At 70.2% G+C, this 112946-nt stretch carries 108 protein-coding genes and 7 tRNA genes (2 of these 115 running past the window's edge); 76 read left to right on the plus strand and 39 right to left on the minus strand.

Going from position 1 to position 112946, the window contains the following annotated elements; genetic code table 11:
- From AB0436_RS24630 to AB0436_RS24680, 11 genes are all read left to right on the plus strand, one after another.
- Positions 1 to 291, plus strand: partial view of an MFS transporter gene (locus AB0436_RS24630; protein ID WP_366470101.1) — the 3' end only. 993 nt of this gene lie to the left of the window's left edge; the window shows 291 of its 1284 coding nt (coding positions 994-1284); the start codon falls outside the window, past its left edge; it ends in the stop codon at positions 289 to 291.
- A 9-nt stretch (positions 292 to 300) separates the two neighbouring features.
- Positions 301 to 1662: a Pup--protein ligase gene (gene pafA, locus AB0436_RS24635; protein ID WP_365854269.1), complete on the plus strand. Its 1362-nt coding sequence runs from the start codon at positions 301 to 303 to the stop codon at positions 1660 to 1662.
- 135 nt (positions 1663 to 1797) lie between these two features.
- Positions 1798 to 2802 (plus strand): FKBP-type peptidyl-prolyl cis-trans isomerase, encoded by a 1005-nt coding sequence (locus AB0436_RS24640; protein ID WP_366470103.1) that lies wholly within the window; start codon positions 1798 to 1800, stop codon positions 2800 to 2802.
- A 42-nt stretch (positions 2803 to 2844) separates the two neighbouring features.
- Entirely contained in the window at positions 2845 to 3216 is a 372-nt protein-coding gene (locus AB0436_RS24645) for an FKBP-type peptidyl-prolyl cis-trans isomerase (protein WP_366470104.1), read from the plus strand.
- A 159-nt stretch (positions 3217 to 3375) separates the two neighbouring features.
- On the plus strand, positions 3376 to 4332 hold the full coding sequence (locus AB0436_RS24650) for a WYL domain-containing protein (protein WP_366470105.1): 957 nt from the start codon (positions 3376 to 3378) through the stop codon (positions 4330 to 4332).
- A gap of 7 nt (positions 4333 to 4339) precedes the next feature.
- Complete coding sequence (locus AB0436_RS24655; RefSeq protein ID WP_366470106.1) at positions 4340 to 5311, plus strand: WYL domain-containing protein; 972 nt, start codon at positions 4340 to 4342, stop codon at positions 5309 to 5311.
- An 11-nt stretch (positions 5312 to 5322) separates the two neighbouring features.
- Complete coding sequence (locus AB0436_RS24660; protein ID WP_366470107.1) at positions 5323 to 5577, plus strand: hypothetical protein; 255 nt, start codon at positions 5323 to 5325, stop codon at positions 5575 to 5577.
- A gap of 9 nt (positions 5578 to 5586) precedes the next feature.
- Positions 5587 to 5784 (plus strand): hypothetical protein, encoded by a 198-nt coding sequence (locus AB0436_RS24665; protein WP_366470108.1) that lies wholly within the window; start codon positions 5587 to 5589, stop codon positions 5782 to 5784.
- A 205-nt stretch (positions 5785 to 5989) separates the two neighbouring features.
- Positions 5990 to 6271 (plus strand): Sec-independent protein translocase subunit TatA, encoded by a 282-nt coding sequence (gene tatA / locus AB0436_RS24670; protein WP_366470109.1) that lies wholly within the window; start codon positions 5990 to 5992, stop codon positions 6269 to 6271.
- 62 nt (positions 6272 to 6333) lie between these two features.
- Entirely contained in the window at positions 6334 to 7308 is a 975-nt protein-coding gene (gene tatC / locus AB0436_RS24675; RefSeq protein WP_366470110.1) for a twin-arginine translocase subunit TatC, read from the plus strand.
- 147 nt (positions 7309 to 7455) lie between these two features.
- On the plus strand, positions 7456 to 10284 hold the full coding sequence (locus AB0436_RS24680; protein WP_366470112.1) for a DEAD/DEAH box helicase: 2829 nt from the start codon (positions 7456 to 7458) through the stop codon (positions 10282 to 10284).
- Positions 10285 to 10335: 51 nt separating this feature from the next.
- On the opposite strand, the gene AB0436_RS24685 is transcribed toward AB0436_RS24680, so the two are convergent.
- From AB0436_RS24685 to AB0436_RS24710, 6 genes are all read right to left on the minus strand, one after another.
- Complete coding sequence (locus AB0436_RS24685; protein WP_366470113.1) at positions 10336 to 11280, minus strand: RluA family pseudouridine synthase; 945 nt, start codon at positions 11278 to 11280, stop codon at positions 10336 to 10338.
- A 95-nt stretch (positions 11281 to 11375) separates the two neighbouring features.
- On the minus strand, positions 11376 to 12014 hold the full coding sequence (locus tag AB0436_RS24690; protein ID WP_366470114.1) for a fasciclin domain-containing protein: 639 nt from the start codon (positions 12012 to 12014) through the stop codon (positions 11376 to 11378).
- Between the two features lie 130 nt (positions 12015 to 12144).
- Positions 12145 to 12894, minus strand: a complete 750-nt coding sequence (locus AB0436_RS24695; protein WP_366470115.1) for an anti-sigma factor — start codon at positions 12892 to 12894, stop codon at positions 12145 to 12147.
- A complete protein-coding gene (locus AB0436_RS24700; protein ID WP_366470116.1) occupies positions 12891 to 13475 on the minus strand; it encodes a sigma-70 family RNA polymerase sigma factor in 585 nt (194 codons plus the stop codon). The genes AB0436_RS24695 and AB0436_RS24700 overlap by 4 nt, the downstream gene beginning before the upstream one ends.
- Before the next feature lie 244 nt (positions 13476 to 13719).
- Positions 13720 to 14562 carry a siderophore-interacting protein gene (locus AB0436_RS24705; RefSeq protein ID WP_366470117.1) on the minus strand — a complete coding sequence of 281 codons (843 nt, stop codon included), beginning with the start codon at positions 14560 to 14562 and terminating at the stop codon, positions 13720 to 13722.
- 40 nt (positions 14563 to 14602) lie between these two features.
- Positions 14603 to 15517: a 5'-3' exonuclease gene (locus AB0436_RS24710; RefSeq protein ID WP_366470304.1), complete on the minus strand. Its 915-nt coding sequence runs from the start codon at positions 15515 to 15517 to the stop codon at positions 14603 to 14605.
- A gap of 247 nt (positions 15518 to 15764) precedes the next feature.
- Here AB0436_RS24710 and AB0436_RS24715 point away from each other — a divergent pair, with 247 nt between their 5' ends.
- The 3 genes from AB0436_RS24715 (at position 15765) to AB0436_RS24725 (ending at position 20269) form a co-directional block, all read left to right on the plus strand.
- Entirely contained in the window at positions 15765 to 16841 is a 1077-nt protein-coding gene (locus AB0436_RS24715; RefSeq protein ID WP_366470118.1) for a glycine betaine/L-proline ABC transporter ATP-binding protein, read from the plus strand.
- Positions 16834 to 19470, plus strand: a complete 2637-nt coding sequence (locus tag AB0436_RS24720) for an ABC transporter permease/substrate binding protein (RefSeq protein WP_366470119.1) — start codon at positions 16834 to 16836, stop codon at positions 19468 to 19470. Before AB0436_RS24715 ends, AB0436_RS24720 begins: the two co-directional genes overlap by 8 nt.
- 187 nt (positions 19471 to 19657) lie before the next feature.
- On the plus strand, positions 19658 to 20269 hold the full coding sequence (locus AB0436_RS24725) for an XRE family transcriptional regulator (protein ID WP_366470120.1): 612 nt from the start codon (positions 19658 to 19660) through the stop codon (positions 20267 to 20269).
- A gap of 56 nt (positions 20270 to 20325) precedes the next feature.
- Here AB0436_RS24725 and AB0436_RS24730 read toward each other — a convergent pair whose 3' ends face one another.
- Positions 20326 to 21012: a gamma-glutamyl-gamma-aminobutyrate hydrolase family protein gene (locus AB0436_RS24730; protein ID WP_366470121.1), complete on the minus strand. Its 687-nt coding sequence runs from the start codon at positions 21010 to 21012 to the stop codon at positions 20326 to 20328.
- Positions 21013 to 21120: 108 nt separating this feature from the next.
- Here AB0436_RS24730 and AB0436_RS24735 point away from each other — a divergent pair, with 108 nt between their 5' ends.
- The 4 genes from AB0436_RS24735 to AB0436_RS24750 all read left to right on the plus strand — a co-directional run bounded on the left by AB0436_RS24735 (position 21121) and on the right by AB0436_RS24750 (position 25759).
- Positions 21121 to 22485 carry a glutamine synthetase family protein gene (locus AB0436_RS24735; protein ID WP_366470122.1) on the plus strand — a complete coding sequence of 455 codons (1365 nt, stop codon included), beginning with the start codon at positions 21121 to 21123 and terminating at the stop codon, positions 22483 to 22485.
- A gap of 66 nt (positions 22486 to 22551) precedes the next feature.
- On the plus strand, positions 22552 to 23919 hold the full coding sequence (locus AB0436_RS24740) for an aldehyde dehydrogenase family protein (protein ID WP_366470123.1): 1368 nt from the start codon (positions 22552 to 22554) through the stop codon (positions 23917 to 23919).
- Between the two features lie 6 nt (positions 23920 to 23925).
- The gene (locus tag AB0436_RS24745; protein ID WP_366470124.1) at positions 23926 to 24729 is read left to right on the plus strand and encodes a 3-oxoacyl-ACP reductase; all 804 of its coding nucleotides are present in this window, start codon (positions 23926 to 23928) and stop codon (positions 24727 to 24729) included.
- Between the two features lie 64 nt (positions 24730 to 24793).
- Positions 24794 to 25759 carry a DUF2510 domain-containing protein gene (locus tag AB0436_RS24750; RefSeq protein ID WP_366470125.1) on the plus strand — a complete coding sequence of 322 codons (966 nt, stop codon included), beginning with the start codon at positions 24794 to 24796 and terminating at the stop codon, positions 25757 to 25759.
- A gap of 20 nt (positions 25760 to 25779) precedes the next feature.
- Here the strand turns inward: AB0436_RS24750 and AB0436_RS24755 are convergent, their stop codons facing one another.
- Positions 25780 to 26982, minus strand: coding sequence for an amino acid deaminase/aldolase (locus AB0436_RS24755; protein WP_366470126.1), 1203 nt, complete (start codon positions 26980 to 26982; stop codon positions 25780 to 25782).
- Positions 26983 to 27223: 241 nt separating this feature from the next.
- Between AB0436_RS24755 and AB0436_RS24760 the strand changes: the two genes are divergently transcribed.
- Positions 27224 to 28492 (plus strand): hypothetical protein, encoded by a 1269-nt coding sequence (locus tag AB0436_RS24760; RefSeq protein WP_366470127.1) that lies wholly within the window; start codon positions 27224 to 27226, stop codon positions 28490 to 28492.
- The gene (gene mycP, locus AB0436_RS24765; RefSeq protein WP_366470128.1) at positions 28489 to 29706 is read left to right on the plus strand and encodes a type VII secretion-associated serine protease mycosin; all 1218 of its coding nucleotides are present in this window, start codon (positions 28489 to 28491) and stop codon (positions 29704 to 29706) included. The genes AB0436_RS24760 and mycP overlap by 4 nt, the downstream gene beginning before the upstream one ends.
- Here the strand turns inward: mycP and AB0436_RS24770 are convergent.
- Positions 29681 to 30574: a serine hydrolase gene (locus tag AB0436_RS24770; protein ID WP_366470129.1), complete on the minus strand. Its 894-nt coding sequence runs from the start codon at positions 30572 to 30574 to the stop codon at positions 29681 to 29683. The genes mycP and AB0436_RS24770 overlap by 26 nt on opposite strands.
- Before the next feature lie 109 nt (positions 30575 to 30683).
- Here AB0436_RS24770 and AB0436_RS24775 point away from each other — a divergent pair, with 109 nt between their 5' ends.
- Positions 30684 to 31409, plus strand: coding sequence for an SseB family protein (locus tag AB0436_RS24775; protein WP_366470130.1), 726 nt, complete (start codon positions 30684 to 30686; stop codon positions 31407 to 31409).
- Positions 31410 to 31511: 102 nt separating this feature from the next.
- A complete protein-coding gene (locus AB0436_RS24780; RefSeq protein WP_366470131.1) occupies positions 31512 to 32225 on the plus strand; it encodes an MIP family channel protein in 714 nt (237 codons plus the stop codon).
- Positions 32226 to 32228: 3 nt separating this feature from the next.
- On the opposite strand, the gene AB0436_RS24785 is transcribed toward AB0436_RS24780, so the two are convergent.
- The gene (locus tag AB0436_RS24785; RefSeq protein ID WP_366470132.1) at positions 32229 to 32630 is read right to left on the minus strand and encodes a DUF1844 domain-containing protein; all 402 of its coding nucleotides are present in this window, start codon (positions 32628 to 32630) and stop codon (positions 32229 to 32231) included.
- A 364-nt stretch (positions 32631 to 32994) separates the two neighbouring features.
- On the opposite strand from AB0436_RS24785, the gene infC reads away from it, so the two are divergent.
- From infC to AB0436_RS24835, 10 genes are all read left to right on the plus strand, one after another.
- Positions 32995 to 33681: a translation initiation factor IF-3 gene (gene infC, locus AB0436_RS24790; protein WP_365854317.1), complete on the plus strand. Its 687-nt coding sequence runs from the start codon at positions 32995 to 32997 to the stop codon at positions 33679 to 33681.
- Positions 33682 to 33806: 125 nt separating this feature from the next.
- The gene (gene rpmI, locus AB0436_RS24795; protein WP_328539730.1) at positions 33807 to 34001 is read left to right on the plus strand and encodes a 50S ribosomal protein L35; all 195 of its coding nucleotides are present in this window, start codon (positions 33807 to 33809) and stop codon (positions 33999 to 34001) included.
- A 104-nt stretch (positions 34002 to 34105) separates the two neighbouring features.
- Entirely contained in the window at positions 34106 to 34492 is a 387-nt protein-coding gene (gene rplT, locus AB0436_RS24800) for a 50S ribosomal protein L20 (protein WP_365854321.1), read from the plus strand.
- Between the two features lie 116 nt (positions 34493 to 34608).
- Positions 34609 to 35466 carry an RNA methyltransferase gene (locus AB0436_RS24805; RefSeq protein ID WP_366470133.1) on the plus strand — a complete coding sequence of 286 codons (858 nt, stop codon included), beginning with the start codon at positions 34609 to 34611 and terminating at the stop codon, positions 35464 to 35466.
- Between the two features lie 54 nt (positions 35467 to 35520).
- Complete coding sequence (locus tag AB0436_RS24810) at positions 35521 to 36630, plus strand: ATP-binding protein (RefSeq protein WP_366470134.1); 1110 nt, start codon at positions 35521 to 35523, stop codon at positions 36628 to 36630.
- Positions 36631 to 36914: 284 nt separating this feature from the next.
- The gene (gene pheS, locus AB0436_RS24815) at positions 36915 to 38051 is read left to right on the plus strand and encodes a phenylalanine--tRNA ligase subunit alpha (protein ID WP_366470135.1); all 1137 of its coding nucleotides are present in this window, start codon (positions 36915 to 36917) and stop codon (positions 38049 to 38051) included.
- Complete coding sequence (pheT, locus tag AB0436_RS24820) at positions 38051 to 40603, plus strand: phenylalanine--tRNA ligase subunit beta (protein ID WP_366470136.1); 2553 nt, start codon at positions 38051 to 38053, stop codon at positions 40601 to 40603. The genes pheS and pheT overlap by 1 nt, the downstream gene beginning before the upstream one ends.
- Before the next feature lie 172 nt (positions 40604 to 40775).
- The gene (locus tag AB0436_RS24825) at positions 40776 to 42005 is read left to right on the plus strand and encodes a PP2C family protein-serine/threonine phosphatase (RefSeq protein ID WP_366470137.1); all 1230 of its coding nucleotides are present in this window, start codon (positions 40776 to 40778) and stop codon (positions 42003 to 42005) included.
- Between the two features lie 133 nt (positions 42006 to 42138).
- A complete protein-coding gene (locus AB0436_RS24830) occupies positions 42139 to 43479 on the plus strand; it encodes a transcriptional regulator (protein WP_366470138.1) in 1341 nt (446 codons plus the stop codon).
- 51 nt (positions 43480 to 43530) lie between these two features.
- The gene (locus AB0436_RS24835; RefSeq protein ID WP_366470139.1) at positions 43531 to 44061 is read left to right on the plus strand and encodes an NUDIX domain-containing protein; all 531 of its coding nucleotides are present in this window, start codon (positions 43531 to 43533) and stop codon (positions 44059 to 44061) included.
- Between the two features lie 115 nt (positions 44062 to 44176).
- Here AB0436_RS24835 and AB0436_RS24840 read toward each other — a convergent pair whose 3' ends face one another.
- From AB0436_RS24840 to AB0436_RS24870, 7 genes are all read right to left on the minus strand, one after another.
- On the minus strand, positions 44177 to 44872 hold the full coding sequence (locus tag AB0436_RS24840; protein ID WP_366470140.1) for a GntR family transcriptional regulator: 696 nt from the start codon (positions 44870 to 44872) through the stop codon (positions 44177 to 44179).
- A 125-nt stretch (positions 44873 to 44997) separates the two neighbouring features.
- Positions 44998 to 46041 (minus strand): LLM class flavin-dependent oxidoreductase, encoded by a 1044-nt coding sequence (locus AB0436_RS24845; protein ID WP_366470141.1) that lies wholly within the window; start codon positions 46039 to 46041, stop codon positions 44998 to 45000.
- A complete protein-coding gene (locus AB0436_RS24850; protein WP_366470142.1) occupies positions 46038 to 46256 on the minus strand; it encodes a tautomerase family protein in 219 nt (72 codons plus the stop codon). Before AB0436_RS24850 ends, AB0436_RS24845 begins: the two co-directional genes overlap by 4 nt.
- 5 nt (positions 46257 to 46261) lie before the next feature.
- Positions 46262 to 47749, minus strand: coding sequence for an aldehyde dehydrogenase (locus AB0436_RS24855; protein ID WP_366470143.1), 1488 nt, complete (start codon positions 47747 to 47749; stop codon positions 46262 to 46264).
- Positions 47742 to 48488 carry an alpha/beta fold hydrolase gene (locus AB0436_RS24860; protein ID WP_366470144.1) on the minus strand — a complete coding sequence of 249 codons (747 nt, stop codon included), beginning with the start codon at positions 48486 to 48488 and terminating at the stop codon, positions 47742 to 47744. The genes AB0436_RS24855 and AB0436_RS24860 overlap by 8 nt, the downstream gene beginning before the upstream one ends.
- A gap of 9 nt (positions 48489 to 48497) precedes the next feature.
- Positions 48498 to 49049, minus strand: coding sequence for an amino acid synthesis family protein (locus AB0436_RS24865; protein ID WP_366470145.1), 552 nt, complete (start codon positions 49047 to 49049; stop codon positions 48498 to 48500).
- Complete coding sequence (locus tag AB0436_RS24870) at positions 49049 to 49687, minus strand: amino acid synthesis family protein (RefSeq protein WP_366470146.1); 639 nt, start codon at positions 49685 to 49687, stop codon at positions 49049 to 49051. The genes AB0436_RS24865 and AB0436_RS24870 overlap by 1 nt, the downstream gene beginning before the upstream one ends.
- 196 nt (positions 49688 to 49883) lie before the next feature.
- On the opposite strand from AB0436_RS24870, the gene AB0436_RS24875 reads away from it, so the two are divergent.
- Together AB0436_RS24875 and AB0436_RS24880 are read left to right on the plus strand one after the other, a co-directional pair.
- Positions 49884 to 50822 (plus strand): flavin reductase, encoded by a 939-nt coding sequence (locus tag AB0436_RS24875; RefSeq protein WP_366470147.1) that lies wholly within the window; start codon positions 49884 to 49886, stop codon positions 50820 to 50822.
- A gap of 40 nt (positions 50823 to 50862) precedes the next feature.
- Positions 50863 to 52305 carry a cytosine permease gene (locus AB0436_RS24880; protein ID WP_366470149.1) on the plus strand — a complete coding sequence of 481 codons (1443 nt, stop codon included), beginning with the start codon at positions 50863 to 50865 and terminating at the stop codon, positions 52303 to 52305.
- Positions 52306 to 52710: 405 nt separating this feature from the next.
- Here AB0436_RS24880 and AB0436_RS24885 read toward each other — a convergent pair whose 3' ends face one another.
- Entirely contained in the window at positions 52711 to 53571 is an 861-nt protein-coding gene (locus AB0436_RS24885; protein WP_366470150.1) for a 3-hydroxybutyryl-CoA dehydrogenase, read from the minus strand.
- Between the two features lie 141 nt (positions 53572 to 53712).
- Positions 53713 to 54609 (minus strand): DMT family transporter, encoded by an 897-nt coding sequence (locus tag AB0436_RS24890; RefSeq protein ID WP_366470151.1) that lies wholly within the window; start codon positions 54607 to 54609, stop codon positions 53713 to 53715.
- Here AB0436_RS24890 and AB0436_RS24895 point away from each other — a divergent pair.
- Positions 54608 to 56044, plus strand: coding sequence for a PLP-dependent aminotransferase family protein (locus AB0436_RS24895; protein WP_366470152.1), 1437 nt, complete (start codon positions 54608 to 54610; stop codon positions 56042 to 56044). The two genes, AB0436_RS24890 and AB0436_RS24895, sit on opposite strands and share 2 nt — an antisense overlap.
- Positions 56045 to 56067: 23 nt before the next feature.
- Here the strand turns inward: AB0436_RS24895 and AB0436_RS24900 are convergent, their stop codons facing one another.
- Positions 56068 to 56532: a DUF6314 family protein gene (locus tag AB0436_RS24900; RefSeq protein ID WP_366470153.1), complete on the minus strand. Its 465-nt coding sequence runs from the start codon at positions 56530 to 56532 to the stop codon at positions 56068 to 56070.
- A gap of 50 nt (positions 56533 to 56582) precedes the next feature.
- On the minus strand, positions 56583 to 57395 hold the full coding sequence (locus AB0436_RS24905; RefSeq protein WP_366470154.1) for an SAM-dependent methyltransferase: 813 nt from the start codon (positions 57393 to 57395) through the stop codon (positions 56583 to 56585).
- Between the two features lie 177 nt (positions 57396 to 57572).
- On the opposite strand from AB0436_RS24905, the gene argC reads away from it, so the two are divergent.
- From argC to AB0436_RS24930, 5 genes are read left to right on the plus strand one after another with little or no spacing between them, the layout of a single operon-like run.
- On the plus strand, positions 57573 to 58601 hold the full coding sequence (gene argC, locus AB0436_RS24910) for an N-acetyl-gamma-glutamyl-phosphate reductase (RefSeq protein ID WP_366470155.1): 1029 nt from the start codon (positions 57573 to 57575) through the stop codon (positions 58599 to 58601).
- Positions 58598 to 59749, plus strand: coding sequence for a bifunctional glutamate N-acetyltransferase/amino-acid acetyltransferase ArgJ (gene argJ, locus AB0436_RS24915; protein ID WP_366470157.1), 1152 nt, complete (start codon positions 58598 to 58600; stop codon positions 59747 to 59749). The genes argC and argJ overlap by 4 nt, the downstream gene beginning before the upstream one ends.
- On the plus strand, positions 59746 to 60675 hold the full coding sequence (gene argB / locus AB0436_RS24920) for an acetylglutamate kinase (protein ID WP_366470158.1): 930 nt from the start codon (positions 59746 to 59748) through the stop codon (positions 60673 to 60675). Before argJ ends, argB begins: the two co-directional genes overlap by 4 nt.
- On the plus strand, positions 60672 to 61856 hold the full coding sequence (locus AB0436_RS24925) for an acetylornithine transaminase (RefSeq protein WP_366470159.1): 1185 nt from the start codon (positions 60672 to 60674) through the stop codon (positions 61854 to 61856). The genes argB and AB0436_RS24925 overlap by 4 nt, the downstream gene beginning before the upstream one ends.
- 19 nt (positions 61857 to 61875) lie before the next feature.
- A complete protein-coding gene (locus AB0436_RS24930) occupies positions 61876 to 62415 on the plus strand; it encodes an arginine repressor (RefSeq protein ID WP_365854482.1) in 540 nt (179 codons plus the stop codon).
- 15 nt (positions 62416 to 62430) lie between these two features.
- On the opposite strand, the gene AB0436_RS24935 is transcribed toward AB0436_RS24930, so the two are convergent.
- The 3 genes from AB0436_RS24935 to AB0436_RS24945 all read right to left on the minus strand — a co-directional run bounded on the left by AB0436_RS24935 (position 62431) and on the right by AB0436_RS24945 (position 64915).
- Complete coding sequence (locus AB0436_RS24935) at positions 62431 to 63144, minus strand: L,D-transpeptidase family protein (protein ID WP_366470160.1); 714 nt, start codon at positions 63142 to 63144, stop codon at positions 62431 to 62433.
- A gap of 63 nt (positions 63145 to 63207) precedes the next feature.
- Positions 63208 to 64233, minus strand: a complete 1026-nt coding sequence (locus tag AB0436_RS24940; protein ID WP_366470161.1) for a bile acid:sodium symporter family protein — start codon at positions 64231 to 64233, stop codon at positions 63208 to 63210.
- A gap of 46 nt (positions 64234 to 64279) precedes the next feature.
- Positions 64280 to 64915, minus strand: a complete 636-nt coding sequence (locus AB0436_RS24945) for a pyridoxamine 5'-phosphate oxidase family protein (protein WP_366470162.1) — start codon at positions 64913 to 64915, stop codon at positions 64280 to 64282.
- A 138-nt stretch (positions 64916 to 65053) separates the two neighbouring features.
- On the opposite strand from AB0436_RS24945, the gene AB0436_RS24950 reads away from it, so the two are divergent.
- From AB0436_RS24950 to AB0436_RS24975, 6 genes are all read left to right on the plus strand, one after another.
- Complete coding sequence (locus AB0436_RS24950; RefSeq protein WP_366470163.1) at positions 65054 to 66250, plus strand: argininosuccinate synthase; 1197 nt, start codon at positions 65054 to 65056, stop codon at positions 66248 to 66250.
- Positions 66251 to 66304: 54 nt separating this feature from the next.
- A complete protein-coding gene (gene argH / locus AB0436_RS24955) occupies positions 66305 to 67735 on the plus strand; it encodes an argininosuccinate lyase (protein ID WP_366470164.1) in 1431 nt (476 codons plus the stop codon).
- A gap of 180 nt (positions 67736 to 67915) precedes the next feature.
- Positions 67916 to 68887, plus strand: a complete 972-nt coding sequence (locus AB0436_RS24960; RefSeq protein ID WP_366470165.1) for an aldo/keto reductase — start codon at positions 67916 to 67918, stop codon at positions 68885 to 68887.
- A gap of 19 nt (positions 68888 to 68906) precedes the next feature.
- Positions 68907 to 69410 carry a metallophosphoesterase gene (locus tag AB0436_RS24965; protein WP_366470166.1) on the plus strand — a complete coding sequence of 168 codons (504 nt, stop codon included), beginning with the start codon at positions 68907 to 68909 and terminating at the stop codon, positions 69408 to 69410.
- Positions 69411 to 69480: 70 nt separating this feature from the next.
- Entirely contained in the window at positions 69481 to 70032 is a 552-nt protein-coding gene (locus AB0436_RS24970) for a helix-turn-helix domain-containing protein (RefSeq protein WP_366470167.1), read from the plus strand.
- Positions 70029 to 71558: an MFS transporter gene (locus AB0436_RS24975; protein ID WP_366470168.1), complete on the plus strand. Its 1530-nt coding sequence runs from the start codon at positions 70029 to 70031 to the stop codon at positions 71556 to 71558. The genes AB0436_RS24970 and AB0436_RS24975 overlap by 4 nt, the downstream gene beginning before the upstream one ends.
- A gap of 14 nt (positions 71559 to 71572) precedes the next feature.
- Here AB0436_RS24975 and AB0436_RS24980 read toward each other — a convergent pair whose 3' ends face one another.
- A complete protein-coding gene (locus tag AB0436_RS24980) occupies positions 71573 to 72244 on the minus strand; it encodes a lysophospholipid acyltransferase family protein (RefSeq protein ID WP_366470305.1) in 672 nt (223 codons plus the stop codon).
- Between the two features lie 243 nt (positions 72245 to 72487).
- Between AB0436_RS24980 and AB0436_RS24985 the strand changes: the two genes are divergently transcribed.
- The 3 genes from AB0436_RS24985 (at position 72488) to AB0436_RS24995 (ending at position 74774) form a co-directional block, all read left to right on the plus strand.
- Entirely contained in the window at positions 72488 to 73633 is a 1146-nt protein-coding gene (locus AB0436_RS24985; protein ID WP_366470169.1) for a glycerophosphodiester phosphodiesterase, read from the plus strand.
- Positions 73634 to 73738: 105 nt separating this feature from the next.
- Positions 73739 to 74233 (plus strand): sigma-70 family RNA polymerase sigma factor, encoded by a 495-nt coding sequence (locus AB0436_RS24990; protein ID WP_366470170.1) that lies wholly within the window; start codon positions 73739 to 73741, stop codon positions 74231 to 74233.
- 37 nt (positions 74234 to 74270) lie between these two features.
- Positions 74271 to 74774, plus strand: a complete 504-nt coding sequence (locus AB0436_RS24995; RefSeq protein WP_366470171.1) for a GNAT family N-acetyltransferase — start codon at positions 74271 to 74273, stop codon at positions 74772 to 74774.
- Between the two features lie 33 nt (positions 74775 to 74807).
- On the opposite strand, the gene AB0436_RS25000 is transcribed toward AB0436_RS24995, so the two are convergent.
- Together AB0436_RS25000 and AB0436_RS25005 are read right to left on the minus strand one after the other, a co-directional pair.
- The gene (locus AB0436_RS25000) at positions 74808 to 75251 is read right to left on the minus strand and encodes a hypothetical protein (protein ID WP_366470172.1); all 444 of its coding nucleotides are present in this window, start codon (positions 75249 to 75251) and stop codon (positions 74808 to 74810) included.
- 2 nt (positions 75252 to 75253) lie between these two features.
- Positions 75254 to 75613 (minus strand): hypothetical protein, encoded by a 360-nt coding sequence (locus tag AB0436_RS25005; RefSeq protein WP_366470173.1) that lies wholly within the window; start codon positions 75611 to 75613, stop codon positions 75254 to 75256.
- 549 nt (positions 75614 to 76162) lie between these two features.
- Here AB0436_RS25005 and AB0436_RS25010 point away from each other — a divergent pair.
- From AB0436_RS25010 to AB0436_RS25045, 8 genes are all read left to right on the plus strand, one after another.
- On the plus strand, positions 76163 to 77206 hold the full coding sequence (locus AB0436_RS25010; protein ID WP_366470174.1) for an ATP-binding cassette domain-containing protein: 1044 nt from the start codon (positions 76163 to 76165) through the stop codon (positions 77204 to 77206).
- Positions 77203 to 77874, plus strand: coding sequence for a methionine ABC transporter permease (locus AB0436_RS25015; protein ID WP_366470175.1), 672 nt, complete (start codon positions 77203 to 77205; stop codon positions 77872 to 77874). The genes AB0436_RS25010 and AB0436_RS25015 overlap by 4 nt, the downstream gene beginning before the upstream one ends.
- A 90-nt stretch (positions 77875 to 77964) precedes the next feature.
- Positions 77965 to 78825, plus strand: a complete 861-nt coding sequence (locus AB0436_RS25020; protein WP_366470176.1) for a MetQ/NlpA family ABC transporter substrate-binding protein — start codon at positions 77965 to 77967, stop codon at positions 78823 to 78825.
- A 143-nt stretch (positions 78826 to 78968) separates the two neighbouring features.
- The gene (locus AB0436_RS25025) at positions 78969 to 79607 is read left to right on the plus strand and encodes a GNAT family N-acetyltransferase (RefSeq protein ID WP_366470177.1); all 639 of its coding nucleotides are present in this window, start codon (positions 78969 to 78971) and stop codon (positions 79605 to 79607) included.
- Positions 79608 to 79696: 89 nt separating this feature from the next.
- Complete coding sequence (cbiE, locus tag AB0436_RS25030) at positions 79697 to 80875, plus strand: precorrin-6y C5,15-methyltransferase (decarboxylating) subunit CbiE (RefSeq protein ID WP_366470178.1); 1179 nt, start codon at positions 79697 to 79699, stop codon at positions 80873 to 80875.
- 310 nt (positions 80876 to 81185) lie between these two features.
- Positions 81186 to 84542, plus strand: a complete 3357-nt coding sequence (cobT, locus tag AB0436_RS25035) for a nicotinate-nucleotide--dimethylbenzimidazole phosphoribosyltransferase (protein WP_366470179.1) — start codon at positions 81186 to 81188, stop codon at positions 84540 to 84542.
- Positions 84543 to 84719: 177 nt separating this feature from the next.
- The gene (cobA, locus tag AB0436_RS25040) at positions 84720 to 85958 is read left to right on the plus strand and encodes a uroporphyrinogen-III C-methyltransferase (protein WP_366470180.1); all 1239 of its coding nucleotides are present in this window, start codon (positions 84720 to 84722) and stop codon (positions 85956 to 85958) included.
- 74 nt (positions 85959 to 86032) lie between these two features.
- Entirely contained in the window at positions 86033 to 86851 is an 819-nt protein-coding gene (locus AB0436_RS25045; protein ID WP_366470181.1) for an RNA methyltransferase, read from the plus strand.
- Between the two features lie 188 nt (positions 86852 to 87039).
- Here AB0436_RS25045 and AB0436_RS25050 read toward each other — a convergent pair whose 3' ends face one another.
- A complete protein-coding gene (locus AB0436_RS25050) occupies positions 87040 to 88227 on the minus strand; it encodes a protein kinase (RefSeq protein ID WP_366470306.1) in 1188 nt (395 codons plus the stop codon).
- Between the two features lie 622 nt (positions 88228 to 88849).
- Here AB0436_RS25050 and AB0436_RS25055 point away from each other — a divergent pair.
- From AB0436_RS25055 to AB0436_RS25065, 3 genes are all read left to right on the plus strand, one after another.
- Entirely contained in the window at positions 88850 to 89056 is a 207-nt protein-coding gene (locus tag AB0436_RS25055) for a hypothetical protein (RefSeq protein WP_366470182.1), read from the plus strand.
- A 347-nt stretch (positions 89057 to 89403) separates the two neighbouring features.
- A complete protein-coding gene (locus AB0436_RS25060; protein WP_366470307.1) occupies positions 89404 to 90327 on the plus strand; it encodes an aminoglycoside phosphotransferase family protein in 924 nt (307 codons plus the stop codon).
- 41 nt (positions 90328 to 90368) lie between these two features.
- Positions 90369 to 90674: a zf-TFIIB domain-containing protein gene (locus AB0436_RS25065; RefSeq protein WP_366470183.1), complete on the plus strand. Its 306-nt coding sequence runs from the start codon at positions 90369 to 90371 to the stop codon at positions 90672 to 90674.
- Between the two features lie 56 nt (positions 90675 to 90730).
- Here AB0436_RS25065 and AB0436_RS25070 read toward each other — a convergent pair.
- The 5 genes from AB0436_RS25070 to AB0436_RS25090 form a co-directional block, all read right to left on the minus strand.
- Positions 90731 to 90802, minus strand: a tRNA-Val gene (locus AB0436_RS25070).
- A 34-nt stretch (positions 90803 to 90836) separates the two neighbouring features.
- Positions 90837 to 90908, minus strand: a tRNA-Val gene (locus AB0436_RS25075).
- Positions 90909 to 90941: 33 nt separating this feature from the next.
- A tRNA-Val gene (locus AB0436_RS25080) sits at positions 90942 to 91013 on the minus strand.
- A gap of 1 nt (position 91014) precedes the next feature.
- A tRNA-Cys gene (locus AB0436_RS25085) sits at positions 91015 to 91088 on the minus strand.
- Positions 91089 to 91125: 37 nt separating this feature from the next.
- A tRNA-Gly gene (locus AB0436_RS25090) sits at positions 91126 to 91198 on the minus strand.
- Positions 91199 to 91342: 144 nt separating this feature from the next.
- On the opposite strand from AB0436_RS25090, the gene AB0436_RS25095 reads away from it, so the two are divergent.
- Genes AB0436_RS25095 through AB0436_RS25105 form a run of 3 tightly spaced genes read left to right on the plus strand, consistent with a single transcriptional unit; the run spans position 91343 to position 94100 of the window.
- Positions 91343 to 92401 (plus strand): chorismate-binding protein, encoded by a 1059-nt coding sequence (locus AB0436_RS25095; RefSeq protein WP_366470184.1) that lies wholly within the window; start codon positions 91343 to 91345, stop codon positions 92399 to 92401.
- On the plus strand, positions 92398 to 93219 hold the full coding sequence (locus AB0436_RS25100; RefSeq protein WP_366470185.1) for an aminodeoxychorismate lyase: 822 nt from the start codon (positions 92398 to 92400) through the stop codon (positions 93217 to 93219). The genes AB0436_RS25095 and AB0436_RS25100 overlap by 4 nt, the downstream gene beginning before the upstream one ends.
- A gap of 41 nt (positions 93220 to 93260) precedes the next feature.
- The gene (locus AB0436_RS25105; protein WP_366470186.1) at positions 93261 to 94100 is read left to right on the plus strand and encodes a GNAT family N-acetyltransferase; all 840 of its coding nucleotides are present in this window, start codon (positions 93261 to 93263) and stop codon (positions 94098 to 94100) included.
- Positions 94101 to 94107: 7 nt separating this feature from the next.
- Here the strand turns inward: AB0436_RS25105 and AB0436_RS25110 are convergent, their stop codons facing one another.
- A complete protein-coding gene (locus AB0436_RS25110) occupies positions 94108 to 94659 on the minus strand; it encodes a DsbA family protein (protein ID WP_366470187.1) in 552 nt (183 codons plus the stop codon).
- A gap of 168 nt (positions 94660 to 94827) precedes the next feature.
- On the opposite strand from AB0436_RS25110, the gene AB0436_RS25115 reads away from it, so the two are divergent.
- The gene (locus AB0436_RS25115) at positions 94828 to 95274 is read left to right on the plus strand and encodes a hypothetical protein (RefSeq protein WP_366470188.1); all 447 of its coding nucleotides are present in this window, start codon (positions 94828 to 94830) and stop codon (positions 95272 to 95274) included.
- 9 nt (positions 95275 to 95283) lie between these two features.
- Here AB0436_RS25115 and rhaI read toward each other — a convergent pair whose 3' ends face one another.
- Complete coding sequence (gene rhaI / locus AB0436_RS25120; RefSeq protein ID WP_366470189.1) at positions 95284 to 96450, minus strand: L-rhamnose isomerase; 1167 nt, start codon at positions 96448 to 96450, stop codon at positions 95284 to 95286.
- Between the two features lie 186 nt (positions 96451 to 96636).
- On the opposite strand from rhaI, the gene AB0436_RS25125 reads away from it, so the two are divergent.
- On the plus strand, positions 96637 to 96795 hold the full coding sequence (locus AB0436_RS25125) for a hypothetical protein (protein ID WP_365854550.1): 159 nt from the start codon (positions 96637 to 96639) through the stop codon (positions 96793 to 96795).
- A gap of 60 nt (positions 96796 to 96855) precedes the next feature.
- Here the strand turns inward: AB0436_RS25125 and AB0436_RS25130 are convergent, their stop codons facing one another.
- Together AB0436_RS25130 and AB0436_RS25135 are read right to left on the minus strand one after the other, a co-directional pair.
- Positions 96856 to 97416, minus strand: a complete 561-nt coding sequence (locus AB0436_RS25130; protein ID WP_366470308.1) for a CGNR zinc finger domain-containing protein — start codon at positions 97414 to 97416, stop codon at positions 96856 to 96858.
- A gap of 239 nt (positions 97417 to 97655) precedes the next feature.
- Positions 97656 to 98069, minus strand: a complete 414-nt coding sequence (locus AB0436_RS25135) for an SsgA family sporulation/cell division regulator (RefSeq protein ID WP_003959770.1) — start codon at positions 98067 to 98069, stop codon at positions 97656 to 97658.
- 211 nt (positions 98070 to 98280) lie between these two features.
- On the opposite strand from AB0436_RS25135, the gene AB0436_RS25140 reads away from it, so the two are divergent.
- The 7 genes from AB0436_RS25140 (at position 98281) to AB0436_RS25170 (ending at position 105629) form a co-directional block, all read left to right on the plus strand.
- A complete protein-coding gene (locus AB0436_RS25140) occupies positions 98281 to 98694 on the plus strand; it encodes a TIGR02611 family protein (protein ID WP_366470190.1) in 414 nt (137 codons plus the stop codon).
- A gap of 54 nt (positions 98695 to 98748) precedes the next feature.
- Positions 98749 to 98820, plus strand: a tRNA-Val gene (locus tag AB0436_RS25145).
- A 175-nt stretch (positions 98821 to 98995) separates the two neighbouring features.
- A complete protein-coding gene (locus AB0436_RS25150; protein WP_366470191.1) occupies positions 98996 to 100279 on the plus strand; it encodes an extracellular solute-binding protein in 1284 nt (427 codons plus the stop codon).
- Positions 100280 to 100290: 11 nt separating this feature from the next.
- Positions 100291 to 101295 carry a sugar ABC transporter permease gene (locus AB0436_RS25155; RefSeq protein WP_366470192.1) on the plus strand — a complete coding sequence of 335 codons (1005 nt, stop codon included), beginning with the start codon at positions 100291 to 100293 and terminating at the stop codon, positions 101293 to 101295.
- On the plus strand, positions 101292 to 102158 hold the full coding sequence (locus AB0436_RS25160) for a carbohydrate ABC transporter permease (protein ID WP_366470193.1): 867 nt from the start codon (positions 101292 to 101294) through the stop codon (positions 102156 to 102158). The genes AB0436_RS25155 and AB0436_RS25160 overlap by 4 nt, the downstream gene beginning before the upstream one ends.
- A 76-nt stretch (positions 102159 to 102234) precedes the next feature.
- Positions 102235 to 102768: a hypothetical protein gene (locus AB0436_RS25165; RefSeq protein ID WP_366470309.1), complete on the plus strand. Its 534-nt coding sequence runs from the start codon at positions 102235 to 102237 to the stop codon at positions 102766 to 102768.
- Positions 102769 to 102887: 119 nt separating this feature from the next.
- On the plus strand, positions 102888 to 105629 hold the full coding sequence (locus AB0436_RS25170; RefSeq protein WP_366470194.1) for a Tat pathway signal sequence domain protein: 2742 nt from the start codon (positions 102888 to 102890) through the stop codon (positions 105627 to 105629).
- Between the two features lie 27 nt (positions 105630 to 105656).
- Here AB0436_RS25170 and AB0436_RS25175 read toward each other — a convergent pair whose 3' ends face one another.
- Positions 105657 to 108038, minus strand: coding sequence for a hypothetical protein (locus AB0436_RS25175; protein ID WP_366470196.1), 2382 nt, complete (start codon positions 108036 to 108038; stop codon positions 105657 to 105659).
- A gap of 163 nt (positions 108039 to 108201) precedes the next feature.
- Between AB0436_RS25175 and AB0436_RS25180 the strand changes: the two genes are divergently transcribed.
- Positions 108202 to 108273, plus strand: a tRNA-Val gene (locus AB0436_RS25180).
- 67 nt (positions 108274 to 108340) lie between these two features.
- Here AB0436_RS25180 and AB0436_RS25185 read toward each other — a convergent pair.
- A complete protein-coding gene (locus AB0436_RS25185; RefSeq protein ID WP_365854566.1) occupies positions 108341 to 109066 on the minus strand; it encodes a 3'-5' exonuclease in 726 nt (241 codons plus the stop codon).
- Between the two features lie 176 nt (positions 109067 to 109242).
- On the opposite strand from AB0436_RS25185, the gene AB0436_RS25190 reads away from it, so the two are divergent.
- The 3 genes from AB0436_RS25190 to thrS form a co-directional block, all read left to right on the plus strand.
- Positions 109243 to 109809, plus strand: a complete 567-nt coding sequence (locus AB0436_RS25190) for a DUF4365 domain-containing protein (RefSeq protein ID WP_365854568.1) — start codon at positions 109243 to 109245, stop codon at positions 109807 to 109809.
- Positions 109809 to 111032 (plus strand): hypothetical protein, encoded by a 1224-nt coding sequence (locus tag AB0436_RS25195; RefSeq protein WP_366470197.1) that lies wholly within the window; start codon positions 109809 to 109811, stop codon positions 111030 to 111032. The genes AB0436_RS25190 and AB0436_RS25195 overlap by 1 nt, the downstream gene beginning before the upstream one ends.
- A 131-nt stretch (positions 111033 to 111163) precedes the next feature.
- Positions 111164 to 112946, plus strand: partial view of a threonine--tRNA ligase gene (gene thrS / locus AB0436_RS25200; RefSeq protein ID WP_366470198.1) — the 5' portion only. The gene runs 194 nt beyond the window's last position; only the first 1783 of its 1977 coding nucleotides appear in the window; the start codon lies at positions 111164 to 111166; the stop codon falls past the right edge of the window.

Here is a 112946-nt window from a genome sequence, read left to right on the forward strand (position 1 = left end):
GTGACCGAGGCGTTCTCCTGGCTGGTGACCACGTTCGGGGTGGGCGCCGCGCTGGGGACGGCCGTTGCCGGGCCTGCGGTGGAAGTCGGAGGTGTGGCCGCCGGTTTCGCGGCAGCGGGCGGCGGGGGAATCGCCGCGCTGATCGTCCTGCTGGCCACTCGGCGGGTCCTCGCAGCTCCCGGCCATGGTGCCGGCCGCGCTCCCGAACATGAGGACTCCGTGGTGGTCACTTCCGAAAATGATCGGAACGGGGCCGCCGAACCCGGTTTCAGGACAGGCCATCAGGCGTAATGTTCAGTCATGGATCGCCGCATTTTCGGGCTGGAGAACGAGTACGGCGTCACGTGCACATTCAGGGGACAGCGCCGTCTGTCCCCTGACGAAGTGGCGCGCTACCTCTTCCGCCGTGTTGTGTCATGGGGCCGCAGCAGCAATGTCTTCCTGCGGAACGGTGCCCGCCTCTACCTCGACGTGGGATCGCATCCGGAATACGCAACTCCCGAGTGCGACAACGTGGCTGAACTGGTCACTCACGACAAGGCCGGCGAGCGCATTCTCGAAGGTCTGCTCGTCGACGCCGAACGCCGCCTGCACGAGGAGGGAATCGCGGGCGACGTCTATCTCTTCAAGAACAACACCGACTCGGCCGGAAACTCGTACGGCTGCCACGAGAACTACCTGGTTGCCCGGCACGGCGAGTTCTCCCGGCTCGCGGACATTCTCATTCCCTTCCTCGTCACCCGCCAATTGCTCTGCGGTGCCGGCAAGGTACTGCAGACGCCCCGCGGAGCGGTCTACTGCGTGAGCCAGCGAGCGGAGCACATCTGGGAGGGTGTCAGCTCCGCGACCACCCGCTCCCGTCCGATCATCAACACCCGCGACGAGCCGCATGCGGACGCCGAGCGTTACCGCAGGCTGCACGTCATCGTCGGCGACTCGAACATGTCCGAGACGACCATGATGCTCAAGGTCGGCGCCACCGACCTGGTGCTGCGCATGATCGAAGCGGGCACGGTGATGCGCGACCTGACCCTGGAGAACCCGATCCGGGCCATCCGCGAGGTCAGTCACGACACCACCGGCCAGCGCAAGGTCCGCCTCGCCAGCGGCCGCGAGGCCTCGGCGCTCGAGGTCCAGCGCGAGTACTACGAGAAGGCCGTCGACTTCGTGGACCGGCGCGGCATCCGTACCGGCCAGGTCGAGCAGGTCCTGGAGCTCTGGGGCCGCACCCTCGACGCGATCGAGGCCGAGGACCTCGACCGGATCGACACCGAGATCGACTGGGTGATGAAGTACAAGCTCATCGAGCGGTACCGGGACAAGCACAACATGACCATGTCGAATCCGCGGGTCGCTCAGATAGACCTCGCCTACCACGACATCCACCGGCGGCGTGGTCTGTACTACCTGCTGGAGAAGCGGGGCCAGGCCACCAGGATCTGCAACGACCTGAAGATCTTCGAGGGGAAGTCGGTGCCCCCGCAGACCACCAGGGCGCGGCTGCGCGGAGACTTCATCCGCCGGGCCCAGGAGCAGCGGCGGGACTTCACCGTCGACTGGGTGCACCTCAAGCTCAATGACCAGGCACAGCGCACGGTGCTCTGCAAGGATCCGTTCAGGTCGGTGGACGACCGGGTGGAGAAGCTGATCGCCGGAATGTGACCGTCCGTACCTGTCCGACGGATGAATCCCGCACACCTGCGTGTGCGGGATTCTTCTGCCTGCCGTGAGCCCGTCAGGCGGACTCGGGGTCGTAGAGTGGCGCCCACTGACATCCCCGCTACCCCGAGGACCACTGTGCGACGCCGTCTTGCCGTCTTGCTCATCGTGCCGGCCCTGGCACTGACCGCTTGTGGAGGTGGCGACTCCAAGAAGAAGGACGAATCGGCTCCGTCGCCCTCCAAATCCGCTTCGGCACCCGCCGTCCCCAAGCCTGTCGATTCGGCGTCCCCGCTGCCCACGGTGAGCGGAGCGGCGGGCAAGAAGTCCACCATCACCGTTCCCAAGGAGAACCCGAGCGGAAAGTTCGTCGTCCACACGCTTTCCCAGGGCACCGGCGCCGTCGTCAAGAAGGACGACCTGGTGATGGCCGGCTACACCGGCAAGGTGTGGAAGAGCGGCAAGGACCTGGGCAGCTCGTACGACAAGGGCGGCGCCCCCCAGCTCATCACCGCCGGTTCGAAGACCATCATCCCGGCCTTCGCCGACGCCGTGCTCGGTCAGAAGATCGGCAGCCGGGTGCTCGTCGTAGCGCCGCCGAGCGCCGCCTTCGGCAGCGCGGGCCAGCAGCAGCTCGGCGTGACCGGTAAGGACACGCTGGTCTTCACCCTGGACATCCAGAAGGTGATCCCGAAGCGTGCCCACGGCACCCAGGCGGCCATTCCCTCGAACCTGCCGCAGGTCAAGGCGGACAAGGACGCGGCCGCCACCATCTCGGTACCGAAGAACGACCCGCCCAAGAAGCTCACCGACAAGGTGCTGATCCAGGGCGACGGCGCCACGGTCAAGAAGGGCCAGACCGTCTACATGCAGTACAGCGGCGCCGCCTGGAAGCCCAATGAGGGCAAGGCGTCCGCGACTCTCTTCGACACCTCGTGGAAGAGCGGCGCACCGTTCGCGACCGCCATCGGTGAGGGCCAGGTCATCAAGGGCTGGGACCAGGGCCTGGTGGGCAAGAAGGTCGGCGACCGGGTGCTGCTGGTCATCCCGCCGGAGCTGGCTTACGGCGACAAGGCCCAGGGGGCCACGCTGCCGGCCAATTCGACGCTGGTCTTCGTCGTCGACATTGTGGCGGCAGTGTAAGACTGTCCCGGTTGCCCAGTGTCGAGAAGTAGGAGCAATTACGTGAGCATCGAGAAGCCCGAGATCGACTTCCCGGGTGGCGAACCGCCGGCCGACCTGGAGATCAAGGACATCTGGGAGGGCGAAGGCGCTGTCGCCAAGGCCGGCGACACCGTCAAGGTCCACTACGTCGGTGTGGCCTTCTCCACCGGCGAGGAGTTCGACGCGAGCTGGAACCGGGGCACCCCGCTGCAGTTCCAGCTCGGTGCCGGCCAGGTCATCGCCGGCTGGGACCAGGGTGTGCAGGGCATGAAGGTCGGCGGCCGCCGCCAGCTGACCATTCCCGCGCACCTCGCCTACGGCGACCGTGGTGCGGGCGGCCGTATCAAGCCGGGCGAGACGCTGATCTTCGTCTGCGACCTGGTCGGAGTCTGATCGGAACCGATCACTTCCGAGGGTCCGTGCCTGCCGGCACGGACCCTCGGCTTTTGCCCCGGCACCACAGGGCGGTACGGTCGACGGTCGTAGAGGGTGCTGCATTCTTCCGCGGGGAACGCCACGGAAGACCTGCCCAGGACACCGGAGAGGGCGTCGATGGCGATTGCCAAGGCCGAGCGACTGATGAATCTGGCGCTGTGCCTGCTCGGAACCCGCCGCCCGCTCAGCAAGCGGGAGCTGAGGGGTTCCATCGAGGCCTATCTGGAGGCGGGCTCCGACGAGTCCTTCAATCGGATGTTCGAGCGGGACAAGGACGATCTGCGCGAACTCGGTCTGGTCATCGAAACCGTCGAGAATCTCGACGGGGACGCGGGGTATCTCGCCCGCCGCGACAGCAACCGGCTGCCGCCCGTCGCGCTGGACGCCGAGGAGGCCGCCGCTCTCGGACTCGCCGCGAAGGTCTGGCAGCAGGCCCGGCTGGCCGGGGCGGCCAGCGGCGCACTGCAGAAGCTGCGGGCGGCCGGTATGCCGGAGGCCGGCGATCCGTACGCCGTGCAGCACGGCGCGCTGGAGCCGCGTATCCCCGTACACGAGGCGGCCTTCGAGCCGCTGATGCTGGCCTGCCGCGACCGCCGACCAGTGACTTTCGACTACCGCAAGGCCAACGCGGCCCGACCGGAACCCCGGCAGGTCGAACCCTGGACGCTGGAATGCTGGCGCGGCCACTGGTACCTGGCCGGCTGGGATCGTGAGCGCGGTGCGGAGCGGGTGTTCCGGTTGTCCCGGATCACCGGCAAAGTCCGTTCCCGCTCCGGCGCGTTCACCGCCGTGGTGCCGGACGTGGTGACCGTCCGTGAGACGGTCGAGACCTGGGCGGGGGAGACCGCCACCCGCACTGCGCTGATCAAGCTGCGCAGCGGAGCCGGCTACCCGCTGCGCTCGCGGGCCACGCACTGCCGGGAACTCGGTGACGGGTGGGACGAGTTGGAGATTCCGTACGGGCACGGCCTGGACGCCTGGCTCGTCGAGTTCGGCCCGGACGTGATGGTGCTCGCCCCCGCTGACCTGCGGGCCGATGTGGTGGACCGGCTGCGCGCCGTGGCCAAGGACTGAGGGGCACATGGCTACGAACGCGATCGACCAGACCCGCAGGATGCTGTCCCTGGTGACCTATCTGCGCGAACGACCGGGGGCCCGCGTCGGCGATGTCGCCAGGGCGTTCGGGATCAGCGAGGACGAGCTGATCTCCGATCTGGACGTGCTCCCCATGTGCGGGACGAGTTTCCGTGGTGGCGACCTGCTCGACATCGACACCGACGGCGAGTCCATCTGGTGGCACAACCCCGACGATGTCGCCGAGCCGCTGCGGCTTGCCGCCGACGAGGCGACCGCTCTGCTGGTGGCGGCCCGCGCCGTCGCCACCCTCCCCGGCCTGCGGGAGGGCGACCGGCAGGCCCTGCTGCGCGCCACCGCGAAGCTGGAGGCCGCGGCCGGCGAGGCGGCGGGAGCCAGCTCCCGGCTGTCGGTGACCTTCGAATCGGAGGGCGGCGTCTTCGCGGACGTCGACCGGGCGATCTCTGAACGGCGCAGGCTGTGGCTCCGGTACTACTCACCCGCCCGGGACGAGTTGACGGAGCGTGAAGTCGACCCGATCAGGCTCTTCGCCGTGGGCCACACCTACATGGAGGCCTGGTGCTATCTCACCGAGGCCAGGCGTACTTTCCGCCTCGACCGGGTCGCCGAGATCAAGCTGCTCGACGAGACCTCGGCGCCGCCCGAGCTCGAACTGCGTGACCTCTCGGAGGGGCTGGTCCAGCCCGCCGCCGAGGACCCGGAAGTGGTGGTCGAGGTCGGGCCGGGCGGACGCTGGGTCGCCGAGTACTACCCGCACGACAGTGCCGAGGAACTCGCCGACGGCGGCCTGCGGATCACCCTGCGTACACCGGATCCGACGTCGCTGCGCCGGCTTGCGCTGCGGCTCGGCGGGGAGGGACGCATCGTCTCACCGCAGGGTCTCGCGCAGAGCGCACAGCGTGCGGCGCGCGAGGCGCTGGCGGCGTACGACGGGCAGGAGCAAGGGGAGTTGCTGTGAAGATGTCCGTCATGCCCGGTGCTCCGGCCCAGCTGGACCCGGCCGTCTTCAAGGCGGCCTGCCCGGACTGCAGAAGCCGTTTCGAGCTGGCCGCTGATGCGTTCAGGCTGGCCATCGGCGGCAGCCGCCGGACGACCTTCTACTCCTTCACCTGTCCCGAGTGCGGCTCGTCGGTCCGTAAGCCGGCCGGCGAGCGGATCATCGAACTGCTCACCGGCGGCGGGGTCCGGACGTTGCGGCTCCACTCCACCGCCGAGACCGTCTAGGGGCGCCGCATGTTCTGGCCGATGTTCGCCATCGCTCTGGGTTTTCTCGGGATCGCGGTGCTCGGCGTGCTCGCCGTGCGGGTCTTCCTGGAGGCCCGGCGGCTGGGCAGCCAAGTGACCCGCGCCACACAGCAGATCAATACCGCTGCGGAATGCCTCGAACGCGCCGCCACCGGCCTCGCCCGAAGCGGCGAAACCTTGCGATAGGACCGACATCTCCTGTGCGGTCGCGTTCAGCGGTACGCTGCTGGTCGCGGGCCCGGGTGGAGGCGCGGGCTGCAATGGGAGTATGCGCGGGCATTGCCAGGCATTTACTCCTACGGGTTACGATCGCTGTCAGCATGACGACCGGACGCCTGTCCGATCGGACCGGCAGTCCCACCCCAGCCGCCTCGGTGAGAAGGTACAACTTATGTTCGGAAGGCTCGGCGCACCCGAGATCATCCTGATCCTCGTCGTTATCGTCCTGCTGTTCGGCGCTAAGAAGCTTCCGGACATGGCCCGTTCGCTGGGCAAGTCCGCCCGTATCCTCAAGAGCGAGGCGAAGGCGATGAAGTCGGACGGCCACACCCCCTCCGACCCGCCGCAGGACACCACCGCATCGTCCGAAGTTCCGCGTACGATCCAGGCTGCCCCGGGGGACGTGACCAGCGCACGCCCGGTGAGCGAGCCGTCGGATTCCACCAAGCGCTGACAACCGGGCCGGAGCGGGCACCGCGGACAGCGGCTGCCCGCCGCACGAGATGAGGACGTGGGTTGCTCGTGTCTGCCCGCAAACAGGACAAGGATGCCGAGGGGCGCATGCCCCTCGTGGAGCACCTGCGCGAGCTGCGTAACCGGCTTGCCAAGGGGTTGCTGGCGATCGTGGTGGTCACGATCATCGCTGCCTTCTTCTACAACCAGATCATCGAGTTCTTCACCAAGCCGGTGCTGCAGTCCGTCGGATGCGGCTCGTCATACTCCGCACTGGCCAAGCTCCCCAAGAACAGCACCTGTGCACACATCTACATAGACGGTCTGCTGACGCCCTTCACGCTCGCGCTGAAGGTGTCGCTGATGGCGGGCGTGGTCCTGGCGTCACCGGTCTGGCTCTATCAGCTGTGGGCCTTCATGGCGCCCGGGCTGCACAAGAACGAGAAGAAGTACGCGCTGTCGTTCGTCGGTGCCGGTTTCCCGCTGTTCCTCGGCGGCGCCTTCTTCGCGTACGAGGTCATGCCGACCACGGCCAGGGTCCTGATCGGCTTCACGCCGGGCGGCATCGAGAACCTGCTGAGGGTCGACGAACTGCTCGACCTGATCGTTCGCATGGTGGTCGTCTTCGGCCTCGCCTTCGAGATGCCGCTGCTGCTGGTGATGCTGAACTTCGGCGGAGTGATCACCGGCAAGCGGATGCTCGGCTGGTGGCGCGCCATGATCCTGGGCATCACCGTCTTCGCCGCCGTCGCCACGCCCAGCACCGACCCGTTGAGCATGCTCGCGCTGGCCGCACCGATCTGGGTCCTGTACTTCATCGCGACCGTCGTCTCGATGCTGAACGACCGCCGCCGCCGGATCCGCGCCGATCAGGGCCCGGACGACGACGAGGCGTCCGACCTCGATCTCACCCCCGAGGACATCGAGGACATCGAAGAGATCGAAACCGTTCCGGCCACCCGGGTTCCCGAGCAGGGCGGCGGTGACGCGGACGGTTCCCAGCCGACCAAGCTGAACGGATACGACGACGTCACCTGATCCGGCCCGTCCCCGGGGCACCGGCAGGATCACCCATTCCCACCGCGGGACGCGGCCGGGGCGCGTACACCGCGCAACCGGCCGCTTCGGCGTTACGGGATAAAGATCAGCTGAGTGTCGGAGGCGGCAGGTAGGCTCGTTGACAAGATGACCGAGGACCTTTCGCCCGCTGAGCGATACGCAGCCGCCCGCGTCCGTGCTGCTGAGGAGGCCACCGAGCTGGCCCCCTTCCGTGGTATGTACGACTTCGAGCTCGATCCCTTCCAGATCGAGGCGTGCCAGGCGCTGGAGGCCGGCAAGGGTGTGCTCGTCGCGGCACCCACCGGCTCCGGCAAGACGATCGTCGGCGAATTCGCCGTGCACCTGGCCCTGCAACAGGGCCGCAAATGCTTTTACACCACCCCCATCAAGGCACTCTCCAACCAGAAGTACGCGGACCTGGTGAAGCGTTACGGCGCCGAGAAGGTCGGCCTGCTGACCGGGGACAACAGTGTGAACGCCGGTGCCCCGGTGGTCGTCATGACCACCGAGGTGCTGCGGAACATGCTGTATGCGGGCTCGCAGGCACTGCTGGGGCTCGGCTATGTGGTGATGGACGAGGTGCACTACCTCTCGGACCGCTTCCGTGGCGCCGTCTGGGAGGAAGTGATCATCCACCTGCCCCAATCGGTGACCCTGGTGTCGCTCTCCGCGACGGTGTCCAACGCCGAGGAGTTCGGTGACTGGCTGGACACCGTCCGCGGTGACACCGAGGTGATCGTCTCCGAGCACCGGCCGGTGCCGCTGTGGCAGCACGTGCTGGCCGGACGCCGGATGTACGACCTCTTCGAGGAATCGACCGACCACGGCGGCCGGGGCGGCAGCAGGCGCGAGGTCAACCCCGATCTGCTGCGGATGGCCCGGCAGGAGAACCAGAACACCTACAATCCGCGCGACCGCAGGCGCGGCAGGATGGTGCGCGAGGCGGACCGGGAGCGGGAGCGCCGGTCGCGCAGCCGCGTCTGGACGCCCAGCAGGGCCGAGGTCATCGCCAGGCTCGATGCCGAGGGGCTGCTCCCGGCGATCACCTTCATCTTCAGCCGGGCCGGCTGCGAGGCCGCCGTGCAGCAGTGTCTCTACGCGGGCCTGCGGCTCAATCCGGAGGACGCGCGGCAGACCGTCCGCGACATCGTCGAGGAGCGCACCGCCTCCATCCCCCGCGAGGATCTGCACGTCCTCGGGTACTACGAGTGGCTGGAGGGCCTGGAGCGGGGCATCGCCGCGCACCACGCCGGGATGCTGCCGACCTTCAAGGAGGTCGTCGAGGAACTGTTCGTACGCGGTCTGGTCAAGGCCGTGTTCGCCACCGAGACGCTGGCCCTGGGCATCAACATGCCTGCCCGTTCCGTGGTGCTGGAGAAGCTGGTCAAGTGGAACGGCGAACAGCACGCCGACATCACGCCCGGCGAGTACACCCAGCTGACCGGCCGGGCCGGGCGGCGCGGCATCGACGTCGAGGGCCACGCGGTGGTGCTCTGGCAGCGCGCCATGGACCCGGGAGCGCTGGCCGGCCTCGCCGGTACCCGCACCTATCCACTGCGCTCCAGCTTCCGGCCCTCGTACAACATGGCGGTCAACCTCGTGCAGCAGTTCGGGCGGCACCGCTCGCGGGAACTGCTCGAGACGTCCTTCGCACAGTTCCAGGCGGACAAGTCGGTCGTCGGCATCGCCAAGCAGGTGCAGAAGAACGAGGAAGGGATCGCCGGCTACCGGGAGGGCATGACCTGCCACCTGGGCGACTTCGAGGAGTACGCGCGGCTGCGCCGCGACCTCAAGGACCGCGAGACGGAACTGGCCAAGCAGGGCGCCGCCCAGCGCCGGGTCGCCGCTGCCGACTCGCTCGAGAGGCTGAAGCCCGGTGACGTGATCCACGTGCCGACCGGCAAGTTCGCCGGTCTCGCCCTGGTGCTGGACCCGGGACTGCCGGCCGGGCGGGCCAACGGATACCGCGGCTTCGAGATGCACGACGGGCCACGGCCGCTGGTGCTGACCGCCGAACGGCAGGTCAAACGGCTGGCCTCGATCGACTTCCCGGTGCCGGTCGAGCCGCTGGACCGGATGCGGATCCCGAAGTCCTTCAACGCCCGCTCCCCGCAGTCGAGGCGGGACCTGGCCTCCGCGCTCCGCACCAAGGCGGGGCACATCGTGCCCGAGCGGCACCGCAAGCAGCGGGCCGCCGCTGCCGACGACCGGGAGATCGCCCGGCTGCGGACGGAGCTGCGCGCTCACCCCTGCCACGGCTGCGACGAGCGCGAGGACCACGCGCGCTGGGCCGAGCGGTACCACCGGCTGCAGCGCGACACCCGGCAACTGGAGCGCCGGATCGAGGGCCGGACGAACACCATCGCCCGTACTTTCGACCGGATCTACGCCCTGCTGACGGAACTGGACTATCTGCGCGGCGACAAGGCGACCGAGCACGGCAAGCGTCTCGCCCGGCTCTACGGCGAGTTGGACCTGCTGGCCTCGGAGTGTCTGCGGGCCGGCGTCTGGGAAGGCCTCAACCCCGCGGAACTCGCCGCATGTGTCTCCGCACTGGTCTTCGAAGCCCGCCAGGCGGACGACGCGGTGACGCCCAAGGTGCCGTCGGGCAAGGCGAAGGACGCACTGGGCGAGATGATCCACATCTGGGGCAGGCTCGATGCCCTCGAGGAGGATTTCAAGATCAATCAGACCGAGGGCGTCGGCCAGCGTGAGCCCGACCTCGGCTTCGCCTGGGCGGCGTACCAGTGGGCGTCGGGCCGGGGCCTGGACGACGTGCTGCGCGATGCCGAGATGCCGGCGGGCGACTTCGTCCGCTGGTGCAAGCAGGTCATCGACGTGCTCGGCCAGATCGCGGCGGCCGCGCCGGGCGAGGGCAGCACCGTCACGAAGAACGCCCGCAAGGCGATCGACGCGGTGCGCCGGGGCGTGGTGGCCTACAGTTCGGTCGGCTGACCGCCGGATCGTCGCGGCGGCGGCGCGGTCACCCGCGCCGCTGCCACAGCGTCACCCGTTCCCCGAAGCCCATTCCTGGTACGCGGTCCATGCCTGCAGTGTCCGGCCGCTCTCGAAGCGGTGCCGGACGCCGGTCACCGGGTCGGTGAACTCCAGCAGCCGGGACAGCAGTTGCAACGGCCGGCGGAAGTCGTCCGGTGCCGGGTCGGTGACCACCGGGTGGAACGGATCGCCGAGCAGCGGGATCCCCAGCGTGTTCATATGTACCCGCAGTTGGTGGGTGCGGCCGGTGAGCGGCGTCAGACGGTAGCGGCCGAGACCGTCCCGGTGCTCCGCCAACTCGACCAGCGTCTCGCTGTTCGGCTCGCCCGGCGTCTCGAAGGCCGCCACGATTCCCGGGACTTTCTCGATCCGGCTGCGGACGGTGCGCGGCAGTCCCAGCCCGGGACGGTAGGGGGCGACGGCCTCGTACTCCTTGCGCACCTGCCGGTCGCGGAACAGCGTCTGATACGCGCCGCGCTCCTCGGCGCGTACGCAGAACAGCACCAGACCCGCCGTGAGCCGGTCAAGACGGTGTGCGGGGCTCAGCCGGGGCAGTTCGAGATCCCGCCGGAGCCGCGCCAGGGCGGTCTCCGTGACGTGACTGCCGCGAGGCGTGGTGGCGAGAAAATGGGGCTTGTCGACCACCACTATGTGCTCGTCGCGATACCGCACGTCCATGGCGAACGGCACCGGCACCTCATCCGGCAAGTCCCGGTGGAACCAGACCGAGGCGCCCGGAGCGTACGGGGCGTCAGTGGCGACCGGACCGTCCGCCGCGACGAACTCACCGTTGCGCAGCATTCTGTCCACCACCTCGTCAGCGACCGGCAGCCGCTCCACCAGGTGGTCGCGCAGGGTGGCCCACGTGCCCTCGACCGGCAGCCTCAGGCGGACCGGGTCGATGCCGCGGCGCTGCGGCAGGGGAGCAGGAGGGCGGGGTCTCTTGCGTCTCATCGTGCTCAAGGGTACGAGCGCCGAACACGTCAGGGCCGCCACGCGCGGTGCGCGCGGCGGCCCGCAGTGACGAAGTCCGAACCCGGGCAGGCGCGTTACTTCGGCATCAGCACCGTGTCGACGATGTAGACCGTCGCGTTGGCCGTGGGGACGTTGCCGCAGACGACGTTCGAGTTGTCATTGACCTGGTAGGAGGTGCCGGAGCCGGACGTGGTGATCTTGCCCTTCTCCAAGGTGGTGTACGAGCCGTTCTCGAGCTGCTTCGGGGTGAGCTTCTGGCCCACCACGTGGTAGGTGAGGATCTTGGTCAGCATGGCCTTGTCGTTGAGGACCTTGTCCAGGGTGGCCTTCGGGATCTTGTTGAAGGCGTCATTCGTCGGGGCGAAGACGGTGATGTTCTGGGCGTTGTTGAGCGTGTCGACCAGGCCTGCCTTCTTGACCGCGCTGACCAGAGTGGACAGCGCCGGGTTGTGCGAAGCGGCGGTCGCCACCGGGTCCTTGGCCATGCCGTCGAAGCTGCCCGCGCCGTCCTTCGGCACCGCCGCGCAGCCGGGGCCGAACGGCTTGCTGGTGTCCATGGCGTTGGTCGTTTTGCTCTTGCCCGGGGCAGCGGCCGGCGTCGACTTGGCCGAGTCGGACTTGGAGCTGTCGTTGGAGCACGCGGCGAGGGCCAGCGGCAGGACGACCGCACCCACGACGGCGACGGCGAGTCGGGGGGAGCGGGTGATCTTCATGACGTTCTCCTTGGAAGGGTTGCTCGGAGGGGGCACCACCCAGCGCTGGCCGGGCACTCACGATGGCTATTCGGCCCCGCACCCCATCCGGATTGGTCCGTCATCCGAATGAGTGAGAACTGCTTGCGTGTCAGGCCGGAAGGTTGATCAGCGCGAGCGGATCGGTGGTCGGCGAGGCGGAGCCCCCCGCCGGTTCCACCGTGATCCCCACCCCCCGGGCCTTTTTCACCGCGCCCTCGAGCAGGACGCCGGCCGAGGGGGCCGAGGATTTCAGCAGACCGGCCGACCGCATGGTGCCGTCATCGTTGAACCAGAGCTGGTAGACCTTGCCGCTCGGTGGCTTCGGCAGGCCGGAGGCCAGGAAGGCCGCCTTGTTCCTGCTGTGCGAGACCACCACCGTGCCGGTCGCCCCGTCCGTCAGTTTCCCGGAGGTGATCCGGGCATCGGGGGCCGCCAGTACCGCGGCGAGCGCCGCTGCCTGCTGCTGGGAACGCTGGGCGCCGGCCCTCGCGTCGTTCGCCTCCTGGTGCTGCCATACCGCGATGCCGCCGAAGCCCACGGCCGCGGCGAGGCAGGCGGCCAGAGCGAACCGGGACAGCGTGCGTCCCCGCCGTCCCGTTCCGACGCGCGGCTGGTGCGCGACCAGGGGCGGTTCCTGGCGTTCGGTGGCGATTCTGCGCAGCACCTCTGCCTTGAGCGCCGGGGGAGGGGTCACCGTCATGGTCAGTCCGAGCCGTGCCGCGGTGGCGAGCAGTTCGCGTACTTCCTGGGTGCAGGCCGGGCAGTCCCGAAGATGCTGCTCGAACTCGGCTCGCTCCTCCGGCTCCAGCGCGTGCAGCGCGTACGCGCCGGTGAGCGTGTGCAGATCCGCTGTCATCATGCGCTGACCCCCAGGCAGTCGCGCATCCGGATGAGACCGTCGCGCAGTCGAGTCTTGATGGTGCCGAGCGGCACGGAGAGGAGCTCAGCCACTTCCCGGTAGGCGAGCCCCCGGTAGTAGGCGAGGGTCACCGATTCGCGCTGTACTTCCGTCAGGGCGCGCAGACAGCGCCGTACCTGCTCCCATTCGATGCGGGCCTCCACCTGCTCGATGACCTCGTCGAACGCGGGCGTCCGGTCCAGCAGCGCGGCCTTCTGCTCGCGGTCCGCGGCTGCCTGGGCCGAACGCACCCGGTCCACCGCCCTGCGGTGGGCGAGCATCAGGACCCAATTCATGGCGGATCCCCGGTCGGGCCGGAAACGGGCCGCACTGCGCCAGACCTCCAGGAGAACCTCCTGGGCGACCTCCTCCGACTGCGCGGGATCCCGCAGCACCGCACGGACCAGGCCGAGCACGGGACCGGACACCGCGTCGTACAGCTTCGAGAACGCTTCCTGGTCGCCCCGGGCGACCAGGGCCATCAGTTCCTGCAGATCAGGTCCTGGCGAGGCGGCTCCGCTGATGTGCACGGCTTCTTTCACGCGGCGTTCCTCCACGGTGCGGGGCGGTTGCGTACAGGTCTCCGAGAGTCATTCGGAGCCGAGGACCCCGCGGATTGCTCGGACCGTCCGCCTTCCACAGTTTCTTGCGCATGGCCAGTCCCTTTTCGCACGGCCAGTCTCTTGCGCGTCGCCCGATCCACCGTGGCGCGGCCGCCGCAGGCGCCAGGAAGCCCCCGAACGCGTCGCGTCCGGGGGCTTCCGTCCCGCTGATGGGAACCGCCGCTCAGGCAGCCTGCTCCTGCTCCGCCTCCACCTGGGCGTTCCACTCGCGCTTGGTGGCCCGCCAGGCCTCGTCGGTCTGGCCGAGCCGCCAGTATCCGGAGATCGACAGCTGCTCGCGGGCGATCCCGCGGTCCAGCCGCAGATGGCGCCGCAGTTCCTTCACGCAGCCGGCCTCGCCGTGCACGAAGGCGCAGACATCGCCGGTGGGAAAGTCCAGCTCGCGCACCGCGTCGATCAGTGCCTCGCCCGCCGGGCGGTCAGCACGGTGCAACCAGTTGACGGCGGCACCGGCGGGCGCCGCGATCTTCTGCTCCTCGGCAGGTCCGGACACCTCGATGAAGGCATGCACGACCGCGTCCGCCGGCATCCGCTCCAGCGCCGCGGCGATCGCGGGCAGTGCGCTCTCGTCGCCCGCCAGCAGGTGCCAGTCGGCCGAGGGTTCCGGCGCGTACCCCCCGCCGGGGCCGAGGAACCGCACCGTCTCGCCGGGCTTGACCGCGGCGGCCCAGGGGCCCGCGAGGCCTTCGTCGCCGTGCACCACGAAGTCCACGGTCAGCTCCCGCTGCACCGGGTCCCAGGCTCGTACCGTGTAGGTCCGGGTGACCGGCCACTGATCGCGCGGCAGTTCCTCGCGGATCCGGGCCATGTCGAACGGCTCGGGATAGTTCACGCCCTCGGGGGCGAACAGCACCTTGATGTAGTGGTCGGTGAACTCCGACGCGTCGAACGTCTCCAGCCCTGCACCCCCCAGCACCAGACGCACCATGTGCGGCGTGATCCGCTCGGTGCGGATCACCTGCGCCGCACGGGCCTGCGGTGTCCTGCGGGCTGATTGTTCTGCCACAAACGGCTCCCTGGGTTTCTAGTTCTTAGGTTCCCCTAAGTTAGCACCCGGGGGTCTGCAGCGCGGAGAGCAGCCGTTGCAGCGAACCACCCAGCCCCCACCGGGCGGCGAGCTCGTCGAGGGCGGCCGGATGACGCGGTTCGCTGGGCAGCGCGGGGTCGAACGGCGGCAGCGGCACGTCCGACGCCACGCGTACGACCTGCGGGGCCACCGCCAGGTAGGGGCGGGCCTCATACAGCTTCTTGCGCTGCGAGGGCGTCAGTTTGGACGCGGGGTTCAGCACCGCCGCCATGATCCCGGCCAGATCGCCGAACGTCTCCAGCAGCCTGGCCGCCGTCTTCTCGCCGATACCGGGGACTCCCGGCAGGCCGTCGCTGGGGTCGCCCCGCAGCAGCGCGAGGTCCACGTAGCCGCGCCCGTCCACTCCGTACTTCTCGCGCAGTGCCGCCTCGTCGGTGATCTGGAGGTTCCCGACGCCCTTCACCGGGTAGAGCACCCGGGCCTCCCGGGCGTCGTCCACCAGCTGATAGAGATCGCGGTCGCCGGTCACGATGTCCACCGGCCCGGTGGACTGCCCGGCGAGGGTACCGATCACGTCGTCCGCCTCGTACCCCGCGACGCCGACGCGGGCGATGCCGACGGCGTCCAGTACCTGTTCGATCACCGGCACCTGGGGGGCCAGGGTGTCCGGCGTCTCCTCGACGTCCGGCCCGGCCGCCGTCTCCTGCGCGACACGGTGTGCTTTGTAGGAGGGGATCAGGTCCACTCGCCACTGCGGGCGCCAGTCGGCGTCCATGCAGGCGACCAGATCGTCCGGGTGGTGGTCCTGGACCAGCCGGGCGATGAAGTCGAGCAGGCCGCGCACCGCGTTGACGGGGGTGCCGTCCGGGGCGCGGACCGAATCGGGAACCCCGTAATAGGCCCGGAAATAGAGGGAAGCAGTGTCGAGGAGCATCAGGCGTCGGGTCACGGATCCGATGATGCCGTACCGCACTGACAGCCGACCGTAACCGAGCGCTGCCGGAAGTGAGCTGGGTCACTGTTCCGTTTGGCCTGCATAAAGCTGGGCAGGCGCCGCCACGGAGCGGAACCAGTAGCAGATTCAACTATTGCGAGGGTGCAGCGGACAGGACCCGCCGCCGCTCCACGACCTGTCGACACGGGGGTGACGGGTCGTTCTCGTTTCAACGCGTGAGGTATATGTGTCCAGGCTACAAGCCGACCGCTTGTACAAAGTGTTCGGCAGACGACCCGATGAAGCCGTGCGGAAGCTCGAAAGCGGCACCGGCCGTGATGAGTTGCGCGGTGAGGGGACGACTGCCGCGGTGATCGACGCGTCGTTCACCGTCGAGCCGGGGCACATCTTCGTCGTCATGGGCCTCTCCGGGTCCGGCAAGTCCACCCTGCTGCGGATGCTCAACGGGCTGCTGGAGCCGACGTCCGGCCGGGTGCTGTTCGACGGTGAGGACCTCACCGCACTGAGCGACCGCGAGTTGCGAGCCGTTCGTTCCCGGAAGATCAGCATGGTCTTCCAGCACTTCGCGCTGTTTCCGCACCGCAGTGTCCTGGAGAACGCCGGTTACGGTCTGGAGGTCCAGGGCGTGCCGCGCGCGGAGCGGGAGAAGCGGGCCGCCGAGGCCCTGGAGCTGACGGGTCTGGCCGGCTGGGAGAAGTCCTGGCCCGACGAGCTGTCCGGCGGTATGCAGCAGCGGGTGGGTCTCGCCCGTGCGCTGGCGACCGACGCGGACCTGCTGCTGATGGACGAGTCCTTCAGCGCGCTCGACCCGCTGATCCGCCGTGACATGCAGGACCAGCTGCTCGAACTGCAGAAGCGGCTGAAGAAGACCATCGTCTTCATCACCCACGACCTCAACGAGGCCATGCGGCTCGGCGACAGCATCGCCGTCATGCGCGACGGCGAGATCGTCCAGCAGGGCACTGCGGAGGACATCCTCATCACGCCGGCCAACGACTATGTCGCGTCCTTCACCAAGGACGTGGACCGCACCCGGGTCCTCACCGCCGCATCGATGATGACCGACCCCGACCGCCCCGACGCGGACAGCTGCGGCTGCGAGACGGTGACCCCCGACACCGGCTTCGCCGACCTGTGCGCCGTGAGCGCGCGGGTACCGCACGCGGTGGCGGTCAAGGACACCAAGGGAAAACTGGTCGGCGTGGTGCCCCAGTCCCGTCTCATAGGCTTCCTCGGCGAATACGCCGAAGCCCCCCTGGCCTGCGACGCAGCCCCTGACAACAAGGCGGTCGCCAGTGCCTAGGCTCCATTTCGGCGACTGGGTCGAAAGCGTCGTTCACTGGCTGCAGAACCACGTCACCTGGCTGTTCGACTTCATCAGCAGTGTCCTCACGGGTATGTACAACGGCGTGAACGCGGTACTCGGCGGCGCCGAACCTCTTCTCATGGCGGGCATCTTCGCGGTGCTCGCCTTCTGGCTGCGGGGTCTGCTGCCGGCCGTGCTCACCTTCGTGGGCTTCGCGCTGGTCGACTCCTTCTCGCTCTGGGACGAGGCGATGGCCACGCTGTCGCTGGTGGTCGTCGCCGCGGTCATCACCATCGTCATCGCGGTTCCGACGGGTATCTGGGCCGCGCGCAACGCGAAGGTCAGCGCCGCGGTCCGTCCGGTGCTCGACGTCATGCAGACGATGCCTGCCTTCGTCTACCTCATCCCGGGCGTCATGTTCTTCGGCGTCGGGGTGACCCCCGGCGTGATCGCCACGATCGTCTTCGCGATGCCCCCGGGCGTACGGATGACGGAACTCGGCATCCGTCAGGTCGACGGAGAGCTGGTCGAGGCGGCCAAGGCCTTCGGCACCAGCCCGCGCGACACGCTGACCCGGGTGCAGCTGCCGCTGGCGCTCCCGACGATCATGGCGGGTGTCAACCAGGTCATCATGCTGGCGCTGTCCATGGTGGTCATCGGCGGTATGGCAGGTGCGGGCGGTCTCGGCGCCGAGGTCTACGGCGCGATCACCCAGCTGCAGGTCGGGCTCGCCGCGGAGAGCGGTGTGGCCGTGGTCATCCTCGCGATGTACCTGGACCGGATGACGGGGGCACTCAACCAGCGGGTCTCCCCGCTGGGCCGCAGGGCCGCCGCCAAGGCCGCTGCCGTCGCCCAGCGATGGAGCCTGGCGCACTACCGGCCCGGCACCACGGTGGCCGTGGTCGGCGTGGTGATTCTCGGGCTCGTCGCGGGTGGCATGAACCTCGGATCGAGCAGCTCCGACTCCGGCAAGGGCGCTTCCCAGGCGGCCGGGGACATCGGCAAGGGCAAGAAGATCAACATGGGCTACATCCCCTGGGACGAGGGCATCGCCTCGACGTTCCTGTGGAAGGAGCTCCTGGAGCAGCGCGGCTACCGGACCGACGTCCAGCAGCTCGATGCCGGCCCGCTCTACTCCGGTATCGCCCGTGGCGACATCGACTTCCAGACCGACGCCTGGTTGCCGACGACCCACAAGGACTACTGGAACAAGTACAAGTCGCAGCTGGACGACCTCGGCTCCTGGTACGGGCCGACCTCGCTCGAGCTGACCGTGCCCTCGTACGTGAAGGGCATCAAGTCCCTCGCGGACCTGAAGGGCAAGGGCAAGGAGTTCAACGGCAAGATCATCGGCATTGAGCCGAGCGCCGGGATGATGGGGACGCTGAACAAGAGCGTCCTGAAGGCGTACGGGCTCCAGGGCGAGTACAAGGTCGTCGCGTCGAGCACCTCCTCGATGCTGGCCCAGCTGGACCGCTCCATCAAGAAGCACGAGCCCGTGGTGGTCACGCTGTGGTCGCCGCACTGGGCGTACGGCAAGTACGACCTGACGAAGCTCAAGGACCCGAAGGGCGCCTGGGGCAAGGGCGACCTGCTGCACACCGTGGCGCACAAGGGCTTCGCCAAGAAGGACCCGACGGTCGCCAAGTGGCTGAAGGACTTCAAGCTCACCGAGAAGCAGCTGAACAGCCTGGAGAACGCCATCCAGGCGGCCGGTGACAAGCACGAGCAGGACGGCGTGCGCGCCTGGCTCAAGAAGAACCCCGGCGTTCTCGACAAGCTCGCCCCCGTTCCGGGCGGGGCGGGCGCGCCTCAGCAGGGCAAGGGCGCGGGAAAGTCCGTCAACCTGGGATTCTTCCCCTGGGACGAGGCCATTGCCAGCACATACCTGTGGCAGAACATCCTCGAGGACCGCGGCTACAAGCCGAAGGTCTCGCAGCTCGACCCGGGGCCGCTGTACACCGCGCTGGCGCAAGGCCAGATGGATGTGCAGTTCGATTCCTGGTTGCCCACGACGCACAAGCAATATTGGGACAGATACAAGGACAAACTCACTGATATCGGCTCCTGGTACGGGCCGACGTCACTGGAGTTGTCGGTTCCGTCGTATGTGAAGGGCATCAAGTCCCTCGCGGACCTGAAGGGCAAGGGCAAGGAGTTCAACGGCAAGATCATCGGCATTGAGTCCAGCGCCGGTGAGATGGGCCTGCTCAACAAGAAGGTGCTGAAGGCCTACGGGCTCCAGGGTGAGTACAAGGTCGTCTCATCCAGTACCTCCTCGATGCTGGCCCAGCTGGACCGCTCCATCAAGAAGCACGAGCCGGTGATCGTCGTGCTGTGGTCGCCGCACTGGGCGTACGGCAAGTACGACCTGACGAAGCTCAAGGACCCGAAGGGCGCCTGGGGCAAGAGCGACTCCATCCACACCGTCGCGCACAAGGGCTTCGACAAGGACTTCCCGGAGTTCAACGGCTGGCTGAAGAACTTCAAGCTCAGCGAGGACCAGCTCAACTCGCTGGAAGTGGAAATCCAGAAGGGCGGTCCGGGCCACGAGAAGCAGTCGGCCCGCACCTGGCTGAACGCCCACCCGGAGATGGAGGACCAGCTGGCGCCCGTCGGCAGCTGATCCGTCGTCCCTCCCGCACGGATCCCTCCCGCAAGGGGTGGACAGCGCTTCCGGGCGCTGTCCACCCCTTGCGGCTTCTTGCGCGGCCGTCGGATGTGACGGGAGAGCCCAGCCGTGGGCGCCGAAGCTGCGTAAGGTGCTTGCAGCAGACCCAATCGACGACCCAGTGAGGGGAGGGCGACCGTCAGTGGACACCGACGAGAAGGAACCGCTCCGGGTGGGCACGGCCGTGCGCAGGCGCCGGCGGGCCCTCGGCCTCACCCTGGCCAAGGTGTCGGCCCGCAGTGGTCTCTCCGTGCCCTTCCTCAGCCAGGTCGAGAACGAGCGGGCCCGCCCCAGCGCACGCTCCCTCCAGCGGCTCGCCGACGCTCTGGAGACCACGGCGGCGGAGCTGCTCGCCGCGTCGCAGGCGGCCCGCACGGTGCAGGTCGTACGCGCGGCGACTGCCACCGACGGCGGGCCGGGCCCCGGCCACGCGCCGGGCGACGGCCTGACGTCCTCGCGACCGGCGATCCGTCGGCTGCTGCAGGGAGGGCATCAGCTGCAGGCCGTGGAATTCACCGGGGAGCAGGAAACCGGCAGCGAGTTCCAGCACCGCAATGACGAGCTGATGTATGTCGCCGAGGGCACCGCCGAAGTGGAGGCCGAGGGCCGGGCATACCGGCTGGAGCGCGGTGACACGCTGTTTCTGTCCGGCGGCGTGCGCCACCGCTGGCGCGCCACCGCGCCCGACACCCGGCTCGTCGTCGTAGCGGTCGCCGACCATGTCGAGGCGGCCGTGGACCAGCACCGCCGCTGAGCGACGCCCGGAGGCCGGCCCGGTCCTGCGCCGGCCCGGTCCCGCGCCCGGGCGGCTCAGGACGCGGCCAGCACCAGCGCGGCCATGACCCGCTCGTCCTGCCCCGCCTCCGGATGCCACTGGACACCGAGCACCCACTCGTCGCCGGGAAGCTCGACCGCCTCGATGGTGCCGTCGGCCGCGTGCGCCGAGGCCACCAGACCGTGCCCCAGACGTCCCACGCACTGGTGGTGGTACGTCGGCACGCCCGTCGGGCCCGGCGCGATCGCCGCGTACCGGGTGCCGGGGACCGGCTCCACCGGGTGCTCACCGAACACGCCGACCCCCCCGGTGTGCCCGTCCAGATGCTGCACGAGCGTGCCGCCGAGCGCCACATTGAGCAGCTGCATGCCACGGCAGATCCCCAGCAGCGGTGTCCCGGCCGCCAACGCAGCCTCGATCAGGGCGAGTTCCCAGGCATCACGCTCCCGGGCCGGTGGGCCGCACCGCGGGTCGGGCTGCGCGCCGTACCGCGCCGGCTGGACATCGGGTCCGCCGGCGATCACCAGCCCGTCGAGTCTGGCCACCAGCTCCGCCGCCACCTCCGGCGCGTCGGGCGGAAGCATCGCGGCGACCCCGCCCGCCGCCCGGACCAGGCGGGGATAGCCGGCCGGCAACAGCGCGGCGGGCAGATCCCAGACGCCCCACCGCGCGGAGGTCTCCAGATAGGTGCTCAACCCGATCAGCGGACGACGATGCGGCACGGGCACTCCTCGGGGACGCGGCACGCGAAATCAACCGCACCGTATCCAAATCCGCCGCGCAGAGCCTACGTTTGGATCATCTTCCGCCCGTGAGGAGAGGATCCGCCTGTGCCTGTCCGTACACCCGCGCTCGCCGTCGAGGAGCTGCGTACACGCGTCGCGAGCGGTGAGATCGACACCGTGGTCCTCGCCTTCCCCGACATGCAGGGCCGGCTGCAGGGCAAACGGTTCGCCGCCTCCTTCTTTCTCGACGAAGTTCTCGAGCACGGCACCGAGGGCTGCAACTACCTCCTCGCCGTCGACACCGAGATGAACACCGTCGACGGCTATGAGACGGCCTCCTGGGATCGCGGATACGGCGACTTCGCCATGCACCCCGACGTGAGCACGCTCCGCCGCATCCGCTGGCACGACGGCACCGCCCTGCTCATCGCCGACCTCGCAGGCGAAGACGGTTCGCCCGTCCCGGTGGCGCCCCGGCAAATCCTCCGCCGGCAGCTCGACCGTCTCGCCGAACACGGACTGACCGCCCACGTCGGCACCGAGCTCGAATTCATCGTCTTCAAGGACACCTACGAGCAGGCCTGGGACCGTGACTACCGCGACCTGACTCCGGCCAACCAGTACAACATCGACTACTCGGTCCTCGGCACCGGCCGGATCGAGCCGCTGCTGCGCCGCATCCGCAACGAGATGGCCGCGGCCGGACTGACGGTCGAGTCGGCGAAGGGCGAATGCAATCCCGGCCAGCACGAGATCGTCTTCCGCTACGACGAGGCACTGGTCACCTGCGATCAGCACGCCATCTACAAGACCGGAGCCAAGGAGATCGCCTCCCAGGAGGGCGTCTCGCTCACCTTCATGGCGAAGTACAACGAGCGCGAGGGCAATTCCTGCCACATCCACCTCTCCCTGCAGGACGAGCAGGGCCACAGCGTCATGGCAGACGCGCAACCCGGCGGGATGTCGCAGCTGATGCGCTACTTCCTGGCCGGGCAACTGGCAGCGCTCCGGGAGTTCTCCCTGCTGTACGCGCCCAACATCAACTCTTACAAGCGCTTTCAGCGGGGCTCGTTCGCGCCGACCGCGGTGGCTTGGGGACGCGACAACCGCACCTGCGCGCTGCGGGTCGTCGGCCACGGCAGCTCGCTGCGCTTCGAGAACCGGCTGCCCGGCGGCGACGTCAATCCGTACCTCGCGGTGGCCGGCCTGATCGCCGCCGGGCTGTACGGCATCGAGCACCGGCTCGACCTCCCCGACCCGTGCGAAGGCAACGCCTACGACGCCGGTTACGAACAGGTGCCCAGCACACTGCGTGAAGCCGCCGATCTCTGGGAAAGCAGCTCAGTGGCCCGGGAAGCCTTCGGTCAGGAGGTCGTCGCCCACTACCGCAACATGGCGCGCGTCGAACTGCGCGCCTTCGATGCCGCGGTCACCGACTGGGAACTGCGCCGAGGCTTCGAACGACTCTGAACTCCGAACGACTGTGAGATCAGAACGACTGTGAGCTCCGAACGAGTGCTTCGCGCGACCGTAAGGATGGCAGTGCATCACCAATCCGTACTCAACCCGGCCACCGGCGAGGTCATCGCCACTGTCCCGGGCACCACAGCCGACCAGGTGGACACCGCGGTGGCGGCCGCGGCCACCGCGCAACGCCGATGGGCCGCCGCAGCGCCCGCCGACCGCGCACGGCTGCTGCGGCGCTTCGCCGCGGCGGTCGACGAACACCGCGAGGAACTGGCCGCACTCGAGGTCCGCGAGGCCGGCCACACCATCGGCAACGCCCGCTGGGAGGCGGGCAACGTCCGCGACCTGCTCGACTACGCGGCCGGTGGAGTCGAACGACTGACCGGCCGCCAGATCCCCGTAGCCGGTGGCATCGACCTCACCCTCCTCGAACCGCTCGGTGTGGTCGGGGTGATCGCGCCGTGGAACTTCCCCCTGCCGATCGCGGCCTGGGGCACCGCGCCGGCCCTCGCCGCCGGAAACGCCGTGCTGCTCAAGCCGGCCGAGACCACCCCGCTCAGCGCGCTCCGGATCGCCGAACTCGCCCTGGACGCCGGACTGCCCGAGCATCTCTTCCAGGTGCTGCCCGGTACGGGGGACATCACCGGGAGCGCCCTGGTCGAGCATCCGGGCGTCGCGAAGATCGTCTTCACCGGCTCCACCCGGGTCGGCAAGCAGATCATGGCCCGCTGCGCGGACCGGGTGAAGCGGCTGACCCTGGAACTCGGCGGCAAGAGCCCCAATATCGTCTTCGCCGACTCGGACGTCGACGCCGCGGCGGCCGCCACCCCGATGTCCTTCCTGGACAACGCGGGCCAGGACTGCTGCGCCCGGACCCGCATTCTGGTCCAGCGTTCCGTGTACGACCGCTTCATCGGGCTGCTCGCTCCCGCGATCGCATCGGTCCGGGTCGGTGACCCCTCGGACGAGAAGACGGAGATGGGGCCGCTGATCTCGCGGAACCAGCTGGAACGCGTGCGGGCCTATGTCCCCGCTGCGGCGCCCGCCCTGCGCGGCAGCGCACCCGCCGGGCCGGGCTTCTGGTTCCCGCCGACCGTTCTCACCGAGGCGGACCCGAACTCCCCGGTCGCCACCGAAGAGGTCTTCGGCCCGGTCGCCGTGGTGCTGCCCTTCGAGGACGAGGCCGACGCGATCCGGCTGGCCAATGCCACCGACTACGGGCTTTCGGGCTCCATCTGGACCCGAGACGTGGGCCGGGCCCTGCGGGTGTCCCAAGCGGTCAGGGCCGGGAACCTCTCGGTCAACTCGCACAGCAGCGTCCGCTACTGCACCCCGTTCGGCGGCTACCGGCAGTCGGGACTCGGCCGCGAACTGGGCCCCGACGCCCTCGCCGCGTTCACCGAGACCAAGAACGTCTTCATGAGTACGGAGGCCTGATCCACCATGACCGAAGGCACCACGTCCGCAGAAGGGCCGGTCTGCCGGCGCCTGGTCGGCCGCACAGCCGTCATCACGGGCGGCGGCAGCGGCATCGGCCTCGCCGCGGCGCGCCGTCTCGCCTCGGAGGGCGCCCGGATCGTCTGCGGCGACATCGACGAACGGGCGGGCCGGGCGGCCGCGGAGGAGGTGGGCGGCACTTTCGTACGGGTCGACGTCACCGATGCCGAGCAGGTCGACGCGCTCTTCCGGACGGCGTACGACACCTATGGTTCGATCGACATCGCCTTCAACAACGCGGGCATCTCCCCGCCGGAGGACGACTCGATCCTCACCACCGGTATCGATGCCTGGCGACGCGTCCAGGACGTCAACCTCACCTCGGTCTACCTCTGCTGCAAGGCGGCCATCCCGTACATGCGGCGTCAGGGACGCGGCTCGATCATCAACACCGCCTCCTTCGTCGCGGTCATGGGCGCCGCCACCAGCCAGATCTCGTACACCGCTTCCAAGGGCGGCGTCCTTGCGATGTCCCGCGAGCTGGGCGTGCAGTTCGCCCGGGAAGGGATCCGGGTCAACGCGCTCTGCCCGGGGCCTGTCAACACCCCGCTGCTGCAGGAGCTGTTCGCCAGCGACCCGGAGCGGGCGGCGCGCCGGCTGGTGCACATCCCGGTCGGCCGGTTCGCCGAGGCGGACGAGATCGCGGCGGCGGTGGCCTTTCTCGCCAGCGACGACTCCTCGTTCGTCAACGCCACCGACTTCCTGGTGGACGGCGGTATCTCCGGGGCGTACGTGACGCCGCTCTCGTGACCGGGCCGAGTCCATCTGCCGGGCCCGGGGGCCTGCCCGGAGCGCCGAACTCTAGAGTGGCCGCATGACCCATGCGACCCCGCCCGGCTGGTACCCGGATGCCTCGCTGCCTGCCACCGAGCGGTGGTGGGACGGCACGGCCTGGACGGCGGCCACCCGTCCGCTCACCGGTGCGCCCCAGCAGTTCGGCGCACCGCAGCAGTTCGGCGCGTCGCCGCAGGTGGGTGCGTCGCCGCAGTTCGGAGGGACGCCGCAACCCGCACCGCCGCGGGCCGGCAGCGGTGTCCGGGCGGCGGTGATCGCCGCGACCGGAGTGGTCCTGGTCGCCGCGGTGGTCGTCGGTGTCGTCGTCGCGGGCCGGGATGACGGTGGCCGGAAGCCGACGATCGCGACCGGCAGTTCGTCCCCGCCCACCCCTGCGGACGCCAAGGACACCCCCACCGCCAGTGCGCCGCCGACGGACGATCCCGCGCTGCTCGTCGACCAGCTCGACGGCATCACGCTGCCGGTCCCGAACGGCTGGGAGAAGCCCGACAACACGGTCGAGGACGTCACGACCATGCGGACCAAGCACTCCTACGAGTGCCCCGGGGACACCGCGTCTTTCTGCTGGCACGGCACGGTCACCTCGCGCACCGCCACGCAGACCGACCTCACCACGGCCGAGGCCGTCGCCAAGGCGGACATCAAGGACGCAGCGAACAGCTCGTACGACAGGGACATCGTCGGAAATCTGCCCTACGACGGCATCACCTCGCACACCGAGATCAAGTCCGCGTCCGTCTCGGTCGCCGGCCGCACCGGCTACCTGATCAGGTGGCGGGTGAAAACCGGCGCTGGCCCGGGCGGTTACGTCCAGACGCTGGCCGTGCCCTCGTCGGTCGGCTCGGAGTCGATCGTCGTCGTGCGCTTCGCCTTCGACGCCGGGCCCGACGGACCACCGCTCAGCACCATGGACTCCATCACCCAGGGGATCCGCCCCATCGGTGACTCCACCAACGGCGGCGTCGGCAGCAGCATCGGCCCCTGAACGACCCGCGGGGCTACGCCCTACAGGAAGGTGTGCCCCTCGCCCCGGTAGGTCGGTACCGTCGCGCTCACCCGTTCGCCCTCGATCAGTCGCAGCGCGTCGAAGCGCTCACACAGCTCCCCGGCCTTCGCATGCCGGAACCACACCTTGTCGCCGATCAGCAGATCATCGGCGGGTGACCCGAGCAGCGGCGTCTGCACCTCGCCGGGGCCCTCCTGCGGGTCGTAGCGCAGGCCCTCGGGCAGATACGGCACGGGCAGCCGGTCCGCCCCCGCGGCCCCCGACGCGGGGTAACCGCCGCCCAGCACCGTCACCACACCGACGCCCGGACGCCGTACGACAGGCATCGCGAAGAGTGCCGCGGGACGCCCGGCGAACGAGGTGTAGTTGTCGAACAACCGCGGCACATACAGCCCGGAGCCCGCGGCGATCTCGGTCACCGCTTCCTCCGCCGCCGTGTGCTGGACACTGCCGGTGCCGCCACCGTTGACGAATTCCAGCTCCGGAACCACCGCCCGGACGGCACGAACCACCGCGGCGCGCCGCGCGGCCAGTTCCCGGCGAGCCGCCGTCTGCATCAGCCGGACCGCCGCCGAGCGCACCGGACGCCCGGCGACCGAATCGCCGACACCGGCCACATGGCCTTCGTACGCCATCAGGCCGACCAGCCGGAAGCCCGGGCGACGCGCCACCGACCTGGCCAGCTCAGCGAGTTGAGCGGGATCGCGCAAGGGGGAGCGGAGCGCCCCGATGCGGATCCGTCCGCCGAGCAGCCGCAGCGAGGTGTCCAGCTCCAGACAGACCCGGATCTCCTCGCGGCCGCCCTCCCGCGCGCCGTCGATCAGCGCCAGCTGGGCCGGGTCGTCGACCATCACGGTCACCGACGCGGCGAGCTTGGGGTCGGACGCCAGTTGCGCGTAGCCGGCGCGGTCGGCCGACGGGTAGGCGAGCAGGACGTCCTCGAAACCCGAACGGGCCAGCCACAGCGACTCGGCGAGGGTGAACGACATCAGCCCGGCGAAGCCGTTCCGCTCCAGCACCCGTTCCAACAGGGCGCGGCAGCGTACGGATTTGCTGGCCACCCGGATCGGCTTGCCCGCCGCGCGACGGACCAGATCGTCGGCGTTGGCGTCGAAGGCTTCGAGATCAACGATCGCCAACGGAGCGTCGAGGGCGGCGGTGGCTCGGTCGTACCGGGTCCGGTCAGCAGCACGGGGCGTCATGAGCGAAGCCTGCCAGACATGATTACCGGAGGGTAGGGGGACGTTCTGGGCAGATACCCCGGGCGTACCGTGCAGTTCCCGCAGGCCCGCCGCCAGCCCGTAGAGTGACGGACGGGCCCGCATCGGAAGGCGAACAGGCGGCGCCACGCGAGCGGACCGCCGGCACCACGTCCGGCCGGACGTACGCGGACGCAAAGGCGTACGCACAGACAGACGCACAGCCGGACGCACAGGGGGGCGGATGAGTACCGAGGCGCGACGTGCCCCGTTCCCGTCCTTTCCGCCGCGCCCCGCGGAGCCGCCGCCACGGACGGTCGCTGAACCACCCGCCGACGCCGCGGACACCACGGCGGTCACGGGAGCCGCGGGCGAGAGCTCCGTCGAGACGACCACCCGACTGCGGCCCATAGTCGAGCCACCGCGCCTCGATCCGCGCACCGAGGATCCGGCCACCGACAAGTCGCGCGCCGATGAAGCGCCCGACGACGAGCCAGGGCAGCCGCCCACCGCGCGCCCCCCGGGTGAACCGCCCACCCGCGAAGCGCGATCCGCCGCCGACCCCACCGCCGGGTACCTCGCGCCGCCGCGCATACCGCCCCGCCCGGCGACGCCGCCGCCCACCCGCCGCAGGCCCGTCGGCGCGGTCGATCTCACACCGCGCCCCGGCGCGGGCCCTCCCACCGTCTACGCACCGCCGCGCCCGGGCTTCCCCGAGACCCCTTCGGAGACCACCACCCGACTCCGCCCGGTCGCCGCCCGCCACCCCGGCAGGGCAGCGGCCGTCGCGGCGTGCGTGGTGCTGGGACTCGGGCTCATCGGTGGCGCGGTCGCCGGAAGCGTGCTCAGCGGCGAAGCCGGGGCGGCCGACCCCCGTGCCGGATTCGCCACCGAACGCGGCCTCTGGCACAGCCTTCCGGTCGACACCCTCTTTCCGCGCACCCTCCAGGGCACCGGTGCGGGCCCCGGCGGCGCGGACCGGACCTGGACCCGACTGGGGGTGGCACCCGATTCCACCTGCCGCGGGAAACTGGACCCGTTGCTGCTCAAGGCGCTCGAACCGGTCGGCTGCGTCCGGCTGTTGCGGGCCACCTACACGGATGCGACCAGCAGTAACGTGACCACGGTCGGGATGGTCTTCACCGAGGCGGACCCGGCGGCCATGACCGCGCTGCACGCCCGGTTCACCACCGAGAAGCTCGGCGAACGCACCGATCTGCTGCCCGGCACCTACCCGGTGAAGTCCACCGTCGCGGCCGGCTTCGGCAACCAGCAGCGCGCGAGCTGGACGATCAGCGTCCTCACCGACGCTCCGGTCGTGGTGTACGCGGTCTCCGGCTTCGCCGACGGACGCAAGGTCACCGAGCCGCAGCCGGCCGCGCAGGCGATGCAGCCCTCCGGAACGACCGCCGCCGCCCAGGCGGGGCTCGGGCACGAGGCGAAGGGCATCGAGGAGCGAGTCGAACGCGCACTGCGGAAGAACGCCGCCACAGCCACGGAGCAGCCCGGATGAGACGCCGAGGACCGATCGCACTGGCGTCCGCCATGGCCGCGGCAGCCTGCGCCGTGCTGCCGGCCGTCCCCGCCCACGCCGACTCCATCCGCGCGCAGGAATGGGCGTTGGAATCCATGCACGCCCCCCAGGCCTGGCGTACCACCCAGGGCAAGGGTGTCACGGTCGCCGTGCTGGACACCGGAGTCGACAACACCAACCCCGATCTCGCCGGACAGGTGCTCACGGGCAAGGACTTCATCGGCTTCGGCGCCCGGCGCGGTGACCGCTCCTGGGCCCGCCACGGCACCGCGATGGCCGGCATCATCGCCGGTCACGGCCACGGGCCGGGCCATGAGGACGGCATCATGGGGATCGCGCCGGAAGCCAGGATCCTGCCGGTCCGGGTGATCCTCGAGGGCAGCGACCCGGCCATCAAGAAGGCCCACGCCTCCCGGGGCGACGCCCTCGCCGACGGCATCCGGTGGGCGGCCGACCATGGTGCCGACGTCATCAACCTGTCGCTCGGCGACGACAGCGCCTCCGCCCACCCCGAGCCCACCCAGGACTCGGCGATCCAGTACGCGCTGGCCAAGGGCGTGGTGGTCGTCGTGTCGGCCGGCAACAAGGGGGAGGACGGCGACCCCGTCTCCTACCCGGCCGCCTATCCCGGTGTGATCGCGGTGACCGCAGTCGACCGGTACGGCACCCATGCTTCCTTCTCGACCCGCCACTGGTACGCGACGGTCAGCGCCCCCGGCGACGACGTGGTGATAGCCGATCCCGACCACAAGTACTACCTGGGCTGGGGCACCAGCGCGGCGTCCGCCTTCGTCTCCGGCGCCGTCGCGCTGGTCCGCGCGGCGTACCCGGACCTGACCCCGGTCCAGATCAGGAAGCTGCTCACCGACACGGCCCGCAACGCTCCCCAGGGCGGCCGTGACGACGCCCGTGGCTACGGCATCGTCGATACGGCGGCCGCGCTGAAGGCGGCGGCGAAACTCACGCCCGCGAACGTCCGTACGGAGGCCACGGCATACGGGCAGAAGTACTTCGGCCCCGGCCCCGATGCGCGGTCCGGCAGCGGCGGACCGGCCGGCTGGCTGGTCCCGCTGGCGGGCGCCACCGGCGTGCTGGTGCTGGTCGGTGGCGCGGTGCTGTGGCGGGGCGGGCGCAGCGCCGGCACGACGGGCGGGCGGGGAGCCGGCTTCAGCCGGTACCGGCGAGCGCTGTGACGGCGGCCCGTGCCGCGTCCTCGACCTTCGAGATGCCGGCCGCCATGGTGGCGTGGCCGTCGGAGAGCACAGCGATCAGGTAGACGCGGCCGTTCGCGGTCACCCGGCCGATGCTGTTGATGTCCCACAGCGACGTGGCGCTTCGCGGGAGCCAGCCGTTCTTCAGCGCACAGCTGCTGCCGGCCGCCGAGACGCCCCACCGCTGATCGGCCTCCACCCGGCTCATCAGACCCGTGAGGTAACCGCGGGAGGCCGCGCTGAGCGGGGACACACCGCCGGCCCGCGAGCCCGTACCGAACACCGCCGTCAGCAGCGTCAGCTGATCCCGGGCGGTGGTCTGCGTCAGCCCCCACTCGCCGTTCTCGCCGCCCGTGGTCCCGGTGAGCCCGAGCCGTCGTCCGCCCGCGTTCAGTCCCTTCGCACCGCCGATCGTGTTCCACAGCGCGGTGGCCGAAGCGTTGTCGCTGTGCTCGATCATGGCCGTGGCGTACGTCTTCTCCCGCGCGGTGAGCGGCCGACCCGCGTCCTGCGCCTGGAGCAGCAGGGTGGCGAGGATGCCGACCTTCACGATGCTTGCGGTGTCGTAAGCGCGCTGACCGTACGCCGCGGTCGCCCCGCTCTTCGTGTCGAGCACCGCGGCCGACAGCGACGCGTCCCCGGCCACCGGCTCCAGCGCCGCGGCCAGCATCGCGTCGAGATCCACGGTGGCCTCCTCGCTCGGGGCGGAATCGGCGGGGGACCCGGTGGCGGGCGCCGACGCCGACGATACGGGTGAGCTCATCGCGGTGGGCACGGCCGAGTAGGTGCAGCCGGTCAGCAGCAGGGCGAGCGAGGCCGCCGCGCATATCCGGGGTCTGGGTGCGCTCATGGTCGGGACCGTAGGAAGCGCGCCTGGGTGCGCACTGTGCACGAGCTGAACGTGCGGTGAGAACGAGCCCCGGATCCGGCGTGCCGCCGGCGGCGGCTAGGCTCGGGATGTGGCGCTCAAGAACATTCCGGACTCCGGTTTCTCCGACGACGACGGCACCGCGGATCCCCGGCTGGCCTCGGCCCTCGCCGACTGGTCGCAGGACAGGTCGGCGGAGCCCGCGGTGCTCGAAGCCCTGCGGGACGCCCGGCTGCTGGTGCCGGTCGTCGCGGTGCTCGGTGAGACGGAGATCCGCGACGGGCTGCGCACCGAGAAGAACAGCGACATGGCCGTTCCCACCTTGCAGGCCGGGGACCGCAAGGCGCTGCCCGCCTTCACGTCGACCGAGTCGCTGGCCCGCTGGGACCCGCAGGCCCGCCCGGTTGCCGTACCGCTGCACCAGGCGCTGCAGGCGGCCGCCCACGAACGGGCCGACACTCTTCTGCTGGATCTGGCGGGCCCGGTTCCGTACGAGCTGACGGGCGCCGCGCTGCTCGCCCTGGCCGAGGGGCGGACCAGCACGGACCCGCTCGACGACCCGGCCGTGGCCGAGGCGGTGCGCGGCGTGGTCGCCGCCCAGCCGGACGTGCTCCGCGCCCATCTGGGGCCGGGCCGGGCCGACGGGACACTAGCCCTCGTGCTGGCGCCGGGCGCCGACCGGGTGGCGGCGACCCACCGGGTGGCCGGTGCGCTCGCGGCCGACCAGGTGCTGCGCGCCCGGCTGGTGCGGGGACTCGATCTGGCGCTGCTGCCGGAGGAGGCGCCGGCCCCCAATGCCGCGCTCTTCGAGCGCTGATCCGGGCCCGCGGAGCGTTACTCAGCGAATCCCGACAGGCACACCTGGCCACCACGACGAATAATTGCGGTGAAATCCGACAATCTTCGTGAGGTGTGAACTATGGAGACGGAGACGCGGAAGATCGTCGCCGAGTTCCTGGGAACCCTGCTGCTGGTTTTCGTCGCGGTGGGTGCCGCGGTTCTCGCCGGTGAGTACATCGGTGCCTTCGGCATCGCGCTCTGCTTCGGTTTCACCATGCTGGCGCTGGTCTACTCGCTGGGCCCGATCTCGGGCTGCCACATCAACCCGGCGGTCACACTCGGCATGCTGATGGCGGGGCGGATGAAGGTGCGCACCGCAGTGGAGTACTGGGTGGCACAACTCGTCGGAGGGATCGTCGGCGCGGCGATCCTCTACCTGCTCGCCCACCAGGTGCCGGGACTCAAGACCGACGGGGCGTTCGGCAGCAACGGCTACGGCGACAGGTCGACGCTGCACATCACCACCGGTGGCGCCTTCCTCGCGGAGTTCGTGCTGACCTTCGTGTTCGTCTTCGTCTTCCTTGCCGTGACCGACCGGCTGACGATCACCGGCTCGACCGGTCTGCCGATCGGGCTGGCTCTCGCCGGGGTCTATCTGATCGCCATCCCGCTGACCGGTGCGTCAATGAACCCGGCGCGGAGCCTGGGCCCGGCCGTCTTCGCCGGTACCTCGGCCCTCGCCCAGTTCTGGCTGTTCCTGGTCGCCCCTCTGGTCGGCGGGGCGGTCGCAGCGTACGCACACCGGTTCACCCACCCGGTCGGACTGCCGGCCGCGGAGGCCGACCGGGTCTGACGCTCAGCCGCGGACGGGCCCCGTGTACTTCTCGCCGGGCCCCTCTCCCGGCTCGTCGGGGACCGCGGAGGCCTCGCGGAAGGCCAGTTGCAGCGACTTCAGTCCGTCGCGCAGCGGCGCCGCGTGGAAGGTGCTGATCTCCGTGGCGCTGGCGGTGATCAGACCGGCCAGCGCCTGGATCAGCTTCCGCGCCTCGTCGAGGTCCTTGTGCTGCTCGCCGTCCTCGGCCAGGCCCAGGTTGACGGCCGCCGAGCTCATCAGGTGCACCGCGACCGTTGTGATCACCTCGACGGCGGGAACGTCCGCGATGTCGCGGGTCATGGCGTCGAAGCCGGGGGCATCCGCTGCGGAGCCGGGGAGGCCGGGGGAATCGGGGGAGTCGGGAGGAGGGGTCGCGTCGCTCATGGCGCCTACGATATGCGCAGCCCCGTGAGCGCCCGCGCGGAGGATCCGGTGTACGCCGGTTGGTCCGAACCGCGGCGAGGTGCTAACCTTGCGTAACGACCGGTCGGACACCTGTGTGTTCGGCCCACAAGTGGAGGCTCCGATCTCCCACCTGGCTGTCCTTCGGGACGGCGGGTCACCGGTCAGGTGGTGCCCATCGTTCCGTACGGACGATGGAAGCCGCCCGATGTGCGCCCCGCGGTAGACGCGGCGGTGCTCCGGTAGTAAAGGAGCTCCCGCCTGTGTCCCGTCCGGGGCATTTTTCATACCTCCGAGCGGTTGGTCTGTCTCATACAGACGTTACGCGGCTTTCTGCCAGACAGTCGTGTGGTGCTACCGAGGAGGATCCATCAGCGCCGAGCCCCGCATCAACGACCGGATTCGCGTTCCCGAGGTGCGACTTGTCGGACCCAGTGGCGAGCAGGTCGGCATTGTGCCGCTTGCCAAGGCCCTGGAACTGGCACAGGAGTACGACCTCGACCTGGTCGAGGTCGCGGCGACCGCCCGTCCGCCCGTGTGCAAGCTCATGGATTACGGGAAGTTCAAGTACGAGTCGGCCATGAAGGCCCGTGAGGCGCGCAAGAACCAGGCGCACACGGTCATCAAGGAAATGAAGCTCCGGCCGAAGATCGACCCGCACGACTACGACACCAAAAAGGGTCACGTCGTCCGGTTCCTCAAGCAGGGCGACAAGGTCAAGATCACGATCATGTTCCGTGGTCGTGAGCAGTCCCGCCCGGAGCTTGGCTTCCGGCTGCTTCAGCGTCTCGCTTCGGACGTCGAGGAGCTCGGGTTCATCGAGTCGAACCCGAAGCAGGACGGCCGAAACATGATCATGGTTCTCGGCCCGCACAAGAAGAAGACCGAGGCCATGGCCGAGGCTCGCGAGGCCCAGGCCGCCCGCAAGGCGGAGCGCCAGGGTTACGCGACCGACGAGGCCACGGGCGAGGCTGCCGAAGCTCCGGCCGAGGCAGCGGCCGACGAAAAGGCCGAGACATCCTCCGAAGCGTGACCGCGGGGGCCGCCACCCAGGCGGCCCCGGTCCGGTCCGGTCCGGAACACATACCAACGATCTGACGCTCCTGCTGTCCGGTGCCCGCACCGGGGGAGCGTCACTGACGAGGAGAGTACGGCGCGATGCCGAAGAACAAGACGCACAGCGGTACCAGCAAGCGCTTCAAGATCACCGGCTCGGGCAAGGTGCTCCGCGAGCGCGCCGGCAAGCGCCACCTGCTCGAGCACAAGTCGTCGAAGAAGACCCGTTCGCTGACCGGCACGGTCACGGTGGCCCCGGGCGACGCCAAGAAGGTCAAGAAGCTTCTCGGCAAGTGATGCCGCAGCCCCCGGTGACCACCGGAGGCGCGACATCGGACCGGGACCAATTCGTTTCCGGGCCGTGTGAGTCCCCCCACGGCCCCGCTACAAGGAGTTAACAAGTGGCACGCGTCAAGCGGGCAGTCAACGCCCACAAGAAGCGCCGGGCAATCCTCGAAGCCGCCAGCGGCTACCGCGGTCAGCGTTCGCGCCTGTACCGCAAGGCCAAGGAGCAGGTCACCCACTCCCTGGTCTACAACTACAACGACCGCAAGAAGCGCAAGGGCGACTTCCGCCGGCTGTGGATCCAGCGCATCAACGCCGCTGCCCGCCAGAACGGCATGACGTACAACCGCCTCATCCAGGGTCTGAACGCCGCCAACATCGAGGTGGACCGCAAGATCCTCGCCGAGCTGGCCGTCAACGACGCCAACGCGTTCGCCGCGCTGGTCGAGGTCGCGCAGAAGGCGCTCCCGAGCGACGTCAACGCGCCGAAGACCGCTGCCTGATCCAGGCGAGCTCTTCCATCGGAGGACCCGCAGACGGACACCGTCTGCGGGTCCGCTGTGTTCCGTAGTTCCGCAGCCCTTCACACCACCCCGCACGTAAAGGTGAAACGCCGACCATGGGCACCCCCGCCGAGCTGATCTCCCCGCGTTCCCCGCGCGTCGCCGCCGCCAAGCGGCTGGCCCGGCGCAACTTCCGTACCAGGGAACGCCGGTTCATCGCGGAGGGGCCACAGGCCGTACGGGAGGCGGTCGCTCACCGGTTCAACGGCGAGCCGACCCTGACCGAGCTGTTCGCCACGGCAGAGGCAGCCGAGCGGTATGCCGACATCGTGCGGGCGGCGCGGGCCGCCGGGGTGCGGGTCCACCTGGCCGCCGACGAGGTGCTCGCCGAGCTCTCGCAGACCATCACCCCGCAGGGCCTGGTCGGTGTCTGCCGTTTCCTGGACTCGCCCATCGAGGACATCATCGCCGCGCGGCCCCGGCTGGTCGCGGTCCTCGCACACGTCCGCGACCCGGGCAACGCCGGCACCGTGCTGCGCTGCGCGGACGCCGCGGGGGCCGACGCGGTGATCCTCACCGACGCCTCCGTCGACCTCTACAACCCCAAGTCCGTGCGGGCATCGGTCGGATCGCACTTCCATCTGCCGGTGGCGGTCGGCGTCCCCGTCGAGCAAGCCGTGGCCGGGCTGAAGGCCGCCGGGGTGCGGATCCTGGCCGCCGACGGCGCAGGCGACGACGACCTCGATGCCGAGCTCGACGCGGGCACCATGGGCGGGCCCACCGCATGGATCTTCGGCAACGAAGCCTGGGGACTGCCCGCGGAGACCCGCGCGCTGGCCGACGCGGTGGTCCGCGTTCCCATCCACGGCCGGGCCGAGAGTCTGAACCTCGCGACCGCCGCCGCCGTATGCCTTTATGCGTCCGCGCGTGCGCAGCGCGCTTCCGGAGGGTGCCGCTCCGTCACCTCCACCTAGTAGGGTGACGAACTCGGGGGCCCACTGCGGTATTCGGAGAGGTGGGGTACGGGGATGTCGGCCAGGTCACACGGTTCGGGCAGTTCGAGTGGTTCGATCGGGGCCGCAGGCTCCGGGGTCGACCCCGACGATCTCCCCGACGGCCTGGTCATTGCCGACGCCCGGGGCCGGATCATCTGCTTCAACGCCGCCGCCGCCCGCATCACCGCGGTGCCGAAAGCCGTCGCGCTCGGCGCCCCGCTGGAGCAGGCGCTGCCCCTGGAGGACCTCAAGGGCCGCCGCTGGTGGACTCTCACCGACCCGTACGGCGGTCTGGCCATCCGCCACGGCCAGCCGGAGCGCAATCTGCTGCTGCCGGGCGGCCGCGAGGTGCTGGTCTCCGCCCGGTACGTACGCGAACGTCCCACCGGCCCGGTGCGCCGGCTGGTGGTCTCGATCCGGGGCACCGAGGCGCGTCGGCGCACCGAGCGCAGCCACGCCGAGCTGATAGCCACCGTCGCGCACGAACTGCGTTCGCCGCTGACTTCGGTCAAGGGATTCACCGCCACCCTGCTCGCGAAGTGGGAGCGCTTCACCGACGACCAGAAGCGGCTGATGCTGGAGACCGTCGACGCGGACGCCAACCGGGTCACCCGGCTGATCGCCGAGCTGCTCGACATCTCCCGCATCGACTCGGGCCGCCTGGAGCTGCGCCGCCAGCCCGTGGACGTCGTCGCGGCCGTCGAACGGCACGTCCAGGCGCACACCGCGTCCGGACAGGACCCGGATCGCTTCCTGGTCCGCATCCGGCAGCCGCTGCCGGATCTCTGGGCCGACCCGGACAAGGTCGACCAGGTGCTCGGCAATCTGCTGGAAAATGCGGTGCGTCACGGCGAGGGAACCGTCACCATCGACGTGGCAGCCGCCTGCGCGAAGAACGACGAGAAGGGAACCGGGGTCACCGTGACCGACGAAGGACCCGGCATTCCCGAGGAGTCGATGGGCCGTGTCTTCACCCGTTTCTGGCGCGGCAGCAAACGCGGGGGCACCGGGCTCGGCCTCTACATCGTCAAGGGCATAGTCGAGGCGCACGGCGGGACGATCACCGTCGGCCGCGGACCCCGTGGCGGCGCCGAGTTCCGATTTATTCTGCCCGTGGGCGCCCCGGCCTACCTGGCCCAGTAGGGTCCACGGGCTTCTCCGCCTCCTGGCGACGTTCAGTGCCGTGACCGGCAATGTTTGCCCCGAAAGGAGCGTCGTCCAGTGCGTGCGATCGCAAGGCGGCCGGAAGTCCTTGTAGCGGAGCTACTTGGGCTTTTGGCCAACGCGGCGAGGGTGCGTGCTGGACGACGCGACGGGGCAAAGCTTGCTGGGAGGGGCACTAGACTCGACCCTTGGCACGTTTGCGTCCTTGACGTCGCTGTCGGCGAGCAGGTCGCCTCAGCCAGCAATCGGAAGTACGGGAAGAGATGTCGGCACCGAACAAGTCGTACGACCCTGTTGAGGTCGAGGCACTGAAACCTGAAGAGATCGAGCGCATGCGGAACGAGGCGCTCGCCGCCTTCGCGGCCGCCGGCGACCTCGAAGCGCTCACGCACGCCAAGACCGCACACACCGGCGGCACCTCACCGCTGGCGCTCGCCAACCGTGAGATCGGCGCGCTGCCCCCGCAGGCCAAGGCCGATGCGGGCAAGCGGGTGGGGATGGCGCGCGGTGCCGTGAACAAGGCGCTCGCGGCCCGCCAGGCGGAGCTGGAGGCCGAGCGGGACGAGCGGGTGCTGGTCGAGGAGGCGGTGGACGTCACGCTGCCCCACGACCGGATGCCCGCCGGTGCCCGGCACCCGCTGACCACGTTCATGGAGCGGGTGGCGGACATCTTCGTCGCGATGGGGTACGAGGTCGCCGAGGGCCCCGAGGTCGAGGCGGAGTGGTTCAACTTCGACGCGCTCAACTTCACGCCCGACCACCCCGCCCGGCAGATGCAGGACACCTTCTTCGTCCAGGACCCGGCAGCCGGGCCCGGCAGCCCCGCCGACGAGTCCGGTGTCGTCCTGCGTACGCACACCTCGCCGGTACAGGCCCGCACCATGCTGGACCGCGAGCCGCCCGTCTACGTCGTCTGCCCGGGGCGCGTCTACCGCACCGACGAGCTGGACGCGACGCACACCCCGGTCTTCCACCAGATCGAGCTGCTCGCCGTGGACGAGGGACTGACCATGGCCGATCTCAAGGGCACCCTGGACCACATGGTGCAGGCGCTCTTCGGCCAGGACATGACCACCCGGCTGCGCCCGAACTACTTCCCGTTCACCGAGCCGTCCGCCGAGATGGACATGCAGTGCTACGTCTGCCGAGGCGACTCGGTGGGCAACCCCGACCGCCCCTGCCGTACCTGTTCGAGCGAGGGCTGGATCGAGCTCGGCGGCTGCGGCATGGTCAACCCCAAGGTGCTCACCGCCTGCGGTGTCGACCCCCAGAAGTACAGCGGATTCGCCTTCGGATTCGGCATCGAACGAATGCTGATGTTCCGCCACAACGTCGAAGACATGCGAGACATGGTCGAGGGAGACATCCGTTTCACCCGGCCGTTCGGGATGGAGATCTGATGCGGGTCCCGCTTTCCTGGCTGCGGGAGTACGTCGATCTCCCCGCCACCGAGACCGGCCGTGATGTGCAGGCCAAGCTGATCGGCGTCGGCCTGGAGGTCGAGACGGTCGAACAGATCGGCGCGGGCCTGAAGGGCCCGCTGGTCGTCGGACAGGTACTCACCATCGAGGAACTCGAGGGCTTCAAGAAGCCCATCCGGTTCTGCACCGTCGACGTCGGCATGGCCAACGGCACCGGCAAGCCGCAGGAGATCGTCTGCGGCGCGCGGAACTTCGCGGTCGGCGACCATGTCGTCGTGGTCCTGCCGGGCGCCGTGCTGCCCGGCGACTTCGCCATCGCCGCGCGCAAGACGTACGGCAAGACCTCGCACGGCATGATCTGCTCGGGCGACGAGCTGGGCATGGGAGACTGGGGGTCCCCCCGGACGGAGTCTGGGGGAGGTTCGCACGGCATCATCGTGCTGCCGCCCGGCCATGAGACCGGCACCGACGCCATCGAGCTGCTCGAGCTGGTCGACGAGGTCCTGGACATCGCGGTCACCCCCGACCGCGGTTACGCCCTGTCCATCCGCGGTGTCGCCCGCGAGACGGCCACCGCCTACGGCCTGCCGCTCAGCGACCCCGCGCTGCTCGACGTGCCCGCGCCCAACGCGCACGGCTACCCGGTGAAGATCGCCGACCCGCAAGGGTGCGACCGCTTCACCGCCCGCACGGTCACCGGCCTCGACCCCGAAGCCCGTACCCCGGTGTGGCTGCAGCGCCGGCTGCAGAAGGCCGGGATGCGTCCGGTGTCGCTGGCGGTCGACATCACCAACTACGTGATGCTGGAGCTCGGCCAGCCACTGCACGCCTACGACCGCACCCGGATCGACGGACCGATCGGGGTGCGCAGGGCGGAGCAGGGCGAGAAGTTCACCACGCTCGACGGCGTCGCGCGGGTCCTCGACGCCGAGGACCTGGTCATCACCGACAACCGGGGCCCGATCGGCCTCGCCGGGGTGATGGGCGGCGCCAACACCGAGATCGCCGACGCCGCCGTGGACCCCGAGACCGGCCGGGTGCAAGGCACCACCGACGTCGTCATCGAGGCCGCGCACTTCGACGCCCTCTCGATCTCCCGTACCGCGCGGCGGCACAAGCTGCCGTCCGAGGCGTCCAAGCGCTTCGAGCGGGGAGTCGACCCGGAGGCCGCTTCCGCCGCCGCGCAGCGCACCGCCGACCTGCTGGTGCTGCTGGCCGGCGGCACCGCCGAGGCCGGCGTCACCGAGATCATCGCGCCGTCCGCGCCACGCTCCATCTCGATGCCCGCCGACCACCCCGACCGGGTGGCGGGTGTCAAGTACGGCCGGGAGACCGTCGTCCGCCGCCTCCAGCAGGTCGGCTGCGACGTCTACGGGCAGGACGAGCTCGTGGTCACCGTGCCGTCCTGGCGTCCGGACCTCGCCTACCCCAACGACCTGGCCGAAGAGGTCATCCGGCTGGAGGGGTACGAGAACCTGCCGTCGACGCTGCCGAGGCCGCCGGCCGGCCGCGGGCTGACCGACCGGCAGCGGCTGCACCGCAGGGTCGGCCGGGCGCTGGCCGGTGCGGGCTTCGTCGAGGCGCTGAACTACCCGTTCATCGGTCAGGCGGTGCTCGACCAGCTCGGTCTGCCCGCCGACGACGCCCGTCGGCTCACCGTGAAGCTCGCCAACCCGCTCTCCGACGAGGAGCCGGCGCTGCGGACCACGCTGCTGCCGGGCCTGCTCGCCGCACTGCGGCGCAACGCGGGACGCGGTTCGCACGACCTCGCGCTCTTCGAGACCGGTCTCGTTTTCCGGCCGACGGGCGATGAACACCCCGCCGCCCGGCTGCCGGTCGACCGCCGTCCCACCGACGAGGAGATCGCCGGGATCAACGCCACGCTGCCGCGTCAGCCGCGTCGGGTCGCCGTCGTCCTGGCCGGTGCACGCGAGCAGGCAGGCTGGTGGGGCAAGGGCCGCCCCGCCGACTGGGCGGACGCCGTCGAAGCGGCTCGTACGGTCGCCGCCGAAGCAGGCGTCGAGCTGACCGTCCGCGGTGACCGCCACGAACCCTGGCACCCGGGACGCTGCGCCGCGCTGTACGTCACCGTGGACGGGGCGGAGGTGCTTGCCGGTCATGCCGGTGAGCTGCATCCCCGGGTCATCAAGGCACTGCACCTGCCGGAACGCACCTGCGCGATGGAACTCGAGCTCGACGTGCTGGAGCAGGGGCGCATCGTGCTCGTCGCCCCCCGGATCTCGTCCTTCCCGGTGGCGACCCAGGATGTCGCGCTGGTCGTCCCTGCGGACGTGCCCGCTGCGGACGTCGAGGCCGCGCTGCGCGAGGGAGCGGGTGAACTGCTCGAGTCCCTGCGGCTGTTCGACGTGTTCACCGGTGAGCAGATCGGCGAGGGGAACAAGTCCCTTGCCTATGCGCTGCGCTTCCGCGCCACCGACCGCACGCTGACCGTCGACGAGGCGACGGCGGCACGTGACGCCGCGGTGGCACTCGCGGCGGAGCGCACGGGGGCGGTGCTGCGCGGCGCATAGCACCGCGCCACCCGAGGAGGGACCAGTGCGGGGCGTGTCCGGGTCACCGGACGCGCCCCTCACTCGTTCGGGTGAGAAGCACAGGTGATGTGCGCAGACAGGTGCGGACGGCCGACAGAATCGACCAGCCCGATACCGACCCGCCCGATCCGGATTCGAGGGGGCTGACGGCATGATCCGTGCACAGGCCGTGATCCGTACGTGGACGTGGCGCAGGACGGTCGTCTTCGGACTCCCCGGATTCTGGCTGGCGACCACAGTCGGGTGGGAGCTGGTCTCTCCACCGGTGAGTGACGAGGGGATCGCTCCGAGGCTGATCTTCTGTGCCGTACTGCTGGCCCTGGTCGGTTGTGGTCTCGCCGGTGTCCGGCTCGGTCCGGTACGGGAATTACGTCAGGTCCGGGCGGTCGCATACGCCACCCAGCGGGTACTGCTGCGGCCGCTGCCGGCCAGGATCGACGGTCTGGCCGTCGCCGCCGGCCAGCTCTCGGCCTCCCGGGGTGCGACGGTGGGCGGCGATCTGTACGAGGCGCTGGGGACAGCGCACGGAGTGCGGCTGGTGATCGGTGATGTGCGCGGTCACGGTCTGGCCGCCATCGGCGCGGTGGCCGCGGTGCTCGGCAGTTTTCGGGAAGCCGCGCACGACGAACCCGATCTGACCGGGGTGGCACGCCGGTTGGAACGGGCCCTGCAGCGTCATCTGCGGGAGCGGGCCCGCTCCGAACACCCCGCGGCGGGCGCCGCCGAGCCCGATCACCCGTCGGCCGAGGAGTTCGTCACCGTGCTGCTCCTCGAAGTCGATGAGGACGGCGCGGTGTCCGCGATCAACTGCGGGCACCCATGGCCCTACAAGCTCAAGCCGTACGAGCCCGATCCGTACGAGCCCGAGCCGCACGGACTCGCGCCGTACCGGTTCGGCAAGGTCGTCGAGCAGTTGCGCGGCGAGGAGCCGCTGCCGCCGCTGGGCACCTTCCCGCTGCCGGCGGTTCTCGTCGCCGGCCACTGCACGCGGCTGCTGCCCGGCGAGACGCTGGTCCTGCACACCGACGGCGCGACCGACGCGCGGGATTCCGCCGGGCGGTTCTTCCCGCTGGACGAAGCTCTGTCCCGGGCCGCCCGGGGTTCACCCGCCCCTTCGGCCTCGGCTGCTCCGGAGATCACTCCCGCCTCGGTGATCAGTGGGGTGCACCGGGCGCTGCTGCGCCACACCGGCGGCCGGCTCACCGACGATGTGGCGCTGCTCGTCCTCTCCAACGACCGGTCCCGGGCGCCCGGTCGGCCCGGAGTGATGTGCGCCGCCCGTCCTGCCACGGAATGCCGGGCAGTTCCGGCAGGACGGACGGCGCCGGGAGCGGGCCGTCGCACTGTACGAGGGGGAGCCGACGGCCCGGCCGCCTCCTGAGAGGCAGTTCAGTCAATCGGTGCCGGCCCCATGGGGGCAGAGTCCCGGACATCCGGGTACGAGCACTCCCTTCACACCCCGTGTGAAGCCGGCTCCACTACGCTGTGCCCCACCGAGCCACCGGAGGGCCTCCATGCTGCCCAACACCCTGCTCGACGCACTGCTCGACGAGGCCGGGATGTCCCATGCCGGCCTGGCTGCCCGGGTGAACCGGGCGGGCGCGTCCCGCGGTCTGGCCCTGAGGTACGAACACACCGCCGTCGCCCGGTGGTTGAAGGGCCAACGGCCACGTGGCCAGGTGCCCGACCTGCTCTGCGAGGTACTCGCCGCGCGACTGCACCGCACCGTGACGCTCGACGACATCGGCCTCGGCGTACCGGGCGGACCCGCGCCGGTGCACGGCACCCCGCTCTCCGGATTCGTGGAGCGGGCGGCGGCGTTGTGGCGCTCCGACGAGCAGCAGCGCCCACACCTCCTGGGCGCCTCCGCGGTGACCGGGACTCCGGCGGTGCTGCCGGTCTGGGAGTGGGAGAACCCGCCGGAGGACATCGACGTCTCGCGCAGTGGCCCCACCAGGGTCAGCCCCGCCGACACCGAGATGCTCCGCGCGGCCCGCGCGCACTACGAGCAGATGTACCGGAAGGCGGGTGGCATCGCGACCCGGGCCCGCATCGTCGGATTCCTCAACTTCGAGACCGCGCCCCTGCTGCGTGGCAGCTACAGCGACGCCACCGGGCGGCAACTGCACCGCGCCACCGGCGGTTTGGTGGCCATGGCCGGAATCTGCGCCTACGACTCGAATGCGCAGGGGCTCGCCCAGCGCTATTTCCATCAGGCGCTGCGGCTGGCCAAGGCGAGCGGCGATCGAGGTCTCGGCGCGTATGTCGTCGCTCTGCTCGTCAATCAGGCGCTGTTCATGCGGGAGTACCGGCAGGCGGTGGCGTTCGCGGAGGCGGCGCTGCGCGCAGCGGGCAAGGACCTCACCCCGGCACTCGGCACCGATCTGCACGCCATGCAGGGCAAGGCGTATGCGTACCTGGGGGACGCGGGCAGCGCGCTGTCCTGCATCAGGCGGGCGGAGTCGGCCGCGGAGCGCATCAGGCCGGGCGCCGAGCCGGACGAAACCGGCTACGTCCAGCCCGGCCTGGTCAACGTACAAGTGGCGGAGGCGCTGCTCAGGCTCGGCGATCTGCCGGCCGCCAGGTCGCAGGCCGTGGCGGCGGCCGCGGCTCCCGCACACGACCGGGGCCGGGTCCACCGGCTTGCGATGCTCGCCCAGATCGAACTGCGGCAGGGCGATGCCGATCGGGCGGTGGCCACCGCCGCCGAAATGGCGGTGCAGGCCAGGGGCATGGAATCGCAGCGACTGCGGGACCGGCTGCGTGCGGTCCGCGACCACCTGCTGGACAGCGGCTTCAGCGGGGCCCGGGAAGCGGCTGCTCTTATTGACGGAGCGCTGCGCGTTCCCCTGTGAGCGCGTCACTGCTGCCATATTGCCATCGACTTGTCGGAAGGTGGCAGAACTGTGCAGTGGACGAACTTAAGCGAACGAAATGTGTACAAGAACCGCTGGTTTCGGGTCAACCTGGCGGACGTCGCCCTCCCGGACGGCACCCATCTGGACCACTTCGTGATCCGGCTGCGCCCGGTGGCGGTGGCGACCGTCGTCAATGAGGCCAATGAAGTGCTGCTGCTCTGGCGGCACCGGTTCATCACGGACAGCTGGGGCTGGGAACTCGCCGCGGGTGTCGTCGAGGACGGCGAGGCGGTCGAAGCCGCCGCCGCCCGCGAAATGGAGGAGGAGACCGGCTGGCGGCCCGGTCCGCTCCAGCATCTGCTGACCGTCGAACCGTCCAACGGCCTCACCGATGCCCGCCATCACCTCTACTGGAGCGACCGGGGCGTCTACACCGGCCATCCCGCCGACGACTTCGAGTCGTCACGCCGCGCGTGGGTGCCGCTGAAGCTGGTGCCGGACATGATCGCCCGAGGCGAGGTGCCGGCCGCGAACATGGCGGCCGGGCTGCTGATGCTGCACCACCTGCGCCTGGGCTGACACAGGCGCGCACCCCTCGGTGGTGGCGGTGCGGCGTGCGGGGCGGACGAGCCCACGCGGGCGACGCAGCCGGCAGGTGGTCCTCGTACTCGCCGGCGCTCACCGGGTTCAGGAGTCAGTCGCGGTGGCGACTGTCCTCCATCCTGGTCATGAGCGCCTGATGGCTGCGCCGGACGTGCTCCCGCATGACGCGCTCCGCCCCGTCCCCGTCCTTGGCGAGGATCAGGTCGAGTACGCGATGGTGCTCGTGGTCGGACTCGCTGAGGCGGCCCGGCTGGGACAGGGACGTGCGGACGAGGCGAGAGTAGGCGAGCTGGTTCATCAGGGTGCGGTAGTGGGCCTCAAGCTTGGAGTTGTCGGCCCCGATCATGATCAGCTCGTGGAAGTCGTGCACCAGCTTCTCGTACTGCTCGGAGTCGCCGGCGCGCACCGCCTCGTCGGCGGCGCTCATGTTGGCGGCCAGTCGTTCCACCTCGGGCACGTTGCCGCGGAAGGCGAGGAGGCGGGCTGCCGCGCCTTCGAGGAGTTCCTTCATCTGGAAGAGTTCCGTGATCTCGCGGCGTGACGGCACGGCGACGAACGTGCCGACCCGCGGGCGCACCTCCACCAAGCCCTCGATCTGGAGCTGTTTGAGGGCCTCGCGAATGGGGGTGCGGCTGACGCCGAAGGTCTGCGACAGCGTCATCTCGGAGAGGCTGGAGCGCGGCGGTAGCTCCCCACTGATGATCATCCGGCGCAGCTCTTCGGCGACCTTCGCCTGCATGCTGGTCTGCTGCAGCGGCCTGCGTGCGGGTTGGTTGGGCTCTTGCATGGCACGTGAACCTAGTCTGCCGGGTTATGTAGCGTCAATTAACAGGAATGCGCAGGATTGCCATACAAGGTGGCCCGGGCAATGCCTGAGGGGCCCTCGCGAGAGGGCCCCCTGGAGGAGGCGTCCTACTGGAAGGCCGGGACGACCTCCTTGATAAACATTTGCAGCGACTCGCGCTTCTCCTCGTGGGACAGCGTGTTGTCGATCCAGAAGCTGTACTCGTCGACGCCCAGCTCCTCGTAGCCGCGCAGCCGCTCAGTGATCTCGGCCGGTGTGCCGATCATCGCGGTCTTGTGCAGGGCCTCGGGCGTGAACTCGGAGCGCTCGGCGAACTTCTCCTGTGGGCTGGGCTCGAGGAAGCCGTTGACGGGGGTCTTCCTGTTACCGAACCAGGCGTCGAATGTGCGGTAGAACCGGTTGATGCCCTCGGCGGCCGGGCGCCAGCCCTCCGGGTCTTCCGCAGCGTGCACGTGGGTGTGGCGCAGCACCATGATGTCGGGGCGCTCCACCTCGGGGCGATTGGCCACGGCGGTGTCGAACTTGTCCTTGAGCGCGGCGACCTCCTCGTCACCCTTCATGAGCGGGGTCACCATGACGTTGCAGCCCTGGGAGACCGCGAAGTCGTGCGAGGCGGGGTCACGGGCGGCGATCCACATCGGCGGGGTGGGCTGTTGTACCGGCTTGGGCACGCTGGTCGACGTCGGGAACTGCCAGATCTCGCCGTCGTGGGCGTAGTCGCCCTGCCACAAAGCCCGCACTGCGGGGACGAGTTCACGCAGGTGCTTGCCGCCGTCGCCGGCGGCAAGCCCGTCTGCGAGGCGGTCGAACTCGATCTGGTAGGCGCCGCGAGCGAGCCCGACCTCGGCCCGGCCATTGCTGATGACATCGAGCAGCGCGGTCTCTCCTGCGGCCCGGATCGGGTGCCAGAACGGGGCGATGATCGTGCCCGCTCCGAGCCGGATCGTGTCTGTCTTCGCCGCCAGGTGCGCCAGAATCGGTATCGGGCTGGGCGAGATGGTGTACTCCATGGCGTGGTGCTCGCCGACCCACACCGTGCTGAACCCGCCTGCCTCGGCCATCTGCGTCAGCTCGGTGAGGTTCTCGAAGAGTTCGCGGTGGGTGATGTTCTCGTCCCAGCGCTCCATGTGTACGAACAGCGAAAACCTCATGACAGCTCCTTCTCTGCGGTGGGGGTGGCCCGCATTTCGGCGATGGTGGTGTCGCCGGTGGCCCAGTGCGTGGTGGGGACCTCGTGGATGACGACTCGGATGTATTCGGGCCGGGTGTCCACGGAGCGCAGCACGGCCGTGTGGACCTCGTGCTGGAGGGTCCGGATCTGCTCGGGGGTACGGCCCTCGGCGAGCGTGATGGTGACCTGGGGCATGTCGGTCAGCTCCGCATCGTGAACGGATCGGCCACGGGCTCTTCGCTCGTGTTGATCCATACGCTCTTGAGCCGGGTGTACTCCTTGATGGTTTCGGTGCCGTGCTCGACGCCGACGCCGCTGGCCTTGAAGCCCTGGCGCGGGGACATCGGCGACATGGCCCGGTAGGTGTTGACCCAGATGGTTCCCGCGTCGAGCCGCCCGGCGACCCGGTGCGCGCGGGACAGGTTGGTGGTCCAGATGCCGGCGGCGAGGCCGTAGTCGGTGTCATTGGCGAGGCGTACGACATCGTCCTCGGTGTCGAACGGCATGATCGCGACGACCGGGCCGAAGATCTCCTCGCGTACGACCCGCATGCAGTTGTCGACGTCGACCAGGACGGTCGGCTCGTAGAAGAACCCGCCCGTGCCCCCGTCGGTGGGTGCGCCGCCTGTCAGCACCCTGGCGCCTTCCTCGCGTCCGAGGTCGACGTATGCGGCGACCTTGTCGCGCTGCGCCTCGAAGGCGAGCGGTCCGAGTTCGGTGGCCTCGTCCAGGGGGTCGCCGATGCGGATGGACTTGGCGCGCTCGCAGACGCGGTCCAGGAGTTCGTCGTAGACGGAGCGGTGGGCGAAGACGCGGCTGCCGGCGATGCAGGTCTGGCCCGCCGCGGCGAAGACACCGGCGATGACACCCATGGCGGCGTTCGCCACGTTCGCGTCCTCGAAGACGATCTGCGGTGACTTGCCGCCGAGTTCGAGAGTGGAGCCGATGAAGCGGCCCGCTGCCGTAGCGGCGATCCGCGATCCGGTGGCGGTGGAACCGGTGAAGGAGATCTTGGCCAGGCCCTCGTGGTTGACGAGGGCCTGACCGGCCTCGGCGCCGTACCCCGTGACGACGTTGACGACGCCGGGCGGGAAGCCGGCCTCCAGGGCCAGTTCGGCGAGGCGCAGCCCGCTGGCCGAGGTGTACTCGGAGGGCTTGACGACGACTGTGTTGCCCGCGCACAGGGCGGGCGCCAGCTTGCTGGTGGTGAGGGTCAGCGGCGAGTTCCAGGGCGTGATCGCGCCGACGACGCCGAGGGGTTCGCGCGCCGTGTAGTTGAGGACGGCGCGGTCGGAGGTGGGGATGGTCTCACCGTGGATCTTGTCGGCGAGCCCCGCGTAGTAGTGGAAGTACTCCGGCAGCGTGGCGAGTTGGCCGCGCATCTCGCGCAGCAGCTTGCCGTTGTCACGTGACTCCATGAGGGCGAGTTCCTCGGCGTTATCAGCGATGAGCTCGCCGAGGCGGCGCAGGAGGTGCCCTCGGCTGGTCTGGTTCAGGTCGCGCCAGCTCGGGTCGTCGAAGGCCTCGCGTGCAGCGGTGACGGCCTTGTCGATGTCGGCGGCCGTGCCACGGGCCGCGCGGTAGAGGGGGCGGCGGGTGGCCGGGTCGGTGCTCTCGAAGTACTCGCCTGCGGTCGGCTCGACCCACCTGCCGCCGATGAAGTGCTTCCAGGTCGTGAGCTCAGACATGTGCGGTGTCTCCATGTGCGCTCTCTGTGATGAACGTGGTGAGGGCCTCGGCGAACGCTTCCGGGCGCTCGACGGGCAGCATGTGTCGCGCCCCGGGCACGATCACTGCCCGGCACGAGGGCAGCGCCGCGGCGAGCCGGTGTGTCATCTCCGGGGTGGATCCGAGGTCGTTCTCCCCGGTCATGGCGAGCGCGGGCGCGGTGATGTCACCGAGTCGCGGGCCGAGTTCGGCGTCGGCGCCCGCGAACACCCGGTAGCAGCCGAGAAAGGAGTCGACGTCGTTGGCGCTCAAGGTGGCACGCGTCTGGTCGATCACATCGTGAGGCACGGTGGTGCCCGCGTACCAGCGCTCGATGGACGCCCCGGTGCTGGCTGCGAAGTCGCTCTCGGCGTTGCGCAGCCGGGCCTGGACGGCTGCCCGCTCTGTGGGGGTGCGGCGGCAGACGGAGCTCACCGAGGTGAGCGTCCGCGTCAGCTCCGGCCGGTGCAGGGCGATGTGCTGGGCGACCAGTGCGCCGAGCGAGAACCCGGCCAGATGCGAGCCGACCGGAATATGCCCGGCGACTCCGTCGGCGAGCTCCGCGAGGGTCACGTCGCCGCGCACGGGCCGGCGGGCGCCGTGACCGGGCAGGTCGAGCGCGACGACGGTGAATCGGTCGGCCAGCAGGGCGGTGACGGGCTCCCACATGGTGCGGTCGAGACCGACACCGTGCAGAAGTACGAGGGGCGGCTTGTCCATGGCGGTTGCCTACTGCTCGGTGGAGAGCGGGGCGAGCCGGGCCTGCGGGCGCCCCTGGGCGGCGGCGGCCAGACCGATGACGATCTCGTCGGCGCGGGGACCGTCCGGAACGCGTACCTCGATGCTCTGGTGGTGCGAGCGGATGGTGGCGTCGGTGATGTGCTTGAGCGGGATGTCGAAGACGCCGCCTGCGACCGCGCGCTTCTCCACCGCCGGTAGAAGCGTGGTGGCGTTCGCCGCCTTGCGGAAGTGGTCGCCGAACTTGAGCGTGTGGATCAGGGCGCTGCCGTGCTCCACCTCGCCGTCGAGGCCGACGACCGCGGCCTTCCCGTACGCCTCGACGGGCGCGCCGAGCGCTTCCACGACGCGAGGTGCGAGCAGCTCACCGAGCTGGGGCGCCACTTCGTCGATGCGGGGCAGCAGGTCCTCGACGAAGCCCTGCCCCGCCCACGGGTTCTCGATCACGGCGAGTACCACTGCGGTGCGGGCAATCGGGTCGACGGGGCGGCCGCCCTCGGCGTGGATGTCTTCGACGTACGTAATGATCTTGCGGAGGTTCATCAGGTGGTCTCCAAGTCGGCGAGCCGGACCACGGGGTCCTGGCGGCGGTCTCCGATACGGGCGTTGGGTCGCGGCCCCGAAGCGGCGGCGGCGACCACGACGATCTCGTCGGGGCGCGGTGCGTCCGGCACCCGGATCTGCACGGTCTGGTAGTGGGAGCGGGTGGCGGCTGCGGTCTTGTGCCACACAGGGACGGTCAGCGGTTCACCTGCTGAGAGCCGGTCGTCGCTGAAGACGATGATCGAAGTGCCCTCGGTCATCTCCCGCAGCACATTGCCGAAGTACGGGGTGTGGATCAGCGCCCCACCGTGCTCGATCTCCCCGTCGAGCCCGACGAGGGCCGCCTTGCCGAACGCCTCGATGCGGTCCACCCCGCCCAGCATCTCGATCAGCCGGTCGGTGAGGAGCCGCCCGATCCCCGGCGCGATGTTCTCCACTTCGGGCTGCAGGTCGGCGACGAAGCCGCGCCCTGCCCAGGGGTTCTCGATCACGGCGGCTGCGGCGACGCGTCGTACGGGGGTCGCGACCGGCCGCCCGAGTTCCAGGAGTACCTCGTCGGCCACGGTAACGACCTTGCGCAGTCTGCCTCTTGTGGGCGTGGCCCACAGCTGTTGGCCTGCTGATTGTTGCTGTGCCATGGCAGCGAGGCTACGAGTCACCCCCGGAGTCGTCAAGAGTCAGCAGCAAACGAAAGCTCCTGACCTAGGCATTCACAGATAGTCGCTCGGAAAAGGAGCGAATTCTGCTCGAACCATTGACACGACGGATGTGGCGTTCCTACGGTCCTCTGCCATACAACAGAACTGCCATGCAAGGGTCATCGAGGGAGCCGTCATGTCATCCATGCTCGAACACACCATCGACGCCACGGGTCGCCCGGCCCGGCTGCGGACCGCCTGGGACGCTGCCTGGAACCGGGGGGAAGTCGATGCCCTGGACGCCGTGTTGAGCCCCGGCTATGTGCGTCGCCGCGGTCCGGCCGGCACTGCCCAGAACCGCGCCGGGTTCAAGGAAAGCATCAGCGCCGTGCGCGCGGCGTTCCCCGATCTGCACACCGAGATCGAGGACCTGGTCGAGGACGGGGACCGGCTGGCCATCCGCTGGCGTAGCACGGGCAGGCACACGGACACCTTCCTCGGTGTGCCGCCGACCGGGCGGCCCGTCGAGGTGTCCGGCGCCACCTTCGCCCGTTTCGACGGTGACACCGTCACCGAGGAGTCGGTGACCTTCGACTCCCGGCAGCTCCTCGAGGCGCTCGGCATCATCACGACAGCGCACGAGGCCGCCGTCGACCCCGACCTGGTCAAGGGGGTGCACCGCAAGTTCATCACCGGTGTCACCGTGGTGACCACAGACGACGGCGGGACCCCCAAGGGCCTCGCGGTGAACGCCTTCTCCAGCATCTCGCTCGACCCGCCGATGGTCCTGGTGTGTGTCCAGCGGAGCTCATCGACGCACCCCGCGCTGCACCGCGCGACCCACATAGGCATCAACATTCTCGCCGCCGACCAGCTCGATGTGGCGAAGGTGTTCGCGAGCAAGGGCACCGACAAGTTCGCCGCCCTCGACTGGGCACCCGGCGAACACGGCGCCCCCCTGCTCGACGGCTCCGCCGCCCAGCTCGAGGTCGAGATCGGCGAGCGCCTGGAGGCCGGAAGTCACACCGTGTTCACCGGCCGCGTGGTGTCCGCCCGACACGACGACCGCGCCCCGCTCGTCTACAGCGGTGGCGGCTTCTTCGACATCTCGCAGACGGCGCCCCTTCCGTGGTGACTCGCGTCCGCCCCCGCACCCACGTTCTCCGGAGCACGCCATGACGCATGACTCTCAAGGCACACCCGTCTACGGAAGCGCCGTCACCAAGGTTGAGCCGTTCGGCGTCGACCACATCCCCGACAGCGAGCGACACGGCAAACCGAGCTCACAGTTCTTCGTGTGGTTCGCCGCGGGGCTCAACTTCCCGGTCATCCTGCTCGGCTTCAGCGCCACGTGGTTCGGTCTCAGCTTCGCCACCGCCGTCGGCGCGATCGTCGTCGGCGCCGCCGTCGGCGCCGTCCTGATGGCCGTCATGTCGCGCATGGGCGTCCGCCTCGGCGTGCCGCAGCAGATCCAGGCCAGAGGGCCACTGGGCTTCTTCGGCAACTTCCTGCCCGTCGCCTACATCAACGTGTTCTCAGGCGTCGGCTGGGCGGCCGTCACGGTCATCCTCGGCGGCAAGGCCTTCGCCGAGCTGAGCCACTTGCCGTACTGGCTCTGCGCCCTCCTGCTCACCATGGTCGAGCTCGTCGTGGCGATCTTCGGCTACAACATGATCAACTTCCTTCAGCGGGCGCTGACGTACGTCCTCACCCCGCTGTTCGTCCTGATCACGGTCGTGGCCGTGGCCCGAGGCGGCAGCCTCTTCGAGGCCAACCCGCAGGCGGACGGCTATGTCGGCGCAGCCGGCGGATCGATCACCCTGGGCGGCTGGTTCCTGGCGTTCCTCGTGGCCTGGGCGCCTTTCGCCTCCGACTACTCGCGCTATCTGCCCGACACCGCGAAGGTCGTCCGGCAGACCACCTGGTACACCGGCCTCGGCAACTTCCTGACCATCTGCTGGCTCGGCATCCTGGGCGTCGTGGTCGGCGCTTCCGCCTCCAGCACCGACACGATCACAGCCCTGCACGAGCTGATGGGGCCGTTCGCAGTCCCCGCTCTCGTCGCCGTGGGTCTGTCCGCCCTGGCCCAGAACTTCCTCAACGTCTACGGCGGCGCGATCTCCGTACAGACCCTCAAGATCCCCGTCACCCGTACCCAGGCGGTGGCCGCGATCTGCGTCCTTGCCTACGCGATCAGCCTGTGGGGCGCCTCCGGCACGGAGGACAAGTTCAAGGTCTTCCTCAACCTCACCGCGTACTTCATCGCCCCGTTCGCCGCCGTGCTCCTGATCGACTTCTACCTGGGCGGGCGCAGCGACCCCCGCCGGATCGCCGAGCTCTACGACCGCTCCAGGATCGTCGACTGGGGCCTGGCGGCCTGGGCGGGCGGCGTCGCGGCGTCCGTCCCCTTCTGGCAGTCCAGCATCTACACCGGCGCCTTCGCCTCGGCCTACCCGGGAGCCGGTGACCTCAGCATGCTCGTCGCGGCAGCTGTCGCGGTCGTCGTGTACCTGCTCACGTACCGGCTGAAGCCGCTGTGGCGGCGGCCAGGCGGGGAACAGGCCTCGGCGTCTGATGAACGGGAGGACCACGCAGCGGAGATGGCAGGGCGTGCCTGAAGCTTCGGGAGGAAGCCCGGGGGCGGCCAATGACTTTGGGTGCGGATCGGATCCTCTGCAGTGCCGGTCGGGAGCAAACGGTGAGGCCGTATAGCTCGTGGGCAACCCCGAGAACCTGAGGGAATGGACTCGGACGGCCGAGTCTCCTGTCCCGACGCTCCGACTGGCGCCGCACTGACGGTAGGAGAAGGAGGAAAGCAAGAGCCGGGGAGGCGACAGGCGCCCCGGTGTCCCTCTGCCCTCTTGCCGTGCCGGCTGGGCTGCACGGTGCACGGCGATTGGCCGCAAGCGCCGTCATGACGCTGCGTAGCAGACGAGGCTTTTCGGGGCCGCACACGGTCCTGACCTCGGGGAACGTGCCCCGGCGGGCCCGGCGGCGTGAGCGCCGGGCCCGCGGACGGGCGGTCAGCCGTACGGGTAGAAGCCCGACCCCGTCTTCCGGCCGAGCCGCCCCGCGTCGACCATCCGCTGGAGCAGCGGGGGAGCGGCGTACAGCGGCTCCTTGTACTCGGCGTACATCGAGTCCGCGACCGAGGCGACGGTGTCCAGACCGATCAGATCGGCGAGCTTCAGCGGGCCCATCGGATGGGCACAGCCCATCTCCATCCCGTTGTCGATGTCCTCGCGGCTCGCGATGCCCGACTCGAACATCCTGATCGCGGAGAGCAGATACGGGATGAGCAGCGCGTTGACCACGAAGCCCGAGCGGTCCTGGGCGCGGATCGCGTGCTTGCCGAGTATGTCCTGAACCAGCGCCTCGGAGCGTTTCACCGTCTCGTCGGACGTGGTCAGAGCCGGGATCAGCTCGACCAGCTGCTGCACCGGGGCCGGGTTGAAGAAGTGGATCCCGATGACCTGGTCGGGACGGGATGTCGCGACGGCCAGCTTCACCAGCGGAATGGACGAGGTGTTGGAGGCCAGGATCGCGTCCTGCCGGGTCACCACCTGATCGAGTACCTGGAAGATCTCCGTCTTGACCTGCTCGTTCTCCACCACGGCCTCGATGACGAGATCGCGGTCGGCGAACTCCCCGAGGTCGGTGGTGAAGCTGAGCCGACCGAGCGTCGCGTCGAGCTCCTCCTCGGTGATCTTGCCGCGTTCGGCGGCCTTCGAGAGAGAGTTCTGGAGCCGGGTGCGGCCTATTTCCAGGGCCTCGCCAGTGGTCTCGGCAACCGTCACCTGGAGGCCGCTGCGGGCGCAGACCTCTGCGATTCCCGCGCCCATCTGGCCACAGCCCACTACTCCGACGCGTTCGATGTCGGTCACATCCAGCCTTTCGCAGATCGTCGCGGACGAGTCCCCCGTAAGATCCCGGCGCCCGCCCGGCCCCAGAACGTTACTCCTGACCTGCGGCCCGATGACGCCCCGGGTTAACCGTCGCTAACCGCGTATAACGGTCATAGCCGCCTATCGCGTCCGTGACCGCTGGGTGACCGCGATGCACACCAGTACCGCGACGGCTGCCACCGGAGCGGCCACCGGTAGCCGCTCGCCGAGCAGCACCACCGACCAGACCAGCGTCAGCAGCGGCTGTCCGAGCTGCAGCTGGCTGGCCTTGGCCACCCCGATGTCCGCCATCCCCCGGTACCAGACCACCAGGCCGAGAAACTGTGAACCGGCCGCCACCCAGGCGACCCCGGCGATGCTGTGAGCCGTGACATGCACAGGTTCGATCGCGAGCGCGACGGCCGCAGCCGGGATGGCCAACGGCAGACAGAGGATCAGCGCCCAGCCGATGACCCGCCAGCCCGGCATCTCCCGGGCCAGCCGTCCCCCCTCGGTGTAGCCCGCGGCGCAGACGAGCAGCGCGCCGAAGAGATACATGTCACCGGTGGAGAGGGCGCCACCGGATTGCTCGACGGTGAAGATAATCACCACAGCGGCGCCGGCCAGCGCGGAGACCCAGAAGGTGCGGGAAGGTCGCGAACCGGTCCGGACGACGGAGAAGGCGGCCGTGGTGAGGGGAAGCAGGCCCACCACGACGGCCGCATGCGAGGTCGTCGAGGTCTGCAGAGCCAGCGTGGTGAGCAACGGAAAGCCGACGACCACGCCGCCGGCGACCACGGCGAGACCGGCCCACTGCCGGCGCTCGGGCACCGGGGCGCGCAGTGCGATCAGCGCGGCACCGGCTATCAGCGCCGCCAGCACACACCGCACCGCGACCAGGGACCACGGGCCGAAACCCTCCAGGCCCCAGGCCGTCGCGGGAAAGGTGAGCGAGAAGGCGACCACACCCAGAGCGGCGAGGGCGGTGCCGCCCACTGCTATCGGCGCCTCGGCGGTAGCGCTATTCTGTACTGTCATGAATCAGCGTAGCAGCGTCGACGAGCTGGTGAAATCTCTGAAAGCGGAGCTCGACCGCTATCCGGTGGACGGAAAGCTGCCGTCGAGCCGGGCCATGGTGGAGACCCACCGGGTCAGCCCGGTGACGGTTGCCCGGGCGCTCGCCCAGCTGGCCGCCGAAGGACTGGTGGTGACCCGCCCGGGTGCCGGAGTGTTCCGTGCCCGGCCCCGCACGGACACCCCGGCGCCGGGCGACACCTCCTGGCAGGAGGTCGCGCTCAGCGCCGACGGGGCCACCGACGCGGTGCCGCGCGCCGTCGACGCCTCGGGCGTGCTGGCCACCCTTGCCGCGCCGGCCCCGGGAATCGTCGAGTTCAACAGCGGTTACCTCCATGCCTCGCTGCAGCCCGAGCAGGCGATGTCCGCGGCCCTCGCCCGGGCCGGGCGCCGGCCCGGCGCCTGGGGCCGGCCCCCGATGGACGGGATCCCCGAGCTCCGGGAGTGGTTCGCACGCGGCATCGGCGGAGCGATCACCGCAGCGGAGGTGCTGATCACCGCGGGCGGCCAGAGCGCCCTGACCACCACCCTGCGCGCCCTGGCCCCGCCCGGCGCCCCGGTACTCGTCGAATCGCCCACCTACCCGGGCATGCTGGCCATCGCCCGGGCCGCGGGGCTGCGTCCCGTTCCGGTCCCGGTGGACTCCGAGGGGGTGCGTCCCGAACTGCTCGCCACCGCCTTCCGGGCGACCGGCGCCCGAGTCTTCGTCTGCCAGCCGCTCTTCCAGAACCCGACCGGTGCGGTACTCAGCCCGGCGCGCCGGCCCGAAGTGCTGCGGATCGCCCGGGAGGCCGGGGCGTTCGTAGTGGAGGACGACTTCGTACGCCGACTGGTCCACCAGGACGCCGGGCCGCTTCCGCCACCGCTCGCCACTGACGACCGGCACGGTGTGGTGGTGCACGTCTGCTCGCTCACCAAGGCCACCTCGCCGAGCCTGCGGGTGGGCGCGCTGGCGGCCCGCGGCCCTGTCCTCGAACGGCTGCGTGCCATCCAGGTGGTCGAGAGCTTCTTCGTCGCCCGCCCGCTGCAGGAAGCCACCCTGGAACTCGTCGGATCGCCCGCCTGGAGCCGTCATCTGCGGACCGTGGCAGGGGAGTTGAGGGACCGCAGGGACACCCTGGCCGGCGCGCTGCGCCGGGACGTCCCGGAACTCTCGCTGCCGCACGTTCCCACCGGCGGCTATCACCTCTGGCTCCGGCCGCCGGACGGATCGGACGAGCGGGGACTGGTCTCCGCAGCCCTGCGGGCGGGTGTCGCCGTGGCGCCGGGCCGCCCCTACTTCTCCGCCGAACCGCCGGCACCGCACCTGCGGCTCAGCTTCGCCGGGGTGGCCGGCCCCGGTGAGATCATCGAGGGGGTACGGCGGCTGCGCGTCGCCTGCGACGAGGTGCTCCACTGACCGCCGTGCCTGCCCTGCCCCGGTCAGTCATCTCGTTCGCGGGTGTACTCCGTGGTCAGCAGCAAGTCCTTGGCCGGTCCCTCGACCCGCCAGACGCTGCGCCAGCGTCCGGGGGCGTATGCGGTGAATTCTCCCCGGTAGAGGTCCGCGCTGCAGGGATGGTCGGCGATGTGGTGCCCCGATCGCAGGTCCAGGCCGTGAAAGAACCGCCCGTCCGCGAAGTGGACCCGTGCGGTGCCCCGAGCGCCGTCCTCGTCGGGCTGCGCGGGGAGGAAGCGAAGCGTGCGCTCGGCCGGACGTGCGGTGCCCTGCCAGGTGAAAGTGCCGGACTCGTGATGCAGCAGCCCGCCGCCGTCCGGTCCGGCCGGCGGATCGAAGACAGTCCGCCCGGTGAAGTGCCCGGCCGAGCCGCTCGCCAGGTCCCGCACGGTCCGCTCGACCCGCCAGGCTCCGGCGAGATAGGCCAGCACGTCGGGCACGGGGTACATCGTCGGTGGCACCTCCGGAGGTCCCGGCGAGTCTACCGGGGCGCCCCCGGTCAGGGCTTGACGCCCACTCCCGCCAGGCCGTGGAGCACGGCAGGGTCGTCCTCGTCGCAGGGCACATCGGGGCGCCAGTGCGGCAGCGGGACTATGCCCGGCCGGACGATGTCGAAACCGGCGAAGAAGGGTTCGAGGTCTTCGGCGCTGCGCATGATCAGCGGAGTGCTGGTGCGCTGGTACACCTCCTGCACGGCACGCTGGCCGGTCGGAGTGGGCCCGTTCTCCAGGGTGGCGTGTGTGATGACCATGACGCTGCCGGGGGCCAGCGCGTCCCGCAGGGTGGCGATGACGTCCACCGGGTGCTCCTCGTCCGGCAGGAAGTGCACGACGGCGACGAGCAGCAGCGCTATCGGCCGGTCGAAGTCCAGGAGCCGGCGGGTCTCCGGATGTTTCAGGACGGACTCCGGATCGCGCAGATCGGCGTCGGCGATCGCCGCGTGCTCGTTGCCGTCCAGGACGGCGCGGCTGTGGGCGACGGCCACCGGGTCGTTGTCGACGTAGACGACACGGGCGCCGGGGGATGCGGTCTGCGCGGTTTCGTGGGAGCTGCCGAAGGTGGGAATGCCGGATCCGATGTCCAGGAACTGGGTGATGCCGCGCTCCAGCGCGAAGCGGATCGCCCGGTGCATGACGGCCCGGTTGGCCTTGCTGATCGCCGGAGCGCCCGGCATGGCACGGAGCACGGCACCCGCCGCCTCCCGGTCGACCGCGAAGTTGTGCGAGCCGCCGAGGAAGTAGTCGTAGATCCGGGAGACGCTGGGCTTGGTTATGTCAATGTCCTGAGGAGCCCAGGACGGTCGCTCGGTCACGGTTCGATGCCTCCAGGCCAACGGGTGCGGAGTGTGTGCACGAGGTTACTGATCCGTGGCCCGCGGGGAACACCGAATGGGTCAGGTCGCCTTCGCTGCCGCCCGGGGCCCGTTCCATCGCTCGTTGCATAACACTGCATCACTGCGTATAGTCATGCCATCGACGAGGAGGTTTCGGTGGCGGTACGTGCAGCAGTGGCAGGGGCGAGTGGATACGCAGGCGGGGAACTGCTGCGTCTGCTGCTCGGACACCCCGACGTCGAGATCGGAGCCCTCACCGGACACTCCAACGCGGGGCAGCAGCTCGGATCGCTGCAGCCGCAGCTGCGTCCGCTGGCCGGCCGGGTCCTCCAGCCCACCACCGCCGACGTGCTCGCCGGGCACGATGTGGTCTTTCTCGCCCTGCCGCACGGACAGTCCGCCGCCGTCGCCGAACAACTCGGCGACGAGGTGCTGGTGGTCGACATGGGCGCCGACTTCCGGCTGGCGGACGCGGGCGACTGGGAGCGGTTCTACGGCTCCCCGCACGCCGGGACCTGGCCCTACGGGCTGCCCGAACTTCCGGGCGCCCGGGTCGCTCTGGCCGGGTCCAAGCGCATCGCCGTGCCCGGCTGCTATCCGACGGCCGTTTCGCTGGCGCTCTTCCCGGCGTACGCCGCCGGGCTCGCCGAGTCCGAAGCCGTGATCGTCGCGGCCTCGGGGACCTCCGGCGCGGGCAAGGCGGTGAAGCCGCATCTGCTCGGCTCCGAGGTGATGGGCAACATGTCCCCGTACGGTGTCGGCGGCGGTCACCGGCACACCCCCGAGATGATCCAGAACCTCAGCGCGGCGGCGGGCGAGCCGGTCACCGTGTCGTTCACACCGACCCTCGCGCCGATGCCCCGCGGCATTCTCGCCACCTGCAGCGCGAAGGCGAAGCCGGGGGTGGACGCCGATGCGCTGCGCCGGGCGTACGAGAAGGCTTTCGCCGACGAACCCTTCGTCGATCTGCTCCCCGAGGGACAGTGGCCGGCCACCGGGGCGGTGTACGGCTGCAACGCCGTGCAGATCCAGGTCGCGTATGACGCGGCGGCCGGCCGGATCATCGTGATCAGCGCCATCGACAACCTCACCAAGGGCACCGCGGGCGGCGCCCTGCAGAGCATGAACATCGCCCTCGGACTTTCCGAGGACACAGGTCTTTCGACGATCGGAGTAGCACCGTGAGCGTCACGGCAGCGAAAGGATTCACGGCGGCGGGCATCGCTGCCGGAATCAAGGAGAGCGGCGGTCCCGACCTGGCCCTCGTGGTCAACAACGGGCCCCGACTGGCCGCCGCGGGCGTCTTCACCTCCAACCGCGTCAAGGCCGCCCCCGTCCTCTGGTCCGAGCAGGTCGTCAGGGGTGGCGCAGTCGGCGCCGTCGTCCTCAACTCCGGTGGGGCCAACGCCTGTACGGGCCCCAAGGGGTTCCAGGACACGCACGCGACAGCCGAGAAGGCGGCCGAGGTGCTCGGGCAGAGCGCCGGTGAAGTGGCCGTCGCGTCGACCGGGCTCATCGGCGTGCTGCTGCCCATGGACAAGCTGCTGCCGGGCATCGAGCAGGCAGCCGCCGAACTGTCCGCGCACGGTGGGGAGAAGGCGGCCATCGCCATCAAGACCACCGACACCGTGCACAAGACGGCCGTCGCGGGCGGCGAGGGCTGGACCGTCGGCGGCATGGCCAAGGGCGCGGGCATGCTCGCACCCGGCCTCGCCACCATGCTGGTGGTCCTCACCACCGACGCCGACCTGGACACCGAAACCCTCGACAAGGCGCTGCGCGCGGCCACCCGGACGACATTCGACCGGGTCGACTCCGACGGCTGCATGTCCACCAACGACACGGTGCTGTTGCTCGCATCGGGAGCCTCCGCCGTCATCCCCGGATACGAGGAGTTCGCCGAGGCGGTCCGTACGGTCTGCGACGACCTCGCCCGGCAGCTGATCGGCGATGCGGAAGGCGCCAGCAAGGACATCCGGATCGAGGTGGTGAACGCCGCGACCGAGGACGACGCCGTCGAGGTGGGCCGGTCCATCGCGCGCAACAACCTCCTCAAGTGCGCGATCCACGGCGAGGACCCCAACTGGGGCCGGGTGCTGTCCGCCATCGGCACCACCCGGGCCGCCTTCGAACCCGATGCGCTCAATGTCGCCATCAACGGTGTCTGGGTCTGCAAGAACGGTTCAGTGGGCGAGGACCGCGACCTGGTCGACATGCGCTACCGGGAGGTGAAGATCACCGCCGACCTCGCCGCAGGCAGCGCGTCGGCCGTGATCTGGGCCAACGACCTCACCGCGGACTACGTCCACGAGAACAGCGCGTACAGCTCATGAGCACCCGTAAGCACACCGCACTGCCCAAAGCGCAGATCCTCATCGAGGCGCTGCCCTGGCTGACACGCCATCACGGCAGGACCGTGGTCATCAAGTTCGGCGGAAACGCCATGGTCGACGAGGAGCTGAAGGCGGCGTTCGCCCAGGACGTGGTCTTTCTGCGGCACGCCGGCCTCAAGCCGGTCGTCGTACACGGCGGCGGCCCGCAGATCAGCGCCCAACTCGACCGGCACGGCCTGGTCAGCGAGTTCAAGGCCGGACTGCGGGTGACGACGCCCGAGGCGATGGACGTCGTACGGATGGTGCTGGCCGGCCAGGTCCAGCGGGAACTCGTCGGACTGCTCAACCAGCACGGGCCGCTCGCCGTCGGCCTGACCGGCGAGGACGCGCACACCATCACCGCGGTCCAGCACTTCCCGCAGATCGACGGCGAGTCCGTGGACATCGGCCGGGTCGGCGAGATCACCGCGATCGACACCGGTGCGATCGAGGCGCTGCTCGCCGACGGCCGTATCCCGGTCATCTCCTCGATCGCCCGCAGCGCCGACGACAACCACGTCTTCAACGTCAACGCCGACACCGCGGCCGCCGCGCTGGCCGCGGCGCTCAACGCCGAGACGCTGATGGTGCTCACCGACGTCGAAGGTCTCTACGAGGACTGGCCGAACAGCGACGACGTCATCAGCCGGCTCACCGCGACACAGCTGGAGAAGCTGCTGCCCGAGCTGGCCAGCGGCATGGTCCCGAAGATGCAGGGCTGTCTCTTCGCCGTGCGCAACGGGGTCACCACCGCCCGGGTGATCGACGGGCGGGTCCAGCACTCGATCCTGCTGGAGATCTTCACCGACGAGGGAATCGGCACGATGGTGGTGCCCGACTCCGACACCAGCACCAGCACCGACACGGACACCGAGGGGGCGTCATGAGCAACGAGGAACTCGCACAGCGCTGGCAGGGCGCGCTGATGGACAACTACGGCACCCCGAAGCTCTCCCTGGTACGCGGCGAGGGCGCCACCGTGTGGGACGCCGACGGCACCGCGTACACCGACTTGGTCGGCGGTATCGCGGTCAACGCACTCGGCCATGCCCACCCGGCGATCGTCGAGGCGGTCTCCCGGCAGATCGCCGCGCTCGGCCATGTCTCCAACCTCTACATCGCCGAGCCGCCGGTCGCGCTCGCCGAACGGCTGCTCCAGCTCTCCGGCCGGCCGGGCCGGGTGTACTTCGCCAACTCGGGTGCGGAGGCGAACGAGGCCGCGTTCAAGATCGGCAGGCTGACCGGGCGTACCCATATGGTCGCCACCCAGGGCGCCTTCCACGGGCGGACCATGGGCGCCCTCTCGCTCACCGGCCAGCCCGCCAAGCAGAACGGCTTCGAGCCGCTGCCCGGCGTGGTCACCCATGTCCCGTACGGCGATGCCGACGCGCTGCGCGCGGTCGTCACCGAGAACACCGCCTTTGTGATCATCGAACCCGTACAGGGGGAGAACGGCGCGGTCGTGCCGCCCAAGGGCTATCTCCGGGCCGCCCGCGACATCACCCGGGCCACCGGTACCCTGCTGGTGCTCGACGAGGTCCAGACCGGCATCGGCCGTACCGGCCAGTGGTTCGAGTACCAGGCCCACGAGGGCGTGGAGCCCGACGTCGTGACACTGGCCAAGGGGCTCGGTGGCGGGCTGCCGATCGGTGCGGCGGTGGCCTTCGGCCCGGCGGCCGAACTGCTGCACCCGGGTCAGCACGGCACCACCTTCGGCGGCAACCCGGTCGCCTGCGCGGCCGGTCTCGCGGTGCTCGACACGATCGCCGCCGACGGGATCCTCGACCACGTGAAGCGGACCGGCGAGCGGCTTCGGGTGGGAATCGAGTCCCTGGGGCACCCGTTGATCGGCCATGTCCGTGGCGCGGGGCTGCTGCTGGGTATCGTGCTCACCGAGTCCCGGGCGGCGCGGCTGCAGCAGGCGGCTCAGGATGCCGGATTCCTGGTGAATGTGACCTCCCCCGATGTCGTACGGCTGATGCCGCCGCTGATCATCGGTGACACCGAGGTCGACGCGTTCCTCCAGGCGCTGCCCGGCGTTCTCGATCAGGCAAACGGGGAAGAGTGATCCGCAGAGTGAGGCGACGATGACCGAGGCGCAGCAGGAGACCGAGCACAATGGACAGTCGGTCCCGCAGACCCGGACGGCCCGGCACCGGAGGATCGTCGACATCCTCAACCGGCAGCCGGTCCGCTCGCAGAGCCAGCTCGCGAAACTGCTCGCCGACGACGGGCTGAGCGTCACCCAGGCGACCCTCTCCAGGGACCTCGACGAACTCGGCGCGGTGAAGATCCGCAACACCGGCGGCGAGCTGATCTACGCGGTGCCCAGCGAGGGCGGTTACCGGACCCCGCAGGCCCCGCTCGGTGAGTCGGCCAAGGAGGAGCGGATGCGCAGGCTCTCCTCCGAACTGCTGATCTCCGCGGAGGCGTCGGCGAATCTGGTGGTGCTGCGTACGCCGCCCGGCGCGGCGCAGTTCCTCGCTTCGGCCATCGATCAGGCCGAATTGCACGACATCCTCGGCACCATCGCCGGTGACGACACGCTGATGCTGATCAGCCGCGATCCATCGGGCGGGCAGGCCCTCGCGGACCATCTGCTGCACCTCGCGCAGAATCCGCGCTGAGCGGGCCCCGGCAGCTCAGTAGCGGGTCAGCGCGGTCGGGCCCCAGCGGGTGCCGATCGCGATGTGCGGGCTGCCGCCCGGGTCGGCCCACGCCAGGATGCGGTCCATCGCGGCCGCCGGTACGGATACACAACCGGCGGTCGGGCCATCGCCGTTGACGTGCAGAAAGATTCCGGCTCCCCGCCCCCGCACCGGCCGGTCGTAGTTGAAGCCGATCACCAGCGCACGGGCGTACTGGGTCGGGTAGCCGACCAGGTGCTCGGCCTCGGCCGCCCGGCAGTCGGGCGGCCGGGGCTCCACCCAGCGGTTGTAGTCGCGGGCCGCGCTGTCCTCGCACCACCAGGAGGCGCCGGTGACCTGGCGGTAGGGATAACGGGTTCCGGCCGGAGCCGCCGTGATCCCGAAGGCGTACGGCAGGTCGTACAGTCCGGTGGGCGTGGTGTCGGTGCCCTGCTCGCGCAGTGTTCCCTCGACGAGGCCGCCGGCCCCGAAGCGGGCCGGCGCCGAGCCGGACTTCACCCAGCTGCCGGCCCGCAGGCTCCACCAGCTGACGGTGCCCGTGGTGGCACCGGAGTCGGCGGCCTCCGCAGTGATCAGCTGGGAACCGCCGCCGGCATCGGCGAGCGTCTCGGGCAGGGGCGGCGCCTCATAGGGGTGCGCCGCGGCGTGGGCGGTGACGGGGCCCGTGAGGGCGAGCAGAACCGAACCGATCAGCAGACATCTGCGCATGCCAGGACGGTATGCAGCGCCGCGCCGGGGTGCCCCCCGGCTTGCTCCGTACGGCCCAGCGCGCTACCTCGCAGGTGATGCGGGCGGAGTGTCCGAAGCGGGCCGGGCGGCCGGCTCGGCGAGAGACCCGGTCTTCCGGGAACGGTGAGCCATCCAGGCAGCGACCACGGCGCCCGACACGTTGTGCCAGACCGAGAAGATCGCCGCGGGCAGTGCGGCCAGTGGGCTGAAGTGCGCGGTGGCGAGGGATGCGGCGAGGCCGGAGTTCTGCATGCCCACCTCGAAGGCCATGGCCCGGCTGCCCGGCTTCCCGAGGCCGGCCACCTTTCCGGCGCCGTAGCCCAGCAGCAGTCCCAGACCGTTGTGCAGCACCACCGCGAGCAGCACCATCGCCGCCGCGGACTTGATCGTATCGGCGCTGCCACCGACCACCACAGCGACGATGACGGCCACCGTGCCGGCCGAGAGCCACGGCAGCGCGCCGAGCAGCCGGTCGATGTACCTGCCGGCCAGGAACCGCACGGCCAGCCCGGCGAGCACCGGCAGCAGCACGGTCTTGAGGATGTCCGTCATCATCGAGCCGGCGTCGACGGGCAGGTAGGTACCGGCCAGCAGTAGCGTCAGCGGCGGCGTCACCAGCGGGGCGACGATGGTCGAGACGGTGGCCACCGACACCGACAGCGCCACGTCCCCGCGGGCCAGATAGGTGACCACGTTGGACGCCGTGCCGCTCGGCGCGCAGCCGACCAGGATCACGCCGGCCGCCAGCTGCGGGGACAGGTGCAGCGCATGGGCGATCAGCCAGCCGAGACCGGGCATGATCACGTAGTGCGCGACGAGACCGAGTCCCACCGCCCACGGCCGTTTCGCCACTCCCTGGAAGTCCACCTTGGTCATCGTCAGGCCCATGCAGAACATGACGACGCCCAGGAGATACGGCACGGACACGCCCCAGTTCGCGAAGGTGCCGGGCGAGGCCAGGCCGATGGCGCCCGCCACCAGGACGAGCACGGGAAAGACCGTGACCGCGAGGCGAGCGGCGCGGTCGGTGGAGTCTGCGGAGCGGGGGAGCGCGTGTTCGGTTTGCACGCCGCGATGGAACGCCGTTGCCGTACCGCTCCGCAACACCGTCTCGTTATGTGGTCCCTACAACGGTCTCTCCGGCTCCGTCCGTGCTCCTGGGAGCGGACGGCAGCACGGGCAACGGCAGAGGCAGCCCCGGGAGCCCGTCGATGCTCCGGGCCACGTGCTCCTTCTTCTCGAAGTACTCACTGAGTGAGACGTCGTCATCACGCGCGAACCGCTTGGCGTGCAGGTCCCGGTCCTCGTCGTAGGTCATGAAAGGAACCGCGTAACCGCAGGTGTCCCGGATGAGCTCGGCCGTCACCACGATGACCGCGCGCAGTCCGTGCAGGGTGGGGTCGACGCCGGGGAAGTGCCGGAGCAGGTCGCGGAAGCGCGGGTCGTCGCGGAAGACCGGCTCTCCCCGGCCGTGCACCCGCACGATGTTGGGTGGGCCCTGGAAGGCGCACCACATCAGCGTGATGCGGCCGTTCTCCCGGAGGTGGGCGACGGTCTCCGCGTTGCTTCCCGCGAAGTCCAGATAGGCCACCGTCTGTTCGTCGATGACCGCGAAGGAGCCGCTGACGCCCTTGGGGGAGAGGTTGACGGTGCCGTCGCCGTCCAGCGGAGCGGTCGCGGCGAAGAATATGTGCTGCTCCTCGATGAAGGTCCTGAGCCGTCCGTCGATGTGCTCGTACGTCTTTCCCATGAGGCGGATTATCGTCCGCCGCGCCCGCCGCGCGAGTGCCATTTCAGGTGGTGGACGCGCTGGATGAGGAGCTTTGACAAAACATACGGAGCACTGCATAGTTATACCCATCAGTGGTCGCACCGTGAGGAGAAACCCGTGACCGAGCGCGTCGTACTCGCCTACTCGGGAGGCCTGGACACGTCCGTGGCCATCGGCTGGATCGCCGAGGAGACGGGTGCGGAGGTCATCGCCGTCGCGGTGGACGTCGGCCAGGGCGGCGAGGACCTGGACGTCATCCGGAAGCGCGCCATCGCCTGCGGTGCCGTCGAGGCCGAGGTCGCCGACGCCAAGGACGAGTTCGCCGACGAGTACTGCCTCCCGGCGATCAAGGCCAACGCCCTCTACATGGACCGCTATCCGCTGGTGTCCGCGCTCTCGCGGCCCGCCATCGTCAAGCACCTCGTCGCCGCGGCCAACAAGCACGGCGCCACCACGGTCGCCCACGGCTGCACCGGTAAGGGCAACGACCAGGTGCGTTTCGAGGCAGGCATCACCGCGCTCGGGCCCGACCTGAAGTGCATCGCTCCGGTCCGCGACTACGCGATGACCCGGGACAAGGCCATCGCCTTCTGCGAGGCGAACAACCTGCCGATCGCGACGTCCAAGAAGTCCCCGTACTCCATCGACCAGAACGTCTTCGGACGGGCCGTCGAGACGGGGTTCCTGGAGGACATCTGGAACGCGCCGATCGAGGATGTGTACGAGTACACCGAGAACCCGGCCGCGCCGCGGGAGGCCGACGAGGTCGTCATCTCCTTCGAGTCAGGCGTCCCGGTCGCCATCGACGGCGAGCCGGTCACCGTTCTGCAGGCGATCCAGCAGCTCAACGAGCGGGCCGGCGCGCAGGGCATCGGCCGGATCGACATGGTCGAGGACCGTCTCGTCGGCATCAAGTCCCGGGAGATCTACGAGGCGCCCGGCGCCATCGCGCTGATCACCGCCCACCAGGAGCTGGAGAACGTCACCGTCGAGCGTGAACTCGCCCGCTACAAGCGGCAGGTCGAGCAGCGCTGGGGCGAGCTGGTCTACGACGGCCTGTGGTTCTCCCCGCTCAAGCGGGCCCTGGACGGCTTCATCAACGAGGCGAACCAGTACGTGACGGGCGACATCCGGATGACCCTGCACGGTGGCCGCGCCGTGGTCACCGGGCGGAGGTCCAGCGAGTCGCTGTACGACTTCAACCTGGCGACGTACGACTCGGGCGATACTTTCGACCAGTCCAAGGCGCAGGGCTTCATCGAGATCTTCGGCCTCTCCTCGAAGATCGCCGCCCGGCGCGACCTGCGGCCCTGAACCCGCAGATCCCGGCCCGCCGTAACGTACGACATCCCCTTGAGGAGCAACGCAGTGAGCAGCAACACCGGTGACGTCCGGCTCTGGGGCGCCCGTTTCGCCGACGGCCCCGCCGAGGCGCTGGCGAACCTGTCCGCATCGGTCCACTTCGACTGGCGACTCGCGCCGTACGACATCGCCGGTTCCCGCGCCCACGCACGTGCGCTGCACAAGGCGGGCCTGCTCACCACGGACGAACTGACCCGGATGCACGCGGGCCTCGACCGGCTCGAGTCGGACGTCGCCGACGGATCGTTCACCGGGACCATCGCCGACGAGGACGTGCACACCGCCCTGGAGCGCGGTCTGCTCGAGCGGCTCGGCCCCGACCTCGGCGGCAAACTGCGGGCCGGCCGGTCCCGCAACGACCAGATCGCCACGCTCTTCCGGATGTATCTGCGCGACCACGCCCGGATCATCGGTGGACTGATCGCCGACCTCCAGGACGCGCTGGTCGGCCTCGCCGAGGCGCACCCCGACGTCGCCATGCCCGGCCGCACGCACCTGCAGCACGCCCAGCCGGTGCTCTTCGCCCACCACGTGCTGGCCCACGCACAGGCCCTCTCCCGGGACGCCGAGCGGCTGCGGCAGTGGGACGAGCGGACCGCGGTGTCGCCCTACGGCTCGGGCGCGCTTGCCGGGTCGTCGCTGGGCCTGGACCCCGAGGCGGTGGCCCAGGACCTCGGCTTCGAACACGGCTCGTCGGGCAACTCCATGGACGGCACGGCATCCCGTGACTTCGTCGCCGAGTTCGCCTTCATCACGGCGATGATCGGCGTCAACCTCTCCAGGATCGCCGAGGAGATCATCATCTGGAACACGAAGGAGTTCTCCTTCGTGACCCTGCACGACGCCTTCTCGACCGGCTCGTCGATCATGCCGCAGAAGAAGAACCCGGACATCGCCGAGCTGGCGCGCGGCAAGTCGGGCCGGCTGATCGGCAATCTCACCGGGCTGATGGCCACGCTCAAGGCCCTGCCGCTCGCCTACAACCGCGATCTCCAGGAGGACAAGGAGCCGGTCTTCGACTCCTGCGACCAGCTGGAGGTTCTGCTGCCGGCCTTCACCGGGATGATGGCGACGCTGACCGTGCACCGGGACCGCCTCGAAGAACTGGCCCCGGCCGGCTTCTCCCTCGCGACCGACATCGCGGAGTGGCTGGTCAAGCAGGGCGTGCCGTTCCGGGTCGCGCACGAAGTGGCCGGCGAGTGCGTCAAGGAGTGCGAGCGGCACGACATCGAACTGGACCAGCTCACCGACGAACAGTTCGCGAAGATCTCCGAGCACCTCACTCCCGAGGTGCGCTCGGTGCTGAACGTCCCGGGCGCGCTGGCCGCCCGCAGCGGACGCGGCGGCACGGCCCCTTCTGCGGTCGCCGTACAGCTCATCGAGGTCAAGGCCAACCTGGTGATCCAGCATGCCTGGGCCACGGCGAAGAAGCGGTAGGCACTCCGCGGCGGCCTCACCCGGCGGCGTCCGGCACCTTTCCCCGGGGTGCCGGACGCCGCTGTCGGGGTTCGTGGGCAGATCCCTGTTCGTGGGTCGATCGGCGTTCGTGGGTAGATCGGCCTTCGTGGGTAGGGGTGAAAGGGACCGTAGTCACCGACCCGCGCAGGGAGCCACGCGATGCCCTTCGCCCGCCTCAAGGCAGCGACCACCCCCACGGCCCACATCGGACTCGGCCTGGCCGCCGTCGGCAGGCCCGGATACATCAACCTGGGCCGTGACCGGGACCTGCCCGCCGAACGTACCCCCGACGCTCTGCTGGCACGGACCCACGAACTGCTCGACGCCGCCTACGCGCAGGGCGTCCGCTACTTCGACGCCGCCCGCTCCTACGGCCGTGCCGAGGCATTTCTGGCCGACTGGCTGCGCGCCCGCCCGGCCGTCCAGGACGTGGTGATCGGTAGCAAATGGGGTTACACCTACACCGCCGACTGGCGTTCCGACGCGGACGCCCACGAGGTGAAGGACCACGGGGTGGCGAGCTTCGACCGCCAGCGCACCGAGACCGGGATGCTGCTGGGAGACCGGCTGGATCTGTACCAGATCCACTCCCTCACGCTCGACAGCCCGGCCCTGACCGACACCGAGCTGCACGCCCGGCTCGCCGCGCTGGCCGCCGAGGGTGTCACCATCGGCTTCTCCACCAGCGGGCCCGATCAGGCGGACACCATCCGGGCCGCCCTCGCTCTCCGGTTCGACGGCGAGCCGCTTTTCAGTACGGTCCAGGCCACCTACAACCTGCTGGACACGGCGGCCGGCGACGCCCTGGCCGAGGCGCACGACGCGGGCTTGACCGTGATCGTCAAGGAGGCCGTCGCCAACGGCCGGCTGGCCGGACCCGCGGCGCCCGCGCCACTGCGCGACATCGCCGAGGAGACCGGTGCGACTCCCGACGCGGTCGCCCTGGCGGCCGTGCTCTGCCGGCCCTGGGCCGGAGTGGTGCTGTCAGGAGCCGCGACGGCGGTTCAGCTGGCGGCCAATCTGCATGCCGCGGTGGTCGACCTCGACGAGGAGCAGCTGGGCAGACTGGGCGAACTGCGGGAGGAGCCCACCGCCTACTGGCAGCAGCGCGCCAAGCTGCCGTGGCACTGAGCGGTGGAGGGCCGGACCCGTGCGGCTGCTGCTGACCTCCGACACCCACGTCCCCAAGCGGGCGAGAGAGCTGCCCGCTCAGCTGCTGGCGGAGCTCGGCCGGGCCGATGCCGTAGTCCACGCGGGCGACTGGGTGGACCCGGCCACTCTGGACCTGTTCGAAGCGCACGCGCGACGGCTCATCGGTGTGTACGGCAACAATGACGGCGCGGAGCTGCGCACCCGGCTCCCCGAAGTGGCGCGGGTGGAGCTCGACGGTCTGCGGTTCGGTGTCGTGCACGAGACCGGAGCCGCGCAGGGCCGCGAGCGGCGGTGCGCCGAACGGTTCCCGGGCCTGGACGTCCTGGTGTTCGGACACAGCCACATCCCCTGGGACAGCACGGCGCCGGGTGGCCTGCGGCTGCTCAACCCCGGTTCGCCGACCGACAGACGACGCCAGCCGTACTGCACCTATATGACCGCTGAGGTGTCGGACAGCCGACTGGCCGAGGTCTGTCTGCACCGGCTGCCCCGACGACGCTGAGACCTGTCACCGATACTGAACGGGGGTAGTGAATGAGACGCTGATGTCTCATTCGAGGTATAGTCGTCTCATGACTGTCGACCGGGACCAGGTGCTGCGCACCGCCGCCGCGCTTCTCACCCGCAGGGCGACCGCCACGATGGACGAGGTCGCCAGAGCGGCAGGCATCGGCCGGGCCACCCTGCACCGCCACTTCGCGGGACGTGACGCACTGGTCAGGGCGTTGGAGGAGCTCGGGATCACGGAGTTCGAGGCGGCACTGGACGCCGCGCGGACCGACGAAGGTCCCGCTGTCGCCGCACTGCGGCGTTTCATCGCCGAGGTGGAGCCCGCGGCCGGACTGCTCGCCTTCCTCGTCACCGAGAACCAGCTCTTCGAGGGCGACGAGGTGAACGAGGGCTGGGCGAGGCTCGACGCCCGGGTTTCCGCGCTCTTCCGGCGCGGTCAGCAGGAGGGCGGCATCCGGATCGATCTCACCCCCGCCTGGCTGACCGAGGCCCTGTACGGGCTCATCGGCAGTTGTGCCTGGGCCATTCAGGACGGCCGGGTCGCGGCCAAGGACTTCTCGTACATGATCGCCGAGTTGCTGCTCGGCGGAGCACAGCGGAGCGTGGAGCAATGACCAGTACCGACCGCCGGGCCACGGACTCCGGGTCCACCGGCAGCGCCGGCCGCTGGCTCGCCCTGGCCGTGCTGGTACTCGCCGTACTGCTGGTCGCCGTCGACGCGACCGTGCTGGGGCTGGCGACGCCCTTCCTCAGCGAGGACCTCAAGCCGTCGGGCACCCAACTGCTGTGGATCGGCGACATCTACTCGTTCGTCATCGCGGGCCTGCTGGTCTCCATGGGCAGCCTCGGTGACCGTATCGGCCGCAAGAAGCTGCTGCTCACCGGTGCTCTCGCGTTCGGTGCGGTCTCCGCGCTCAACGCCTACGCGGTGAGCCCGGAAATGATGATCGTGGCGAGAGCGCTGCTCGGGGTCGCGGGTGCCACCCTGATGCCGTCCACCCTGGCGCTGATCCGCAACATCTTCCACGACCCCAGGGAACGCAGCCTGGCCGTCGGTGTCTGGGGCGCGGCCGCTTCGGCGGGTACCGCGGTCGGTCCGGTCGTCGGCGGCTTTCTGCTGGAGAACTTCTGGTGGGGCTCGGTCTTCCTGATCAACCTGCCGGTGATGGCGGTTCTCGTCGTGGTGGGGATCAAGCTCCTGCCCGAGTCGCGCGACCCCAGTCCCGGACCGTGGGACCTGATCAGCGTCGTCCTTTCGCTGATCGGCGTCATGGCGGTGGTCTACGCGGTGAAGGAAGCGGCAGTCGACGGCTTCCGCTGGGACATCCTGGCGGCCGCGCTGCTCGGTGTGCTGGCCCTGTTCTGGTTCGTCCGGCGTCAGCACACCCTGACGTCACCGCTGCTCGACATGCGGCTCTTCCACCACCGGGGGTTCTCCGGGGCGGTCCTCGCCGATCTGCTGACCATCCTCGGTCTCTCCGGGCTGGTCTTCTTCCTCTCGCAGTTCCTCCAACTGGTGCAGGGGCGTTCGCCGCTGGAGGCCGGCCTGATCGAACTGCCGGCGGCGGTCGGAGCGGTGGGCACCGGCCTGCTGGCCGGGCGCGTGGCCCGCCGAGCCTCGGTGCGGAGCGCGGTGGCCGGCGGCCTGGCGGCGGTGGGTCTGGCCCTGGCGGCCTGCGTGGCGATCAACGCCGCCACCGGCGTCGTGGCGCTGGGCCTCGCGCTCTTCGTCGGCGGCCTCGGCGCCGGCCTGGCCTTCACCGTGACCTCCGACGTCATCCTCTCCAGCGTCCCCAAGGAGCAGGCGGGCGCGGCCTCCGCTGTGTCGGAGACGGCGTACGAACTGGGTGCCGCCCTCGGAATCGCCCTGCTCGGCTCGGTACTCACCGGCATCTACCGCGGCTTCTCCGTCCCGCACGGCGTGCCGGCCGACGCCGCGGCCGCGGCGCACGAGTCGCTCGGCGGCGCGGTCGAAACGGCGAAGACGCTGCCGCACGAACAGGGCGCCGCCCTGCTCTCATCCGCTCAGGACGCCTTCACGCACGGCTTCGAGGCCGCGGCCGGTGTCGGTTCGGCCGTGCTGTTCGCCACCGCGGTGACCGCCTGGCACCTGTTGAAGGGCCAGAAACTCGACGTCTGACAGCCGCCGGGAGGTCAGGCCGCCTTGGCCTTCGTCGCATACATGTCGACGTACTCCTGGCCCGAGAGGCGCATGACCTCGGCCATCACGGAGTCGGTCACCGCGCGCAGCACATAGCGGTCGCGGCCCATCCCGTCGTAGCGGGAGAACTCCATCGGTTCGCCGAAGCGGACCGTGACCTTCCCGGGGCGCGGCAGGCCCGAGCCGCCGGGCTGGATCTTGTCCGTACCGATCATGGCGAACGGCACCACCGGCGCGCCCGTCATCAGGGTGAGCCGGGCGATGCCCGTCCGGCCGCGGTAGAGGCGGCCGTCGGGGGAGCGGGTGCCCTCCGGGTAGATCGAGAAGGCCTTCCCGTCCTCGAGCACCTGGCGGCCCGTCATCAGGGCTGCGACACCGCCGCGTCCGCCGTCACGGTCGACCGGGATCATGCCCACGCCGGTGAAGAACCAGGCCATCAGCCGACCCTTGATGCCCTTGCCCGTGACGTACTCGTCCTTGCCGATGAAGAAGACCTGACGGTCCAGACAGATCGGCATGATCATCGAGTCGATGAACGTCAGGTGGTTGCCCGCCAGGATGACCGGACCCGTGTCAGGGATGTTCTCGGCGCCCTCCACCTGCGGGCGGAACATCAGGCGCATGATCGGTCCGAGCACTGCCTTGATGAGCGCGAGTCGGGACAACGGTTCCTCCGGAGTCATGGCCGGTCGGCCGACACTAGGTATGTGCTGCGAGGTCTCTGCAGGTGAGGACGATACTCGCGGGTTGTGTCCGCGCGCACATCGGGTTCATCCACCCGATACACAGTGTTCTCGGTACACAGTGTTCTCGTGTTGCGTCCAGATCTACCACCGCGCAAGCCATAAATGCCTACCATCGGGCACTTCAGGCTCAGCAGGTGCGGGACATCACATGGAGGTGTGTTCATGCAGAGCACGGACAGGGGCCCCGGGCGGCGTACGGTTCTGGGCGCGGCGGTGCTGGGTACGGCCGCGCTCGGATTCTCCGGAACGGCGAGAGCCGACGAGCGCAGCGGAGGCCACGGCGCGTCCTACCGGAAACTGCCCGTCCCCACGATCATCGGACACCGCGGCACCGCCGGTTACCGGCCCGAGCACACCATCGGCTCCTACCAGCACGCCCTGGACCTCGGGGCGCACATCGTCGAGCAGGACGTGGTGCCCACCAGCGACGGGCACCTGATCTGCCGTCACGAGAACGACATCACGGCGACGACGGATGTCTCCGCGCACCCGGAGTTCGCGGACCGCAGGACCACCAAGACCGTCGACGGCGTCGCCATCACCGGGTGGTTCACCGAGGACTTCACGCTCGCCGAGATCAAGCGGCTGCGGGCCAAGGAGCGCATTCCGGGCACCCGCCAGCACAACACCCTTTATGACGGCCGCTGGTCCGTGCCCACCTTCGAAGAGGTGCTGCGCTGGGCCGAGAAGGAGAGCCGCAAACGCGGCAGGCCCGTCTGGCTCTACACCGAGACCAAGCACCCGACGTACTTCCGCAAGCTCGGCCTGGGTCTCGAGGAACCGCTGGTCGCCCTGTTGCGCAGGTACGGCCGCGATCACCGCGACTCCCCGCAGTTCCTGCAGTCCTTCGAACCCAGCTCCATCCAGCGGCTCTCCCGGCTCGTCACCACGCCCGGCGTAGTGCTGTTGTCCGGCCCCGACAGCAGGCCCTGGGACTTCGTCGAAGCGGGAGACCCGCGCACGGTCGCCGACCTGCAGGCCCCCGAAGGGCTCAGGTGGATCTCCTCCTACGCCCAGGGCATCGGCCCCACCCTCGACTCGATCATCCCGAAGGACGCCGCGGGCAGACTCACCGAACCGACCACGCTGGTACGGGACGCCCACGCGCAGGGGCTGGTGCTCCACCCGTACACGATGCGGAACGAGAACACCTTTCTGCCTGCGGACTTCCGGCGCGGTACGGATCCCAACGCCTACGGCGACGCCTTCGGCGCGTTCCGCACGTACTTCGACACCGGCATCGACGGGGTCTTCTCCGACAATGCGGACACCGCGTTGCTCGCGGCCGCCGACTTCAACAACCGCTGAGACGACGGTTCTTCTCGCCGATCGTTCCCGAGCGAGTTGTCCCCGTACGAGTGATATGCGGCCGCCGCGGCAACCATGCGTGGCGGCGGCCGCGTTACGACCGGCATGGACCTCGTCAACGAACTGAGCCCGCTGCTGGCCGCCGAGGCGGCCGCCGAAGCCTTCGCGGCCGGGGTGGATCCCGCCGATCTCGAACAGGCCGTCTGGGTCCGGTTGCTGGAACAGACCCCGGCCGAGCCGAGGCGCTGGGTGCGCGCGGCGGTCCGCGCCGAGGCGCGCCGCGCCCGGCGGCAGGCCCGGCGGGAACTGCCGTACGCGGTCGAGCCATCGGCCGGCCCCGACGTACGCCCGGAGCAGTTCCTGCTCACCGCGGAACGCCGCCGCGTGGTGCGGGCGGCCGTGCGCCGGACGCCGGGGCGCTGCCCCCAGGTGCTGACCGCGATGCTCTCGCCGGCCGACCCCACCTATCGCGAGATCGCCGGAGAGTTGGGTATGTCACAGGGCAGTTTGGGGCCGGTTCGTTCCCGTTGTCTGGGATGTCTGCGGCGAATGCTGACGTCGGAGGTTGCCGCGCCCGGCCGGTGGGGAAAGGAGCGTTAGACAACCGGTGGAACAGGTGAGCGGGAGGCATGCACACATGGGCATGAGCGTGACCATCTCAGCGGCAACCGCGCAGGATGCCGAGCAGATACTCAAGTTGCAGTACCTGTGCTACCAGAGCGAGGCCGAACTCTACGGCGACTACTCCATCGAACCGCTCACCCAGACCCTCGACGGCCTGAGGGCCGAAATGGCCGAGGGACACGCACTGGTGGCCCGGCTCGGCGACGAAGTGGTGGCCTCGGTGCGCGGGGGCGTCGACGCGTCGGGCACGGCACGGATCTCCAAGCTGATCGTGCACCCCCGGATGCAGCGGCACGGTCTCGGCGGTCGGCTGCTCACCGCCATAGAGGCGCGGTTCGCCTCCGAACCGGCCGCCAGGCGTTTCCAGCTTTTCACCGGCCATCGGAGCGAGGGCAACCTCCGGCTGTACCGCAGCCATGGGTACGTACCGGTGGCGACGGAAGAGGTCGGCTCCGCCCTCAAGATCGTGACCCTGGAGAAGGACGCCGCGGCCCAGGCGTACGTCAAGAGCGCCTAGGTCCTGTCCGGCGCCGTATTGCTCACGAGCGGGCTACATCCTCCCGGGCGCCGACGCTCCGCCCCCGGCCGCGCCGGCCCTGCGCAGCCAGAGCATGCCGAGCACCGGGAGGATGACCGGGATGAAGACGTAGCCCATCCCGTAGTCCGACCAGACCGTGGCGTCCGGGAAGGCGCCCGGATCGGCCAGCGTCCAGGTCCCCACGACGAGCACGAAGACCAGCTCGGCGGCGCAGCAGACCAGCGCCGCCCTGCGGGCCCGTTCGCCGCCGCGGACGAGCGAGTACGTGATGAAGCCGTAGACCACGGCCGCCACGGCCGACAGGCTGTAGGCGAGCGGCGCCTTCCCGAAGTCCATGATCATCTGAACGATCGAGCGAGACGCCGCCGCGACTGTGAACACCCCGTAGAACCAGACGAGAACCCGGCCCGGGCCGGTGCCCAGTTCATACCGGGGCTTCTCCTCAGCTGCGGTCATCGTCAGTTTCCCCAGATGTCGTAGAGCCGGACTTCCAGTACGGCCAGAACCACCGCGCCCGCGGCCACCGTGACCGAGCCCCATCGGGTCCGCTCGGTCAGCGAGAGGAACCCGGCCGCGGGCACAGCCGCGAAGGCACCGATCAGATAGGCGATGAAGATCGCCTTGCCCTGGTCCGGCTGCTCGCCCCGGGCGAGTTCCACCACACCGATCACCAGCTGTGCCAGTGCGAGCGCCGACACCACGGCCATGCCGATGAAGTGCCAGTCCTTGGTGGGCTGGTCACGGTAGGCGGCATAGCCGCACCAGGCGGCGAGGGCGAGCGCGGCCACCGCGACCGCGATCGTCAGGGCGTCAAGCATGGACTCGAGGGTATTACGGCCCGCAGGGCCCGCTGCGCGCGCCCCGGACCGCTGGGCCCGGCAGCCGTGGCCTTGGCCACAGCGCGGTGGTTGCCCGGCCGACTGCGCGCCGGGGTCGCGTCGACCTCTCGCACTACGTCGGCGCAGGTCGCGCCGGGTGGACCCGCGATCGGGGCAGGGGTCTCGCCCCCGTCCAAGCATGTCCGCTATACGGACATCGGTGATCGGCGGCCGCACCGGTCTGCTTTACTTGCCGCATGACCACGACGAGCAGCCGCATCCCTGCGACCGAGGCGATCCGCCCGCCCGGTGCCCGTTGTATGTGTCGAATGCGCACTTTCTGAGGGCCCCCGCCCCGAGTCCCGCGCCCCGAAGCGGGACCGAGAGCCGAGCCGCTGCGCGTCCGTACATCCCACCGGTACGACCAGCGAGTTCGCCCCGCGCACGACTGCCTTCCGGTCTTCACCGGTAGGGCCGTGCCGCGCTTCCAGACGAATGCCCCGTGCCCGGCGGACATTGCGCCGTGCACTCGACAGTGACGGAAATTCTGTGATCACCACCACCGGGCTGACGAAGGTCTATGCCTCGCGAGGCCGTGAGGTCACCGCCCTGGACGGCGTCGATCTGCATGTCCGTGAGGGCGAGGTGTTCGGCGTCGTCGGCCAGAGCGGCGCCGGAAAGTCCTCCCTCATCCGCTGCGTCAACCTCCTCGAGCGGCCCACCTCGGGCACCGTGAGCGTCGACGGCGTCGACCTCACCGCACTGGCCGGACACGGCAGGCGAGCCGGACAGCAGCTGCGCGCGGCGCGCAGCCGGATCGGCATGGTCTTCCAGCACTTCAACCTGCTGTCCTCGCGCACCGTGCAGCACAACGTGGAGCTGCCCCTGGAGATCCTCGGGATCTCCGGCCGTGAGCGTGCCCGCAAGGCGCTGGAGCTGCTGGACCTCGTCGGCCTCGCCGACAAGGCGAAGTCCTATCCCGCACAGCTGTCCGGCGGTCAGAAGCAGCGGGTCGGTATCGCGCGGGCCCTGGCCGGCGACCCGAAGGTACTGCTCTCCGACGAGGCGACCTCCGCTCTCGACCCCGAGACCACCCGCTCGATCCTCCACCTGCTGCGCGACCTCAACCGGCAACTGGGGCTCACCGTGCTCCTCATCACCCACGAGATGGAGGTCGTCAAGACCGTCTGCGACTCCGCCGCACTCATGAAGCGCGGCAGGATCGTCGAGTCGGGAACCGTCGGCGAACTCCTCGCGACACCGGGCTCCGAACTCGCCCACGAGCTCTTCCCGGTGGGAGGCGCCCCGTCCGGACCCGACCGCACGGTCATCGACGTCACCTTCCACGGGGAGAGCGCCGCCCGGCCGGTGATCTCGCAACTCTCACGCACCTACAACATCGACATCTCGATCTTGGGCGCCGCGATGGACACCATCGGAGGCAATCAGGTCGGCCGGATGCGTATCGAACTCCCCGGTCCCTTCGAGGAGAACGTCGTGCCCATCGGGTTCCTGCGGGAACAGGGCCTCCAGGTCGAAGTGGCCGGTACGGAAACCGGCGCGGCCGCGCTGGTCGAGGAGGGTGTCAAGTGAGCTGGTCGGAAATGCAGCCCCTGTTGTCCCAGGGAACCATCGACACCCTCTACATGGTGCTGTGGTCGACGGTGGTCACGGTGGCGGTCGGACTGCCGCTCGGCGTGCTCCTGGTACTCACCGACTCGGGCGGCTTGCTGCAGAACCGCCCGGTCAACAAGGTCGTCGGCGTCGTGGTGAACATCGGGCGCTCGCTGCCCTTCATCATTCTGCTGATCGCGCTGATCCCCTTCACCACCTTCGTGGTCGGCACCTTCATCGGCCCGACCGCGATGATCGTGCCGCTGGCCATCGGCGCAATACCGTTCTTCGCCCGGCTGGTCGAGACGGCCGTCCGGGAGGTCGACCACGGCCTGGTCGAGGCCGTCCAATCGATGGGCGGCAGCGTGCCCACCATCGTCCGCAAGGTACTGCTGCCGCAGGCGCTGCCCTCGCTGATCTCCGGGATCACCACCACCGTCATCGTGCTGATCGGCTACTCCGCGATGGCCGGTGCCGTCGGCGGCGAAGGGCTCGGTTCCAAGGCGATCACCTACGGATACCAGCGCTTCGAAAACGACTTCATGATCGCGACGGTGATCGTCCTGGTGGTGATCGTCACGGTGATCCAGCTGATCGGCGACGGCGCGGTACGGCTCCTGGAGCGCCGGGGGCGCACGTCCTCGTAGAGCCCCTCACTCCCCACGAACTTTCTTCTCCACAGAGCCCGCACTCCTTGTCCGGGCGTCATCCCGCACCACTGGAAAGAGGCACTTTTCGTGCGTAACTCAGTCAAGATATCCGCGGCCGCGGCTGCCACCGCTGCGCTGGCCCTCGGCCTCACCGCCTGCGGCACGTCCTCCGACCCGTCGAGCAAGCCGGAGGGCGCCAAGGCCGACACCAGCAAGCCGCTGGTCGTCGCCGCCTCGCCGGTCCCGCACGCCGACATCCTCAACTACGTCAAGACCCATTTGGCGGCGAAGGCCGGTCTCAAGCTCCAGGTCAAGGAGTTCACCGACTATGTCCTGCCGAACACGGCCACCGAGAGCGGCCAGGTCGACGCCAACTTCTTCCAGCACAAGCCGTATCTCGACGACTTCAACAAGAAGAACCACACCGATCTGGTGCCGGTCGTCAGCGTGCATTTGGAGCCGCTCGGCCTGTACTCCAAGAAGGACAAGGACCTCAAGTCCATCAGAGCCGGCCAGACGATCGCCGTCCCCAACGACACGACCAACGAGGGCCGAGCCCTCAAGCTGCTCGCCGACAACGGCCTGATCACCCTCAAGCCGGGCGTCGGCCAGGCCGCGACGCCCTCCGACATCAAGGACAGCAAGGGCCTCAAGTTCAAGGAGCTCGAGGCCGCCACGCTGCCCCGCGCACTGAACGACGTCGACGCCGCGGTCATCAACGGCAACTACGCCATCGACGCGAAGCTCAAGCCGGCCAAGGACGCCCTGGTGCTCGAGAAGGCCGCGGGCAACCCGTACGCCAACCTGCTGGTGGTCAAGAAGGGCAGCGAGCAGGACCCGCGGGTCCAGAAACTCGCGAAGCTGCTCAACTCCCCGCAGCTGAAGAAGTACATCGAGGACAAGTACCAGGGTGCGATCATCCCCGCCTTCGGCACCGTCAAGTCCTGACTGCCCAGCGGCCCCTAGGGCGCAGGCCCCGCGTACCCTCACGTGGTACGCGGGGCCTCCCCGCGCGCACCCGGCCACGCGGAGCACGGTCCCCATGCTGCATGCTGTGGTTTCTTACCCGGTCCCCGGCCATGGAGCAGCGCATGACGACCACCCTCCCGGACATCTCCATCAGTACGGACCGGCTGGTGCTGCGCCCGTTCGAGGAGGCGGACATCCCGCCGCTGACCGACATGATGAACGACGAGATGGTCACCGCCTGGACCGCGGCACCGCATCCGTACCGGCCCATCGACGGCGAGCGCTGGGTCCGCAGGATCGCTCCTGCCGAGCGCACGGCAGGTCGTGGCATCGTGCTCGCCGTCACCGAGTTCCTCACCCAGCGACTGGTCGGCACCATCCACCTGCGCGCCACCAACTGGCGCACCCTGGCCACCGAGGTCCGCTACATCACCGCGCCCTGGGCGCGCGGTGAGGGATATGCCACCGAGTCGGTCCTTGCCATCGCGCAGTGGCTCTTCCGCGACCAGAAGTTCGAGCGCATCGAGCTGCGCACCCCGGCCGACAACACCGCCGCGCAGCAGGTCGCCCAGAAAATCGGCTGCATCAGCGAAGGCGTGCTGCGCAATGCCTGGATAGCCCGCACCCAGGTCGAGGGCGGCGGCTGGACCGACATCCGCACCGACCTCATCGTGTGGAGCCTGCTGCCCGAGGACCTGGACGGGGTCGCCGACCAGCTGGCCGAGGCGAACGGGTACGGAAACTTCAGCGACTGGAACTGACCTCCTCGTCCGCGCGAAGCCGCAGCGGGTACGCTCACGGTGCGCTGTCCCCACTTCCCACCTGCAACAACTCCAGGAGACTGACGACGATGGCCGACCGGGTCACGGTGATCGGCTGGGACGGTTCCCCCCTGACCCCGGCAGCCAGCTCCGCGCTCGCCGCCGCCACCCTGGTGGCCGGGGCCGGCCACCACCTCGCGCTCCCCGAAGTGCCCCCGGGCGCCGAGCGGATCCGCCTGGGCAGCGTGAGTCTGGCCGCCCGCCGGATCGCCGGCCACCGCGGCAGCGCGGTGGTCCTCGCCGATGGGGATCCCGGCTTCCACGGAGTGGTGCGCACGCTGCGCGCTCCCGAGTACGGCCTGGAGGTCGAGGTGGTCCCCGCCGTTTCCTCGGTCGCTGCCGCCTTCGCCCGGGCCGGGATGCCATGGGACGACGCGGAGGTCGTCGTCGCACACCCGCGTACGCTCCGGCGTGCCGTCAACGTCTGCCGGGCGCACCCCAAGGTCGCCGTCCTCACCTCCCCGGGGGCCGGGCCCGCCGAACTCGCCCTGCTGCTCGAAGGGGTCCACCGGACCTTCGTCATCTGCGAGGAACTCGGCACCGCACGGGAGGCGGTCACCGTACTCACTTCGGACAAGGCCGCCGACCACACCTGGCGCGATCCCAATGTGGTCATCGTCATCGGCGGCAGCAGCGCCCCGGACACCGCGGCCGTACGGGGCTGGGCGCTGCCGGCCGCCGAGTACGGGGAGGGCCTGGGCGAGGGCGAGCACGCCACCCTGCGCGCCGCCCAGTTGGGCCGCCTCGGCCCCCGCACCGGCGACCTGGTCTGGGACATCGGCTGCGGCAGCGGAGCGCTGGCCACCGAGGCGGCACGGTTCGGCGCCGCGGTCATCGCGGTCGACGCCGATCCCGCGGCATGCCGCCGTACCGACGCCGTCGCGCGTCGCTTCGGCCTGCAGCTGCAGATCATCCACGGGCGGGCGCCTCATGTGCTCGAGCGGCTGCCGGAACCCGATGTCGTACGGATCGGGGGCGGGGGAGTGGCAGTTGTCACGGCCTGCGCCGACCGCAGACCCGAACGCATCGTGACCCACGCCGGAACCCGGGACGAGGCCGAGGCGCTGGGCGCGGCCCTGGCGGAGGGCGGCTACGTCGTCGAATGCGCCCTGCTGCAGTCCGTTGCCCTGGACACCGCGTCCTGGGCGGAGCGGGAGCGCTCCGTGGTCTTCCTGGTGTCGGGCAGGCGTCCGGAAAGTGGCCCCTGACCCTGCCCAGGAATGGCGCGGGGTAGGCTGGCCGACTGTTGTACCGCAGCTGGGGGTTCGGCGCTTCGTTCGCCAATGTCCGGAAAAAGGGACCGTTTTGGGCCCGGTGTGGTACGGCGGCACCGGGGGACGCGCAACGTGGCGCAGCCCACAGCGAACCGCAGCGGAAACCTCTGTCGGCGCCGAACGGCCGTGACAATACTGAGTTCCCGCAGGCCTTTCGTACCGAGCGGAGCGCCCGCTCGTTGTTCTCAGTACGGGCGTCCCGGTAAAGGGCTGAAGGAGCACTATGGATGGGCGAGGGGTACGCATGACCGACACCGGCCAGGTCCCGGCCGAGGGACCGCCGGAGAACGCAGGCATGGTGGAGCAGCCGGGCATCCCCGCCCCCGGTGCGTACACCTACCTCGACCCCTCCGAAAATCCTGCCGAGGACGACGATCTGCTGTTGATGCCAGGTGCCCAGGGCGCCTGGAGCGAGCCGCAGTCCCCGTTCGAGCCGCAGTTGCAGTTCGAGCCGCAGAGCCCGCTGGAGCCGCAGAGCCCGCTGGGAGCGCAGGCCCGGCTCGATCCGCGAACCGCTGAGGCCGCCGCGCCGGCGCCGGAACCCGACGCACACGAGACCGGCGGGCGCGACACCGGCGCGGTGGATTTCGGGGCGGTACGGACCCCCGCTCAGGCACCGTCCGCCGCTGCCCCCCCGCCGCGCAGGCCCCTGCACATGGGCCCGCAGGTCCCCGACTCCACCGGCGGAGTGGTGCGTTCGCTGGCCGATCGCGGCCCCACCGCGGCGCCCGCCCGGCCGGTTCCGGTACGGGACAACGGGCCGCAGACCATGGGCCCCGAGTATCTGGACTTCACTCGCGAAGACGCGGCAGCGCTGCCCGGGCCGCAACTCGGTGAGATCCCTCCGCAGGCAGCCATGGAATGGAACCCGCTGCCGCAGCCCAGTGCGGCCGGCCAGGTGGAGGCGGCCGCCGTGCCCCGCCCGGCCGAGTCCGCGGAGCCGGTCGTTGCCGAGCCGGCCGTCGCCCCGACCGGGGCGGAGCCGCCGGTCGCCGCGGCACACCTCGCCGCAACGCACGCCCCTGCGGAAGCCGCACCCGCCGCGCCTGCCGTCTCCGCCGGAGCCGCGCCCACCGCTGCCGGACCGGACTCGACGGGTGGCTTCGTCCCGGTCGAGGGTTCGCTGCCGTCCGCCCCCCACCTGGCCCCGACGCCGGTGGCTGTGATGACTGCCCCCGCCGAGGCCGTTCCCGTGCCCGAGCCCATCGGTTCCGCCGATGCGGCGCCCGCCCCGGCGGAGCCGCAGCCGGCTGAACCGGAATCGTCCGTAGGCTCCCTCGCGGAGCCGACGGACGCACCGGTCGAGGAGCCGGCAACACCGGCGTCCGCGGTGGCCCCGCCCGCCGAGCCGGAGCCCGAGACCGCGTCCGGACCGGCTGAGACGGACGCCACGGCCACCGATGCCGCGGCAGCGGCCCAAGCGGCGCCGGAAGCCGAGTCGTCGGCCGCTCCGCCCGCGCCGGAATCCGCCCCCGAGCCGAGCGCGGCGGCTCCGGCGGCGCCTGTCGAGCCCCCGGCGCCCGAGACCGTACCGGTGCCCGACGTCGTACCCATACAGAGCGGGGAGCAGCAATCCGGGCCGGCAGCGGTCGCGGTGCCCGCCCCCCGTCACGGTGGGCCGTCGGCAGAGCCGCAGGCCGTCGAGGAGCCGGAAGGTCCCTCCGAGGCCCCCGAATCGCCCCTCCAGGAGCAGGAACCACAGCTCGCGACGCTGCCGGACCCGTCCGCGTCCGTCGCCGAGACCGCCGCCGCGCCGGAATGCTCCGCGGCCCCGGAGCCAGTTCCCGCGCCGGAACCCGTCACCGCCTCGCAGCCTGCCGCCGCGCAGCCTGCCGGGCCCGCCGATCAGGAAGCCGCCGCGCCCGCACCGGCCGCCGCGCCCGGATACGAGGACGCCGAGCGCGAAGCCGTCCTGCGCGTCATGCGCGAACGCCGCGACATCCGCAACGGCTTCCGCAGCGACCCCATCCCGCACGAGGTACTGCTGCGGGTCCTCGAGGCCGCGCACACCGCGCCGAGCGTCGGCCACTCCCAGCCCTGGGACTTCGTCGTCATCCGCTCGGCCGAAACCCGCCGCTCCATGCACGAACTGGCGCAGCGCCAGCGCGAGACCTACCTCAAGTCGCTCCCCAAGGCCCGCGCCAAGCAGTTCAAGGAACTGAAGATCGAGGCCATCCTCGACACCCCGGTCAACATCGTCGTCACCGCCGACCCCACCCGTGGCGGCCGGCACACCCTGGGCCGTCACACCCAGCCGCAGATGGCCCCGTACTCCTCGGCTCTCGCTGTCGAGAACCTCTGGCTGGCCGCCCGCGCCGAGGGACTCGGTGTCGGCTGGGTCAGTTTCTTCGACGAGCGCGAGATGGTCCGTGCGCTCGGGCTGCCCGAGCACCTGGAAGTCGTCGCCTATCTCTGCGTGGGATACGTCGACGAATTCCCCGAGGAGCCCGAACTGATGCAGGCGGGCTGGTCCAAGCGCCGCCCGCTGTCCTGGGTGGTGCACGAGGAGACGTACGGCCGCCGCGCGCTGCCCGGCGAGGAGCCGCACGACCTGCTCCGGGAGACCATCACCAACATCCGGCCGCTGGACGCCAAGGCGCTCGGCGAGGCGTGGGAGCGCCAGAAGCGGATGACCAAGCCCGCCGGTGCGCTGGGCATGCTGGAGATCATCTCCGCGCAGCTCAGCGGTCTGTCCCGGATGTGCCCGCCGCCGGTCCCGGAGCCCGCCGCCGTCGCGATCTTCGCCGGTGACCACGGGGTGCACGCGCAGGGCGTCACGGCGTGGCCGCAGGAAGTGACTTCCCAGATGGTCGCCAACTTCCTCGGCGGCGGAGCGGTCTGCAACGCCTTCGCCAACCAGGTCGGGGCCGAGGTCTGCGTCGTCGACGTGGGCGTGGCCGGTGAACTCCCCGCCACCCCCGGACTGCTGCCCCGCAAGGTCCGCGCCGGTACCGCCGACTTCACGACCGGGCCCGCGCTCAGCCGCGATGAGGTGCTGGCCGCGATCGAGGTCGGTATCGAGACCGCCCGCGATCTGGTCGCGGCCGGCAACAAGGGACTGCTCACCGGTGAGATGGGCATCGCCAACACCACCGTGTCGGCCGCTCTGATCTGCGTCTACACCGGTCTGGATCCGGCGGAGGTCACCGGCCGGGGCACCGGAATCAACGACGAGATGCACGCCCGCAAGGTCGATGTCGTGCGCCGCGGCCTGGAATTCCACCACCCGGACCCGACCGACCCGATCGGGGTGCTCGCGGCAGTGGGCGGCCTCGAACACGCCGCGCTGGTCGGGTTCCTGCTCGGCGGCGCCTCACTCCGTACGCCGGTGATCCTCGACGGCGTGAGCGCCGGAGCCGCGGCGCTGGTCGCCCGGGCGATCGCCCCCGAGGCACTGGCCGCGTGCATCGCGGGCCACCGCAGTGCGGAGCCCGGTCATGTGGCCGCGCTCAACAAGCTGGGGCTGCGCCCGCTGGTCGACCTCGACCTCCGGCTGGGCGAAGGCACCGGCGCGTTGCTCGCCCTGCCGGTGGTGCAGAGCGCGGCCAGGGCCATGCACGAAGTGGCCACCTTCGACTCGGCCGGCGTAACCGAGAAGTAGCGGTCGGTCCAGCGGGCCGAGGGCCGGGAACGCCGATTCCCGGTGCCCTCGGCCGCCCGCCGCGCAGCGCGGGAACGTAAAGTGTCCCCAGGGCTGTCAGACCCCGCCCCACCAGCCGCTTCACCGTCGCAGCGGCCCCCACCGCACCCCTCCCCGCCGCGAGGAGCCAGCCACCCCATGGCCGAGCACGTCGAGTACCCCGCCTACCCCGTAGGCCTCCGCCTCTCCGGCCGGCGCGTCGTCGTCATCGGTGGGGGACAGGTCGCGCAGCGCCGGCTGCCCACGCTCATAGCGGCCGGCGGCGACATCGTTCTGGTGTCGCCTTCGGCCACTCCCTCCGTGGAAGCCATGGCCGAGGCGGGCGAGATCCGGTGGGAGCGGCGCGCCTACGCGGACGGCGACCTCGCCGACGCCTGGTACGTGCTGATCGCGACCGGTGACACCGAGGCGAACGAGCGGGCGTCCGCCGAGGCCGAGCGGAACCGGGTCTGGTGCGTACGCAGCGACGACGCCGAGGCCGCCACCGCATGGACGCCGGCCACCGGCCGCAGCGAGGGCGTGACCGTGGCCGTCCTCACCGGCCACGACCCGCGCCGCTCGGCCGCCGTGCGGGACGCGATCGTGGAGGGCCTGCACGACGGCACGCTCGCCGCCCCGCATCACCGCACCCGTACCGACACCGCGAGCGTCGCCCTGGTGGGCGGCGGACCCGGCGACCCGGACCTGATCACGGTGCGCGGCCGCCGGCTGCTGGCCGAGGCCGATGTCGTCATCGCCGACCGGCTCGGTCCGCGCGACCTGCTCGCCGAGTTGCCTCCGCATGTCGAGGTGATCGACGCGGCGAAGATCCCGTACGGGCGCTTCATGCCCCAGGAAGCCATCAACAACGCGCTGATCGAGCACGCCAGGGCGGGCAGGACCGTCGTACGGCTCAAGGGCGGCGATCCTTATGTCTTCGGCCGGGGCATGGAGGAGGCCGAGGCCCTCGCCGAGGCCGGCATCCCGTACACCGTGGTGCCCGGCATCTCCAGTTCCATCAGCGTCCCCGGCGCCGCCGGGATTCCGGTCACCCATCGCGGGGTGGCCCACGAGTTCACCGTGGTCAGCGGGCATGTCGCCCCCGACGACGAGCGTTCGCTGGTTGACTGGCCGGCCCTCGCCACGCTCCGCGGCACCCTGGTCGTCCTGATGGGCGTGGACAAGATCGCAGCCATCGCCAGTGCTCTGATCGAGCACGGAAAGCCCCCGGAGACTCCGGTGGCCCTCGTCCAGGAGGGCACCACGGCGGCTCAGCGGCGGGTCGACGCCACGCTGGCGACCGTGGGCGAAACGGCCAGGTCAGCGGGTGTGCGTCCGCCCGCGGTCATCGTGATCGGCGCCGTCGTCGGCGTGGGACCTTCGCGCCGCCTTCCGTAGCAGGGCCGAAGCACCCCCAGCCGTCTCGGTGCTCAGCCGTTGGCACCTCACCCAGGACAAGGCAGTATCACCCTGTGGCAGATCTCATCCCCGTCGACGACCCCGAAGACCCCCGCCTGCGCGACTACACGGGCCTGACCGACGTTGAACTCCGGCGCAAGCGGGAGCCCGCCGAGGGACTGTTCATCGCCGAGGGCGAGAAGGTCATCCGGCGAGCCCGGCAGGCCGGCTACGAAATGCGCTCGATGCTGCTGTCGGCCAAATGGGTCGACGTGATGCGCGATGTCATCGACGAGGCCCCGGCCCCCGTGTACGCGGTGACCCCGGCGCTCGCCGAGCGGGTGACCGGTTACCACGTGCACCGCGGCGCCCTCGCCTCGATGCAGCGCAAACCGCTGCCGAGCTCGTCCGAGCTGCTGGGGGCGAGTGCGACTCGGCGAGTCGCCGTGTTCGAGGACATCGTCGATCACGCCAACCTGGGGGCTGCCTTCAGGAACGCCGCTGCCCTCGGCGTCGACGCGGTCCTCCTCACCCCGCGCTGTGCCGATCCTCTTTACCGCAGGTCCGTGAAGGTCTCGATGGGGGCCGTCCTGCAAGTGCCGTGGGCTCGCTTGGAGTCCTGGCCGAACGACGTCGAGGTCCTGCGCTCCGCGGGCTTCACGGTCGCCGCACTCTGCCTGAGCGACCGAGCGATCACACTCGATGAACTCGTCGCGCGGAAGGACGAGAAACTCGCCCTGGTCTTCGGCACGGAAGGCGCCGGGTTGGCCCCCGGGACCCTCGCCGTGGTCGACGAGCACGTCCGTATCCCGATGGATGCCGGTGTCGACTCCCTCAACGTGGCAGCCGCCTCGGCGGTGGCCTTCTACGCCACCCGGCCGCGCGTCGCCTGATCCCGCCCATCGGCGGCCCCGGGCCAGACGCGCTCTCGGCCGGACCACACTGCCCCCGCGTCCGCGAAACCGCAGTATGCGCCGCGCTGCTGGACCCCTCCGGCGGAGGTTCCCTCACGCCGGCGCCCACGGTGCCGTATACGGTCGGCCGCCACGGGCCGCCCGCCGGACTGACCGGAGGGCGGTGCTCAGAGCTGCTGCGCCGCCGCGATGCCCACCAGCACGATCAGCGTCACCACGACGAACACGATCAGCCGCTGCCGCAGCATCCGCGGGCTGGGCCCCCGTCGCCGTCCCGACGCGGCCGGACGGGTGCCGGGACGCGTGCCCGGACGGCCGTTCGTCCGACCCGTGGAGCGGTTCGTGCCGCGCGGCGCAGGCGGGCGGGCGCCGCTGCGCGGCGACGCCGGACGGGCGGCCTGCGGCCGTGGGGTCGGCGCGCCTTCCGCGCGCCGCTGGGTGTACTGCTCGGTCTGCGACGGGGCGAGCCGACCCGTCGGCCGGTCCGCCTCCGCGGCGCGGCGCTGCCCGGGCGGCCTGCCCTCCGAGATCCCCTGCGCCTCGCGGGCCGCGATCTCCTTGAGCCGCATGGACAGTTGCAGCGTGCTGGGCCGGTCGTCCGGGTCCTTGGCGAGGCACGCCCTGACCAGCGGGGCGAGTGCGTCGTGCACCTCGTACAGATGAGGCTCCTCGTGCACGACGCGGTAGAGCATCACCTCGGAACTGCCGTGCCCGAAGGGCGAGTCGGCAGTCGCCGCGTAAGCCAGGGTGGCACCCAGCGCGAAGACGTCCGTGGCGGGCGTCACGATGGCGCCCCGCACCTGCTCGGGCGCGAGGAACCCGGGTGAGCCGACCGCCGTACCGACGTGGGTGAGGGTGCTGGCGCCGGTCGCCCAGGCGATGCCGAAGTCGATGATTCTGGGGCCCTTGGGCGAGAGCAGGATGTTCGACGGCTTGAGGTCCCGGTGCACGACTCCGGCCTCATGCACCGCCACCAGGCCCTCGGAGAGCGCCGCGCCGATGGAGGCCACCTCGGCCGCCGACAACGGCCCCTCGTCTGCCACCTTGTCGTGCAGCGAAGGCCCGGGCACGTACTGCGTCGCGAACCACGGGCGGTCGGCTTCGAGATCCGCCGCGACCAGTCGTGCCGTGCAGCCGCCCCTGATCCGCCGGGCGGCGGACACCTCGCGGGCGAAACGCGAGCGGAACTCCTGGTCCTCCGCCAGGTCCGGCCGGATCACCTTGAGCGCCACCCGCTGCCCGCGCCGGTCGGAGCCGAGGTACACCACCCCCATACCGCCCGCGCCCAGCCGTCGGTGAAGCCTGAACGAGCCGACGACACGCGGATCCTCGCGCCGGAGCCGCATCATCGCCATGTCCATCCCCGCTGCCCGGTCCGTCTGACGAGGCACAGCTTACGTACCCTCGGCCCGGCGTGCTCATAGGCCGCGCCCTCGCGGCCCGATGGATTGTCGGCGCCGCGGACCGGAACTGAACAGCGGTCAGAGCAGCGCGGTGCCAGGGCTGCTGCTCCCAGCGGGATGTCAAGGGTCCGGCCCGGAAAGGACATTGGACCGATGAGGGGTCACCGGACGGCGGCCGCAGTGCCCGCCGCAGACGCCCCTTCCAGCCGGGAAACAGAGGCCGTGCGGGTGGGCCGTGGGAGCGGAAGCACGGCCCGCGCAGGGGGCCGGGAAGTGAGCGAAGTCACCATTTCGCCGGCCCCGGAGGGAAAGCGACGGGCAGCAGGACGGGTGTCCCTTCCGGGAAGACCCCAAGACCCGGACACGGGTCTCCACCCAGGGGAGTAGATCTGCAGGCGACGGCTCATCCTCCGGGAGGCCCGGCAATCAGTACGCGGGCATGACGACCGGTGCTGCGAGCGCGCCTAGATTTGAGGTCGAGCGGCGGGTGCAGCACTCGTCCCCCGAGGTCGACATCCGCCGCTCGCCAACTCGACAGACCAACTCGACAGGCCAACTCGACAGGAGAGGGACCATGGCGGCTACGGCATCGCGGACGGTGATCCGCACGCAGGGGCGTAAGGCATTCGCCGCGTTCGGCGTTCGCCGGCCCGGTACCCGCCACCCGCTGGTGGCGACCGCCATGGTCCTCCCCGTCGCGGCTCTGCTCATGGTCGCCTTCGGCGGCTGGCAGGCAGTGGTCACACAGGCGTCGTCCGTGGGCGTGATGCTGGGGCGCTGAGCGGCGCCCCGGGCCCGGGAGAGCGGTCCGGGCCAGGGACATCCGGCCAACAGCCCCGTGGGGACGGGGGTGCGGCGGACGGCAGCGTTTGTCCGGTCAGCTGGGGAGCTGACCGGACATCGCGCTGTTCGGGGCCGTCACGCGGTGCGGTCGGGGGATTCCACGTAGGCTCCCCCCAGCCAACCGATGCGGGAAGCTCCACACGGGGAAGTACCGCGCAGAGCGCTCCGCGGGTCATACTCCCGCGAGTCAAGCGCACCGGACCCCCGGAGGAGACCGTGGCCGATTCCGCTCTCGTCCGTACCCTGACCGCCGCCGCCGAGCGCGCCGCGCACCCACCGGGGTGCCTGCCAGGTCGTCCCCCGGGACACTCGCCCTGCTCCGGCTGCGGGGCAGGCCCCGCCGTCCTCGCGGACCGCCCGGACGGCGCAGTGGTGCGGCACGGCAACGCCGTGGCGAAAGCGCATGCACCTGACGCGGAACCCGCCGCCCTCGCGGTGCGGGTGGCCGTCGCCGCGCATCACGCCCTCGCCGGCATCCTGCTGCCCCCGCTGGCGTGCCCCACCCCGGGCGGCTCCCGGCCGGTGACCGCCTGGCCGTACGGCACGCCCGTCGATCCGGCCGCGCCCGATGCCGCGCCCTGGGAAGAGGCGGCCGTGCTGCTCGCCCGGCTGCACACGGTGGCGCCCGGCGCGCTGCCGGGCCCGCTGCCGCCGATGCGTGGCCCCGCGAAGGCGGCCCGCGCCCTGGCCCGGATGCGAGCGGCGCTGCCCGCCCCGAACACGGCCGAACCGGTACTGGCCGCCTGGCGGAACCTTCCCGGCTGGGCCCGCGACGAGAGCCCCGTACCGCTGTCCCGGTCCGGCCGGCTCTGCCATGGTGATCTGCACCTGGGCCAGCTCGTCAGACACCCGGCACCGGACGGTCCCTGGCTACTGATCGACATCGACGACCTCGGGGTCGGTGACCCGGCCTGGGACCTGGCCCGCCCCGCCGCCTGGTACGCGGCGGGTCTGCTCTCCCCGGACGTCTGGACCCGGTTCCTGGCCGCCTACCGAGGGGCCGGCGGCCCTGCGGTACGCCCCACCGGCGATCCCTGGCCCGAACTCGACGTCCCGGCGCGGGCGCTGACCGTGCAGACCGCCGCCCTGGCCCTGGCCAAGTCCGCCGCAGCCGACCGGCCACTCGACGACGCCGAGCAGATCATGCTGGACTCGTGTTCCCGAATCGCCGCACTCCCGGCCGAGTTGGCGTGCGAGCCGTCATCGTAGGGTGAACACGTCCGAACCGACGGCGAGGAGTTGAGCCGAGCATGCAGTGTCCCAAATGCCATGCACCGATGCACACGTACAACCGCAATGGCGTCCAGATCGAACAGTGCAGCGGCTGCCGGGGGATCTTTCTCGATTACGGCGAGCTCGAGTCGCTGACCCGTCTCGAGTCCCAGTGGGGACAGCAGGTCCCGCCCGCACCACCGGCGCCGCAGGCATATCCGGCCGCCCCGCAGGCTCCGGTCTGGGGCGCCCCGCAGCAGCACGGCGGCGGCCACTACGGCGGGCACGGCGGCCATCACGGTCATCACAACAGGGGGTTCGGCCACATGCTCTTCTCCTCCTGACCGGAGGAACGGACGAAGCCCCCGGCCGTGGAAACGGCCGGGGGCTTCGGTGTCCGTGCGCGATACTGGGATTGAACCAGTGACCTCTTCCGTGTCAGGGAAGCGCTCTCCCGCTGAGCTAATCGCGCGGGTGTTGATCTTCGATCTGTCGTCACTACTGCGTGCGCGATACTGGGATTGAACCAGTGACCTCTTCCGTGTCAGGGAAGCGCTCTCCCGCTGAGCTAATCGCGCGGGACGGACACCCAGCCGTAGCGGGGGATCCAGTGGACGATACTGGGATTGAACCAGTGACCTCTTCCGTGTCAGGGAAGCGCTCTCCCGCTGAGCTAATCGTCCTTGGAGGTGGAGACGGGATTTGAACCCGTGTAGACGGCTTTGCAGGCCGTTGCCTCGCCTCTCGGCCACTCCACCAGGAGTGAGTACGGGGGTCGGGAAGATCCCCACATCGAGCGGACGACGAGATTCGAACTCGCGACCCTCACCTTGGCAAGGTGATGCTCTACCAACTGAGCCACGTCCGCTTGTTTCCGGGGCCACTCGCGCGTCCCGGCGACGTGGTGAACTCTAGCGGATTCCCGGGCCAGTACAAAAACGCGTTTCCGCAGCGTGCTGCGGTGCGTTCGCTCCGGAGTCGGCTGTCGGCGGCCGGTCCTAGACTCGTCACCGTGCCCCACCTCGATCCTTTGGCCCGCTTCGGCCGCCGAGTCGCCTCCGACCTGCGCGATGTCACCGACGACCCGGCAGCCCTCGACTCGTCCGGTTTCTGGGCGGTGACCGCCGACTTCGAGGGCCGACTGGTCTGCGCCAGGTTCGGGGACGTCCGTACGGAACCGGTGCCCGCCGCGGTCCCGGGCCGCTGGCGGGGCCCCGCAGCCGGTGACTGGACGTCCTCGCTCGACCGTGCGGCGTACACCAAGGGCGTCCGGCGCATCCGGGACCACGTGGCGGCCGGTGACGTCTACCAGGTCAACCTCTGCCGGGTGCTCTCCGCACCGCTGCCCGCCCCGGCCACCGCCGACATCGACGCACTCACCTCGCTGCTCGCCACCGGCAACCCCGGCGCGTACGGTGGGACGATACGGCTCCCGGCGCACGGTGTGGAGATCGCCACCGCGTCCCCCGAGCTCTACCTGCGCAGGACCGGCCGGACCGTCGAATCCGGACCGATCAAGGGAACCGCGCGCACCCCCGGGGACCTCCTGGAGAAGGACCGCGCGGAGAACGTGATGATCGTGGACCTGGTGCGGAACGATCTCGGCCGGGTCTGCGCCGGCGGTTCGGTCACCGTGCCGCAGCTCTGCGGGATCGAGCCCTACCCCGGACTGGTCCACCTGGTGTCCACGGTCCGCGGTGAACTGGCCGCCGGCGCCGGCTGGCCGGAGCTGCTCGTTGCCACCTTCCCGCCCGGCTCGGTGACCGGGGCGCCGAAGGCGAGCGCCCTGCGGATCATCGAGGAACTGGAGCCCGCGCAGCGCGGACCCTACTGTGGAGGTATCGGCTGGGTCGACGCCGACCGGGGCACCGCGGAACTGGCGGTCGGCATCCGGACGTTCTGGATCGACCGCGCCGCCGACGGCGGCCCCGCACTGCGCTTCGGCGCGGGCGCCGGCATCACCTGGGGCTCCGACCCCGAGGGTGAATGGGACGAGACCGAGCTGAAGGCGTCCCGGCTGCTCGCGATAGCGTCGGGCGCGAACGAGGCGATCGGAAGGACCACCCCATGAACATCTGGGTCAACGGCGGGCTGCAGGACGCCGACACCGCGCTGGTGTCCGTTCTCGATCACGGTCTGACCGTGGGAGACGGCATCTTCGAGACCGTCAAGGCGACCGGCGGGCGCACCTTCGCGCTGACCCGTCACCTGGACCGGCTGACCCGCTCCGCGCGGGGCCTCGGACTGCCCGACCCGGACCTCGACGAGGTGCGGCGCGCCTGCGCGGTGGTCCTGGACGCCAACCCGATGCCGCTGGGCCGGCTGCGGATCACCTACACCGGCGGGCTCTCGCCCCTGGGATCCGACCGCGGCGACGCGGGTCCCACGCTGGTCGTCGCGGTCGGCGAGACGGTGCGCCGCCCGGACACCACCGCCGCGGTGACGGTGCCGTGGACGCGCAACGAACGCGGTGCGGTGACCGGCCTCAAGACCACCTCGTACGCCGAGAACGTCGTCGCGCTCGCCCGAGCACACGCCGACGGCGCCACCGAGGCGCTGTTCGCCAACACCGTGGGCCGGCTCTGTGAGGGCACCGGCTCCAACGTCTTCGTGGCCATCGACGGCGAACTGCACACCCCGCCGCTGACCTCCGGCTGCCTGGCCGGGATCACCCGCGCCCTGACCCTCGAATGGACCGGCGCCCGCGAAAGCGATCTGCTGCTGGACGTCCTGGAGCGCGCCGACGAGATCTTTCTGACCTCCACCCTGCGCGATGTGCAGGCCGTCCACCGGATCGACGGACGGGAACTCAGCGAATCGCCGGGCCCGGTGGCCGCGAAGGCCATGCGGATCTGGGACGAGCGCGCTGCGGATGACCTGGACCCGTAAATCGAGATGACGGGGCGGCACAAGCTGGGTAGAACTCCCTGGTGACCACCACCCTGCGGCCGACCGGGCCGCTCCAGCAGGGCGCCGACGGCGCGAAGACACGTGCGTATCAGGTCTGCGTGAACAGCCGCCCGGTGGGCGCGGTGGAACTCCGCACGGACCCCTCCTTCGGCTCGCGCTGGGGCGTCATCGCCGGTCTGCGGATCGACGAGCCGGACCGCGGCCGTGGTCGGGGCACGGTCGCCGCGCTCGCCGCCGAGGAGGTGCTGCGCGGTTGGGGCTGCGCCCATGTGCGCGGCTCGGTGCCGGCCGAGGAGACCGCCGCTCTGCGGATGGCCGCCGCACTCGGCTACACCGAACGCAGCAGACACATGCTCAAGGAACTGCCCCAACAGCCGCCCGCGCTCCCCGCGGGCGTCGACTACCGGGGCATGCGCGAGGACGAGTTCGCGCGCTGGCGGGCCGAGGCAGTCCTCAGCTACGCGCAGGTCTGGATCGACCGGGGGGTCCCGGAGGCCGACGCACGTGCCAAGTCCGAGGCCGATCACCGTACGAACCTCCCCGACGGTCTCGCCACCGCGGGCACCACGTTCGACGTCCTCGTGGTCGACGGGCAGGTGGTGGGGCACGTCTGGGTCGCGGGGACGGAAGTACGCCCCGGTGAACAGGGCACCTTCGTCTTCGACGTCGAGGTCGCCGAGGAACACCGCGGCCGCGGCCACGGCCGTTCCCTGATGCGGGTGGCCGAGCGCGAGGCGCTTGCGGCCGGGGCACGGCTGATCAAGCTGAACGTCTTCGCCGACAACACCCCGGCCGTCCGGCTGTACGAGTCGCTCGGGTACCGGGCCATCCAGCGGCACTACGCGAAGCCGCTGCTCTAGGTCCGATCTAAAGGCCGGCGTCGGAGCCGGGGGCCGCACCCGTACCGGCGTCGGTGGCGAGCAGCCGGTCGGTGATCTCCTCCATGCGCTCCCGGAGTCCCTGCTGGCTCTTGCCCCCGTCGAGCCGCTCCCCGCCGATGACATAGGTGGGCGTGCCCGTGACCCCGATCGCCTGGCCCTCGGCCTGGTCGGCGTCGACGGTCAGCAGGTGCCTGCCGTCGATCAGGGCGGTGTCGAACTCGTCGCTATCGAGGCCCAGCTCCCCGGCGGCCTGGAGCAGGACCGGCTCACCCTTGGCCGCGAGCTCCGCGGTGCGAGCGAGTACGGCTTCCGTGTACGGCCAGCCCTTCCCCTGCTCGAACGCCTCCTCGGCGGCCTGAGCGGCGGCGTAGGCATGCCGGTGCTTGTCGAGGGGGAAGTGCCGCAGCCGCACGTCGAGCCGGTCGCCGTAGCGGGCGCGCAGCGCGCGCAGGTCGTCGAGGGCACTGCGGCAGTCGGGGCACTGCAGCTCGCACCAGACGTCCAGGACGACGGGGCGCGCGGGGGAGGAGTCGCTCATGCGGTCAGTCTCCCAGCAGCGCGGCCGGGGGCCCAACCCGGACCCGACAGGAACGGGACCTGAGGAGGATCCGCCCCGGAGATGTCCCTGAGGTGCTACCGGATCGTGGCCCGGGTGCCGTACTCAGGTGCAGGATGGAGGGAAGCACCCACGGCAGGAGGAGACCGGATGATTGCCGAGACCGTCTGTTCCGCGGTGTCCGCGGCAGGGCTGGGCATCGCAGCGATCACGGCGTACCGCAAGCGTTTCCTGTCGGCCACCCGTATCGCCGCCTACTCCCTGGTGCCGGTGGGGCTGGTACTCACGGGTGTGGTCGGCTGGGTGGCCGGCATGGTCTTCAAGCCGTCGGTCTGGCTGGGCTTCGGACTGCTCGGGGTCGCCTGGCTGCTCTTCGTCGTCACCCGAGCCGTCGAGCGCCGCTCCGGCAGCACCCGTAAGGAACGCAAGGCGGCCAAGGAGGCACAGCGCGACGCGGTGGCTCCCGCCGCTTCTGCGCCTTCGCTGCCGGGTCGTGCCACAGCGCCGAAGCCGCAGACCCAGGACGAGCCCAGGACCGCCGCGACGACGGACGACTTCACCGATGTCGAGGCGATCCTGAAGAAGCACGGGATCTGACGGGGCTGCTCAGGCCCCCCAACCGGCTTGCGTGCCACCCACGCGCTCGGCAGCGATGCGCTCCTGCCGCCCCGACGCCAGATAGGCGGAGAACGGGTCGGGGCGCAAGCCCTGCTCCTCGCGGAGCCCGGCGAGGAGCGGGCGGACGTCGGTGTTGTACGCGTCCATCAGTACGGCGTTCGCACCGAGCACGTCGCCGGAGCGCTGGGCCGCGGCGAGCGCCGCCGCATCGATCGTGAGAGCCTTCGCGGTGGCCTCCTGGACGTTCATCACCGACCGGATCATGGCCGGCACCTTGGCCTCGATGTTGTGGCACTGATCGAGCATGAAGTCGACCTGTGCGCCGGGTTCCAGACCGCCGTTGACGACCACCTCGTGCATGATCCGGAACAGCTGGAACGGGTCGGCTGCCCCGGCCATCAGGTCGTCGTCCGCGTAGAAACGCGAGTTGAAATCGAAGGCCCCGAGCTTTCCCTCGCGCAGCAGCAGGGCGACGATGAACTCGATGTTGGTGCCCGGTGCGTGGTGGCCGGTGTCCACCACGACCTTCGCCTTCGGGCCGAGCTTGAGGCAGTGGGCGTAAGCCGTGCCCCAGTCGGGGACGTCCGTGGCGTAGAAGGCGGGCTCGAAGAGCTTGTACTCGAGCAGCATGCGCTGGTCGCCGCCGAGCCGTTCGTACACCACGGCCAGGGCCTCGGCGAGGCGGTCCTGGCGCGTCGCCACATCGTCCTGGCCCGGGTAGTTGGTGCCGTCCGAGAACCACAGCTTCAGATCCGACGATCCGGTGGCGTCCATGATGTCGACGCACTCCAACAGAAGCGCGAGCGCTTTGCGGCGCACGGCGGGGTCGGGATGCGTCACCGATCCCAGTTTGAAGTCGTCGTCCTGGAAGACATTCGCGTTGATGGCGCCGAGCGTCAGCCCCAGCTTCCCGGCGTGCGAAGCCAGCGCGCCGTAGTCGTCGACCCGGTCCCACGGGATGTGCAGCGAAACCCGGGGCGCCACTCCGGTGAAGGCGTGCACCTGTGCCGCGTCGTCCAGCTTCTCGAACGGATCCCGGGGGACGCCCGACTGTGCGAACACCTTGAACCGGGTGCCGGAGTTCCCGTAGCCCCAGGACGGAGTCTCGATGGCCTGCGATGTGAGCGCGGCTCGCACGGCCGAGGATCCGGGCATGGCTCAACCCCTTGGGTGAATCGATTCATTAAACGGCAAGCTAGCGGCGGTAACCGGCCCAGTCAACCCTTGCACTGACATTCGCCGTACGCATGTCCCGCAGCCCGCGACATCCAGCGAACTCCCCATGAACACATGCGTGTTGGCCGGCGAAATCGTCCTCCGCTGCGTCATCATCGGGCCGAGATGCTCGATACCTCGCGGGACGATGTCGCCGCCCCCACCCCTGCCCCTGAGCCGCGTGGCTGCCTCTTCGCGCTCTCCCAGCCACCCCTCATGATCTTTCTCGGGGTGATCGGCTGCCTGCTGCTGATGGCGGCCGTGCACGATCTCTTTCTGCTGTGACTCCTCCTGCTGTGACTCTTTCCGCGGTGGCTCGGCCACCTTCTGCTGGGCGCCGCCGCGTCAGTTCGTGGCCGCCTTGCGCCGGGCCCGGTAGGCGGCGACGTGCAGCCGGTTGCCGCAGGTGCGGCTGTCGCAGTAGCGCCGGGAGCGGTTGCGCGAGAGGTCGACGAAGGCATGCCCGCAGTCCGGTGCTTCGCAGCGGCGCAGCCGCTCCTGCTCGCCCGCCACAACGATGAAGGCCAGCGCCATGCCGCCGTCGGCGGCCAGGTGGTCGGCGATCGAGGCACCGGGGGCGAAGTAGTGGACGTGCCAGTCGTAGCCGTCGTGGTCGGTGAGCTGCGGGGTGGTGCCCGCCGAGGCCACCAGCCCGTTGACGAGCTCGGCCGCGGTACGGGGGTCGGGCGCCGCGAACACGTCGGCGAACCGCTGCCGGACCGCCAGCACGGCTTTCCTGTCCTCTTCCCCGAGGCTGCCGACTCCGCTGACCGAATACTGCTGGACGAACGCGTACAGCCCGGCGACGTCGGCGAGTGGATCGGCGTCCCCGCTCTCCTCGGGAGTGGTGTTCACCAGACCGACTACCGCGTCGAGGGCGATCCGGGTGTCGTGGGGGATCAGCACCATGCGCTCCCTGGCCGGCGGCGGGCCGGCGCCCGCCGATGCTGGCCGACTCTAGTCGCTCGGCCGGCCGGGACCCAGGCATGGCCCGGCTGCCGGAGCGGAGAGGTGCGACGGGTGGAGCGCAGCGAACGCCGCCCCGCGATGGATTCGACGGGAGCGACGCTCGGCATCTGCCCTATGTGATTGTGCGCGGCGCCGTCGCCCCGAGTCGGACGGCGCCGGGCGTCTCGCAGTCTGGCTCAGCTTTCGGCCAGGATGTGTGAGAGCTCGGTGTCAAGGTCGAAGTGACGGTGTTCCGTACCGGGTGGCACGGCGGCGTCGGTCCGCTTCAGGAACGACTCCAGGGCCCTCGCTGGGGCTTCGAGCAGGGCTTCGCCCTCCGGAGAGCTCAGGGCGATGCAGACGACGCCCTGACCGTGGCTGCGGGACGGCCAGACTCGGACGTCACCGGTGCCGGTGGGCCTGTGCAGCCCCTCGGCGAGGAGATCGCGGGCGAAGACCCACTCCACGGTCTCCTCGGCTCCGGTATGGAAGGTGGCATGCACGGCATACGGATCGGCCGTGTCATACCGCAGGCCCGCGGGTACAGGCAGTGATGACTCGCTCGACACAACGAGGCGCAGGTGCAGCTCGCAGCTGACCGTGGTGTTCATAAGCGCCAGGGCCTTTCGCTCAGTGTGCGCTCGGGGATTCGCACGTCGGCGAAATCGACATGCCACCTACGGTGCCGTTGTAAACCCCTCTGACCGTTTTGTGGCCCTTCAGGTCCCTCGTACGGCGGAACGTTGCTTGACGCCATTAGGCCATTGCGGTGAAGCGATGTGAGTCGCTGCTCGGCCCGGCCGGTCGGGTAGGTTGGGAGGTATGGGTACGCAGAGTGACCGGCGGGACGAGTCCGCCTCCGAGCCGGCGCTCGGCTCCCGGGCGCCCGCGTTCGTCAAGGCGTCCAGAGCGCTCCATCTGAGCTGGCAGGTCGGCGTGTTCCTGCTGGGCCTCGCCGTGGTCGCCGGGGGCGTGGTGCTGCTGCCGCTGCCGGGCCCCGGCTGGGTGGTGATCTTCGGCGGTATGGCGATCTGGGCGACCGAGTTCGTCTGGGCCCAACTGGTGCTCCGCTGGACGAAGCGGAAGGTCACCGAGGCTGCGCAGAAGGCGCTCGACCCCAAGGTGCGCCGCCGGAACCTCGTGCTGACGTCGATCGGGCTGGTGATCGTGGCGGTGCTGGTGGCTGTCTACGTCCGGCAGTTCGGATTCGTCATGCCGTGGAAGATCAACCACTGATCCCGGGGTGGTCCGGGGCGGCCTCGCCCATGCGGTAATGTTTGTTCCACGCCCGGGCGATTAGCTCAGTGGGAGAGCGCTTCGTTCACACCGAAGAGGTCACTGGTTCGAACCCAGTATCGCCCACCGCCCGGACCGATGGCCCGGAGGCTTCCCGCCTCCGGGCCATCGGCATTTTCCTGGGCCGACATCGAATCGCTTCGAGGATTTTCGTCCGAACTGTTGACGGCTTCGCCCGGGCTTTCTACCTTGTCCCGCAAGCGCTTTCCTAAAACGTTTCAAAATTTGCGGAGGCCGAACTGTGCACACGACTGGGAGTGTTGACCGCCGTAGCCTGCTGAGAGCGGCCGGCGCGTCCGTGGCCGCGCTCGGCCTGACGGCCGCCGGGTGCGGCGCGGGCGATGGATCCGGCGGCGGCACGGTCACGCTGCGGTATGCGTGGTGGGGGGCGGACGATCGGGCCAAGAAGATCAACCGGACCATCGCGCTCTTCGAGAAGCGATACCCGAAGATCAAGATCAAGACCGACTTCCAGCCCTACGCCGACTTCTGGACCAAGTTCCAGACCCAGGCGTCCGGCGGCAATCCGCCGGACGTCTTCCAGAACGCCATCGGCTTCCTGCGCAAGTACAACGACAAGCACGTGCTGCTCGATCTCAAGCAGCAGGTGAGCGCGGGCCATCTGAGCATGGCCGGCTTCCGGGCCGGGCTGGCGAAGTTCGGCGAGGTCGACGGCAAGCTCCTCGGCGTGCCCGTGGGTTCGAACTCGATGGCGCTGGTGATCGACAAGGACGCGTACCGGAAGGCCGGGATCACCCCGGAGCTCGGCTGGACCTGGAACGACTACTACGCGGGCCTCAAGAAGATCCGTGACACCCAGCACATCGGTGGTGACTCGGGGCCGATGGGGATCATGTACGTCTACGACCTGGTGCTGCGGCAGGCCGGCAAGGCGTTCTTCACGGACAAACAGCTGGGCTTCACCGAGGCGGACCTCACCGAGTGGTGGACCAAGGGCCTCGACGGAGTGAAGTCCGGGATCTACGCCGACCCGAAGAAGATCGAGCAGGTCAAGCCCAAGGCGGGCCTCTCGGCCGGGCTTTCGGGCGGGGAGTTCACCTGGGACAACTTCTCGGTGCGCTACACCGCCGAGGGCAAGGGAAACTACGGCCTGGCCCCCATCCCGTCGACGGACGGAAAAACCACCGGTCAGTACCTCGGTTCCCTGATGCTCAGCGGGTCGGCGCGGACCAGGCACCCCGCGGAAGTGGCCCAGTTCATCAACTTCATGGTCCACGACCCGGAGGTCGGCAGGATCATGGGCTTCGACCGGGGCGTTCCCGCGACGACCGCACAGTTCAATGCGTTCAAGCCGACGGACACCGTCTCGCAGGGCATCTCCGCCTACGAGACGCAGATCGCCGACGCCGGGATCCTGCAGACCATCACGCCGCACCCGGCGGGCGCCGACACCTGCGAGGCCGCCTTCCTGCGCATCGGCACCGACGTGAGTCTGCAGACCACGTCGGTGGCCAAGGCCGTCACGCAGTTCTTCTCCGAAGCAAAGACCGCGCTGGCGTCGTGAGGGGGTCTGCGGTGGCGCATGTCGAGGAGGCCGGGCCGAAGAGGTCCGTCAGGAGCCCCGGCACCCGATCCGGCCCGGGGGCCGACGGCCCGGGCACCCCCGGGAGCGGGGGCCGGGGCCCGGGCCGGGGCCGGCGGGAGAATCTGGCCGGCTATCTCTTCCTCGCCCCGTGGGTGGCCGGCCTGCTGATTCTCACCGCGGGGCCGATGCTCGTATCGCTCTACCTGTCGTTCACCGACTACGACCTCTTCGACGCTCCGAAGTGGATCGGCCTGCACAACTTCGCCGAGATGTTCGGTGATCCGCGCTGGCAGAAGTCGGTCCGGGTGACGTTGCAGTACGTGGCCGTCGGCACGCCCCTGAAGTTGCTGCTGGCGCTCGGGGTGGCCCTGCTGCTCCATCAGAACCGCCGGGGGCAGGCCTTCTACCGGGCCGCCTTCTACACCCCCTCGCTGATCGGCGCGAGTGTGTCCATCGCCATCGTGTGGCGGGCGCTCTTCTCGGACGGCAGCGTCGTCGACCGGGTGCAGCAGCTCTTCGGTATCCACGCCGGCGGCTGGATCAGCAACCCGGAGTGGAAGATCTACTCCCTGGTGCTGCTCACGGTATGGCAGTTCGGCGCCCCGATGGTGATCTTCCTCGCGGGGCTGAAGCAGGTGCCCCGCGAACTCTACGAGGCGGCCGAGGTCGACGGCGCGGGCACCTGGCGGAGGTTCTGGAGCATCACCCTGCCGATGATCTCCCCGGTGCTCTTCTTCAATCTGCTGCTGGAGACCATCCACTCCTTCCAGATCTTCGGCTCGGCCTACATCCTCGGCAGCGCCGGCTCCAGCTGCGGTCCTGCCGACTCCGTCCTCGTCTACACCTGTTACCTCTACGACCAGGGCTTCGCCGGCGGCCGGATGGGCTTCGCCTCCGCCATGGCGTGGGTGCTGCTGGTCACCGTCGGGCTGGTGACGGCGGTCCTGTTCTGGTCCCAGAAACGCTGGGTGTACTACGAGGAGGCGAGCCGGTGACGACAACGACCGTGCGCAGTGGCCACCGCAGGACGAGCGCCGGCTCACTGGCCTGGCACATCGGGGCGCTGGCGATCCTGGCCGTGGTGCTCTATCCGGCGGTCTGGGTGATCGGCGGCTCGCTGAAACCCAGCGACCGGATCGTCGGGAGCCTGGACCTGTTCCCCACCGATCCGATCACCAGGAACTACAGCCGGCTCGCCGAGGGCATCGCGGACATCCCGATCTCCACGTTCTTCGTCAACTCCCTCTTCCTTGCCGTCGGTTCGGTGATCGGCGTGCTGATCTCCTGCTCCCTGGCGGCCTACGCGTTCGCCAGGATCAAGTTCGCCGGGCGCAACGCGCTGTTCGCCGTCATGATCGGCACGCTGCTGCTGCCGTACCACGTCCTGCTGATCCCGCAGTACGTGCTGTTCCAGAAGCTGTCCCTGATCAACACCTACACTCCGCTGCTGCTGGGCAAGTATCTGGCCACGGACGCCTTCTTCGTCTTTCTGATGATGCAGTTCATGCGGAACCTGCCGCGGGAACTGGACGAGGCGGCCCGGCTCGACGGCTGCGGGCACCTGCGGATCTACTGGTCGATCGTGCTGCCGCTGTGCAGGCCGGCCCTGATCACCAGCGCGATCTTCACCTTCATCAACTCCTGGAACGACTTCCTCGGGCCGCTGATCTATCTCAACGAGCCCGACAAGTACACCGTTTCGATGGGTCTGAAGATGTTCGTCGACCAGGACGCCGTCGCGGACTACGGCGGGATGGTGGCCATGTCGATGGTGGCTCTGCTACCAGTGCTGGCGTTCTTCGTGGCCTTCCAGCGCTATCTGGTCGACGGCATGGCGACCTCGGGACTGAAGGGCTGACGGCGTGGTGAATCCGACGCGTACGGCACGGCGGGCGAAGCAGGCCGGTCGCCGCGCCCGGCACCACGAGACCGTCCTGCACTCGCGTTTCGCGATCTTCGCCGAATCGCTGCTCACCGGTGTCTGGCTGGCGGTCGCCGCGCTGCCTCTGGTCACCCTCCTTCCGGCGTTCGCCGCCGGCTGTGCCCATCTGCGGCGCCACCTGGAGAGCCGGCCCAGCGGCTGGCGGGAGTTCGCCGCCGATGTACGGGAAGCGGCGCGCAGCGGCCGGCGCTTCTCGCTGCTGTGGTGGGCGGTGATCGCCCTGCTCGTCTTCGACTGGCGAGTGGCCCGCTCGGGGCTGCTGCCCGGCGGTCCGCTGCTGATCGCCGTCGCGGCGCTCGGCCTGCCGGCGGTCGCCGTCGCCGGGCTGCGCACGGCGGCGGCCTGGCGGCCCGGCCGTCCCTGGCGGCTCGTGCGGACCGTTGATCTCGGGGGGTCCCTGCTGCTCGTCGGGGGGTTCGCCGCGGTCGCGGCCTCTGCCTGGCAGGTCCCGCCGCTCGCCGTCCCGGCCGTCGGCTGTCTCGCGGCGGCGGCCGTGGCTCTGGAACGGCGCGCTGCTCTGCGCTGACCCGCCACGGCCGCCGGGTTGGCCCGGATTCGTCCGTGCTTGCCCGGGGCCGTACAGCACGATCTCACAGACTGTCATGCACCTGACCTGCGTACCTGACCTTCATGAGTGGAGTCCCGATGTCCCCGATTCCCCGGCGTCACGTCCTCAAGGCAGCAGTCCTGGCCGGTGCGGCCACCCCGTTCTCCTGGGTACTCGGCGGTGCCGGCACGGCGACCGCAGCAGTGCGGTCCGCTGACGGCCCGGTCGACATCACCTGGCTGGAGGAGGGCGGGCTCGGCGCCGCCCCGGGCAGTACCTTCGGCGTCCCCTGGCCCAAGGGGCAGTACGGCAAGGACCAGACCTTCGCCCTCGCCACCGCCGACGGCAAGCAGCTCCCCGTACAGACCTGGACCACCGCGACCTGGCCCGACGGATCCCTCAAGTGGACCGCGCACGCGGCCGCCGAAGGCCTGGCGGGAGACAAGAGCTATCGGCTCACCCCGGGCGGCACGGCCGCCGCGCCCGCGAAGGAGGTGACGGTCAGTGAGAAGGGCGGCCGCATCACCGTGCGCACCGGGGTCATCGAGGCCGTCATCGCGCACAACGGCCACCGGCTCATCGATTCGCTGACCCGCGGCGGCACCGAGATCGCGTCGAACGGCCGGCTCGTACTGCTGCGACAGGGCGAGTTCGACGACGACGATCAGGGCAACGCCCGGTGGGAGCGGTTCGACGGCGAGATCACCGGGGCCACCGTCGAACAGCGCGGCCCGGTGCGCGCGGTGATCCGGATCGACGGCAAACACCGCAAGGGGAGCCGCCGTTGGCTGCCCTTCTCGGTGCGCCTCTACTTCTACGCGGGCGCCGATTCCTTCCGCATGGTGCACACCGTCACCTTCGACGGCGAGCAGACCCCCGGCCGCTCATCCGGCGACTTCATCCGCGGCCTCGGTGTCCGGTTCAGCGTTCCGATGCGCGACGAAGCCTACGACCGGCACATCCGTATCGGCGGTGACGACGCCGGGATGCTGCGCGAGGCGGTCAAGGGCATCACGGGGCTCCGCCGGGATCCGGGCGCCGCCGTACAGGCCGCGCAGTTCGCGGGCGAGAAGCTGCCCGACCCGGCCACCTGGGACCAGCGCGTCACCACCCGGCTGCCGCTCATCCCCACCTGGGGCGACTACACCCTGAGCCAGCTGTCCGCGGACGGCTTCACCCTGCGCAAGCGCACCACCGGGGGTCACGGCTGGATCCCGGCGGGCGGCGGCCGGCGCGCATCCGGTTTCGGATACGTCGGCGGGGCGAGCGGCGGACTCTCCTTCGGGCTGCGCGACTTCTGGCAGAAACACCCCGCCCAGCTCGACATCCGCGGTGCCCACACCGACCGGGCCGACGTCACCCTCTGGCTCTGGTCGCCGGAGGCGCAGCCGATGGATCTGCGGTTCTACCACGACGGCATGGGCCAGGACACCTACGCCAAGCAACTGGAGGGACTGGAGATCACCTACGAGGACTACGAGCCGGAGTTCGGCACCCCGTACGGCATCGCCAGGACCAGCGAACTCGTCTTCTGGGCCAATGGATCGACGCCGTCGGCCGAGGTACTCGCCCAGCAGGCCGAAGTCGTGCGTACGCTGCCCCAGCTGGTCGCGCCGCCCGCCCAGTCCATCGCGGCGAAGGTCTTCGGCGGACTCTTCTCCGAGCCCGACCGCTCCACACCCGCCAAGGCGAAGATCGAGGACCATCTGGACTTCCTCTTCACCTACTACCGCGACCAGGTGGAGATGCGCCGCTGGTACGGCTTCTGGGACTACGGAGACTTCATGCACTCCTACGACCCGGCCCGCCACCAGTGGCGCTACGACGTCGGCGGCTACGCCTGGGACAACTCCGAACTGTCGCCCGACATCTGGCTCTGGTACGCCTACCTGCGCTCCGGGCGCGCCGACATCTTCCGCTTCGCCGAGGCGCTCACCCGGCACACCGGTGAGGTGGACGTCTACCACCTCGGTCAGTGGGCCGGCCTCGGTACCCGGCACGGGGTCCAGCACTTCGCCGACAGCGCGAAGCAGCAGCGGATCGCCAACACCACCTACCGGCGCTTCTACTACTTCCTCACCGCCGACGAGCGGGTGGGCGACCTGATGCACGCCAATGTCGACTCGGACGAGACCTTCATGGTCCTCGACCCGCAGCGCAAGGTCCGCACCGATCCCTACACCCCCGACCGGAACGCACTGTCCATCGGCTTCGGTACCGACTGGAGCGGCCTCGTCTCGGCCTGGCTCACCGAGTGGGAGCGCGGCGGACCCGAGGCGGAGAAGGCCAAGGCCCGGGTGCTCTCCACCATGGAGACCATCGCCGCCCAGCCCAACGGCTTCGTTCAGGGCAGCGGGCTGTACGACCTGGACACCGGGAAGTTCGCCGTGGCCGACAAGCCCGTCGTCTCGGTCTCGCACCTCTCGGCGGTCTTCGGCCTCAACGAACTCTGCGCCGAACTCATCGACAGCGTGGACATGCCGAAGTTCAAGGAGGCATACCTCGACTACTGCCGTTACTTCAACGCAACCAAGGCCGAACAAGCAGCCCGGTACGGCTCGAACTTCGGCACGCTGCTGCTCTTCCAAGGCCATTCGCGGCTGGATGCCTACGCCGCCGTGCAGACCGGCGACCCCAAGCTGACGGCCCGCGCTTGGCAGAAGTTCTACAACAGCGACGGATACAAGGAGTCCGCGCCCTGGACCACCGAGAAGGTCACCGGCCCGGTCACCCTGGTGCCGGGCAGCGAGGCGAACTGGGTCTACACCAACGACACCTCGTTGTACGGCCTGGCGGCGATCGAGAACCTGGCACTTCTCGGGGACAAGATGCCCAGCTGAGCACTACCGTCCGCGGGGACCGGCCGGTCAGCGCATCCGCGCCAGCCGGTCCCGCAGTCGGCGTGCGTCCCGCAGCCGTTGTTCGTACGTCGCGCCGACCGCCAGCAGCAGGAGGCCCGCGACCGCCGGCGGCAGCCAGCGGGGGAGCACGCCGACCACCTGAACGATGTACGGCGCCAACTCGTGCAGAGCGTCCAGGGCGAGCACCACCCCGCCCAGGGCGAGCAGGGCCTGCAGCCGCAGCCGCGCGCCGGTCAGCGTGACGGTCAGCGCCGCGGCGCCCAGCAGCAGAGGACGCAGCCAGTGCGGGTCGCCCCACGTCGCGAGCAGACTCGGCAGCAGCGTCGCCGCCAGCCCCGGTCCGTACGCCGTCCACGACGAGGCCCGCGGATCGCGGCGGCGGCGCAGCAGACCGGCCGCCAGCGCGGGGATCGTGGCCGGCAGGGTGTACGCCTCGGGGGCGGAGACCCCGGACGCCGCGAGACGCACCCAGGTGGCCAGCACGAAGAGCACGGTCGCCGCGTAGCCGACGGCGCGCCGCTCGGGGCGCACCGCGGTGCCCGCCGCGATCACCCCGCACAGCGCGAGAACCAGCGCCAGCACCGGAGTGTCGCCGATCGCCAGGACGACGGAGAGCAGGCCGGCCGCCGCCGCGGTGATCTCGACCGGCGGCGCCGCCGGGTGGCGGTGCAAGCGGGCGGCCAGCACGGCGGCGGTGGCGGGCACCACCAGAAGCAGCAACGCCGTCCCGGGCAGCGGGAGCCCGAGCGCCGCGCCGGTGGCGCAGGCCAGCCCGGTCGCGTACAGCACAGCGGCACCTGCCGCGAGGGGCCGCACCGGACCGGCACCGGGCACGGTGGCCGCCGCGCCGAAGAGCACGGCGAGCAGCCCCAGCACGGCGAGGGTGGCCGGCTCCGAGGCGAGAGCCGTCGCGGTGACGACGAAGGCGCCCGCCACCACGCAGCCGAGCGCGGTCGCCGCCGGCCCACCCGGGGCTGTCGTGCTCAGGCGCACGGCCGCGGCCAGGGCCACCGTCGTCAGCGCCGCATACCAGGCGACGGCCGCCGGGTACGGCAGCGAGGCGGCGGCCGGGACGACGCACGCCGCTGCCCCGCCCAGGGCGATGGCACCGCAGGCTGCCTCGGTACGCCACCGCGCGGTCGCACCGGCCGACCGGTGCACCACCGTGAGGACCGCCGCGATCAGGAGCAGCGCCACCGGCGCGGCCGACAGGCCGGGCCAGGACACTTGCAGCGTGTGCGGCACACCCGTCCAGGGCTTCTGCGCCCGGGCCACCGGTGTCAGCACCGCCAGCGGCGCGGCCGGCGCCGCCCAGACGGCCACCGCTGCCTGGATCCCGCAGGACGCACCGATGAGCCCGTGCGCCGGCGGGCGCGCAGCACGGGTGCGGACCACCGTCAACAGGGCGATCCCACACACCAGGACCAGGACCGGCGTCCAGTCGTCCGCGACGCCATGCCGGGCCACCCCGGCGACCGCGGCCACGGCTGCGAGCCCCGCCGCGCCGGCCGGGAGCGCCGAGGGAAAACGCCATGCGGCGAACAACGCGAGTGCGGCGCCGGTCAGCAGCACCACGCCCGGCACGACCGCCGCGCCCGCCGTGTCGGCGACCACCGAGAGCCGACCGGCCGTCAGCAACGCGCCTGCGCCCGTGACGCAGGCACCGGCGCAGGCGACGGTGCGCACCACCACGCCCTTGTGCCACAGCAGGACAGCCACGTCGCCGGCCGCGGTGACCAGCAGCGCCCCGCTCGTGAAGAGGGGACCTGCGCCGGCCGCGGCCGCCCACAGCAGCAGCGGCAGCTGGGCCGAGACCACCGTGGCGGGCAGCGGCAGCCGCAGCCTGCCCAGCGCCGTGCCGTACCCCGCCCAGAGCAGCGCCAGCACGGCCGAGGAACCGGCTGCGAAGGCGATGCCGCCGGTGTCCGGCGCGGCGACCTGATGGAGCGCATAGGCGTCGAGCACCGTCAGGGCCAGGCCGATGCCCGCCACCGAGTCGCCCGTCGACACCAGCCCACGCCGCAGCAGGGCCACCGGGATCGCCAACGCGACGGCGGTGACCGCGCCGAGCACGGCTGCCCGGCCGCCGATGCCCAGGTGGCCCCAGCTCACCACGGTGAAGGCGATCGCCGCGATCGTCAGCAGCACACCGCCGAGGGTGAGCAGCACGTGCTGCGCACTGGGCGGCGAGGTCTCGGACCGCGGCGCGCTCCCGGCGGGCGACGGGGTGGCGGCCCACGGCCGGCCCGGCGACCGGGCGACGCCCGGCTGCAGGGCGGCGACCAGCCAGGCCCGGCGGGCCAGCAACTGATACCTGCGTGCGTCGAGTTGCGCCAGCTCGCGGTCGAGGAGCGCGAGCTCCTGCGCGGGCGGCGGAAGGTTCTCCATGAGCGATGAGTGTGGTCCCGGCCACCCGGCCCCGTACAGGCGCTCGGATACTCAGACCGGTGCTGAGTATCCGGTCCCCGGCGACCTGCGCAGGGAGCGGCCCGAGCTGCCGGAAGGAGTTTGAACGAAGCACCGGGAGCCCTGTATGGTTCAGTCCGTTCCCGGGCGATTAGCTCAGTGGGAGAGCGCTTCGTTCACACCGAAGAGGTCACTGGTTCGAACCCAGTATCGCCCACCGGGAGAGGCCGGTCCGTCCATCGACGGACCGGCCTTTTTGCCTGCCCGGGCTCGCGCACGGCCGGTCAGGCCGCCGCCGTCAGCTCGGGCCGCAGCGGCCAGGCCGGGTCCACGGTCTCCGGCGTGCCCTGACGGGCGAACCAGGCCTGCAGACCGCGCGCCTGTGCCGCATGCCAACCGGCCTGCAGCGCGTGCAGCTCGGTGGGGGTCAGGCGCTCTAGGCGGGCCGCGAAGCGTCGCCCTATCGCCCGCACGAGTTCCAACGAGGCCACCGCATCGGCGGCCGCGTCGTGGGCGCCGTCCAGCACCACCGCGTACTGCTCGCACAGATCGGTCAGCGTCCGGCGGCCCTTGCGATAGCGGTCCAGGTGTTTGTCCAGCACCCTCGGGTCCAGTACGCGCAGCGGGGAGTCGCCGAGATACCGGTCCAGCGAAGAGGCCCGATGGCGCCTCAACTCCCGGTCCAGCAAGGTGAGATCGAAGGGCGCGTTCATCACCACCAGCGGGCGCCCCGCGGCGCACTGCTCGGCCAGCGCCTTCGCTATCTCCGCCACCACCGGCGAGGGCCAGCGGCCGTTGCGCTGCAGATGCAGGTCGGTCAGCCCGTGTATCTCGGTGGCGCCGGCGGGCACCGGGACGCCCGGGTTCACCAGCCAGCGGGTGATGCGCGGGCGCCCGCCCGCGGCGTCCTGCACCACCAGGGCGGCCGAAACGATGCGGTCGTCCTCGACGTCGACGCCGGTTGTCTCGGTGTCAAATGCGGCCAGAGGCCCCTCGTACCAGCACGGCATGTCCCAACTCCTCGCGCTCACTTGGCAGGTGGTGTGCAACATCTGCCCGATTCGGTGATACCCGGCTGTTTGCGACATACGCCGACCGGAGACAACACAGGTGACGGGCCAGGACATTGACGGCCCGCCACGGGGAAAGTCGGTTGGCACAGTCATCCGGAAGGCACACCACAGTCATGGCGCTCGCGCAGCCCGAACGGGGCGGCCTGGTACCCGAGCGGTTCGCGCCGCTGCGCGGCTCGCTCGCCACCACGGCCTGTATGGAAACCCTCCAAGTCGGCTACCTCCACGCGGTGGCGGCGGCCTCGGGCTGCTCGCTCTCCCAGCCCTTTCCGGACAACGGCATCGACTGGCATGTGAGCCACGGCGCCGCCGGACACACGGTGGACGACGAGGTGACGATCAAGGTGCAGCTCAAATGCACCTATCAGATAGCCCCCGACCCGCCGGGCGGGGCCTTTTCCTTCACGCTCGACAACGCCCATCTGGTGAAGCTGGCCCGCACCCCGGTCTCGGTGCACAAGATCCTGGTCGTGATGCTGGTGCCGCGGACCCAGGACGAATGGCTGCGGGCCGGTCACGACCGGCTGGACCTGCGGCACTGCTGTTACTGGACGAACCTGGCGGGCCACCCCGTGACGGGCAGGCACCGGACCACCGTGCGGATCCCGACCTCGCGGATATTCGACGACCGGGCCCTCTGCGACATCATGACCCGTGTCGGGGCCGGAGGGAGACCTTGATGCAGCACCGCCCGATCGACGAACCCATGCGCCCCCACCCGGTCGACGCCCCCGGCGTGTGGGACGGCGGTTCCGGGCCGTCCCCTTCCCTGGTCGACCCCGTCGTGCTCGGCGCGCTGCTCGGCCGGCACGGCTGGCGGCGGCGCGGCGGTGCCGCCGGACGCTATGCGCGCTGGACACCGCCCGGCCCGGCCGGCCGCGGCACCAGCGTGCTCGTCCCCGAGAGCCGGGCCTTCCCGGACAGCGAGGACGTGCTGGCCGAGGCACTCACCGCGCTGGCCCGCTGCGCGGCGCCCTCGGCCCGTGAGGTGCTGGTCGCGCTCTCCGTGTCCAGCGACGAGATCCGCTGGTCGCGGGAGATGGCCGAAGGTCCGTCCGGGGTCGCCCTCTGGACCGTGCAGGAGCAACTGCGCGCAGCGGCCCGCCAGATGCTGCTGGCCGGCGCGCTGGCCGCCCGCGGCCGTGCCGGGTACTACGGCGCCCGGCACCGCCGACAGGCTCAGTCGTCGCTGGAGGGCGCACTGGTCGGACCGGCACCGGACGGACGGGGGCTGACCGCCTTCGTCCCCGTGGAGCAGGGCCGTTCCGCCGTGGTCCGGCTGCACCACGCCCTGCATGCCACTCGGGAGGCCGTGGACTACCAGCGGGCGACCGGTGCGATGGACGCCTTCGACACCGCGGTGCAGGCCGGGGTCAGCCGCGAGCTGACCGAAGCGGTCGTCGCGCTCGTCCGGGGCACCGAGGGAGCCAGGATCACGCTCGCCTGGTCACCCGCCGCGGGAGCACCGCCGGGCTGCGCGGCGCGGCCGGAACCGGTCGAGTTCTCACCGGGCGACCTGCCCGCCCTGCGCCGGGCGGGCGCGCGTTACCTGGAGGACGAGCCCTCGCTGCCGGTACGGATCACCGGCGCGGTGGTCCGGATGCGGCGCTCCGCACCGGGCGGCCCCGGAACGGTTCGGCTGCGGGTGCTGGCCGGGGCCGAGGTCCCCTATATCCGGATGGTGCTGGACGAGGAGGCCTACCGCATCGCCGGCCACGCCCACCTGGTGGGCCTGCCGATCCGGGTGTACGGCAGGCTGCAGAGTCGCGGCGGCTTCCGCCGGCTGACCGGGGCGGACGGGGTGGCGCCGGTGAAGGTGGACGAGACGGAGCGGGACCGGCTGATGAAGGCGCTCCAGGAGAACCTCGACTTCTTCGAGGAGGCCTGCACCGGAGATCTCTGACCGGACCGGCCGGGCAGGACGGGGCACGCCGGGAGCCGTTCGTTAACCGTTTCGCATTGGGCTCCCCGGGCTCGGTACGATTCACCCGCGCAGTGTTTCCGCTGCCGCGCCCCGTGAGTCAGGAGAGACCGGTGTCAGACGTCCGTGTGATCATCCAACGCGATTCCGAGCGGGAAGAGCGCGTGGTGACGACGGGCACTACGGCAGCCGAGCTCTTCGCCGGTGAGCGCACCATCGTGGCGGCCCGGGTCGGGGGAGAGCTGCGCGACCTTGCTTACGAGCCGGTGGACGGCGAGGTCGTCGAGCCCGTCGAGATCTCCTCCGAGGACGGCCTGAACATCCTCCGGCACTCCACCGCGCACGTGATGGCGCAGGCCGTGCAGGAGCTGTTCCCGCACGCGAAGCTGGGGATCGGGCCGCCGGTCAAGGACGGTTTCTACTACGACTTCGATGTCGAGCGGCCGTTCACCCCCGAGGACCTCAAGACCATCGAGAAGAAGATGCAGGAGATCCAGAAGCGGGGACAGAAGTTCTCGCGCCGGGTCGTCACCGACGAGGCAGCCCGCGAGGAGCTGTCCGCCGAGCCGTACAAGCTGGAACTCATCGGGCTCAAGGGCTCGGCGTCGACCGACGACGGCGCGGATGTCGAGGTGGGCGCGGGTGAGCTCACGATCTACGACAACATCGACGCCAAGACCGGCGACCTGTGCTGGAAGGATCTCTGCCGGGGTCCGCACCTGCCCACCACCCGGAACATTCCGGCGTTCAAGCTGATGCGCAACGCTGCCGCGTACTGGCGGGGCAGCGAGAAGAATCCCATGCTGCAGAGGATCTACGGCACCGCATGGCCGTCGAAGGACGAGCTGAAGGCACACCTCGAATTTCTGGCTGAGGCCGAGAAGCGCGACCACCGCAAGCTCGGCAACGAGCTGGACCTCTTCTCGATCCCGGAGCAGATCGGCTCGGGTCTCGCGGTCTTCCACCCCAGGGGCGGCATCATCCGCCGGGTGATGGAGGACTACTCGCGCAAGCGTCACGAGGAGGAGGGGTACGAGTTCGTCTACACCCCGCATGCCACCAAGGGGAAGCTGTTCGAGACCTCGGGGCACCTGGACTGGTACGCCGACGGCATGTACCCGCCCATGCAGCTCGACGAGGGCACCGACTACTACCTCAAGCCCATGAACTGCCCGATGCACAACCTGATCTTCGATGCGCGGGGCCGGTCCTACCGTGAACTGCCGCTGCGCCTCTTCGAGTTCGGGACTGTGTACCGGTACGAGAAGTCCGGCGTCGTACACGGCCTGACCCGGGCCCGCGGCTTCACCCAGGACGACGCGCACATCTACTGCACCAAGGAGCAGATGGCGGAGGAGCTCGACAAGACGCTCACCTTCGTGCTCGGGCTGCTGCGCGACTACGGTCTGAACGACTTCTACCTGGAGTTGTCCACCAAGGACCCGGAGAAGTTCGTCGGCTCGGACGAGGTCTGGGAAGAGGCCACCGAGACGCTGCGTCAGGTGGCCGAGAAGCAGGGACTGCCGCTGGTCCCCGACCCGGGCGGCGCCGCGTTCTACGGACCCAAGATCTCCGTCCAGGCCAAGGACGCCATCGGCCGTACCTGGCAGATGTCGACCGTGCAGCTGGACTTCAACCTGCCGGAGCGCTTCAACCTGGAGTACACCGGGCCGGACGGCACCAAGCAGCGCCCGGTCATGATCCACCGCGCGCTCTTCGGCTCCATCGAGCGGTTCTTCGCGGTGCTGCTCGAGCACTACGCGGGTGCCTTCCCCGCCTGGCTGGCGCCCGTCCAGGCGGTCGGCATCCCGATCGGCGACGCGCACATCCCGTACCTGCAGGAGTTCGCAGCGAAGGCGCGGAAGCAGGGGCTGCGGGTCGATGTGGACGCCTCGT

This window comes from Streptomyces sp. NPDC051322, assembly GCF_040689485.1.
Taxonomy (GTDB): domain Bacteria; phylum Actinomycetota; class Actinomycetes; order Streptomycetales; family Streptomycetaceae; genus Streptomyces.

What these genes read in the sequence shown, in the direction of transcription:
- AB0436_RS24825 (WP_366470137.1), top strand. Translation starts at nt 40,776, where the DNA reads ATGATCCGTGCACAGGCCGTGATCCGTACGTGGACGTGGCGCAGGACG.
- AB0436_RS25065 (WP_366470183.1), top strand. Translation starts at nt 90,369, where the DNA reads ATGCAGTGTCCCAAATGCCATGCACCGATGCACACGTACAACCGCAAT.
- AB0436_RS24660 (WP_366470107.1), top strand. Translation starts at nt 5,323, where the DNA reads ATGCCCGGTGCTCCGGCCCAGCTGGACCCGGCCGTCTTCAAGGCGGCC.
- AB0436_RS24930 (WP_365854482.1), top strand. Translation starts at nt 61,876, where the DNA reads ATGACCGAGGCGCAGCAGGAGACCGAGCACAATGGACAGTCGGTCCCG.
- AB0436_RS24960 (WP_366470165.1), top strand. Translation starts at nt 67,916, where the DNA reads ATGCCCTTCGCCCGCCTCAAGGCAGCGACCACCCCCACGGCCCACATC.
- pafA (WP_365854269.1), top strand. Translation starts at nt 301, where the DNA reads ATGGATCGCCGCATTTTCGGGCTGGAGAACGAGTACGGCGTCACGTGC.
- AB0436_RS25055 (WP_366470182.1), top strand. Translation starts at nt 88,850, where the DNA reads ATGGCGGCTACGGCATCGCGGACGGTGATCCGCACGCAGGGGCGTAAG.
- mycP (WP_366470128.1), top strand. Translation starts at nt 28,489, where the DNA reads ATGAGACGCCGAGGACCGATCGCACTGGCGTCCGCCATGGCCGCGGCA.
- AB0436_RS25115 (WP_366470188.1), top strand. Translation starts at nt 94,828, where the DNA reads ATGATTGCCGAGACCGTCTGTTCCGCGGTGTCCGCGGCAGGGCTGGGC.
- cbiE (WP_366470178.1), top strand. Translation starts at nt 79,697, where the DNA reads ATGGCCGACCGGGTCACGGTGATCGGCTGGGACGGTTCCCCCCTGACC.
- AB0436_RS24925 (WP_366470159.1), top strand. Translation starts at nt 60,672, where the DNA reads ATGAGCAACGAGGAACTCGCACAGCGCTGGCAGGGCGCGCTGATGGAC.
- AB0436_RS25170 (WP_366470194.1), top strand. Translation starts at nt 102,888, where the DNA reads ATGTCCCCGATTCCCCGGCGTCACGTCCTCAAGGCAGCAGTCCTGGCC.
- AB0436_RS24650 (WP_366470105.1), top strand. Translation starts at nt 3,376, where the DNA reads ATGGCGATTGCCAAGGCCGAGCGACTGATGAATCTGGCGCTGTGCCTG.
- AB0436_RS24760 (WP_366470127.1), top strand. Translation starts at nt 27,224, where the DNA reads ATGAGTACCGAGGCGCGACGTGCCCCGTTCCCGTCCTTTCCGCCGCGC.
- AB0436_RS24840 (WP_366470140.1), bottom strand. Translation starts at nt 44,872, where the DNA reads ATGCAAGAGCCCAACCAACCCGCACGCAGGCCGCTGCAGCAGACCAGC.
- AB0436_RS24900 (WP_366470153.1), bottom strand. Translation starts at nt 56,532, where the DNA reads ATGTACCCCGTGCCCGACGTGCTGGCCTATCTCGCCGGAGCCTGGCGG.
- AB0436_RS24655 (WP_366470106.1), top strand. Translation starts at nt 4,340, where the DNA reads ATGGCTACGAACGCGATCGACCAGACCCGCAGGATGCTGTCCCTGGTG.
- AB0436_RS25110 (WP_366470187.1), bottom strand. Translation starts at nt 94,659, where the DNA reads ATGAGCGACTCCTCCCCCGCGCGCCCCGTCGTCCTGGACGTCTGGTGC.
- AB0436_RS24935 (WP_366470160.1), bottom strand. Translation starts at nt 63,144, where the DNA reads ATGCGCAGATGTCTGCTGATCGGTTCGGTTCTGCTCGCCCTCACGGGC.
- AB0436_RS24975 (WP_366470168.1), top strand. Translation starts at nt 70,029, where the DNA reads ATGACCAGTACCGACCGCCGGGCCACGGACTCCGGGTCCACCGGCAGC.
- AB0436_RS24945 (WP_366470162.1), bottom strand. Translation starts at nt 64,915, where the DNA reads ATGGGAAAGACGTACGAGCACATCGACGGACGGCTCAGGACCTTCATC.
- AB0436_RS25140 (WP_366470190.1), top strand. Translation starts at nt 98,281, where the DNA reads ATGGGTACGCAGAGTGACCGGCGGGACGAGTCCGCCTCCGAGCCGGCG.
- AB0436_RS24860 (WP_366470144.1), bottom strand. Translation starts at nt 48,488, where the DNA reads ATGGACAAGCCGCCCCTCGTACTTCTGCACGGTGTCGGTCTCGACCGC.
- AB0436_RS24740 (WP_366470123.1), top strand. Translation starts at nt 22,552, where the DNA reads ATGGCAGTGCATCACCAATCCGTACTCAACCCGGCCACCGGCGAGGTC.
- AB0436_RS24695 (WP_366470115.1), bottom strand. Translation starts at nt 12,894, where the DNA reads ATGATGACAGCGGATCTGCACACGCTCACCGGCGCGTACGCGCTGCAC.
- AB0436_RS24855 (WP_366470143.1), bottom strand. Translation starts at nt 47,749, where the DNA reads ATGTCTGAGCTCACGACCTGGAAGCACTTCATCGGCGGCAGGTGGGTC.
- cobT (WP_366470179.1), top strand. Translation starts at nt 81,186, where the DNA reads ATGACCGACACCGGCCAGGTCCCGGCCGAGGGACCGCCGGAGAACGCA.
- rpmI (WP_328539730.1), top strand. Translation starts at nt 33,807, where the DNA reads ATGCCGAAGAACAAGACGCACAGCGGTACCAGCAAGCGCTTCAAGATC.
- AB0436_RS24750 (WP_366470125.1), top strand. Translation starts at nt 24,794, where the DNA reads ATGACCCATGCGACCCCGCCCGGCTGGTACCCGGATGCCTCGCTGCCT.
- AB0436_RS25050 (WP_366470306.1), bottom strand. Translation starts at nt 88,227, where the DNA reads ATGGCGATGATGCGGCTCCGGCGCGAGGATCCGCGTGTCGTCGGCTCG.
- AB0436_RS24870 (WP_366470146.1), bottom strand. Translation starts at nt 49,687, where the DNA reads ATGGCACAGCAACAATCAGCAGGCCAACAGCTGTGGGCCACGCCCACA.
- AB0436_RS24875 (WP_366470147.1), top strand. Translation starts at nt 49,884, where the DNA reads ATGTCATCCATGCTCGAACACACCATCGACGCCACGGGTCGCCCGGCC.
- AB0436_RS24770 (WP_366470129.1), bottom strand. Translation starts at nt 30,574, where the DNA reads ATGAGCGCACCCAGACCCCGGATATGCGCGGCGGCCTCGCTCGCCCTG.
- AB0436_RS24805 (WP_366470133.1), top strand. Translation starts at nt 34,609, where the DNA reads ATGGGCACCCCCGCCGAGCTGATCTCCCCGCGTTCCCCGCGCGTCGCC.
- AB0436_RS24745 (WP_366470124.1), top strand. Translation starts at nt 23,926, where the DNA reads ATGACCGAAGGCACCACGTCCGCAGAAGGGCCGGTCTGCCGGCGCCTG.
- argB (WP_366470158.1), top strand. Translation starts at nt 59,746, where the DNA reads ATGAGCACCCGTAAGCACACCGCACTGCCCAAAGCGCAGATCCTCATC.
- AB0436_RS25185 (WP_365854566.1), bottom strand. Translation starts at nt 109,066, where the DNA reads ATGCCGTGCTGGTACGAGGGGCCTCTGGCCGCATTTGACACCGAGACA.
- AB0436_RS24880 (WP_366470149.1), top strand. Translation starts at nt 50,863, where the DNA reads ATGACGCATGACTCTCAAGGCACACCCGTCTACGGAAGCGCCGTCACC.
- AB0436_RS24865 (WP_366470145.1), bottom strand. Translation starts at nt 49,049, where the DNA reads ATGAACCTCCGCAAGATCATTACGTACGTCGAAGACATCCACGCCGAG.
- AB0436_RS25125 (WP_365854550.1), top strand. Translation starts at nt 96,637, where the DNA reads ATGCTCGATACCTCGCGGGACGATGTCGCCGCCCCCACCCCTGCCCCT.
- AB0436_RS24830 (WP_366470138.1), top strand. Translation starts at nt 42,139, where the DNA reads ATGCTGCCCAACACCCTGCTCGACGCACTGCTCGACGAGGCCGGGATG.
- AB0436_RS25195 (WP_366470197.1), top strand. Translation starts at nt 109,809, where the DNA reads ATGCAGCACCGCCCGATCGACGAACCCATGCGCCCCCACCCGGTCGAC.
- AB0436_RS24665 (WP_366470108.1), top strand. Translation starts at nt 5,587, where the DNA reads ATGTTCTGGCCGATGTTCGCCATCGCTCTGGGTTTTCTCGGGATCGCG.
- cobA (WP_366470180.1), top strand. Translation starts at nt 84,720, where the DNA reads ATGGCCGAGCACGTCGAGTACCCCGCCTACCCCGTAGGCCTCCGCCTC.
- AB0436_RS24780 (WP_366470131.1), top strand. Translation starts at nt 31,512, where the DNA reads ATGGAGACGGAGACGCGGAAGATCGTCGCCGAGTTCCTGGGAACCCTG.
- AB0436_RS24895 (WP_366470152.1), top strand. Translation starts at nt 54,608, where the DNA reads ATGAATCAGCGTAGCAGCGTCGACGAGCTGGTGAAATCTCTGAAAGCG.
- AB0436_RS24990 (WP_366470170.1), top strand. Translation starts at nt 73,739, where the DNA reads ATGGACCTCGTCAACGAACTGAGCCCGCTGCTGGCCGCCGAGGCGGCC.
- AB0436_RS24890 (WP_366470151.1), bottom strand. Translation starts at nt 54,609, where the DNA reads ATGACAGTACAGAATAGCGCTACCGCCGAGGCGCCGATAGCAGTGGGC.
- AB0436_RS24785 (WP_366470132.1), bottom strand. Translation starts at nt 32,630, where the DNA reads ATGAGCGACGCGACCCCTCCTCCCGACTCCCCCGATTCCCCCGGCCTC.
- AB0436_RS25190 (WP_365854568.1), top strand. Translation starts at nt 109,243, where the DNA reads ATGGCGCTCGCGCAGCCCGAACGGGGCGGCCTGGTACCCGAGCGGTTC.
- AB0436_RS24710 (WP_366470304.1), bottom strand. Translation starts at nt 15,517, where the DNA reads ATGCTCCTCGACACTGCTTCCCTCTATTTCCGGGCCTATTACGGGGTT.
- AB0436_RS25005 (WP_366470173.1), bottom strand. Translation starts at nt 75,613, where the DNA reads ATGCTTGACGCCCTGACGATCGCGGTCGCGGTGGCCGCGCTCGCCCTC.
- AB0436_RS24995 (WP_366470171.1), top strand. Translation starts at nt 74,271, where the DNA reads ATGGGCATGAGCGTGACCATCTCAGCGGCAACCGCGCAGGATGCCGAG.
- tatA (WP_366470109.1), top strand. Translation starts at nt 5,990, where the DNA reads ATGTTCGGAAGGCTCGGCGCACCCGAGATCATCCTGATCCTCGTCGTT.
- AB0436_RS24850 (WP_366470142.1), bottom strand. Translation starts at nt 46,256, where the DNA reads ATGCCCCAGGTCACCATCACGCTCGCCGAGGGCCGTACCCCCGAGCAG.
- AB0436_RS24680 (WP_366470112.1), top strand. Translation starts at nt 7,456, where the DNA reads ATGACCGAGGACCTTTCGCCCGCTGAGCGATACGCAGCCGCCCGCGTC.
- AB0436_RS24685 (WP_366470113.1), bottom strand. Translation starts at nt 11,280, where the DNA reads ATGAGACGCAAGAGACCCCGCCCTCCTGCTCCCCTGCCGCAGCGCCGC.
- AB0436_RS25025 (WP_366470177.1), top strand. Translation starts at nt 78,969, where the DNA reads ATGACGACCACCCTCCCGGACATCTCCATCAGTACGGACCGGCTGGTG.
- AB0436_RS24970 (WP_366470167.1), top strand. Translation starts at nt 69,481, where the DNA reads ATGACTGTCGACCGGGACCAGGTGCTGCGCACCGCCGCCGCGCTTCTC.
- AB0436_RS24690 (WP_366470114.1), bottom strand. Translation starts at nt 12,014, where the DNA reads ATGAAGATCACCCGCTCCCCCCGACTCGCCGTCGCCGTCGTGGGTGCG.
- AB0436_RS24985 (WP_366470169.1), top strand. Translation starts at nt 72,488, where the DNA reads ATGCAGAGCACGGACAGGGGCCCCGGGCGGCGTACGGTTCTGGGCGCG.
- AB0436_RS25175 (WP_366470196.1), bottom strand. Translation starts at nt 108,038, where the DNA reads ATGGAGAACCTTCCGCCGCCCGCGCAGGAGCTCGCGCTCCTCGACCGC.
- AB0436_RS25000 (WP_366470172.1), bottom strand. Translation starts at nt 75,251, where the DNA reads ATGACCGCAGCTGAGGAGAAGCCCCGGTATGAACTGGGCACCGGCCCG.
- AB0436_RS25100 (WP_366470185.1), top strand. Translation starts at nt 92,398, where the DNA reads ATGAACATCTGGGTCAACGGCGGGCTGCAGGACGCCGACACCGCGCTG.
- AB0436_RS24845 (WP_366470141.1), bottom strand. Translation starts at nt 46,041, where the DNA reads ATGAGGTTTTCGCTGTTCGTACACATGGAGCGCTGGGACGAGAACATC.
- pheS (WP_366470135.1), top strand. Translation starts at nt 36,915, where the DNA reads ATGTCGGCACCGAACAAGTCGTACGACCCTGTTGAGGTCGAGGCACTG.
- AB0436_RS24755 (WP_366470126.1), bottom strand. Translation starts at nt 26,982, where the DNA reads ATGACGCCCCGTGCTGCTGACCGGACCCGGTACGACCGAGCCACCGCC.
- rhaI (WP_366470189.1), bottom strand. Translation starts at nt 96,450, where the DNA reads ATGCCCGGATCCTCGGCCGTGCGAGCCGCGCTCACATCGCAGGCCATC.
- pheT (WP_366470136.1), top strand. Translation starts at nt 38,051, where the DNA reads ATGCGGGTCCCGCTTTCCTGGCTGCGGGAGTACGTCGATCTCCCCGCC.
- AB0436_RS25135 (WP_003959770.1), bottom strand. Translation starts at nt 98,069, where the DNA reads ATGAACACCACGGTCAGCTGCGAGCTGCACCTGCGCCTCGTTGTGTCG.
- AB0436_RS24810 (WP_366470134.1), top strand. Translation starts at nt 35,521, where the DNA reads ATGTCGGCCAGGTCACACGGTTCGGGCAGTTCGAGTGGTTCGATCGGG.